At 35.1% G+C, this 115,343-nt stretch carries 97 protein-coding genes and 1 tRNA gene (2 of these 98 cut by a window edge); 50 read left to right on the top strand and 48 right to left on the bottom strand.

Going from position 1 to position 115,343, the window contains the following annotated elements:
* The 3 genes from QWY91_RS11750 to QWY91_RS11740 all read left to right on the top strand — a co-directional run.
* Positions 1-182: the final stretch of an Lrp/AsnC family transcriptional regulator gene (locus QWY91_RS11750; protein ID WP_290235291.1), read on the top strand. The gene continues 283 nt to the left of window position 1, outside the view; only the last 182 of its 465 coding nucleotides appear in the window; the start codon falls outside the window, past its left edge; it ends in the stop codon at positions 180-182.
* A gap of 134 nt (positions 183-316) precedes the next feature.
* Positions 317-1,492, top strand: a complete 1,176-nt coding sequence (locus tag QWY91_RS11745; RefSeq protein ID WP_290235289.1) for a BamA/TamA family outer membrane protein — start codon at positions 317-319, stop codon at positions 1,490-1,492.
* Positions 1,493-1,732: 240 nt separating this feature from the next.
* Positions 1,733-3,862, top strand: coding sequence for a catalase (locus tag QWY91_RS11740; protein WP_290235287.1), 2,130 nt, complete (start codon positions 1,733-1,735; stop codon positions 3,860-3,862).
* Between the two features lie 86 nt (positions 3,863-3,948).
* On the opposite strand, the gene QWY91_RS11735 is transcribed toward QWY91_RS11740, so the two are convergent.
* A complete protein-coding gene (locus QWY91_RS11735; RefSeq protein ID WP_290235285.1) occupies positions 3,949-4,944 on the bottom strand; it encodes a potassium channel family protein in 996 nt (331 codons plus the stop codon).
* Between the two features lie 267 nt (positions 4,945-5,211).
* Between QWY91_RS11735 and QWY91_RS11730 the strand changes: the two genes are divergently transcribed.
* A complete protein-coding gene (locus QWY91_RS11730) occupies positions 5,212-5,892 on the top strand; it encodes a site-2 protease family protein (RefSeq protein WP_290235283.1) in 681 nt (226 codons plus the stop codon).
* 79 nt (positions 5,893-5,971) lie between these two features.
* Here QWY91_RS11730 and QWY91_RS11725 read toward each other — a convergent pair whose 3' ends face one another.
* The 3 genes from QWY91_RS11725 to gntA form a co-directional block, all read right to left on the bottom strand.
* A complete protein-coding gene (locus QWY91_RS11725; RefSeq protein ID WP_290235280.1) occupies positions 5,972-6,664 on the bottom strand; it encodes a hypothetical protein in 693 nt (230 codons plus the stop codon).
* A gap of 361 nt (positions 6,665-7,025) precedes the next feature.
* A complete protein-coding gene (locus QWY91_RS11720) occupies positions 7,026-7,613 on the bottom strand; it encodes an urea carboxylase-associated family protein (RefSeq protein ID WP_290235278.1) in 588 nt (195 codons plus the stop codon).
* An 18-nt stretch (positions 7,614-7,631) separates the two neighbouring features.
* A complete protein-coding gene (gene gntA, locus QWY91_RS11715) occupies positions 7,632-8,339 on the bottom strand; it encodes a guanitoxin biosynthesis heme-dependent pre-guanitoxin N-hydroxylase GntA (RefSeq protein ID WP_290235275.1) in 708 nt (235 codons plus the stop codon).
* 241 nt (positions 8,340-8,580) lie between these two features.
* On the opposite strand from gntA, the gene QWY91_RS11710 reads away from it, so the two are divergent.
* Positions 8,581-9,450, top strand: a complete 870-nt coding sequence (locus QWY91_RS11710; protein WP_290235273.1) for an SDR family oxidoreductase — start codon at positions 8,581-8,583, stop codon at positions 9,448-9,450.
* A gap of 284 nt (positions 9,451-9,734) precedes the next feature.
* Here the strand turns inward: QWY91_RS11710 and QWY91_RS11705 are convergent, their stop codons facing one another.
* The 9 genes from QWY91_RS11705 to QWY91_RS11665 form a co-directional block, all read right to left on the bottom strand.
* A complete protein-coding gene (locus QWY91_RS11705) occupies positions 9,735-12,821 on the bottom strand; it encodes an efflux RND transporter permease subunit (protein WP_290235270.1) in 3,087 nt (1,028 codons plus the stop codon).
* A 23-nt stretch (positions 12,822-12,844) separates the two neighbouring features.
* The gene (locus tag QWY91_RS11700; protein WP_290235267.1) at positions 12,845-13,945 is read right to left on the bottom strand and encodes an efflux RND transporter periplasmic adaptor subunit; all 1,101 of its coding nucleotides are present in this window, start codon (positions 13,943-13,945) and stop codon (positions 12,845-12,847) included.
* Positions 13,945-15,264 carry a TolC family protein gene (locus QWY91_RS11695; RefSeq protein WP_290235266.1) on the bottom strand — a complete coding sequence of 440 codons (1,320 nt, stop codon included), beginning with the start codon at positions 15,262-15,264 and terminating at the stop codon, positions 13,945-13,947. The genes QWY91_RS11700 and QWY91_RS11695 overlap by 1 nt, the downstream gene beginning before the upstream one ends.
* Before the next feature lie 231 nt (positions 15,265-15,495).
* Positions 15,496-16,848, bottom strand: coding sequence for a HAMP domain-containing sensor histidine kinase (locus QWY91_RS11690; RefSeq protein WP_290235264.1), 1,353 nt, complete (start codon positions 16,846-16,848; stop codon positions 15,496-15,498).
* Positions 16,845-17,528 (bottom strand): response regulator transcription factor, encoded by a 684-nt coding sequence (locus QWY91_RS11685; protein ID WP_290235262.1) that lies wholly within the window; start codon positions 17,526-17,528, stop codon positions 16,845-16,847. Before QWY91_RS11685 ends, QWY91_RS11690 begins: the two co-directional genes overlap by 4 nt.
* 109 nt (positions 17,529-17,637) lie before the next feature.
* Positions 17,638-18,984, bottom strand: a complete 1,347-nt coding sequence (locus QWY91_RS11680; protein ID WP_290235260.1) for a serine hydrolase domain-containing protein — start codon at positions 18,982-18,984, stop codon at positions 17,638-17,640.
* Positions 18,985-19,107: 123 nt separating this feature from the next.
* On the bottom strand, positions 19,108-19,611 hold the full coding sequence (locus QWY91_RS11675) for a DUF3237 domain-containing protein (RefSeq protein WP_290235257.1): 504 nt from the start codon (positions 19,609-19,611) through the stop codon (positions 19,108-19,110).
* 22 nt (positions 19,612-19,633) lie between these two features.
* On the bottom strand, positions 19,634-20,488 hold the full coding sequence (locus tag QWY91_RS11670; protein ID WP_290235255.1) for an alpha/beta hydrolase: 855 nt from the start codon (positions 20,486-20,488) through the stop codon (positions 19,634-19,636).
* 18 nt (positions 20,489-20,506) lie between these two features.
* Positions 20,507-21,376: an alpha/beta hydrolase family protein gene (locus QWY91_RS11665; protein ID WP_290235253.1), complete on the bottom strand. Its 870-nt coding sequence runs from the start codon at positions 21,374-21,376 to the stop codon at positions 20,507-20,509.
* Positions 21,377-21,683: 307 nt separating this feature from the next.
* Here QWY91_RS11665 and QWY91_RS11660 point away from each other — a divergent pair, with 307 nt between their 5' ends.
* The 3 genes from QWY91_RS11660 to QWY91_RS11650 all read left to right on the top strand — a co-directional run bounded on the left by QWY91_RS11660 (position 21,684) and on the right by QWY91_RS11650 (position 23,828).
* Positions 21,684-22,037, top strand: coding sequence for a hypothetical protein (locus tag QWY91_RS11660; protein ID WP_290235251.1), 354 nt, complete (start codon positions 21,684-21,686; stop codon positions 22,035-22,037).
* Between the two features lie 221 nt (positions 22,038-22,258).
* The gene (gene ric, locus QWY91_RS11655) at positions 22,259-22,987 is read left to right on the top strand and encodes an iron-sulfur cluster repair di-iron protein (RefSeq protein WP_290235249.1); all 729 of its coding nucleotides are present in this window, start codon (positions 22,259-22,261) and stop codon (positions 22,985-22,987) included.
* A 244-nt stretch (positions 22,988-23,231) separates the two neighbouring features.
* Positions 23,232-23,828 carry a Crp/Fnr family transcriptional regulator gene (locus QWY91_RS11650; RefSeq protein WP_290235246.1) on the top strand — a complete coding sequence of 199 codons (597 nt, stop codon included), beginning with the start codon at positions 23,232-23,234 and terminating at the stop codon, positions 23,826-23,828.
* Here QWY91_RS11650 and QWY91_RS11645 read toward each other — a convergent pair whose 3' ends face one another.
* The 10 genes from QWY91_RS11645 to QWY91_RS11600 form a co-directional block, all read right to left on the bottom strand.
* Positions 23,829-24,287 carry an FKBP-type peptidyl-prolyl cis-trans isomerase gene (locus tag QWY91_RS11645; RefSeq protein WP_290235244.1) on the bottom strand — a complete coding sequence of 153 codons (459 nt, stop codon included), beginning with the start codon at positions 24,285-24,287 and terminating at the stop codon, positions 23,829-23,831.
* A 204-nt stretch (positions 24,288-24,491) separates the two neighbouring features.
* Positions 24,492-26,450 (bottom strand): glycoside hydrolase family 97 protein, encoded by a 1,959-nt coding sequence (locus QWY91_RS11640; protein WP_290235241.1) that lies wholly within the window; start codon positions 26,448-26,450, stop codon positions 24,492-24,494.
* A gap of 30 nt (positions 26,451-26,480) precedes the next feature.
* Positions 26,481-28,637, bottom strand: a complete 2,157-nt coding sequence (locus QWY91_RS11635; protein ID WP_290235237.1) for a glycoside hydrolase family 43 protein — start codon at positions 28,635-28,637, stop codon at positions 26,481-26,483.
* The gene (locus QWY91_RS11630; RefSeq protein WP_290235233.1) at positions 28,637-29,623 is read right to left on the bottom strand and encodes a glycoside hydrolase family 43 protein; all 987 of its coding nucleotides are present in this window, start codon (positions 29,621-29,623) and stop codon (positions 28,637-28,639) included. Before QWY91_RS11630 ends, QWY91_RS11635 begins: the two co-directional genes overlap by 1 nt.
* 209 nt (positions 29,624-29,832) lie before the next feature.
* The gene (lacZ, locus tag QWY91_RS11625) at positions 29,833-33,003 is read right to left on the bottom strand and encodes a beta-galactosidase, LacZ type (protein ID WP_290235231.1); all 3,171 of its coding nucleotides are present in this window, start codon (positions 33,001-33,003) and stop codon (positions 29,833-29,835) included.
* Positions 33,004-33,019: 16 nt separating this feature from the next.
* Positions 33,020-35,440: a glycoside hydrolase family 2 TIM barrel-domain containing protein gene (locus QWY91_RS11620; protein ID WP_290235228.1), complete on the bottom strand. Its 2,421-nt coding sequence runs from the start codon at positions 35,438-35,440 to the stop codon at positions 33,020-33,022.
* 1 nt (position 35,441) lies between these two features.
* Complete coding sequence (locus QWY91_RS11615; RefSeq protein ID WP_290235226.1) at positions 35,442-36,998, bottom strand: glycoside hydrolase; 1,557 nt, start codon at positions 36,996-36,998, stop codon at positions 35,442-35,444.
* Positions 36,999-37,167: 169 nt separating this feature from the next.
* The gene (locus QWY91_RS11610) at positions 37,168-38,856 is read right to left on the bottom strand and encodes a RagB/SusD family nutrient uptake outer membrane protein (RefSeq protein WP_290235224.1); all 1,689 of its coding nucleotides are present in this window, start codon (positions 38,854-38,856) and stop codon (positions 37,168-37,170) included.
* Between the two features lie 11 nt (positions 38,857-38,867).
* A complete protein-coding gene (locus QWY91_RS11605; protein WP_290237093.1) occupies positions 38,868-41,453 on the bottom strand; it encodes a SusC/RagA family TonB-linked outer membrane protein in 2,586 nt (861 codons plus the stop codon).
* Complete coding sequence (locus QWY91_RS11600) at positions 41,441-41,974, bottom strand: carboxypeptidase-like regulatory domain-containing protein (RefSeq protein ID WP_290235222.1); 534 nt, start codon at positions 41,972-41,974, stop codon at positions 41,441-41,443. Before QWY91_RS11600 ends, QWY91_RS11605 begins: the two co-directional genes overlap by 13 nt.
* A 218-nt stretch (positions 41,975-42,192) precedes the next feature.
* On the opposite strand from QWY91_RS11600, the gene QWY91_RS11595 reads away from it, so the two are divergent.
* On the top strand, positions 42,193-46,257 hold the full coding sequence (locus QWY91_RS11595; RefSeq protein ID WP_290235220.1) for a two-component regulator propeller domain-containing protein: 4,065 nt from the start codon (positions 42,193-42,195) through the stop codon (positions 46,255-46,257).
* A gap of 98 nt (positions 46,258-46,355) precedes the next feature.
* Here QWY91_RS11595 and QWY91_RS11590 read toward each other — a convergent pair whose 3' ends face one another.
* From QWY91_RS11590 to QWY91_RS11575, 4 genes are all read right to left on the bottom strand, one after another.
* Positions 46,356-47,192, bottom strand: coding sequence for a DUF4249 domain-containing protein (locus QWY91_RS11590; protein WP_290235218.1), 837 nt, complete (start codon positions 47,190-47,192; stop codon positions 46,356-46,358).
* A 5-nt stretch (positions 47,193-47,197) separates the two neighbouring features.
* On the bottom strand, positions 47,198-49,798 hold the full coding sequence (locus QWY91_RS11585; protein ID WP_290235215.1) for a TonB-dependent receptor: 2,601 nt from the start codon (positions 49,796-49,798) through the stop codon (positions 47,198-47,200).
* Between the two features lie 34 nt (positions 49,799-49,832).
* A complete protein-coding gene (locus tag QWY91_RS11580; RefSeq protein WP_290235212.1) occupies positions 49,833-50,669 on the bottom strand; it encodes a FecR family protein in 837 nt (278 codons plus the stop codon).
* A gap of 260 nt (positions 50,670-50,929) precedes the next feature.
* Entirely contained in the window at positions 50,930-51,463 is a 534-nt protein-coding gene (locus QWY91_RS11575; protein WP_353958649.1) for an RNA polymerase sigma factor, read from the bottom strand.
* 620 nt (positions 51,464-52,083) lie between these two features.
* Between QWY91_RS11575 and QWY91_RS11570 the strand changes: the two genes are divergently transcribed.
* Genes QWY91_RS11570 through QWY91_RS11560 form a run of 3 tightly spaced genes read left to right on the top strand, consistent with a single transcriptional unit; the run spans position 52,084 to position 58,011 of the window.
* Positions 52,084-53,235, top strand: coding sequence for an efflux RND transporter periplasmic adaptor subunit (locus QWY91_RS11570; protein ID WP_290235210.1), 1,152 nt, complete (start codon positions 52,084-52,086; stop codon positions 53,233-53,235).
* Between the two features lie 35 nt (positions 53,236-53,270).
* The gene (locus QWY91_RS11565) at positions 53,271-56,438 is read left to right on the top strand and encodes an efflux RND transporter permease subunit (protein ID WP_290235207.1); all 3,168 of its coding nucleotides are present in this window, start codon (positions 53,271-53,273) and stop codon (positions 56,436-56,438) included.
* Positions 56,439-56,463: 25 nt separating this feature from the next.
* Positions 56,464-58,011 carry a TolC family protein gene (locus QWY91_RS11560; RefSeq protein WP_290235205.1) on the top strand — a complete coding sequence of 516 codons (1,548 nt, stop codon included), beginning with the start codon at positions 56,464-56,466 and terminating at the stop codon, positions 58,009-58,011.
* A gap of 80 nt (positions 58,012-58,091) precedes the next feature.
* Here QWY91_RS11560 and QWY91_RS11555 read toward each other — a convergent pair whose 3' ends face one another.
* Positions 58,092-59,720 (bottom strand): dihydroxyacetone kinase subunit DhaK, encoded by a 1,629-nt coding sequence (locus tag QWY91_RS11555; protein WP_290235201.1) that lies wholly within the window; start codon positions 59,718-59,720, stop codon positions 58,092-58,094.
* Between the two features lie 171 nt (positions 59,721-59,891).
* Between QWY91_RS11555 and QWY91_RS11550 the strand changes: the two genes are divergently transcribed.
* The 4 genes from QWY91_RS11550 to QWY91_RS11535 all read left to right on the top strand — a co-directional run bounded on the left by QWY91_RS11550 (position 59,892) and on the right by QWY91_RS11535 (position 66,283).
* Entirely contained in the window at positions 59,892-60,194 is a 303-nt protein-coding gene (locus QWY91_RS11550; protein ID WP_290235200.1) for a DUF6660 family protein, read from the top strand.
* A 102-nt stretch (positions 60,195-60,296) separates the two neighbouring features.
* On the top strand, positions 60,297-64,628 hold the full coding sequence (locus QWY91_RS11545; RefSeq protein WP_290235197.1) for a CusA/CzcA family heavy metal efflux RND transporter: 4,332 nt from the start codon (positions 60,297-60,299) through the stop codon (positions 64,626-64,628).
* 49 nt (positions 64,629-64,677) lie between these two features.
* Complete coding sequence (locus QWY91_RS11540) at positions 64,678-65,868, top strand: efflux RND transporter periplasmic adaptor subunit (protein ID WP_290235194.1); 1,191 nt, start codon at positions 64,678-64,680, stop codon at positions 65,866-65,868.
* A gap of 4 nt (positions 65,869-65,872) precedes the next feature.
* Positions 65,873-66,283, top strand: a complete 411-nt coding sequence (locus QWY91_RS11535; RefSeq protein WP_290235191.1) for a Fur family transcriptional regulator — start codon at positions 65,873-65,875, stop codon at positions 66,281-66,283.
* A 33-nt stretch (positions 66,284-66,316) separates the two neighbouring features.
* Here QWY91_RS11535 and QWY91_RS11530 read toward each other — a convergent pair whose 3' ends face one another.
* From QWY91_RS11530 to QWY91_RS11520, 3 genes are all read right to left on the bottom strand, one after another.
* Positions 66,317-67,957, bottom strand: a complete 1,641-nt coding sequence (locus QWY91_RS11530; RefSeq protein WP_290235188.1) for a carboxylesterase/lipase family protein — start codon at positions 67,955-67,957, stop codon at positions 66,317-66,319.
* Between the two features lie 99 nt (positions 67,958-68,056).
* Positions 68,057-68,278 carry a hypothetical protein gene (locus QWY91_RS11525; protein ID WP_290235185.1) on the bottom strand — a complete coding sequence of 74 codons (222 nt, stop codon included), beginning with the start codon at positions 68,276-68,278 and terminating at the stop codon, positions 68,057-68,059.
* 11 nt (positions 68,279-68,289) lie between these two features.
* Positions 68,290-69,024 carry an SDR family oxidoreductase gene (locus QWY91_RS11520; protein ID WP_290235182.1) on the bottom strand — a complete coding sequence of 245 codons (735 nt, stop codon included), beginning with the start codon at positions 69,022-69,024 and terminating at the stop codon, positions 68,290-68,292.
* A gap of 247 nt (positions 69,025-69,271) precedes the next feature.
* Between QWY91_RS11520 and QWY91_RS11515 the strand changes: the two genes are divergently transcribed.
* Positions 69,272-70,297: a hypothetical protein gene (locus QWY91_RS11515; protein ID WP_290235179.1), complete on the top strand. Its 1,026-nt coding sequence runs from the start codon at positions 69,272-69,274 to the stop codon at positions 70,295-70,297.
* Between the two features lie 56 nt (positions 70,298-70,353).
* Here the strand turns inward: QWY91_RS11515 and QWY91_RS11510 are convergent, their stop codons facing one another.
* From QWY91_RS11510 to QWY91_RS11495, 4 genes are all read right to left on the bottom strand, one after another.
* Positions 70,354-70,740, bottom strand: coding sequence for an acyl-CoA thioesterase (locus QWY91_RS11510; RefSeq protein ID WP_290235175.1), 387 nt, complete (start codon positions 70,738-70,740; stop codon positions 70,354-70,356).
* Positions 70,730-71,287 carry a PAS domain-containing protein gene (locus tag QWY91_RS11505; RefSeq protein WP_290235173.1) on the bottom strand — a complete coding sequence of 186 codons (558 nt, stop codon included), beginning with the start codon at positions 71,285-71,287 and terminating at the stop codon, positions 70,730-70,732. The genes QWY91_RS11510 and QWY91_RS11505 overlap by 11 nt, the downstream gene beginning before the upstream one ends.
* On the bottom strand, positions 71,287-71,583 hold the full coding sequence (locus QWY91_RS11500; RefSeq protein WP_290235170.1) for a TIGR03643 family protein: 297 nt from the start codon (positions 71,581-71,583) through the stop codon (positions 71,287-71,289). Before QWY91_RS11500 ends, QWY91_RS11505 begins: the two co-directional genes overlap by 1 nt.
* 258 nt (positions 71,584-71,841) lie before the next feature.
* A complete protein-coding gene (locus tag QWY91_RS11495; RefSeq protein ID WP_290235167.1) occupies positions 71,842-72,747 on the bottom strand; it encodes a YihY/virulence factor BrkB family protein in 906 nt (301 codons plus the stop codon).
* A 147-nt stretch (positions 72,748-72,894) separates the two neighbouring features.
* Between QWY91_RS11495 and QWY91_RS11490 the strand changes: the two genes are divergently transcribed.
* Complete coding sequence (locus QWY91_RS11490; RefSeq protein WP_290235164.1) at positions 72,895-73,731, top strand: universal stress protein; 837 nt, start codon at positions 72,895-72,897, stop codon at positions 73,729-73,731.
* Here the strand turns inward: QWY91_RS11490 and QWY91_RS11485 are convergent.
* Entirely contained in the window at positions 73,719-74,762 is a 1,044-nt protein-coding gene (locus QWY91_RS11485; protein ID WP_290237091.1) for a flavin-containing monooxygenase, read from the bottom strand. The two genes, QWY91_RS11490 and QWY91_RS11485, sit on opposite strands and share 13 nt — an antisense overlap.
* A gap of 126 nt (positions 74,763-74,888) precedes the next feature.
* Here QWY91_RS11485 and QWY91_RS11480 point away from each other — a divergent pair, with 126 nt between their 5' ends.
* From QWY91_RS11480 to QWY91_RS11470, 3 genes are read left to right on the top strand one after another with little or no spacing between them, the layout of a single operon-like run.
* Positions 74,889-75,059: a hypothetical protein gene (locus tag QWY91_RS11480; RefSeq protein ID WP_290235162.1), complete on the top strand. Its 171-nt coding sequence runs from the start codon at positions 74,889-74,891 to the stop codon at positions 75,057-75,059.
* Positions 75,059-75,394, top strand: a complete 336-nt coding sequence (locus tag QWY91_RS11475) for a CidA/LrgA family protein (RefSeq protein WP_290235159.1) — start codon at positions 75,059-75,061, stop codon at positions 75,392-75,394. Before QWY91_RS11480 ends, QWY91_RS11475 begins: the two co-directional genes overlap by 1 nt.
* On the top strand, positions 75,391-76,086 hold the full coding sequence (locus QWY91_RS11470; RefSeq protein WP_290235157.1) for an LrgB family protein: 696 nt from the start codon (positions 75,391-75,393) through the stop codon (positions 76,084-76,086). The genes QWY91_RS11475 and QWY91_RS11470 overlap by 4 nt, the downstream gene beginning before the upstream one ends.
* A 53-nt stretch (positions 76,087-76,139) precedes the next feature.
* Here the strand turns inward: QWY91_RS11470 and QWY91_RS11465 are convergent, their stop codons facing one another.
* Entirely contained in the window at positions 76,140-76,811 is a 672-nt protein-coding gene (locus QWY91_RS11465; RefSeq protein ID WP_290235155.1) for a hypothetical protein, read from the bottom strand.
* A 257-nt stretch (positions 76,812-77,068) separates the two neighbouring features.
* Between QWY91_RS11465 and QWY91_RS11460 the strand changes: the two genes are divergently transcribed.
* Positions 77,069-78,262 carry a GAF domain-containing sensor histidine kinase gene (locus QWY91_RS11460; RefSeq protein WP_290235153.1) on the top strand — a complete coding sequence of 398 codons (1,194 nt, stop codon included), beginning with the start codon at positions 77,069-77,071 and terminating at the stop codon, positions 78,260-78,262.
* A gap of 7 nt (positions 78,263-78,269) precedes the next feature.
* Here QWY91_RS11460 and QWY91_RS11455 read toward each other — a convergent pair whose 3' ends face one another.
* Positions 78,270-78,776: a DUF456 domain-containing protein gene (locus tag QWY91_RS11455; protein ID WP_290235149.1), complete on the bottom strand. Its 507-nt coding sequence runs from the start codon at positions 78,774-78,776 to the stop codon at positions 78,270-78,272.
* A 23-nt stretch (positions 78,777-78,799) separates the two neighbouring features.
* Positions 78,800-79,588, bottom strand: a complete 789-nt coding sequence (gene otsB / locus QWY91_RS11450) for a trehalose-phosphatase (RefSeq protein WP_290235146.1) — start codon at positions 79,586-79,588, stop codon at positions 78,800-78,802.
* A 214-nt stretch (positions 79,589-79,802) separates the two neighbouring features.
* Here otsB and QWY91_RS11445 point away from each other — a divergent pair, with 214 nt between their 5' ends.
* The 4 genes from QWY91_RS11445 to QWY91_RS11430 all read left to right on the top strand — a co-directional run bounded on the left by QWY91_RS11445 (position 79,803) and on the right by QWY91_RS11430 (position 83,467).
* Positions 79,803-80,162 (top strand): BlaI/MecI/CopY family transcriptional regulator, encoded by a 360-nt coding sequence (locus QWY91_RS11445; RefSeq protein WP_290235142.1) that lies wholly within the window; start codon positions 79,803-79,805, stop codon positions 80,160-80,162.
* A gap of 2 nt (positions 80,163-80,164) precedes the next feature.
* Positions 80,165-81,613, top strand: coding sequence for a M56 family metallopeptidase (locus QWY91_RS11440; RefSeq protein ID WP_290235140.1), 1,449 nt, complete (start codon positions 80,165-80,167; stop codon positions 81,611-81,613).
* A 72-nt stretch (positions 81,614-81,685) separates the two neighbouring features.
* Positions 81,686-82,921, top strand: coding sequence for a tetratricopeptide repeat protein (locus QWY91_RS11435; RefSeq protein ID WP_290235138.1), 1,236 nt, complete (start codon positions 81,686-81,688; stop codon positions 82,919-82,921).
* A 45-nt stretch (positions 82,922-82,966) separates the two neighbouring features.
* Entirely contained in the window at positions 82,967-83,467 is a 501-nt protein-coding gene (locus tag QWY91_RS11430) for a hypothetical protein (protein WP_290235136.1), read from the top strand.
* Positions 83,468-83,509: 42 nt separating this feature from the next.
* Here QWY91_RS11430 and QWY91_RS11425 read toward each other — a convergent pair whose 3' ends face one another.
* The 3 genes from QWY91_RS11425 to QWY91_RS11415 form a co-directional block, all read right to left on the bottom strand.
* Positions 83,510-84,040 (bottom strand): hypothetical protein, encoded by a 531-nt coding sequence (locus QWY91_RS11425; RefSeq protein ID WP_290235133.1) that lies wholly within the window; start codon positions 84,038-84,040, stop codon positions 83,510-83,512.
* A 16-nt stretch (positions 84,041-84,056) separates the two neighbouring features.
* Positions 84,057-84,335, bottom strand: coding sequence for a YciI-like protein (locus QWY91_RS11420; protein ID WP_290235131.1), 279 nt, complete (start codon positions 84,333-84,335; stop codon positions 84,057-84,059).
* Positions 84,336-84,627: 292 nt separating this feature from the next.
* Positions 84,628-85,755 carry a glycosyltransferase family 2 protein gene (locus QWY91_RS11415; RefSeq protein WP_290235128.1) on the bottom strand — a complete coding sequence of 376 codons (1,128 nt, stop codon included), beginning with the start codon at positions 85,753-85,755 and terminating at the stop codon, positions 84,628-84,630.
* An 82-nt stretch (positions 85,756-85,837) separates the two neighbouring features.
* On the opposite strand from QWY91_RS11415, the gene ruvC reads away from it, so the two are divergent.
* The 3 genes from ruvC to QWY91_RS11400 all read left to right on the top strand — a co-directional run bounded on the left by ruvC (position 85,838) and on the right by QWY91_RS11400 (position 88,573).
* On the top strand, positions 85,838-86,386 hold the full coding sequence (gene ruvC, locus QWY91_RS11410; RefSeq protein WP_290235125.1) for a crossover junction endodeoxyribonuclease RuvC: 549 nt from the start codon (positions 85,838-85,840) through the stop codon (positions 86,384-86,386).
* Between the two features lie 77 nt (positions 86,387-86,463).
* Entirely contained in the window at positions 86,464-87,591 is a 1,128-nt protein-coding gene (hemW, locus tag QWY91_RS11405; RefSeq protein WP_290235123.1) for a radical SAM family heme chaperone HemW, read from the top strand.
* 235 nt (positions 87,592-87,826) lie between these two features.
* The gene (locus QWY91_RS11400; RefSeq protein ID WP_290235120.1) at positions 87,827-88,573 is read left to right on the top strand and encodes a cyclase family protein; all 747 of its coding nucleotides are present in this window, start codon (positions 87,827-87,829) and stop codon (positions 88,571-88,573) included.
* 3 nt (positions 88,574-88,576) lie between these two features.
* Here the strand turns inward: QWY91_RS11400 and QWY91_RS11395 are convergent, their stop codons facing one another.
* Positions 88,577-89,047, bottom strand: coding sequence for a hypothetical protein (locus QWY91_RS11395; RefSeq protein WP_290235117.1), 471 nt, complete (start codon positions 89,045-89,047; stop codon positions 88,577-88,579).
* Positions 89,048-89,129: 82 nt separating this feature from the next.
* Between QWY91_RS11395 and QWY91_RS11390 the strand changes: the two genes are divergently transcribed.
* The 7 genes from QWY91_RS11390 (at position 89,130) to QWY91_RS11360 (ending at position 96,023) form a co-directional block, all read left to right on the top strand.
* A complete protein-coding gene (locus QWY91_RS11390; protein WP_290235114.1) occupies positions 89,130-89,480 on the top strand; it encodes a DUF4260 domain-containing protein in 351 nt (116 codons plus the stop codon).
* 1 nt (position 89,481) lies between these two features.
* Positions 89,482-90,111, top strand: a complete 630-nt coding sequence (locus tag QWY91_RS11385; RefSeq protein WP_290235111.1) for a DUF4230 domain-containing protein — start codon at positions 89,482-89,484, stop codon at positions 90,109-90,111.
* Between the two features lie 5 nt (positions 90,112-90,116).
* Positions 90,117-90,476 carry an MmcQ/YjbR family DNA-binding protein gene (locus QWY91_RS11380; RefSeq protein WP_290235108.1) on the top strand — a complete coding sequence of 120 codons (360 nt, stop codon included), beginning with the start codon at positions 90,117-90,119 and terminating at the stop codon, positions 90,474-90,476.
* Positions 90,476-92,254, top strand: a complete 1,779-nt coding sequence (locus QWY91_RS11375) for a MutS-related protein (protein ID WP_290235106.1) — start codon at positions 90,476-90,478, stop codon at positions 92,252-92,254. Before QWY91_RS11380 ends, QWY91_RS11375 begins: the two co-directional genes overlap by 1 nt.
* 12 nt (positions 92,255-92,266) lie before the next feature.
* The gene (locus QWY91_RS11370) at positions 92,267-92,974 is read left to right on the top strand and encodes a ZIP family metal transporter (protein ID WP_290235103.1); all 708 of its coding nucleotides are present in this window, start codon (positions 92,267-92,269) and stop codon (positions 92,972-92,974) included.
* A complete protein-coding gene (locus tag QWY91_RS11365) occupies positions 92,974-93,978 on the top strand; it encodes a metal-dependent hydrolase (protein WP_290235100.1) in 1,005 nt (334 codons plus the stop codon). The genes QWY91_RS11370 and QWY91_RS11365 overlap by 1 nt, the downstream gene beginning before the upstream one ends.
* 329 nt (positions 93,979-94,307) lie before the next feature.
* Positions 94,308-96,023, top strand: a complete 1,716-nt coding sequence (locus QWY91_RS11360; protein ID WP_290235098.1) for a DUF885 domain-containing protein — start codon at positions 94,308-94,310, stop codon at positions 96,021-96,023.
* 204 nt (positions 96,024-96,227) lie between these two features.
* Here the strand turns inward: QWY91_RS11360 and QWY91_RS11355 are convergent, their stop codons facing one another.
* Positions 96,228-97,616, bottom strand: coding sequence for a dipeptidase (locus tag QWY91_RS11355; RefSeq protein WP_290235095.1), 1,389 nt, complete (start codon positions 97,614-97,616; stop codon positions 96,228-96,230).
* A gap of 126 nt (positions 97,617-97,742) precedes the next feature.
* Here QWY91_RS11355 and QWY91_RS11350 point away from each other — a divergent pair.
* The 6 genes from QWY91_RS11350 (at position 97,743) to QWY91_RS11325 (ending at position 104,049) form a co-directional block, all read left to right on the top strand.
* Positions 97,743-97,824, top strand: a tRNA-Leu gene (locus QWY91_RS11350).
* Positions 97,825-98,238: 414 nt separating this feature from the next.
* Positions 98,239-99,741, top strand: coding sequence for an ankyrin repeat domain-containing protein (locus tag QWY91_RS11345; protein WP_290235093.1), 1,503 nt, complete (start codon positions 98,239-98,241; stop codon positions 99,739-99,741).
* Positions 99,742-99,749: 8 nt separating this feature from the next.
* Positions 99,750-100,235 carry a DUF2271 domain-containing protein gene (locus QWY91_RS11340; protein ID WP_290235090.1) on the top strand — a complete coding sequence of 162 codons (486 nt, stop codon included), beginning with the start codon at positions 99,750-99,752 and terminating at the stop codon, positions 100,233-100,235.
* Between the two features lie 7 nt (positions 100,236-100,242).
* Positions 100,243-102,447: a PepSY domain-containing protein gene (locus QWY91_RS11335; RefSeq protein ID WP_290235088.1), complete on the top strand. Its 2,205-nt coding sequence runs from the start codon at positions 100,243-100,245 to the stop codon at positions 102,445-102,447.
* 262 nt (positions 102,448-102,709) lie between these two features.
* Complete coding sequence (locus tag QWY91_RS11330) at positions 102,710-103,138, top strand: hypothetical protein (RefSeq protein WP_290235086.1); 429 nt, start codon at positions 102,710-102,712, stop codon at positions 103,136-103,138.
* Between the two features lie 203 nt (positions 103,139-103,341).
* Entirely contained in the window at positions 103,342-104,049 is a 708-nt protein-coding gene (locus tag QWY91_RS11325; protein ID WP_290235085.1) for a TerC family protein, read from the top strand.
* A gap of 53 nt (positions 104,050-104,102) precedes the next feature.
* Here the strand turns inward: QWY91_RS11325 and QWY91_RS11320 are convergent, their stop codons facing one another.
* The 3 genes from QWY91_RS11320 to QWY91_RS11310 are packed head-to-tail and all read right to left on the bottom strand — an operon-like array spanning position 104,103 to position 106,139.
* Complete coding sequence (locus QWY91_RS11320) at positions 104,103-104,717, bottom strand: FMN-binding negative transcriptional regulator (protein ID WP_290235082.1); 615 nt, start codon at positions 104,715-104,717, stop codon at positions 104,103-104,105.
* Between the two features lie 34 nt (positions 104,718-104,751).
* Positions 104,752-105,270 carry a DUF421 domain-containing protein gene (locus tag QWY91_RS11315; RefSeq protein WP_290235079.1) on the bottom strand — a complete coding sequence of 173 codons (519 nt, stop codon included), beginning with the start codon at positions 105,268-105,270 and terminating at the stop codon, positions 104,752-104,754.
* A 20-nt stretch (positions 105,271-105,290) separates the two neighbouring features.
* A complete protein-coding gene (locus tag QWY91_RS11310; protein WP_290235077.1) occupies positions 105,291-106,139 on the bottom strand; it encodes an SDR family oxidoreductase in 849 nt (282 codons plus the stop codon).
* A gap of 153 nt (positions 106,140-106,292) precedes the next feature.
* On the opposite strand from QWY91_RS11310, the gene QWY91_RS11305 reads away from it, so the two are divergent.
* Both QWY91_RS11305 and QWY91_RS11300 read left to right on the top strand, forming a co-directional pair.
* A complete protein-coding gene (locus QWY91_RS11305) occupies positions 106,293-106,961 on the top strand; it encodes a glycerophosphodiester phosphodiesterase (RefSeq protein ID WP_290235074.1) in 669 nt (222 codons plus the stop codon).
* A gap of 36 nt (positions 106,962-106,997) precedes the next feature.
* Positions 106,998-108,212, top strand: a complete 1,215-nt coding sequence (locus tag QWY91_RS11300) for a BaiN/RdsA family NAD(P)/FAD-dependent oxidoreductase (RefSeq protein WP_290235070.1) — start codon at positions 106,998-107,000, stop codon at positions 108,210-108,212.
* Here the strand turns inward: QWY91_RS11300 and QWY91_RS11295 are convergent.
* On the bottom strand, positions 108,209-108,685 hold the full coding sequence (locus QWY91_RS11295) for a TspO/MBR family protein (protein WP_290235068.1): 477 nt from the start codon (positions 108,683-108,685) through the stop codon (positions 108,209-108,211). The two genes, QWY91_RS11300 and QWY91_RS11295, sit on opposite strands and share 4 nt — an antisense overlap.
* A gap of 102 nt (positions 108,686-108,787) precedes the next feature.
* On the opposite strand from QWY91_RS11295, the gene QWY91_RS11290 reads away from it, so the two are divergent.
* From QWY91_RS11290 to speB, 6 genes are all read left to right on the top strand, one after another.
* Positions 108,788-109,879 (top strand): diphosphomevalonate decarboxylase, encoded by a 1,092-nt coding sequence (locus QWY91_RS11290; protein ID WP_290235065.1) that lies wholly within the window; start codon positions 108,788-108,790, stop codon positions 109,877-109,879.
* 57 nt (positions 109,880-109,936) lie between these two features.
* Positions 109,937-110,875 (top strand): mevalonate kinase family protein, encoded by a 939-nt coding sequence (locus QWY91_RS11285; protein ID WP_290235063.1) that lies wholly within the window; start codon positions 109,937-109,939, stop codon positions 110,873-110,875.
* A gap of 24 nt (positions 110,876-110,899) precedes the next feature.
* A complete protein-coding gene (locus tag QWY91_RS11280; protein WP_290235060.1) occupies positions 110,900-111,805 on the top strand; it encodes a geranylgeranylglycerol-phosphate geranylgeranyltransferase in 906 nt (301 codons plus the stop codon).
* A gap of 149 nt (positions 111,806-111,954) precedes the next feature.
* On the top strand, positions 111,955-112,794 hold the full coding sequence (locus QWY91_RS11275) for a pseudouridine synthase (RefSeq protein ID WP_290235058.1): 840 nt from the start codon (positions 111,955-111,957) through the stop codon (positions 112,792-112,794).
* Between the two features lie 314 nt (positions 112,795-113,108).
* Entirely contained in the window at positions 113,109-114,503 is a 1,395-nt protein-coding gene (locus tag QWY91_RS11270; protein WP_290235055.1) for an arginine decarboxylase, read from the top strand.
* Between the two features lie 66 nt (positions 114,504-114,569).
* Positions 114,570-115,343: the 5' portion of an agmatinase gene (speB, locus tag QWY91_RS11265; RefSeq protein WP_290235054.1), read on the top strand. 102 nt of this gene lie beyond the right edge of the window; the window shows 774 of its 876 coding nt (coding positions 1-774); the start codon lies at positions 114,570-114,572; its stop codon lies off the right edge, out of view.

The raw sequence follows: 115,343 nt of genomic DNA, 5'->3' as shown, positions 1-115,343 counted from the left end.
TTGTGGAGTGTTATAATATTTCTGGCGACTTTGACTTCTTATTGAAAGTCTACGCTCGTAATATGAAGCACTATCAAGATTTTGTTTTCAATAAACTGGGTGGCGTTAAAAGCATAGGTAGTACGCATAGTACTTTTGTCATGATTGAAATAAAAAACACCTACGGAATAGGAATTATTTAACGTTAGGGCTCTGCGTTATATATAATATCAATACTTTGAAAACCTTTATAAGTATTTGATATTCAAATTGTTTACAAAAAGTTAAAAATACTACAGGAATTTGTAAAAGCTTACATTTGCGCTTATACCAAACTATGCTTAGAAAAACCTATTTGTTTTTACTTACTTTAAGCCTTATGCTTGTAAGTATCACTGTCTTTGGACAGGAGACTAAAGATGAGAAATCTAAAAAGGGATTTATAACCAGATACATCAATAATATTTTAAATGATACAGTATCCAAAGAGAAATCTCAGTTTTTCGTTTTTCCTACTGTGGGTTATAGGCCTGAAACAGGTGTAGAATTTGGAGTAACTCCGCTGTATATTTATTATGCGAATGAAGATGTAAATAACAGGCTTAGCGAAATGAAAGCCTATAGTTTTTTTACTCTTAATGGGCAATATGGTTTACGTATTGGTCACGCACTATATTCAGATAAAGACAAATGGTTTTTCCTTGGAGATATCGATTTTGAGCAATTTCCGCTTAAATATTATGGAATAGGGAATGATGTTCCGAAGGAAAATATAGCCCTAGTAGATGCAACCCAAATTAGAATTAAAGAGCGAGTTTTAAGAAGAGTACTGGAAGACTTTTATATAGGTTTAGAAACAGATTTTAGAAGCCTTACAAATGTATCTTTTGAAGGCAAGAATGATAATGAATTAGAAGATATTCAAATACCCTTTGGAGCCGAAGGGACTACTAACTTCGGTTTAGGTGTAGGATTAGTGTATGATCAAAGACATAATGTTTTAAATGAAAGGGATGCTTTTTTTAGCGAATTTGCGTATCTGAATTATAATCCGTTTTGGGATAGCGATGTGGAATATCAGCTAATTTCTATAGACAACCGTGTTTTCAAAAAAATAGGGGAACGGGATGTTCTTGCGGCGCAACTATTTGGAGAGTTTAATTTTGGTGGTGATGTACCTTTTAATCAGCTTTCTTATATGGGAGGCGAAAGCTTAATGCGTGGATATTTTAAAGGAAGATTTAGAGATAGAAATCAGGTTGCTGCACAGGTAGAGTATCGATTTTTACCATTAAAATTAGGTTTTACAGATCGGCTTGGTGCAACAATTTTTACCGGAGTAGGAGAGGTCTTTGATGAATGGGATGAAGTAGAATTCAATAGCCTAAAATGGTCTGCAGGTGCAGGAGCACGATTTTTAATTTTCCAGAAGAAAGATGTATATCTTCGGTTTGATTATGCTTTCACAAGAGATGGTAGCAACTTCTACATCAGTATTGGTGAAGCCTTCTAGGAGTTTCGAGGTTTAAGTTTGCTTTCTTCAATATTTGCTGTTTGCTGAATGATTTTCAATTAGTTAAAGGAGATAGATTTGGTATGATTCAGGTTGTTATTTTACTTAATATTATGTTATAGTATGCCATAATTGAGTTAAAGGCTGTATTAAGCACATCCTCTTCCAATAGCGCACACTTCTTCATTTGCATTAGCCTACCTTCAACTCGCTTAACCAATATTCAAAACTTATTATGCTATGAGTGAAGAAAAAAAAGAAAACAAAAAAACTCAGGATTTGGCTTCCAATACTAAAGATGGTACGGGAAAGACAATGACTACTAACCAGGGAGTTAAAGTTAATGATACTAATAACTCCTTGAAAGCAGGGGAGCGTGGAGCTACCTTATTAGAAGATTTTATTTTAAGAGAAAAGATAACGCATTTTGATCATGAGCGCATTCCAGAGCGTATAGTACACGCAAGAGGTAGTGGAGCTCACGGTGTATTCGAGTTATATGAAAGTCAGGAAGAAGTTACTAAAGCTGGTATTTTTACCGATACCACCAGAAAAACTCCTGTATTTGTGCGTTTTTCTACGGTTGCCGGAAATAAAGGATCAGCCGATTTAGCCAGAGACGTTAGAGGATTTGCAACAAAATTTTATACGGAAGAGGGAATCTTCGATCTTGTAGGAAATAACATGCCTATATTTTTTATTCAGGATTCCATGAAGTTTCCAGATTTGATCCATGCTGTTAAACCGGAACCAGATAAAGATATTCCGCAGGCTGCTTCAGCGCATGATACCTTTTACGATTTTGTCTCTCGCACAACAGAAACATTGCACAACCATATTTGGGTGATGAGTGATCGTGCTATACCAAGAAGTTTCAGAATGATGGAAGGTTTCGGTATTCATACTTTTAGATTGATTAATGCTGAAGGAAAATCTCATTTTGTAAAATTTCATTGGAAACCACTTTTAGGAACACATTCTATAACCTGGGATGAGGCTGTTAAAATTCATGGTGCAGATAGTGATTTTCACCGAAGAGATCTGTGGGATGCTATCGATAGTGGCGAATATCCAGAGTGGGAATTAGGTTTCCAGATTATTCCTGAAGAAGATGAACATAAATTCGATTTTGATATTCTTGATCCAACAAAACTGATTCCTGAAGAAATGGTACCGGTTAAACGTGTTGGGAAGATGACATTAAATCGAAATCCTGATAATTTCTTTGCAGAAACCGAGCAGGTAGCTTTTCATCCAGGTCATGTAGTACCGGGAATAGATTTTTCAAACGATCCATTATTGCAAGGACGTTTATTTAGTTATACCGATACCCAGCTTTCAAGATTAGGAAGTCCTAATTTTCACGAGATACCAATCAATCGTCCTATAAATCCTACGCATAACAATCAACGTGATGCGCAGATGAGAATGACTGTTGATAAAGGGAAAACTGCTTATTTCCCAAATTCAATTGGCGGAGGATGCCCACATTTAGCAAAAATGGCGCAAGGCGGTTTTACATCTTACGAAGAGCGTATCGATGCTAGAAAAATTAGAGCGAGAAGTACTAGTTTTAATGATCACTATTCGCAACCAGCATTGTTCTATAGAAGTTTGACTGATTGGGAACAGCAACACGTTGCAGATGCCTATACATTCGAACTTGGTAAATGTACCTACGATCACATTAAGCAACGTATGCTTTATGTAATCAATCAAATCGATAATGATCTTGCAATAAAGGTAGCAGATGGTTTAGGGATGCAGATTCCTAGTGAGATCGAGCAGCCCGTAAATCAGGCGATAGGTGCAGATGCAGATCCAGCAGATCATCAACCAGGACCAAAGAAAGAATATCTTAAAAAATCTGAAGCACTAAGTCTTACTCATCTAAATTCAGATAGTATTGCTACGCGAAAGATTGCATTTTTGGTAGGGGATGGTTTCGATGGTGAGCAGGTAATGAAAATGAAGAAAGCACTAACAGAAAAGAATGCAATGGTTCATCTAGTGGCAACTCATGGCGGAACTGTAAAATGTGATCACGATAAAGACCATAAAGTGGATGCTGCACTGTTAACTACAGAAAGTGTTTTATACGATGCGGTTTATTTGCCGGGCGGATCTAAGAGTATCAAGGCTTTAACAGAAGCACCTAAGTCTATTAAATTTATAAATGAAACCCTTAAGCACTGTAAAGCATTTGCTGCTGAAAAAGATACTACTGCGTTATTGGATAAAACAGCTATCAATTTATTTGAAGATGATGCTGCGATATTAATCGGAAAACAACCAGAGCAGTTTATCAAGCAAATTGCTGCACATAGAAATTGGGTAAGACAACCAAAAGCAATGAGTATTCCTGTATAGTTTAGTTTTAATTCAGGGAGTGTTAGAAGAAAAGGCCGCATCGATTGATGGCGGCCTTTTTTAATTTTGTGATTGCGTATATTTTCCTAGCTAGCATCACTTCCCTGAATATCATTCCATCCCCAGCCGTCATTTTCGACGAGTTTAGAAAAGACTTTACGAGAGTGTAAATCTGGAAGATTTTTCTTTCTACTAATAAAATTTTGTTCAAGTAAGAGGTCTGTTTTAATTTTAGGAGCCTCGTTAGTTGCTTGATCTTTTGCATCTGTTATCTCTGTAATTATTTTGAAATAATTCTCAAAAGCTACTTTTAAAGATCGAAGCTCATTTTCAGCAGGTTGATATTGGTCGTCCATCAAATTTTCCAAGATCACAAAACATTCGTGCATTTTCGATAATTCCAGAATAATATTGAACCGCTTGTCACTATTATGAAAATAGTGGATTACTGGATAGGCTTTATGATTTTGAGTATGTTTTATAAGAGATAAGGTGAGATCTGAAGCGTTTGCGGTTAAGCCTTGATAGTGTTCTCCGTCGTAAGCATTAATAATCATTTCCTGAGGAGTCCTACCGTAACAACTTATTTGTACAGCTAATTTTTGCTGATCTATAACCGCTTGTAATAAAGGAACAAAATAAGTAACAGACATGGTTAATAATACCAAACCAGTAAAAGAAAAAACATTAGTTATTATTCTCCAAAAGTCATTTCCTGCGATATACTCACCGCTACCAAGTGTAGAAATGGTGTAACCGGCAAAATATAATTTTTCAACACCTTGCACAGCAGTTTTATTAGCACTTGTAACCACGCTCCCCGGGTCAGAAAATAAAACCAAGCAGAAGCTACTCCATAATAATGCAACCCAAAGTATGATGATGCCAGTTAAAATAAGATAACCAGTTTTTCCTAAAAGTTTGGAATCTCCCTTTTTCCTGCTTGCTAGAAAACTCACCTTCCATAAAAATTTAGAGAAATGGTTAGTTAACCATCCGCCACCTTCCATCGATAATGTAGTTTTTAAAATATCGTGAACAGTAACAGCGTAAAGAATTATACCGAATATGAGTAGTAGCATGTTTTTAAACTCAATTAAAAACAATTATTAATAAGCGACAAGTGTTTAGATGTGAAAAGAAGCTAAATATAGCTTCCAAAATCGATAAATAATTAAATGCATTCAATTTGTTTTGATTGCAATCAATCTAGGACTTTAAATTGTTTTAGTTTTGAAAATTAGAAATATTGCGTAATTTAAAATCGCGTTAATGGTTGACTTAAAATGAGTTAAAACAATTCTTTCGAATTAAACTTATCTTAGTTTTGAAATTTAAAGCAAAAATCAATGATTGAATTTTGGGATATCCCCAAGCTATTTATAGCCTTTTTTATTATCCTGCCTGCAGTATCTTTAGTGCATGAGTTAGGCCATGTATTCATCGCAAAATTGCTTGGAGCAAAAAATGTAAAGATCATTATAGGATCCGGTAGAATTCTAGTGGATAACCGATATTTCGAAATTCGGAAGTATTATTTTTATTACGGATACTGCTATTTTGAAAATATCTACGACGAAAGTAGATGGCGTAATCTCTTCATTTACTCAGGCGGGATACTAGGCAATATTTTATCCTCTTGCGTTGTAATTTATATAGTCACTAGCCAAGCGTTGGTTCCTACTATTTTTACCTATCAATTTTTATACTTTTCGCTATACTATGTGTTTTTTGCTTTATTACCAATGAGCTATCCTGATGGGAATTATAGTGATGGGAAAATTATCTATCATCTTTTAAAGCGTAATCATACACTATTGCAACAAAAGCAATTTCAACTTTGGTTTGATGAAGATGAAAAATCCTGGAGACTTTCTTCAGAAAGTGAAGAAGAATTTGAGCAATTAGAAGATTACGATGAAGCCTACGAGAAAGCCCTTCAGCGAGCTAGAGCTTCCCGTCCCAGTAAACTTGAAGTTATTAAAAAGAATACCAGTCACTTTGAAATTTTTCCTAGAAATCCTATCTAATATTAGCGAATTTCAACTAATTTTTAAATTACAAGACGGAGTGATGGTTTAAAACGAAATGATGAAAATATCTAAGGTATTATTTCAATATTTCATTTCTCTGGATATTCCTTAATTCTAAAATGCTAAACATGAGGTCTTTTTCGATATCAGATAATTCATGATTTTTAGCATCAAAATCATTTCGAATTATTTGTAAAATTTTATTTTCCAGACTTATCGCATGATTAATTACATAATCGCGTCCTTTTCTTTGTAATGTGAGAAGTTGATTAGAATAGCACACGGCATTGGACTTACCGACTTTTGTAGAATGATTGAATTTTTTATTGAGTCTACTAAGCGCCTCCTGAGAAATTTTTTGATGTTTCGAAAAAAGCTGCTTAAAAAACATTCTTTTTGAAGCTCTTTTAGCTTCTTCAAAAAATTGGACACTAGTTTCTAAGGTAGCATATAAATGGTTTAAGTCCATATTTTCTTCAGCATAAATTTTTTTAAGAATCATGAACTTTGGATAAGGTTCATCGCCAAAATACTTAATACAAACCTTACCGTTACCTTCAATGTTTTCTGAAAAATACTCTCCGCTCTTCCCGCAAAATGATCCTTCTTCTGTTAAGAAAACTCCAGAAATTGAAGTTGTTTTGAGTTGATTTAATGTTGAAATTTCTTCGTTCGTCAAATCAAATTTTGATTCGATTTTATGAATACAATCTGGTATACTCATTCCTCTTAGATTCGCATTAAAGCTACTTTCTTTTGCTGCTTTCATCTCTCTGTAATTTATAAGATTTGTAAAAGAATAGACGTAATTGATTAAAAATCGTTAATTGATGTATTATCTCATTACGACCATTTGTTGTCACATATCCTTAAAATGTAATAGTGCTGTTGTTCAGTTGGTTAAGTTTTATTAATTTAGTTGTGCTAACCAAATTTACCGACCATGAAATTAATCCGTAGCCGGAGGCAAAAACTTTTGATAGTTTCGCTGATGTTAAGTTACACCGTTGCTATTTGCTCTGCAATTCAGCTTATACCTGAATTTCTAACACTTCCGTTTTTACTTTTAGGATCTGTTTTAGTAGTAATTTTATTTATTCAATTTATAATCAATTTCCGCTAAAGAACTTTTATTGGTTTGATGTAAGTACTTCAAATTCAATTTCCTTAAATGTGCCACCGTTACTATCTTCGGCAGAGCATGCTGTAAGACCTACAATTAAATCCATTTTAGCTTCGAATAAAATATAATCCTGACCCGAATTTAAAGGAGGATCCACGCTAATTTTCCCGTCAGTATCAAACTGAACATTCATAAAAATATTGAACGCCGTAGGGATATCATCTGGGGTTATATCGTATTTCGCTAAATTGGTGTATAAATTTTCAAAACAACTGGGGTGATATTCTTTGTTATTATACATGATTTCAAAAGTCTCCGGGCTGCAAGGTGCTAGTAGAAAATCATTTCTGCCATTAGTATCTTCTAAAATTTCCATCATCTTACGGCTACGGTTACTCCAAAGAAAGTTTCCTTTAGAGATCAAGATAGATTCTTCAAAATCTAAAGTTTTACCGCTCGAAATTTTTTCTCTGATATCGTTTTTGTTAAACAATACCATGTCGCTAACCTGTTCTCCTTTGGGAGCAGTTACCTTCAAACGGTCTCCTTTTTTAATAGTAAGTGAGGCACCAGATTGTTTAGCTATCGTTTCCATATAAAATTATTCTATTGCTTAATGTTTAAAAGGACATTCCCAGTCTTTTTCGACTTTTCTACCGCTATATTGTCTTGCTTCACTATGTGTTCCAAAATCTTCTAACATCGGGTTAATGCTTCCTTGCAATTCTTTATCTCTCCCGCGAATGGCATCTCTAACGCGTTGATACGTTCCCATTTCTCGTAATTTTTCGAATTGCCAATGTAAATTGAAAGCAATCCCTGTGAATGGAGCTCGACGGGCTTTTCTAGAACTGTTAGGATGTAAACCAACTACATAAAACGATCGGCCTGCAATGCTAAAACTGAAGTTCTCTTCTTGTGGATTACTACTTACCTGAGTATCCCAATCATATTCATCGATACTATTAATGCGCTGTAATTGTAGCCAAAGTTGTTCTTCGAATTCAAATTCATTTAGATTTACAGTTTCCGGGAAAACAGCAATAAAAGTTTCAAAGTCATTAGATTCAAAATCGTAATTTTCAATGTAAGTTTTTAAATCTGAATAAAGCTTTTTAGTGAATTCAATATTACCTAAATTTTTATAGATATTCAGGTTCACTTTATCCATGCTAAAAACGGTTTTAGCCATTATACAAGGATGATCCTGTCCTATAATAAATTCTTCGAAATCTTTATAAATATGACCCTCAGAATGATTTTCTTTAAAATCAACACCTTCTTTTTCAGCAACTTCTAGCATATCATCAATTTTATTCAAATTTATCCCAGAACTGTTGCTATAAAAAACGACTTAAGAAGAATTTAGTTCAATATTTCACATGGTTTAACATATATAATGTAATAGCGTCAAAAACATGATTAAAAAAGCATAAATCGTACGTTTTTACTTTACTACAAATTAATGGTCTGGTAATTTTCATTAAAATAAATACAATTCACGCTTTTTTAACCATCTAACTGCTATAGCTATTATAATATTGAGATACAAAAAATGAATTATGAAAGATCCAAGAACAAAGTATCCACAACCACCATTTGACACCGAACTACAGAATGAACCAGGTGTAGAATCGAAAATGAATCCGCTTCCAGATTATGGTGAAAACACTTATAAAGGAAACGAAAAGCTAAAAGGTAAAGTAGCCTTGATTACCGGTGGCGACTCGGGCATAGGAAGAGCAGTAGCTTATGCTTATGCATTAGAAGGAGCTAAAGTTGTAATCTCGTATCTTGATGAGCATGACGATGCAAAGCAGACTGCAGAAGTTATTGAATCCAAAGACGCTGAAGTATTACTAATCGATGGCGATATTAGAGAAGAAAAGCACTGCAAGGATATTATTGAAAAAACCATAGCTAAATTTGGCCAATTAGATATTATTGTAAATAATGCAGCTTTTCAAATGGCAAGAAATAGTTTACAAGACATTACTGCTGAAGAATGGGATAAAACCTTTAGAACAAATATTCATGCTCCTTTTTATCTATGTAAAGCTGCAGAACAACATTTGGCTCCGGGAAGTAGTATAATTAATACGACATCGGTAAATGCTTATTCTCCAAGTGATAACTTGGTTCCTTATGCGGCAACCAAAGGAGCTATAAGAAACTTTACTGCAAGTATGGCACAACTATGGGCCGAGAAGGGGATAAGAGTAAATGCGGTCGCTCCTGGACCGATTTGGACACCATTAATTCCGGCTACAATGCCCGGAGAAAAAGTGAAAAACTTCGGAAAGCAAACGCCTTTGGGCAGACCGGGTCAACCTGCTGAATTAGCCTCAGCTTACGTAATGTTAGCTGCTGAAGATAGTAGTTATACTTCTGGTGCAACAATTGAAATTACAGGTGGAAGATATACCTTATAAATTCTTTAAAACTCTTCTGGAAGATGATTTTCCAGAAGAGTTTATTTTGAATTAGAATTCTTTTTATTTCAAATATTTATTTTTTAAAGTTAAAATGCTGGTTTTAAAGGTTGTTTGTAATTCAGTAATTGAACTCCATTAAAAAGCTAGCAAATAAAAAGCACAAAGAGTGAAAGTAAATTTGAAGTAAAATAGAAGAGCTGCCTGTTTACACAGACAGCCTTTCCTCTAAACACTTATAATGAAAAAATATTCTCAAAATTGAGCTGAGAATGCCTTAAAAACTAGTTGTTCTTTTTCTTATAAAACAAGTAAAATATTTGTGGTAAAACGGTAAATGATAATAGCATACAGATTAATAAACCGCCAACAATCATAATCGCTAAAGGTTTTTGAACTTCAGAACCCATTCCGTTAGAAAGTGCTGCAGGTAATAATCCTAACGATCCCATTAAGGCAATCATTACTACTGGGCGTATTCTACTGTAAACTCCTTCAGAAACTGCTTCTTTCAAAGTCATATGTTCTAGGTTTTCTTTCATTACAGCGACTAGAATAATTCCGTCTATCGTACACACTCCAAAGAGAATAATAAATCCGATTCCTGCTGAAATTCCGAAGATGGTTCCCGTTAACCATAAGGATATAAATCCGCCAATAAAGGCAAATGAAAGTGTAGAAATACAAATAATCGTGTCTTTTATATTTCCGAAATTCATATACAATAAGAAGATGATTAAAAGAAGTACTGCCGGAACAATATACGTTAGCTGTTTTGTGGCACGCTCTTTACTTTCAAATTCTCCTGCCCATTCTACTTTGGTATTTGTCGGGAAATTAATTTCTTCATCTACCGCTTTTTGAGCATCAGCAATGGTACTTCCTAAATCTCTTCCGTCAATACTAAAACCAACTCCGGTATATCTACTGCTACCTTCGCGATAAATAAATGCAGGTCCGGTTTTAAATTCAATATCAGCGATATTTTTAAGCGGAACTTTTTTATCGTTTAGCGTAGGAATAAGAATATTTCCTATTTCTTCTTCGCTATCACGATATGGCTCGTCAAACCTGATTTGTAGATCAAATTTACGTTCATCTTCATAAAAATAAGAAGCAGTTTTTCCTCCAATCGCCATTTCGATAACGGCTTGAGCATCTTCTGTGCTTACCGCATATTGCGCCATTTTATTTTCTTGTAAACTAATGCGCAGCTCTGGTAAGCCAATGTTTTTATACACCAACACATCGGTGATTCCTTCAATTTTGCTGATGGTTTCTGCTACTTGAGTAGCTTGATCTTCCATTAGAAATAGATTATCTCCAAAAATCTTGATCACTAAAGAGCTTTTTACTCCGGCAACGTATTCTTCAACGTTATCTTGAATAGGTTGAGAGAATCCAAAATTAATCCCTTTAAATTGATCTAAAGTATCTTTCATTTCAGCAATCAATTCATCTTTGTTGAGATCTCTTTTCCAGTCATCTCTAGATTTTAATTCGATATGAAATTCATTATTAAAAAAACCTGTAGGGTCGGTACCATCGTTAGGTCTACCGGTTTGATTTAAGACAAACTTTACTTCATCAAAAGAGCGTAATTTTTGCTTGATTTGTTTACCTGTTTTTACAGATTCTTCTAAACTTACACTGTTGGGTAAAGTTGCTCTAATGTAAAGTGCGCCTTCATTTAGCTGCGGAATAAATTCGGTTCCATAATTTAATAATTTTACAATACATACAATAAAAACGGCTAGAAAAGCGACCATTGTTAGCTTTCTATATTTACTAGCGGCATTAAATAATCTGAAAATATTTCCGCGGAAAAAGTTTACAACGGGATTATTTTTAACGGTGATGTGCTTATTCAGTAAAACTTTACACATTGTGGGAACTAAGGTTAAACTTAATAAAAGCGATCCTAAAAGTGCATAACCTAAGGTAAAAGCAAGCGGACTAAACATTTTTCCTTCAACTTTTTCAAATGAAAAAATAGGGAAGAGCGCTATAATTAAAATAAGCTGCGCAAAGAAAATGTGGGGCGCTACTTTGCTAACGCTGTTTCTAATAATATCCCCTTTAGAGATTTGTTTATAGCGCTCAAACCCTAATTCAAGAGATTTTTCTTCTAATTTCACATAAACAGCTTCCACAATAACCAGCGTACCTTCCAGCAGTAGCCCAAAATCTAAAGCTCCCATAGAGATGAGATTGGCCGGCATTCCTTGTATTTTCAGTAAAATTATACTGAATAAAAAGGATAGCGGAATAATGATCGCTACGGTTATTGTAGTTCTCCAGTTGAATAAGAAAACCAATACAATAAGTGAAACTAGTACAATCCCTTCTACTAAATTGGTGCTTACCGTTTTTACGGTAGAGTTTACCAATTCGGTACGATCGATAAAAGATTTTATTTTTACATCGTCGGGTAGAATACGCTCGTTAAGTTCTTCAATTTTGTTTTTTAAGCGTTCAATGACTTCCGCAGGGTTCTCTCCACGGAGCATTACCACAATTCCTTCAACTACATCTTCATCGTCATCTAAACTTACTTGGCCTAATCTTGGTTTAGCTGAAATTGCTACTTTGGCTACGTTTTTAACTAAGACCGGCGTTTGATTATGTGTTGTGATTAAGGTATTTTCTATATCTTCTATGCTGGTTAGTAAACCAACACCACGAACAACATAAGCTTGCTGACCTTTCTGAATCATATCTCCACCAACGTTGATATTACTTTTGGTGATGGCTTCGTAAAGATCTAAAGGAGTAAGATCGTATTGTTCTAAAGCAGTTGGATTAACCTGAATCTGATAGGTTTTTTCTTCACCTCCAAAACTTTGTACATCAGATATTCCGGGGACTGCAAGAAGTTCTCTTTCGATTACCCATTCTTGTATCGCAGAAAGTTCTTTGATGGGACGTTCACTATCGATCACATACCTAAAAATTTCTCCCGTTGCTCCGTAAGGCGGATCGATTTCTGGATCTGAACCTTCCGGTAAATCTACGCCTTGTAATCTATTTGCAGCATATTGTTGCGCATAAAAATCGTCTACGCCATCTTCAAAAATAATAGTCACTACCGATAAACCAAATAATGAAATTGAACGAACATCAGACTTTTTAGGAATGGTGTTCATTTTTTTCATCATTGGCAGCGTGACAAATTTCTCTACTTCTTCTGCACTTCTACCTGGCCATTGCGTAATAATTCTTGCCCGCGTGTTGGTTACATCTGGGAAAGCCTCAATAGGCGTATGGATGTAACTATAGATACCTGCTGCAGCTAATAGTCCCGTTAGAAAAAATACAATTAATGTATTTTTTAAAGAAAACGACACTATCGCATTGGTTAACTTTTCCATATTAATTTTATCTAATCTTTATTTTAGTTGAGTGATGGTGTACTTTCAAATAACAATAAGGTGTTATTGGTCACAATTTTGTCCCCTTCATTAAGTCCTTCTTTAATAAAAAAGGAATTCTCGTCTTTAGATAGGATTTTTACTTCACTCACTTTTGCATTGCATTTATCTTCTAGCTTAACGATGTAATACGCATTGTTGTTAAAGACTACAGATTTAGCAGGAATATGGGGGGCTTTTTCCTCGGTTTCGTTTCTAACAATTGCTTCTACGTACAAGCCTGGCTTAAGAAATAAGTCTTTGTTGTCTAATACAATTCTGGCTTTTAATACATTTTCGTTGGGTTCCAAAACATTGGAGATTCGATTTATTTTTCCTTCGAATACTTTATCTGGGTAGCTGCTGGTTTTAATACCTACGGGCATTCCTTCTTTAACCGCATTAATATCTGAAGCATAAATATTCACGTTTATCCAAACTTCATCTAGGTCTGAAATGGTAAATAAGGGATCGCCTTCGGCGCCAATTTGCATTCCGGCTGCAATTTTATTATCGACAACAAAGCCGCTTCGTGGTGCTTTAATTTGAAAAACACCTTTCTCGGGACTCGCGCTATAAAGCTTAAGATTGGTTTGTAATTTCTCTAAATCAGATTCTAAATTGCCTTTTTCGCTTTTAGCTGCGATTAATTCTTTTTCTGAAGCAATACCATCATCGTAAAAACTTTGCGTAGACTGTAGTTGGCGCTTAGCAACCTCAAGATTCGCTTTTATTTGTTTTACTTCAGCTTCAATACTGTTAAGTTCTGTACTTTTTATTTCAGCTAAAACCTGATTTTTTTCTACTTTATCTCCTAAAGTGAAGTAAGTGTTCGTAATTATTCCGCCTACTAAACTTACGTAATTTACTACGGCATTAGGATTGTAAGCTACTACGCCATTAAGACGCAGACTTTTAACCACATTCTCATTAGTGATTTTAAGCGGTTTAAAATCTGTCATTTCTTTTTCAGAAAAGCATTCTTTTTCTTTTACTAAAGGTTTTGATTCTTTCTTGCAACCAAAAAGTATAACCGATCCCACTATGGCTAGTAATGGGAGTTGTATTTTCTTTAAATATTTCATTATTGCGGTGTGTTTATTTCTAGTCCTGTGCTATGTTTTAATTCTTCTAAATCGTCTAAATATTCCTGCTGATTTTCTAGAATAGTCTGTTTCGTATCGATATAAGATTCTAGAAAATCCATATATGTAATGATATTGATGGATTGTAATTTGAAGTATTCAGTATAAGCTTCCATCGTTTTGTCTAAGCCTTCGAGATACTCGGTGTTGATGTCATCAAAAAAGTGAGCAGCTTCTAAGTAATTTTGGAAGTTTTTGCGCACCTCTTCACGAACCTCTAACAGCTTATTTTCGTTTACATAGTTTTGCTGTTCTACCGCGAATTCAGCTTTTTTAATATTCCCTTTATTTCGATCGAAAAATGGAAGATCGATGGAAAAACCAAAACCAATAAAGTCTTGCAAAATATTACCACCACGATCATAACCCAGAGACACCGCAAGATCTGGCACCGCCATTGCTTTTTCGTAACTCAGTTCTTTTTGAGAGCGTTGGATGTCTAATTTGCTTATGGTTACATCTGGGCGATGTTTTAAGGCTTCTTCTTGCAAATATTCTAGCGTATAATTAAAAGGAAGCTGATATTCGTTATCAGGATTAAATGTGGTTCCAAAAGAAAGTCTAGTGTTTGCTGGTAGATTTAACATTACCACTAATTCTTTATTAAGTTCATTTAAGGCTTTTCGCTCTTCAATTAATTCGTCTTTAATACTTAATAAAGAAGCTTGTAACCGTATAAGTTCAGCTTTGTTTACATTTCCCTGATCGTATTGTTTTTGGTAGGCTTTTACGATATTTTCTAAAGAAACTAATTGCCGGTTAAGCATCGTTGAATAGCTCTCGTGAAACTGAAAAGAATAAATAGTTTTTCTGAATTCAGTTTTAAGACTCAAAAGAAAATCTTCTAAATAAGATTGTGCCATTTCCGCAGAAACTTTAGCAAGCTCTACACGTTTCTTTCGTTTTCCCGCAGTTTCGATCACCTGCTCGATTTGTGCTGAAATTTGACGATACCTTCCAAAACTGTCGCTCCCAAAAAGACTGGGTTGTTGCTCACCGGTTTTTTTCTGGTAATCTGCAGTCCACAGGTTAACTTCATCAACCTCAAGCGTAGGATTTGGCCATACTTTTGCCTGAATTACTTCGGCATCTGCCATATCTATGGATAAACGCTCGGCAAGAATCGATAGATTATTCTTTAAAAGAAGACCTTCAGCTTGTTCTACATCTAATTGTAACGTATCCTGAGTTTGAGCTTCAACTTTAGTCAACCCCAAAACAGCAACAAAAAGTAATAGATAAATTTTTCTCTTTTGCATTTCCTTATTTTGATGATACAAAAGAAGAAAATGAAGCTTAGAGTAAAATTTGTTCTACATTAAAAGCAGATTAAAGTAGATTAGAATTTTCTAATGTTGTGTAATATATCTTTCCGTCATTCCCAGATTTGACCCAGAATTTCAATAAGATTTGAATAATAATTTTTGAAGAATGCGATCCCAAATTACGTTCAGGGATAGGGGATTTTATTGCTGAATTATAGTCTTTTATCACTGCGGAAATTCAAGCTGAATTTTAGTAAATTTCTGTGGTTGGCTGGTAATTGAGTATTGGATTTGATGAAGCTGAAAAATTTTTAATGCGATGCTCATTCCAAGTCCGTTTCCTTGAAAAGAAGCTGTGTTTCCACCTCTATAAAAAGGTTGGTTAATGTGCTTTAAATCTTTGTCTGAAATGCCTATTCCTTGATCTTTTACCTGTAATTGTAATCGATAATTTACCTTGCAAAGCTTTATCATTACCACTTCGTATTTAGAGAATTTGGCTGCATTTTCTATAATATTGAAAAGCGCCATATACAATAGGGTTTCATTCCCTTTGCATTGCAGTAAATCGAAATCATCAGGCGAAATTTCTAATTTTACGTTGAATTTTTCTTCGGAATAAGTAGGAGCTAGCTTTTCTATGATTTCCCAAATAAGCTCGTCTATCCTGATATGTTCCTCTAACTGAATGTTTTTATTTAGATTTGAAAGTGTAAGCAGACTTTCTAAAATACTTTTTAATTGCTGAGCGTCTTGTAAAACTACTGCTGAAGTTTCCCGGTATTCGTCTTTACTTCGATCTCTTTGAAGACTTATTTCTAACTGATTTATAATGCTTGCCAACGGAGTTTTTAACTCGTGAGAAGAAAAATCTACAAAATTCTTTTGCTGCTCGTAACTGGATTCAATTTCATTTAAAAGATTATTAAAAGCCTGAAAAAGCTCTTCTAATTCATCTTTAGAACTTTTATATGAAAGTTGCAGCGGACTTTTATGTAGGTTTAGATGATTTACCTGTTTAATAATATTTCTTACCGGTTTATAAGCCAGCTTGGATAGGCGATAGGTTAGAAAAATAAGAATGATCATCGCCACGCAAAAGCTAATCGCCAAAATACTAATTAGTCTTTTTTTCTGACTCTGAATAAGCGGATTGGTAGCTTTTACCAAAACCACGAAGTCACCCTGATTGTCTTTGTAAAATAAGCCGTGATAATACGTATCGTTATCCCGAAAATTGAGTTCTCCCTCTTCTTTAATTTTTTCTATGCTTTCGCTCCAATCTTGCTTCAATTCTTTGGTGTTGAATGCAATATTTCCGTTTTCATTAAAAATGCTGACTTCCTGGTCTGAACTAAGATTGTAAAAAGAATTCTGAATTGGCTCAAATCCTTTTTGGCTAAGTTCATCTCGCTCTAAATAAAACATTCCAGAAATCTTTGCTGTTCTGGAGAGTTCCTGAAAGAAGATATTTTTAGAGCTCTCGTAAAACGCAATATAAATTACGATTGAAGACAGCAAGAAAATAAACCCGAAGATTAAACTTGAAATTAGCGTTATTTTCTGCCTAATTTTCATTGATTGTCAGATATCATATAACCTCTTCCCTTAATGGTGTGAATTAGTTTGTCTTCACTCTTACTATCGATTTTGCTTCGAAGATAAGAGATGTAAACATCAATCACATTTGTGTAGGTATCTTGCTGCGTTTTCCAAACATTCTGAAGTATAGTTTGGCGATTTACAACTTCATTTTTATGCTCTAATAAGGTTTTAAGTAGGAGAAACTCTTTTTGCGAAAGATCAATTGTCTTGCCGTTTCTTTCGACTTTATGCGCTTTGTAATTCAGTTTTAAATTGCCGCAAAATAAATCTTCTTCAATGCTTTGCTGGTAATTGTTTGTTCTCCTATTTAGCGCATTGATTCTAGAAATTAGCTCTTTAAAGTGAAAAGGCTTCACCAGATAATCATCTGCACCTTTGTCTAAAGCTTTCACCTTATCATCAGGTTCGCCCAGCGCACTTAGCATGATAATAGGAGTGATGATTTTCTTAAAACGAATAAGCTCACAAAGCTCGATACCTGTAAGTCCCGGTAACATGATATCGAGAATAAACAGATCCCATTCCTGCTCGAATATTAGATCTCTGGCTTTAAATCCATCCTGTTCGTGAAAAACAATAAACCCCTCTTCTTTTAATCCTTTGCTTAAGGATTCTCCAAGGCGTTTATTGTCTTCAACTAATAATATCTTCATCGTTTAATTATTCCAAGCCATAAAAAGGTTCAGGTGCAAAGGTAATGTTTCAGCTGTAGAATAATAAGATTAGGATACAAGGTCTTTTTACTTTTAAAAAAAGGTGTATCTATTCAGCAATTTTATAGGCTTTCTCTAGAAATTGAGGATACAGATTATCTCGTTTAAACATATTGATGTAGAATAAGGCGATTAGATCATTTTCAGGATCTATAATATATTCTGTTCCTAACATTCCGCCCCAGTTATAGGCAGTATTAGAAACCGCAGGAACATGTTTGTTATCTTTATTTTGTAGTTGAAAACCTAATCCAAACTGAAATCCTTTACCACCAGCATTTTCTTCGGGTAAGCGATTAGTTGATGTCATCTTTTTTATGGTTTCTGGTTTCAAAATTTGATGATTATTAAAGGTTCCGCCGTTAAGTAACATCTGGCAAAATTTAGCATAATCTTCAATTGGCCCATTTAAACCAATGGCACCTTCAGCGTAGGTTTGGTCTTCACTAATAGCAGCTTCAGCAAAATTAGTAGAACCTGCTTCTAATCCATATTCAGTAATCGTATAAGGTTTTACAAAACGATCTAATGCTTTAGGCTCATAATACCAGTCGGTATCATTCATCCCTAACGGATTTAAAACGGTTTCTTTTACATATTTCTGCAATGGCTCTCCAGAGATTACTTCAATCATATACGCCAGCATATTGGTGCTGATATGATAATTCCATTCTGAACCAGGATTAAAACCAAGTGGATATTTGGCCAATTCAATCATTTCATCCTTTAGATATCTTGAAGCTGCATCTCCTCCAAAACTGCGCTGTCCGGTTGGTGATTGGTCTGATTTCTCTTCGCCAAAGTTCGTAGGAACTGTATCGTTAACACCTTCAGATTTACGAATTTCAGAAACTAATCCAGCATTAAGACCTGATGAGTGAGACATTAAGTGCGCAAATGTCATAGGTGTTGTTACTGGTCGGGTTTCATAAGTGCCATCGTCATTTACTTTGGTAACTACCTGATCTGATATTTCTGGAAAATATTTAGATACTGGATCCTCTACTTTTACAAGTCCTTTTTCAACTAAGGTCATAAAAGCTACCGTTGTAATCGCTTTTGTCTGTGAAAAAAGAACATAATAATCTTCTGTTGAAGCTGGGGTTTTATTTTCCAGATCTTTATAACCAAAAGCTTTGTCGTAAAGTACATTTCCGTGCTGAGCGACAAATCCCGTTACTGCATTTACTTTTTTCTCGTCTACAAAAGCTTGAAGTAACGAATCCATTTCTTCTACACGCTTAGAAGAAACACCTAACTCTTCTAAATTGTCACTTTTCTTAAATTGCTGTGGAGTAGATTCTTCTGTATCTTCCTTTTCTTTTTTCTTATTGTTTTCCTGGCATCCAATTATGATGGAAAGTGATAGGAAAAGTGTAGTAACTATTTTTTTCATATTGAGATTATTTTGACTGACTTTTATTGGCACCGCCAAAGGGTTTAATACTATGAGGCTTACCTCGAAATTGAAAATTCATTTCTGACCTATGCCTCATAGGCTTTCCCTGAGGTGATCTACTTATAATACTTTCCAAACCTGAATAGAGATATACTCTTTTTTTCCTTCTGGTTTACAAATAAAAATAGCGTTGTTAAGCCAGGCATATTTAGAATCGATTGGGGCTTCAAATGTAGGAGCCGCTCTAAAATAAGGCATCGAATTCCCCTGTTTTGGATTAAAAATTATTCCGGTATTGCGAACATTAATGTAAACACCATCATCGGTTTTAATTGTATAGATCGCGTCTAAATGTATAAGTTCACCGTCGTTGGTCACATATTGATAATCAGCACCATTTTTGAGAATTGTACCTTTTAATTTAGGTCCTTCAAAAGTGCCGCCAGAAATTGGTATCATCACTCTTTTGCCTAAAGGAGCTTCACCAAGTTCTATGGGAGTATCTATGGTTACTCTCAATTCAAAAGCGAACTCTAACTCTGGCGCTTCAAATTCTTGAGCAACGAGTTTAAAGCCGAAAAGGCTTAATGCTGAAATGAAAAAAAACAGGTGAACATTTCTCATAATTTGAATTTTGAGAACGATGTTATTCAACAGGATTTAAATGTTTCGCAAAGAATTCTTCGATAGCCGGATCTGTAATTTCCAGTTTCTCGGCATAAGCAACACCATGTCCTCCTTCAACTTCAAGATATTTGATGTCTGCACCAGCTGTTTTCATTTTTTCTACAAAATCACGTGTGCGCTCTGGTAATACAATACGATCGGAGTCTCCCTGTATAAGAAACATTGGTGGATGATTTTCTCCAATATAACCTATTGGCCACCATTCCGATTTCGCCATTGGCACCTCTCTGCCTAATTCGGTTGGAGGCGATCCGGCAGCAACGACATTCACTTTGCTCGAATATTCTTTGTACGGGCCATTACCTTCCAATTTTTCAACATCAGATGTCATTGCTAGCATTAAAGCAAGGTGAGCACCTGCAGAATGGCCGTAAGCTCCAATGCGATTAGGATCTACATGTAATTCTTCAGCATTAGAGCGTAGCCATCGCACTGCGCACTTCACGTCTTCGATACATGCAGGAAAACCAGCTTCGCCTGTAAGTCGATATTCTACATTAATAACCACATATCCTTTTTGGGCATAAGCAAGCATCATTTTTTGATAAACATCTACGTCTTTTGATCCTGCGGCCCATCCGCCACCATGTACAATTACTAAAGCTGGTTTAGTGCCCTCGGCAAAATTCTTTGGCATTGCCAGATCTAGTTTCCAGGAATCGCTTTCGCCGTTGCGATAAGCAATGTCTTTAGTAACTGTAACCGTTTTTTCTTCTGAAAAAAGCTTCGTTGCATCTACTTGTGCAGAACTGAAAAAAGGAATACTAAAAGCCATAAAAATGATAAGCTGAAATCTCAAATTTGAGTTTTTCATAATGTTGAAATTTTAGTTTTATTCATCGAAATTTTTAGACTTCATCGTCCAACCCGGGTAATTCTCTAAATTAGATTCCAGGAAAATATCAGATTTATCTTCATTCTTAAAATGCCAGTCCAACCAGTCTTTAGCGAGTTTTGCAAAAGATCCACCATTTTCTTCATCAAACGTACCACCGTGGCCCGCTTTTAATTCGTTAGCAAATGCTACCGCAACATTTATTCGATCATAATCTAAAAACGCATTATTAGTGGCAACATCACTCTCTCCACCAACCAGATAAATTACATCGCCATTAAGCTTTTCTAACGATTTTGTGTTTGCACCAGCCATCGTCATATCTCCCATGCCCGAGTTAAACATCATATAAGTTTTAATTTGAGAATTCCCCGCAATACGCATAATTTGGGCGCCACCACAGGATTGGCCACCGGCTGCAATTTTTTCTAAATCTACGGCATTGTAATAATCGTTACCCTTTGTCGTTGCTTTTTTGGTAATCCAATCAAGACCTTTTAAGAGTTTATCGTCTTCGGTGCTTTTGTGTTTTCTTTCTTCAACCGTCATTTGCAATTCGCCGATTGCGACAATCACATACCCGTAAGAAGCAATTTCAGATAATAAACGCTCGTGGTGAATAGAAGAATCCATACAACCACCATTGGCCCAAATAAGAACAGGTAATTTGTTTTCTGCTTTTACTGCCTCTTCAATATTTTCTGGGCGATAAATTACAAAGTCTGAAAGTGATTTTTCTGAAGCGGCGATAGCATGATAGGGACCGCTGCCTCCGTTGTCAATCGTTTTCGTTTTTAGAAATTGAGCATTAATTTGAATAGTGAAGAGATAGCAAAATGCTATACAAAGAATTGATATAGTTTTCATTGGTAATAGATTATGCTTAAAGATACTATTATTCTCATGTTTTTTATAATTAAAATTATGGCAATCAGCTTCACAATTTTTATTTCCCGCTGTTATATTCAAATGAAGTCAAGAAGCATATTGTATAACATTTGGTATAGGTATTATAAAGATTTAGAAATTTATTGTTTTCCAACATTTTTTAAATTCCATTAAGCAACTTGGTAGAGATGTATTAGCATAGTTAAACTTATGGTAATAATAGACAATTCTTAGAATAATCTTTATTCAGGTTTATCTTTGGTTTATCAAGCTAAACATACTTATTATGGAAAACGATAAAATACAAATTGAGCAGGAAAACGGCGAAACCTTAGATTTTAATGTAAACGCAGAAGTGCAGAAAGGTCTTTATCTTACCACCGATACTCGTTTAATCAATGAAAATATTCAAAAATTTGCGATTGATATAGAAATGGTTCCCAACCAGATCGCCATGAAGATTTCTCAAATAGGTAAGTTTGCTGCAGTTACTTTTGCGGTAGATGAAAATAGAAAATATCAGTACCTTATAGGATCAGAGCTTGATATCGATAAAATGGAGAAAAATGCTTCCGATAAAATTCCAGATCAAATTAAAGGACTTATTGTAGAAGCTTATTCTCTTACCCAGAAAGAATAAAATTCAATTTCAACAAATTTGAATTAATTTATAAAAAGCGGGCTAAATGTCTGCTTTTTTAATGCTCAAACTTTATTTCAGTCTTCATTTGAAACGTTTATTTCTTAGAATAAATAGTGCTTATAAGCTCCAAAATAAAAAAATAGCGCTTATGATCTCACTCATAATCTAAAAGGTAGCTGTTCTTCAACTTTGTAAGGTAGAACTTAAAAATCATTGTTATGAATACGTTACAAACAAAAACAGTTGGCCAAATGGTAACTGAAAATATTAAAACTGCACATATTTTTAAAAAGTATAATATTGATTTTTGCTGTGGTGGCGGAATTAGCATCCAAAAAGCTTGTGAGCGCGCAAATGTTTCTTTTGATGATCTGGCAAGTGATTTACAAAATCTTGACCAACCTAAAAGTCGTGCTACAGATTATAATAATTGGGATTTAGATTTCTTAATCGATCATATTATCAATATCCATCACCGATATGTTGAAGAAAATATCCTGATGTTGGTGCAATACGGTACAAAGGTCGCTAAAGTTCACGGCGAGCGTCATCCGGAACTACTGAAAATACAGGAACTTTTTGCAATGGTTGCTACAGAGCTTAGCGGGCATTTGCGTAAAGAAGAGCTCATTTTATTTCCTTTTATTAAAAAAATGCTCCAAGCTAAAAAAGAAAATACATCTTTAGCACGGCCACAATTTGGTAAAGTAGACCATCCTATAAAAATGATGGAGGTTGAACATGAAGAAGCTGGAGCGATCTTAAAAAAGATTGCAAAGCTTAGTAATAACTACACACCACCTGAAGGTGCTTGCAATACCTATCGTGCTTTTTTTTCTAAATTAGATGAATTTGAACAAGATCTTCATCAGCATGTTCATTTAGAGAACAATATTCTGTTTCCTAAGGCACTTCAATTGGAAAAAACGATTCAATATTTTGAATAACATAGCCTTTATTGGTTGTTTTAATTCAGAAGATTATTTTCGATTTATTTTACGGGTTTTATGTTTTTGAAAGCTTTAATTCTTTATAAAATTGTTTCCTTATGGAAGCGGGAGTAGCGCGCGCTGATTCCTGTTTTTGTAAGGATTCTTTTATTTCAGAATTTAAGAATAAAAGCAACTAGAAATGATGAACAATAAGATGCAATTTTATACTAAAGCAAGTTATTTTTATATAAACTAAAAAATGATAGAGGCAGAGGTACTTTTAAAATTTGGCGCGAAAAAATGCGAGTATAATAAAGGAGATCGGTTATTTGGCGAAGGCGAAATGGCGCAAAACTTTTATCAGGTGATCTCTGGAGAAATTAAAATGAACAATTATAATTTAGACGGAAAAGAGTTTATACAGGGAATTTTTAAAGATGGGCAAAGTTTTGGTGAACCTCCTTTATTTGCAGACGTTAAATATCCTGCTAATGCTGAAGCTATTAACGACTCCATTGTTTTTAAATTATCAAAAAATCATTTTCTCGATTTACTTGCTTCTCATCCCGAAATTCACCTAAAAATTACTCAAACACTAGCTAAAAGACTTTTTTATAAAGCGATTATGGTTTCAGAAATTTCTAGTCAAGAGCCGGAACATCGTATTTTAAGAATTCTAGATTATTTCAAAAAACATGTATATAAAAAGGAAGTTCCCTTTAGTTTTAAAGTAGATCTAACCCGCCAGCAAATTGCAGACTTAACAGGCTTACGAGTAGAAACGGTGATTAGAGCCATGAAATCATTAGAGAAAAAAGGAGAGCTTAAGATTATTTCTAGAAAAGTTTATCGCTAACTATTCTATAACTTCTAAAAGTTCAATATCAAATACTAAGACTGAACCACCAGGAATCGTATTGTAGTTACAAGGACCGTAGGCTAATTGAGAAGGTATTAAAAGTTGACCACTACCACCTTCTTTAAAATTAGTAAAACCTTCTGTCCAACCAGGAATCACTTGTTGCAGACCAAAAGTGATATCGTTATTTTGATCAAAAACATTGCCGTTGAGAAAATAACCTTTATAATTTACTCGCACTCTGCTTGAACGTGAAGGCTGAGCACCTGTACCTTCTTCTTCTACGATATAGTAAAGACCAGAATTGCTCTTTTCAGCATCGAGATTATTAGCTTCAAGATAGTCTTGTATCTCCTGATCGTTACTTTCTCTGTAATCTTTTGTTTGACAATTTTCATCGTCACTTCCACAAGAAATAAAAAATAAAACTAAAATGGCCAGGTAGCAGGTTTTCATATTTATAATTATAAGTTCAGTCTATTTTTAGAAAGCTGAATTAGTTATTGCATTCAACAAAAATGGCTATAAAATTTGAAATAAAATAGAAAGCCCATAACATTTCTGTTATAGGCTTTTTAATTTACAGGAATAGTTTACTCGTTTATTGAGCTTTAAGTGTTCCAGTTTTTACAATGGGTTGTGTACTAGTCCCAAAACGATTTATTCTGTATATAAAACTGCTCCTCCTTCAGAAGCAAGATCTAGTTTTACTTTTCCGTTCTTTCTAATTTTTATTTCTTCGAAGGCTGCGGTAGCATCTTTCTTATCAAAAAGATGTTTTATCGTTTGTCCTGCTAACATTGGAATTTCTAGTGAAATCTTACGTTTTTCTTTTTTAGCATTAACCACTGCGATATACCATTTGTCGCCTTTTCGACGTGCCATTGCGCAATAATCTTCTGGAGTACCGCCAATATAAATTGTTTCGTCCCAAACACTAGGAACTTCTTTTAAAAAGTTAAGTACATAATCAGGTTGCTCATCAAGATTATTAGGTGTTAAACCATAATGTTGAATCGGTGAAAAATATAATACTGAAGTCGCTAATTCGAAGGCATCAGTCGTACTTCTTACAGTTCCGTTTTCCTGATTTCTTGATAAACGTTTATTTAAAAACACCGGCGAAAAATCCATTGCACCAACAGCGTTTCTTGTAAACGGAAGTAGGGTCGCGTTTAACGCATGTTTATCTAAAGAAGCCTGTTGAAAAATTAAATTCTCTGAAGCTAAAACTGCCTCTGAAGTTACATAATTTGGATACATTTTTTCCCAGCCTCTTGGTAGCGTACAACCATGGAAAGTAATAGCCAAGCCATAATTATTAGCATCGGTTAAAATATCTTCATACAACTTCATGGTCACCTGCTTATCTCCACCAAAAAAGTCGATTTTTAATCCTTTCACACCAATTTTCTGTAACCAGGCCATTTCTTTCTGGCGCTGGATGGTATTATTCATTTTATCTTTTGGCGTTTGTGGCGCTTCATTCCAAAGTCCGTTTGAATTGTACCACAACAAAATATCAACATTTTTAGAGTCGGCATAATTCACCAATTCTTCCATCTTTTTTCGACCAATATTGCGATCCCAATTGGCATCGATCAAAACATATTCCCATTCCATATCGGCAGCCAGATCTATAAACTCAACTTGATCTTCGTAGTTTATACTTGGATCTTGCCAAACAATCCAGCTCCAGCTCGCTCTTCCCATTTTATAATCCATCGAAGCCTCGTATTTTTCCTCGACTAAATCGAAAGCTACGGTAGACTCTACAATGGGTTTTAATGTACTTCCTAAAGTAATCGTTCGCCATGGAGTACTGGCTGGTAGAGATTGAATTGCGTAAGTTTCAGCAACACCATTATTTTCTCCTTCCTGCGGAAATTCAACTTCAAAAAGTCCGTTTTCAGTAGCTTCACCTAAGCGACAACCAGGGTAATGGCTATCGGTTCCGGTTTCAGAAATTAAAAGCCATCCTTTATCTGAAATTTTAAATAGCGCCGGGAAGGTGTATCCAACACCATATTTAGAAGGAGTACTTAGTTTTTCATTTAATGTATATTCTTCTTCGTAAGAAGGTTTAGTTCCCATCCAACCTATCATTGGTGTAGCCTGCGGACTAATATAGCTTGTAGCATCACCGGGAAGTTTAAAACCAGATTTTTCATTTAAAATCTTCAGGCTATTTTTCCCTTCATGAGATTTTAATTGATATGAATAAGCAACATCACGGTTAGAAACCCGAAATTTCACAATTAGCGTATCCTTATTGCTATTCAGGAATTTTCCAACTAATTCGTTAGCTACATAATCTACGTGGCTTACTTTGGCTTTCTTAAGCTCATAAGAGTTTTCGATATGATCTTTCTGAAAGGAAGTATTTTCTAAATTCTTAGAGAAATCCCCAATAGAAGTTTCTAAACCAAGTGGAGAATCTTCTAAAAATACTTCGTTTTTATAACGAATATCGTAAGAGATTTTACCGCTATTATTTTTTAGTTCTACGGCGATATTACCGTCAGGACTTTTAAGCTGTTCCGTCTTTTGAGCGCTAAGCGATTGAGAAAGTAAAATTCCGCCGATTAGTGAAAAAGCCGTTTTAAATATGATTGACATAGATTATATGATTTGTCGTATTTGTATAAATTAATTTACAGGTTTGATACCTTCAAGAGTTGGTTTTACTTCTTCAATTAATCCATCTTCTGTAAAGTTTAATCTATCGATAGCAACTTCACGGTGGAAACCGGCAGCTCCGCCCATAGCTTCTCCTTTAGGTCTTGTAAATCGGTGATATACCAGGTAAAATTCATCTTTATCATGAACTTTTATTACTGAATTATGTCCAGTGGCTAAAATATCCTGATTTTCATCTTTCTGAATTACGATGTTGTTTTCTGGAATATTAAGTGGTCCAAGCGGACTTTTAGCAGTGGCATAACGCACTTTATAATTTGGGCTTCGTGTATCATCTTCAGACCATAAAAAGTAATAGGTGTCGTTTCTAAAAAACACTTCCACTCCTTCTCTAAAAGTTTCATCTGGTGTAAGTACTTTTGGAGCACCATCTTTAATCGAAACCATATCGTCATTCAATTCTACTACCGCTAAGAACCCATTCCCCCAATACAGGTAATTTTTTCCGCTTTTTGGGTCTACAAAAATATCAGGATCGATATTTTGTCCGCCATTTATACCTTCTGGTTTTTCAGAAATTAAAGGCGCACCAGAATCTTTAAAAGTACCTTTTGGATTATCTGAAGTTGCTACTCCCACTTGCTGAGCAGCCGTGAAATAATAGAAATATTTAAATTTTCCATCAATTTCTTTTTCAACCATCGTTGGAGCCCAGGCATTTCTGCTAGTCCACTCTACATCTTTTTCAAGATCTAAAATAACGCCTTCATCGGTCCAGTTCACTAAATCTGGAGAAGAGAAGGTTTTAAAATATGTTCCCGACCATCCATCGAAACCATCACTGGTAGGGTAGAGGTAGTATTTGCTATCTTTTTCAGAATAAATAATTTCAGGATCAGCATAGTAGCCTTCTACCACAGGGTTATTAGCAACTTCAACATTAACCTGATAGCTGGTTTTGTTTTCTCCATTTGTAACTTCATAAGCTACCGCTCCGTTAGAAAAATCCTGAGCTGTATTTGGTGAAATTTCAGTCCTTGGAAGTACATCGAATTTAGGATCAAAATTCGATAAATCGGTACCATATTTTACGGGAAGATAGACAGTTTTTTCTGAACGCTTGATAACGATATTGTTCGATTTTATGGCTTCATTTTCTGCGCCGGTAATTTCAGTTAAATCTTCGGAAGGAAACTCTTTTAATAAGCGTTGTAATTCTTCTGAAGAAATTGGCAATACTGTACCATGTCTTGGATGAAAGTTCATCGAAATATCTTCATCTACAACTTCAAAATTCTTAAGATCAGCACTTCTGGTAAATTGGTACTTTCCGCTGGTGTACATATCGTACATTAAGATATAATCTTGAGAGTTATTCAGTTTAAACACTCCAGAACCTTCTACCGCTTTATCGGTTTGATCTACATTTCCCTGCTCAGCTTTGTATCCAGAAGTTAACGAATCTGAAATTGCTACTTTTATTCCTTTATCGGTATCGCCTTCGGTTTTATAGAACAAATAAAATTTATCGTCTTTTTTAATAATATCACCATCTATAGAAGCTTTTTCATTAGGATTGAAAAACAACTGTTTTGGAGTACTTTCTAAAGCGGTAAAATCGTCATTTACATACGCATAATAAATCTTATCGTAGCTGCCCGGTTGTAACATCGAGAAATAAACCATATATTTTTTTGCCTGCGCATCATAAATAGTTTGTGGAGCCCACACACGGGTAACATCTGAAAATTCAGGAAAAGTTTCTGTGATATCGATAACGCTACTCGACCAGTTTAAAAGATCGTCAGATTTTAGTAAACTCATAGCTGTATTCGACCAGCCATTTTTGGTTAATAGATCGGTAACGACCATATAGAATCCGTCGTTATTTTCTTTTCTAAGAATATGAGGATCACGAACTCCGCCTGTACGACTTATAGAATCTGAAGCGACAATAGGTTCGTTATTATTTAAAGAATGAAAATTATAGCCATCGCTGCTAATAGCATAGCGAATCGCTTCTTCTCCTGCACCATTACCAGTGAAATACGTAAATAGGTAAGCGGTATTTTCGTTATTTTTTTTATTCTCTGTCGCACATGCGAATAATAAGCTGCAAAAGATAGAGAGAATCAGAAATTTTGAATTGGATTTTAAAATTTTCATTAGTTATTAATATTAAATTTTCCGGTTATATAGATTTTGTCTTGGCTGTCGTCTACTTCCAGTAGGTTTGGGATTCTAATATAATTTCCTTGCGATCCTACCCGGTGACTGTGTAGTGCCATGATCAATTTTTCATCAAAAGTTTTAAACATCATACCGTGACCAAAATTAGGCGGGGTAATAGGTTTTTCTTCTTGTATCCAGGGGCCATCTAGTGTGCTGCTTTTAGAATATGCTACACCCTGAACATAATCTTGAAAGACCCAGCTTGTCCAAAGCATTCCCAATTTTCCGGTTTCCGTTTTAAATAAAAATGGCCCGTCTGTAACCTTATTGGCAACTACTTCGCCCTTTTCATTACGCTCTTTGCTCCAAGGAGAATCTTTAGCTCTAAATAGAATTTTTCCTTTACCTATAGAACCACTTAAATCGGATTTTAGCTGAATTTTTTCCATCGTTCCGTTCCCGTTTTGCAACCATTCGTGGCAGTAGATCATGTATGGCTTTTGATCTTCGTCAACCCAAAATGTGCCATCTAAAGTAGGTTTATCTGCCGGGAGATAAATCTCATCTTCCATAGGCTTATAAGGTCCTTGCGGCTGGTCGCTTACCAGAATATGGCTTGCGCGTCGTTCAATTTCATTTCCGGCTACCGTATCGATAATGGTATCACGATTAGTGAATGTGGCGAAGTAATAATACTTATCCTGATATTTATGAAGCTCTGCCGCCCAAATCATAGGGTTTTCTCCCATCCAGGATTCAGGATCGATTTCAACCACGGTGAAGGGCCCTTCCCAAAACTTTAAGTTTTTACTTTTCCAGAGTTTGCCACCGGTACCAGTCATAAAATAGGTTTGACTGTCTTTATCTGCAAGAATGTAAGGATCACTTAACCGAATGGAATCTAGAGGAATATTTTTTTTCTGAGCCTGAGTGACGGCTGAAAACAAAACAAAGATTAAAGTTATGCAGGTGAGTTTCATAGTTTTCTAGTCATTTCTGTTGATTTTCAGCTCGCTTCAGCTTTTAAACGTCTAAAATACATTTAAAAATAGTAGAATACTAATTGGTTTTTTTAAGACTTAGAAAATTATCCCCAGGCTGATTAAACCTGGAGACAATTTCAACTCACACTTATAATTTACTCGATAATCGAGATTAATGCTCTGAGACTTGCTCTGAGCTAGTTTACTTAATTATTCAATAGCGATATGGTATAGGAATAACTATACTCATTTTCTTCTAAGCGATATTGCTGGTGCGGGTAACGTCCCCAACTATCATCGCCACCTAAACCGCGTTGCTTATAATCGACATGTAAAAACACTTTGTCGTAAACTTTGATATCTGTTGTATGGCGTTGTGATTTTTCATCTCCCGGATCTAAATCTTCGGTAGCAATGTTTAAGGCGCTAAATCCTAAAGGTTGTTCACCAACTATTTTTAATCCAGTGCCGTTGCTGCTTTTAAGCTGAATCCAACGCGTGTCGGTTTTATAACCAGCCTCTTGAGGACGAATATAACCCAAGGTAAACTGATTTTCGACTTTATCTTCGTAGATGCCTAAAAACGCTGAAGTTTTTCTATCTGAATAATTTTCCCAAGGCCCACGACCGTAATATGTCAGGTTCTCGTAATCGCCAGCTAAGATCATTCGCATTCCAAATCGTGGAATTTCAGGTAACTCTTTTTCAGATTGTAAACTTGCTGTTACTTTAATTTCTCCGTTGTTTTCAATTAGATATTCAACTGTATAGGGAACATCGACTCCGGCTAATTGATAAGTAACTGTAATTTGCTGTCCAGCTTTATCTTTTTTAGCAAGCTCAACATTAGTTACTTCTGAATTATGAGTCGCTTCTTTCCAAGCCTTTAGTTTTTTCGGCATGCCGTTACCGAAATCATTATCGGTAGGCGCTCTCCAAAAATAAGGCTGCGGAAATACTGAAATTGGTGATTTCTCGCTGTCTTTTAAATGATAGCTTTCAAAACTTCCGGTTTTGGTATTGAAAGTTCCTTCAATAGTTGCTGTTGAAAATTGAAGTTTTTCGCCTTGTTTTTTCACCTTTAAATCACCTGTAGCCTCTGTATTATTTTCAGCAAAATAAGTAGTTTCTCCGATTTTGAATTGTTCTCTGGCAATTTCGTGTCCTGCAGGAACCATCGCTTTCGCTTTTTTAGTGTACGCATACACGCTTAAGAAATATTCTTTATCCTGAAGTTCTGGTAAATTCACAGAAATCGATTTTGAAGTATTTGGAGTCACTTCAATAGTGAATTTTTCAGATTTTACCACTTCTCCGTCAGCAAGTAATTCCCATTTGAAATCGAAAGCATCCAAATTCGTGAAATTGAACTTGTTTTTTATAGAAAGATTGTTGTCTTTTAACTCAAATTTGATGTTTTGATATACTTTTTTCACTTCCTCTAAAGCCGGATGTGGTTCACGATCCGCAGTTACAAGTCCGTTAGCATTAAAGTTTTGATCATTTTGCAATTTTTCAGCGCCAAAATCGCCGCCATAAGCCCAAAACTCACGTCCATCTTCGGTTTCCGTTCGTAATCCCTGATCGACCCAATCCCAGATAAAGCCACCTTGCATGTGATCGCTATTATCGATAATATCCCAATATTCCTGAAAGTTTCCGTTACTATTTCCCATCGCATGAGAATATTCACACATGATAAAAGGACGTTCTTTAGTGTTGTCTTCAGCATATTCTTTCATATGCTTGATGCTTGGATACATTGGGCAAACGATATCTGTATTGCGATTTTCACCAGCCTGTTCAAATTGCACTTTACGAGTGGTATCACGCTCTTTAATCCAATCGTAAGCATCGTAAAATACCTGTCCGTTTCCGTTTTCATTACCCAAAGACCAAACAATGATTGAAGGATGATTTTTGTGAAACTCAACCATTCGTTGAATTCGGTCCATATGCGCTGGTGACCATTCTTCTAAATAAGCTGGATGTATTGTTGTGTCCAAATCTTTATTGAAAGCTACGCCCATTCCGTGAGTTTCAATATTGGCTTCATCTACAACATACATTCCGTATTCATCAGCCAATTCGTAGATATAAGAATCGTGCGGATAATGACTCATTCGAATCGCATTGACATTGTTCTTCTGCATCACCTCGATATCTTTGCGCATCATTTCTCGATCGGGTGTGTGGCCTTTATCAGGATGATGTTCGTGTAGATTGACACCGTTTACGGTAATCGCCTGTCCATTCACCATTAGCTGCGCATTTTTAATTTCCACTTCACGGAAACCTGTTTTTCCTGAAATTGCAGCCACTTCATTGTCTTTTTTATCTAATAGACTGATCGTATATTTGTAAAGAATTGGAAATTCATTGCTCCATTTTCCAACATCTTTAATTGTTTTAGAAAATGTAGCTTCCAGTTCTTTTTTTCCTAAAGACTTGGTTTCTGAATACACTTCTTTTCCAGAAGGATCCATTAAAGCAAATTTTACCTTTGGCTTTTTGATGCTTCCTTTATCAAAATCTTTCAGTTTTACATTGACGTTTAATTCCCCATCGGTATAATCGTTACTCAAACCACTGGTTACAAAATAATCCCATATTGTGGTTTTAGGAACGGCTTGTAAATATACATTGCGCTCCAAACCACTCAAACGCCAGAAATCCTGGTCTTCCAGATAACTCCCGTCGTGCCATCTAAACACCTGAACTGCTAAAAGATTTTCTCCATCCTTTAAAAATTCAGTAATATCAAATTCAGCCGGCGTCTTAGATGCTTTGGTCATTCCCGCTTCTTCGCCGTTTACAAAGATTCTTGCGTAACCAGAAATTGATCCAAATCGAAGAATAATCTCGTGATCGTCCCATTGCTGCGAAACAGTAAAAGTTCTTCTGTACGTTCCTACTGGATTATAAATTTCTTCATCGCCATCTTTCGAGTTTTTGTTGATGATCTCGCCATTTTCCGTTTTTTTTTCCGAAGGAAATCCGATATAAGGTGGATTTTTAGGATGCGGATACGTAATATTGGTATAAATCGGCAAATCGAAACCTTCCATTTCCCAATTTGAAGGAACCTTAATATCGTTCCAATTACTGTCATTTAGTGATTCCTGGTAAAAATTTAAAGGGCGCTCACTGGGATGTTGAACGATATTAAATTTCCAGGTTCCGTTTAAACTTTGGTATAAATCTGAAGATTTCGGTTCGTTTTTTAAAGCTTTAGAAGCGGAAGAATAGAGCACAAAATCACTACGACCTTCCAGCTTGTTTCGATCTAAAGTTGTAGGGTCTTCCCACTCGTTTTGCTGAGCATAGGTAGCGGTCACAATTACCGCAAATATTAGATTGAAAAGAGTTTTTTTCATATTCTTAAATTTATCTTTATTTTAGGATGATTTTTTTTTCATCCATTCCTTGTACCTTAATAGTTATTGATGCATCCTTATTTTGTATGCTTTCTGAAAGTTCAAGATATGCTCGTAATTTTCCCTGATAAGAATTTCTTTGATTGCTTTGGTAACCTTCATGACTTTTTAAGTCCCCGCTTTCTAATCCTAGTACTCTTATACCTGAAGGCAAATCCAAAGTAACCAGGCGATCATCTTTAATGATAGGAGTTCCGTTTTCATCTATCAATTTAATATCAACAATAAGAATATTACTCGTATCATTTTCAATATCTTCTTTGTTATAAGTTAGCTCAAAATCTGCTATTGATCCAGGTGTTTTTAATGTTTGTGATGCTACTTCTTTACCTTCATTATCATAACCTTTAAGTAGTAACTCTCCACTTTCGAAAGGTACTTTCCAGAATATCATATTTCCATCGTAGTCCCCTTTTTTCTTTCCTAGAGATTTATCATTTAAAAAAAGTTCAACCGAATCAACATTATTATATGCGCTCACGTATTTTAAATCATTTTCAGATCTACTCCAGGTAGTTGAAATTTGACGTCTTTTAGTTACATTATCTTCACTATCAGCGATCCCCATAAAAACCATGGGAGCGTTATTCCATAGACTCTTTCTGAAATAAAAGTCAGGTTTTGGCTTTCCTGCAAGATCTATTATTCCTGCACCACTACTTCGATACGGCCATTTTCCTGCCTCTCCAATAAAATCAAATGCCGTCCAGAGAAATTGCGATGCTATAAAATCATTATCTGTTACTGCTTTCCAGGCGCTAAGGGCATCTCCATTTTCACTACCATAGATGATTCTGTTTGGATATTTTCCATGATCTTCTTGATACCTAAACTCTTGATAGTTATAGCCGACAATGTCCAAAATTTCTGGATAAGCCGTGAAATTAGACATTGTTACTCCTGCAAGGGCAGCCGTAACAGGTCTTGTAGTGTCAAATTTTTTAACCGACATACTAAGCTCATTAGCTATCTTACCTAGCTGATCCACGGGAGGATGATCTGGCATATATCCTTTGCCATAAATTTGAGGATTACGGCCTTCGTCCAAAATCGGGTGTGTATAAGGATCATTAGGATAATCTATTTCGTTTCCAATGCTCCACATAATAATTGAAGGATGATTCCTATTTCTCCTTACCATATCTTCTACATCTGTAGTACCCCATTGGCTAAAATCCTTGTGAGATCCATCCTTTCCCGGAGATCCTTCATTCCATCCTTCAATCCATTTATTTTTACCAAATTCCCATTCATCGAAAGCTTCGTCCTGAACAAGAAAACCCATTTCATCTGCAAGATCATAAATATAATCCTGATGAGGATAGTGACTCATTCTAATCGCATTTGCACCAAGTTCTTTAAGAGTTTTGAATCGCTCTCTCCAAACTTTCTTTGGAACAGCAGCCCCTAATGCACCAGCGTCATGATGGATACAAACCCCTTTAATAAGCATATTCTTTCCATTTAAAAAGAAGCCTTTGTTCGCATCAAACTTAAAATCTCTTATTCCTATTTTATTGCTCCATAGCTCCATCAATTTTCCGTCTACTTTTATACGGATATCTAGATCGTAAAGATTTGGAGCATCTGGTTCCCACAATTCAGGATTATCGATTTTTAAATGCAATTCGATATAATTTTCTCTATTTGGATATAATTGTAAACTGTAGGTGCCCGTAGCTACTTTTTCGCCTTTGTCATTGCTTATATTTGTAATGATATTTGAACCTGATACCTGATCAGTTAAGTTTTCAATTTCTAACTGAATATTGATTTCCGCCTCATCCTTTTCAATTTTTGGGGTTGATACAAATACACCCCATTGAGAAAAATGAATTGGATTTTGTTGAATTAAATAAACATTTCTATATATCCCAGAACCGGTATAATACCTGCTGTCTGCATAATCAGTGTGATCACACTTTACGAGTATTTCATTTTCTTTTTCCTTCAAATATGGAGTTAGATCATACTGAAAAGGAATGAATCCATTAGGCCTTTTACCTAAAAAATGACCGTTTATCCATACTTCACTATTTTTATAAACACCATCGAAATATATACTATATTTTTTGTTTGGAGAATAATTCTGAACATCAAAGTTTTTCTTATAATAGGCTATCCCACCAGGGAGAAAACCCGTTCCACTGGCCCACCGCGAATCGAAATCGCTTTGAATACTCCAATCATGTGGAAGTGATACATTTTTCCAGTTTGCATCACTTTTATTCGTTAATTCTCCCATATGGAACTTCCAGGAGTCATTAAACATAAGCTTATTATTTTCTTGAGCACTTATAGCCAATGGAAAGCTTATCACAAACAAAAGAAGAATCTTTTGCCAATTCAAAAGCATTGTAAAAAAAGATGTTTTCATATTATTTTGAAAAGATTAAAGTAGTAATAGATTTTTCGGTCAATGAGATGTTAGGACCCTGTTCTACCGATGCTAAGTTTTTAGCATTGGAAGTCACATATGATGATTTAGGTGTCAAGAGCTTTTCATTATTTTTAAATTGAACTTGGATCTTTCTATTCAAGGGATTTATAACTACTAAGATATTTTCCTGATTATCCGGAGAATTAAAACCTGAAATTAAAATTTCTTCAGGTAGTTTCCCTTCTGTAGTGATTTGAATACGTTCGGCTCCAGGCCTAATAAAACGACTATAGTTTCCAAGGGCCCATAGCATCTTACTCTCTTCAAAATTGCCGTCTTTTTTATTCTTATCAGCATAAATTAATCCATCTTTATAGTCATAAACCGATACTGCAGTCCACCAGTGCCAAGCCGAGGCATTAGCAATACTTAAATCATGATGTATCACTTTGGCCATATAGAGCGCGGGTTCAATACTCAAATCTTTTCCGTTTCCTTCAATTTCTCCATCATTATCACCAAGGATACAATACTCAGACATCCAGAATTTTAAATTCTGAAAATCTTTCAGAGCATGGTTCAGTTTTTTTCGTTCTCCAATTAATTTAGATGTAGGAGAAGTGGTAAAATAACTATGTCCAGATATCGCCTTGCCTAAATGCTCTAGATTACCAATATGGCCCGTTGAATTTTCGTTAAAGAAATAGTCAAGCTGGGTACCTCTTCCGGGTTTATTATCGTCTTCCAATAAATAGTTAAGTTGAGCAGTTTCCGGAAGATCAATTTTTGTTTCAATATTATTTTCAATAAAACTCTTATTAATTAGTCTTGTAATCTCGGCTATCTCTTCATTCCAGAAAGGAGTGCCTTCCTGCCCCCCATCAGCCCAATCCCATTGCGGTTCATTAAAGGGACTTATAATATCTACGTTAAGACCTAAATTTTCCATACCTTTTATACTATGGCTTAGATAGTCTGTGAACTTTTTATAGTTGGCTACTGCTAAGTTAGATTGATCACCACTTGCACTAAATGCTTTTTTATTTCTCGTGAAATTTACATGGGGACTATTCAGAAATACTAGCAATTGATCTACTCCATAATCATTAGCTGCTTTAGCAAACCAAACCTGTCCAGATTGGCGTTGCCAGGAATAGGTTCCATCCAATTTTAAAAAGGAATCTGCTCTTCTCCATTCATCTACTATACCACTATTGGCTCCCTGTTGTGCACTTCCCGCCCCCAGGTTAAATCGCCATAAAGAAAGACCGATTCCTAATGGATGATTATTTTCATCCAACTCCTGACTAAAAAGAAGCTGTGCTATTTTTTCTTTTTTATGATCTGGCCAATTTCCAATATGCTGTATGCTCCAGGCATCAGATGCTCCAAAATTGTCGATAGTCTGAAAAACTACATCAGCTTCAATGCTTATAGATGTGCGCTTACTCTTTTCCTCTGTAGTTCTTTTTCTATCATTATTTTCCTGTTGGCAGGAAATAAAAAACAAATAAAACGTAAGTAGGAAAAAGAAAGATTGAAAGTTTTTTTTCATCTATTGAATATTATAATGTTTCCGCGAAAGAACCTAAGTGGTTACGCTTATTAAATATTATTACAGAGGTAGTAGGTGATCTGAATTATTAGGAGTAATTAAAATTCAGATTTGAAATGACGGAATATTAAAAACCATATTGCCCTAAGACAATATGGTTTTGATTGTATTAATAACCCGGGTTTTGTTCTATCTGATTATTTGAAGCTAATATTTCACTTCTTGGAATAGGTAGCCAGTAATTTCTCTCATTAAAACTTTTTCCGTCAAGTGCTATGAAAGTATCGTAATTTAAACCTCCGTTTCTTTTCGTAATTCTCATTCCTTGAGCGGGTTGATTTTCGACCTCATCTGCAATCATCCATCGTCTTACATCATAATACCTATGTTCTTCAAAGGCTAGTTCAATTCTTCTTTCGTGGCGAATCTTTTCGCGCATCTCACTTTGACTTAGTCCACTCTCCAAATTCGGCATACCAGCTCTGGATCGAATAAGGTTTACGGCATTATAAACGGATTCATCTGGACCAGCTGCTTCATTTTGCGCTTCAGCGTAATTCAGTAAAATTTCTCCATATCTTATATATATCCAATCTTGTGTTCCAGCAACTCCCCATGGATTAATAATTGGAAGGTCTTCATCGATAAATTTTCTCATGTAGTAACCTGATTTACTGGTGTTCCAGTTAGAAGGACCATCTGGACTATCCAAACCATTGGGTACAAATGTTTCTACTTCCCTTCCTCGATATTCAGCTCCATTATATAATATTGTTTGATAAAATCTGGGATCCCTATTTTGGTAAGGTTTCTCTGCATGAGATTCGTTATTCCAGTCAAATTCAGATCCATCTGCCATTTCATAATCATCCACTAAATTTTGTAATGGTACATTACCTGCCCAGCCTCCATAGCCGTTAGGACCATTAGCAATTTCTAGAGCAGTGTGTAATGCATTAAGATTATAATATCGGGCAAATATTATCTCACTATTTTGTGAAGATTCAAGAAAAAGTTGTTGATAATCAGGGTGTAAACTGTATAGACCAAGATCCATTACCTCCTGAGCAGCATTTGCTGCATCTGCCCATTTTTGTGCATCGTTGGTTTTATCATTGTATAAAGGACTCGCCGCATATAATAATAATCTAGCTTTAAGTGCCATAGCTGTGCCTTTAGTAGCTCTACCTTCCTGCCAGTTATTTGAATGATTTTCTGGTAAAGCGTTGATTGCTTCATCCAGTTCGTTGATAGTATATGTTAAGCTTTCTGATATCGTGCTTTTTTCAAACAAACTAGGATCAGTTAAATCATCTCCAAGTTCTACTACACGATCTTCCATCAGTATTACTTCGCCGTAATTTCTAATAAGATCATGATATCTATAGGCTCTTATAAATTTTAGCTCCGCAGTAAGTACTTCTTTTTTAGAGTCGCTCATTGCCAAATTATCTATATTATTTAGAGCGTAATTAACTTCTCTAATACTACGATAGCTTCGTCCCCAAATTGTTCCAGAAATACCCGTATTTTCAGGAGCTAACTGCCCCTGTTGTATAAGCCAGGTGTTATCATCATTGTTATAAATAGATTCATCAGTCAAAGAACTCCACATTGCATATTCAAAGCCCCTTCCAAAGCCAGGTCGACTCCCATCGCCCTCTTTATCTGTTAATCGAACTCCCAAGTATCTATTGATCACATAGGCTTCAAATAAAGTTGAATCATTTAGGATCGCCGCATCAGACACGCGATCAGTCGGAGTTACCTCTAAATAGTCATCTTGACATCCAACCAAAATAAGACCTCCGAATAGAGAGAATAACAGTATTTTTGTATATATAATATTAAATTTCATATTTCCTTTTTTTAAAACTGAACATTAATTCCTAGATTAATAATCCTTTGTTGTGGATAAAACTGGCCACTTTCGCTACTCCCTTCAGGATCAAAATCTTCTACTTCTGTTAAAGTAAATAGGTTAAATGCGCTAGCATATATCCTAGCATTTCCAATAGCTAATTTATCAGTCCACATCGTCGGCAGCGTGTATCCTAACTGAACATTTTTAAGACGAACAAAGGCTGTATTTCGTAACCAGAAATCATTTCGAAATCTACCTCCGCTTACTGCTGATGATGCACGCTCGCTTACTCTTGGGTAACTACCATCTGGATTCTCAGGTGACCATCTGTTGTTCGCCCAACTACTATAAAAGTTTCCAACAGTTCCCGATTCTGGAAGTACGTATTGCCTTACCTGACCCTGGCCAGCAAAAACCGCTGAAAAATCAAAATTCTTATAAGTAGCATCCAGAACAAGACCAAATGTTATCTGAGGGATATTTCCATACTCACTTCTATACATATCGTCTGGAGTAATTTCTCCGTCATTATCAAAATCTTCATAGATTAAATCACCTAATCTAGCTCCCTCGACATGTGGGTAATTATTCAGATCGTCTTCAGTTCTAAAAATGCCTATAGCATTATACAAAAGATAGGTATTAAGTGGGCGTCCTGTTTGTCTTTGATAATCCAAAACCCCTGGAGCTTCGTCAATAAATCCAATTTCATTCTTTGCGTACGTGAAATTTCCCTGCACTCCGAAGTTAAAATCACCTTCAGATTTCAAATCATAACCGATAACAGCTTCAAATCCATGGCTTTTTACTTCTCCAATATTTTCAGAGGGAACTAATGGGGCGTTATCATTTGTCGGGTATGGATTTACAATTCCGGTAGTTCCCGGGATTGATGCATTTCTATTGATTAGTATGTCTGTTCGATCCTGAGTGAAGTAAATAATCTCTGTGTTGAAATGATTCATCCATTTAAAATTCAGTCCTATATCGGTTTTCCGTGCAACTTCCCAGGTAATATTTGGATTGGCCAACCTTATTAGATCTATACCGGTCACAACCTCTCCACCAACTACATAGTTATTATTGATCGCATAATTATCAAAATATTGGAATTGTCCTACATTATCATTCCCTAAAATTCCATAGGAAGCTCTAATTTTAAGATCATCAAAGAAGTCTATATTAAACCAGTCTTCTTGTGTTATTCGGTAACCTGCAGATATAGATGGAAAAACGCCATATCGATTCCCTTCCGGGAATATTGAAGATCCATCTATACGCATTTGAAATTCCGCAAGATATTTTTCGCTATAGTTATAGGCAATTCTTGAAAGAAAACTTTCTCTGGTAAAATTATAACTATTACCATAATTATCCCTGTCAGTCGCTGCCCCTCCTCCTTGAGAAAGTTCCGGAGTTTGAGTGGTTGGAAAGTGGATTCTAGAAGCTCCTAAAGTATGGTCCTTGTTTTCACTCCTTTCGTAACCAATGAATGCATCTATATTATGACTGCCAAATCTTCTCTTAAAGTTAAGCTTGATATTACCCACTGTCTTAGATTGACTAAAATGTTCTTCTTCTAAAGAGCCTTGTTGATCAGGTCCACCACCAATAACTACAGGATTATATTCTTCTGTATTTCTATTATAATTATAAAGCGTATAAGGTGTTCTAAAATTTCTTATTCTACTAGATAATTCATCTACAGAAAAGAATCCGTCTATCGACAAACCATCCAGGAATGGTAATTCATATTTGGCTTTAATAATTCCATTGAAAATATATCTCGGTTGATTATTTGTTCCTCCCGCAGGGGTAGCCATAATAACCGGATTTGCATTTTCAATCCCGGTTGAAGGGTATCCGTTAGGATAGATAGAAGCTACTGTTGGATAGGCTCTATAAATTGATCTGAATATGTAATTAGCACCTTCTGTAGCGAATTGCCGATCTTCTTTTCTACCCGATAACGAAAGACCTAAACTTAATCTATCAGAAATATCAACATCTAAGTTCGATCGAACATTATACTGATCATATTGGGTAGCTCCATTTTTATATAAGCCTTCTTGAGATGTTTTCCCTAATGAAAAGAAATAATTTATCTTTTCAGATCCACCTGACACATTTAGGTTGTGTTGAGTTTGAGTAGCATAATCTCTAAGTGCGGCATTGGCCCAGTCGGTATTTGGATAATTTAATGGATCACTCCCATTAGCGAATAGGTTAATCTCTTCAGCTGAGTAAACTTGATTTAATCCATCATTAGGACTATTATAATAGGCAATTTCATTTCTGATCTGCGCATATGTTGATGCATCAGCCATATCTGGTAATCGTGTAGGAGATGAAAAACCAACATCAAACTTGTAAGATACAGATGGTGCTGAATTTGTCTTTCCTCTTTTCGTGGTTATAAGAATAACTCCATTAGCGGCACGACTTCCGTAAATTGCTGCAGAGGCATCTTTTAGTACGGTTACGCTTTCAATTTCTTCTGGAGAAAGTCTTGAAAGGCCTCCTACCTGTCCTGGAACTCCATCGACTACTACGAGGACATCATTATTACCTGTAGTAGCTAAACCTCGAATACTGATACTAGAATCATCGTAGCCAGGCTCCCCCCCCGATTGCTTGCAATTACTCCGGAAATTCTTCCAGAAAATGAATTGGAAAGGTTAGGCTGAGGACTTTTTACAAGATCCCCTCCTTCAACCTCTGATACCGAACCTGTAAGCGTAGCTCTTTTCTGTCCTCCGTAACCTACTACAACTACTTCATTTAGTGCTTCAGTGTCACTTAATAAGGTGATATTAAATGAGCTTTGATCACCAACAGGAATCTCTTTAGTCTGAAAACTTACAAATGATACTACTAAAATAGTATTTGTTGGATCATCTATTTCTAAAGAAAAATTACCATCCATATCGGTTACTGTTCCATTAGAAGTATTTTTTACAACTACTGTTGCACCCGGTAGCGGTAAGCCAGTATCATCCAGAACTTCGCCGGTGATTTCTTTCTGCTGGGCAATAAGTGAAGAGCCCATAATCAAAAAGAGCAATAAAATATTGGGTTTAGATTTTCCCAGTTTGAGTAGAAATGTAAACATACATATTGATTTTAGTTAATTTTTAAAAAAGTTAGATTTGCAAGATGAATTGTTTTGAAAACGATTTCGTCGGTTTTCATTGTTACAATTTTCTTAATTTTATAGGGATTGTATCGGGTGCTAATTGACTTAATGAGTGGTTCATAATGACTCAATTTGCTATTTTGCTGATGTTTATGCCGTAATTTTGTATAATTAACAACAATAACTAACACTTAATGAGAATTTATAAGTTCATATTTCTATTCTTAAGTTTCATCATCTTGATTGCTTCTCATAATTCAGTTTTAGCACAAAACTTGGAACCTTTACAATTCTATGAATTAAATACTGAAGATGGATTATCCAGCAATTTTGTGAACGATATAAATCAGGATCCTCTTGGTTTTATTTGGATTGCTACAAATGATGGTCTAAATCGATACAACGGGACAGACTTTAAAACTTATAAAAGTGGTAATCCTAATTACAATTTATCTAACAACTATGTGCAAAGCATGGAAGTAGTTGGTACTAAAATTTATATAGGTACCGATGGAGGTTTGTCCGTCTATGATCTTAAAAATGAATCCATGACTATCTACAATGAGGATAAGGATAGTTTGATGGGAAATAGCATAAGTGCTATTAGGAAGTTAGAGGGAGACAGAATAGCTTTAGGTATTTATAGGAGTGGTTTGCAATGGTTAACAATATCCAATTCTGAAGACGTTTTTAATGATAATGCTGAATTAAATAAAAAATTATCATCCAAGGAAATCTCTTCAATTATCCAGAGAGACAATAAGTTATTTGTTGGAACATTTGATCATGGTCTTAATTTAATAGACCTCGATAACAATACAGTTGAATCCAATGTTTATAATATAGGAGCTATAAACAACTTATATAAAGATAGTGCCGATAATATATGGATAGGAACTCGGGATGGTTTAAAATTAATCAATACGAATAACGAAATTATTCATATAAATAAGGCTAATGATCCAAAGAAAGGATTGAGTGATAACGATATTTTATGTTTTCAGGAGGATGAGTATGGTTATATGTGGATTGGTACTAGAAATGGCGGACTTAACTTGCTAAAAATTGACAGTGCCAGAGATAATCAAAATTTTGAGATAGAATGGTATTTACCATCTGAAGATGATAATAGCATTAATAATCGTACAGTTTCTTCTCTTTTTTTAGATAGCGATAAAAATATGTGGATTGGAACTTCAACAGGGATTAATCTAGCCCAAACTTCTGGTGAGCTTATTCAGTTCCGAAAGCACAAAAATAGCACAAGTCAAAGCTTGAGTCACGATAGAGTAGGTGCACTTGCGATCTCTAAATCTAATGGACTTTGGATAGGAACCGATGGGGGAGGACTCGATTATTTCGATCCCGATAATCAAAGATTCAAGCATTTTTCAAAGAATTCTTCTAAAAATAGTTTAAGTAGCAATTACATTTTGTCATTGCTTGAAGACTCTCAGAAACGTTTGTGGATAGGTACCTTTCGAGGAGGTATAAATCTTTTTGAAAATGGTCAGTTTCAAAACTATTTACAAGGTTTTCCGGCAGATGGTAGTGATGTAAGAGTAATTTTCGAAGATAGAAATAATAGAATATGGGTAGGTACAAATAGAGGTGGCTTATTTTGGTTTGACGAAAACATAGGAGACTTCAAAAACGTAACTGCTTTAGAAAAACTTGATATACGGGATATTTCTGAAGATGAAAATGGCAATTTATGGCTTGCAACTTATGGTTCAGGACTTAAAAAATACAACCCAAAAACAAATGAAACCATAAGCTATGCTTTAAACTATGGTTTGGATTTCCCCAGTGACATTATTTTTAGTGTGCTGTATTTGGGAGAAGGTCAACTCTTGGCAGGAACACGTTATGAAGGTCTTGTTCATTTAAATATCGAAAATAACTCTTTTGATCGCGTAACCGAAGTGGATGGATTAAGTAATAATTCTGTTGTAGGAATGATGAAGGAAGACGATCAATATGTTTGGCTTAGCACCTTTAGTGGAATCAATCGTTACAATATCAAAAATCAGGAGATTGTAAATATTTCAACCTTAAATAATATACAGCCTGGAGAATTTAATATAGGAGCGATTACCAAATCCGAAGACGGCATAATTTATATTGGGGGCAATAAAGGCTTAAACTTTTTTGACCCTTCAGAAATTCAGCAAAATGAAAAAAGCAGACCAATTTATTTTGAAAATCTGAAGATTTTAAATAAAAAAGTACCTGTTCAAAATAGTCCTGATGCAGTTTTAAATAGTTCTCTTTTTTATAAAAATGATATTACGCTAGCCTATAATGAGAACTCTTTTTCTGTCGATTTTCATAGCTTAAATTTTCCATTTGCTAGAAATACCGATTTTGTTTACAAATTAGAAGGGTATAGTGATATCTGGATAGAAGCAAACGGAGCAAATACTGCCAATTTCACTAAAGTTCCTCCTGGAGATTATAAGCTCGTTGTAAAAAATAAATCTGGATTAAATAGTATAAGTAAAGCGCAATTGGCGATAACAATTACCCCACCTTTTTGGAGCACTTGGCCGGCCTATTTACTTTATCTAGTTTCAATTCTACTAATAATTTATCTAATATCAAGTTACTACAGCGAGCGATTAAAACTGAAAAATTCTATCGTTTTAGAGCAAAAGAGATATCAGTTAGAACATCAACTTAACGAAGAGCGACTACGATTTTTTACTGGCTTTTCTCACGAACTTAAAACGCCACTCACTTTAATTCTCGCACCCATCGAAAATTTATTAGAAAAGGTGAAAAAAAAGGAATCACGTGATGATCTTAAATTTATTCGAAGAAACGCTAAAAGCCTGCAACAAGCCATCAACAAATTATTAGAATTTAGAAAATCAGAAGAAGGCTTAAGTCAGTTAAATTGTAGTAATCATGATTTAAAGGATTATTTAAAAAGCTGGCTTAAAAATTATCAACCCCTGGCGAAAGAGAAAAATATTGAAATTCAATTAAATTATAAAACAAAGCAGAGAAAACTGAACTGTGATATTGATAAAATCGGAGTAATTATTAATAACATATTATCTAATGCTTTAAAGTACTCTAATAAAAATTCCGAAGTAAATATTGAGGTTTATTTTGAGGATGCTACCTTGAAGATAGAAGTGATCAATCAGGGAGAAGGAATTAGCTCAGAAGAAATAAATCATATTTTTGAATGGTATTACCGTGCCGATCATCAACAAAAAACGGGAACGGGTATAGGACTCGCTTTATCAAAGAGTTTTGCTGAATTGCACGAAGGTACCATTGAAGTAATTAGTACTCCAGGAAGCAAGACAAGTTTTACACTTTGTCTTCCAGAAAAATTATTGATTACTGAAAACCAAAATTCAGCTGATAAACAGGAAGAATACAAAGCTGAAGAAATAATAGCTGATAATGGAGTATTTGAGCCTAAAATCTCTGAACATCAAAAAAGTCTGAGCGCCGATAGTAATAGGAATATCATGTTGATTATTGATGATAATCCCGAGATACGTCTTTTCTTAGAGAATCTTTTTAAGGACGACTATGATTTACTTTTTGCGGAAGATGGCCAAGAAGGTATTAACAAGGCCGCTAAATATGTTCCTGATGTTATCATATCAGATGTTATGATGCCGGTTAAAAACGGAATCGATCTTTGTACAGATCTTAAAACAGATAATGTTACCAGCCATATTCCGGTGATACTTTTAACAGCCAAAGCGAATATAGAAAGTGTGAGTTCAGGTTATCAGGAGGGGGCAGATCTTTATATAACAAAACCTTTTAAACCGAAGGTGTTGAAGCTACAGGTGAAGAGTTTATTGACGAATAGAGAAAAATTACGAGTCCATTTCTCACAATCTCAGGAAACCGAATCGTTTGTAGGACAGGAAAAGAACTCTAAATTAATAGATACTGAAAAGCAATTTCTACAGCAGATTGAAGAAATTATTTTAGATCCAGATCATTTGAAGAAAGTGAATACTGAATTTCTGGCAAAGGAATTGGGGATGAGTCGTACACCTCTTTATAGAAAAATAAAGGCACTAACAGGTTTTAATATAAACGAATTAATTCGGGATATTAGGATAAGAAAAGCGGCCGATTTGATTTACCGCGAAAACTATTCGGTTACAGAAGCTTCTTATGCTGTAGGCTTTAGTAGTATAAAATATTTTAGAAAGATATTTAAAGAAAAATATGGTAGTAACCCTTCAGAATTTAAAACAGGTACTATTCATAGAACATAGATATAATTTGTCAAAGAGCTTTCCAAAAAAATAAAAAAGCCCCTAAATATTTAGAGGCTTCTTTTGAACTATTTTAAAATTGCGAATAAAAATATCAATTATTCGATCGTATAATCGAAACTTCTAGACTGCGACAAACTAAAATAACCAAAGGCATAATTATCTTCATTCGTATTGTTGATAAGATTACCTCTTATGTTTGCCGGAGGAGTGCTAAAAGGATCGCCGCTTGTACTTTGTATAATAAGACTTATGTATTCGTAAAATTGTTCAGAAATTCCTCTAAAAGTGACATTAACCGTAGATCCTACTTCTAAGTCTTCATCAGAAAATCCATAATCAACTTCATTACCATTTATGAATTCGTCACTACCAACTCCATAAACAGGATAGATTAGAAAATCGGTTTTATAAGTCTCTAAATAGTAATTGTCTTCCTCCTCAGGATCATTGAAATAATAGTTAATTTCATAATTGTCAGCTGAAAAGCCACCATCATCTACCTGCTCAATTCTGGTAATCTCGGGGGTGCTTACCATACGTTCTGTAGCCGTATAGGTTTCATTATCTACAATTACTTCTAACTGATAGCTGGCGTTTAGCTCTGGTGAAAAATTATTGCATTGGTAAGTTCCGGCTTCTTCGGTTTCTTCAAAAATAAAAATATCACCGTTAGTATTGCTAACTTCAACTTCAGCATCACTTACTTTTTGCGTTTCGGTTTCGTAATAGTCTGTAAGTCGGCTTAGATAAATTTGCTGTACGTTTCCAGGAGTGTTGGCTTCCCATAAAATTTCGGCATCAACAACTAGTCGATTATCAGATGGTTCTAGGTCTACCTCAATTACTTCTTCGCAGGAATAAAATGTAAAGATTAAGCTACAAAGAATAGCGTATAACCAGACTCTTTTAGTGAATTTATATAAAGTTTTCATGACTGTTAAAATTTAAAATTGTAAGAAACACTTGGGATAGCTCCAAAAATAGAAAGACGTCTTGCTTCGTTGAATCCGGTGTCTTCGTTAGTTGTAAATCTAACGGAAGCCGCATTTTGGCGATTATAAGCATTATATAGACTAAAAACCCAATAACTTTGCCATCCCTTTTTCTTATCTGGTTTCGGCGTATACGTAGCTGCTAGATCTAAATGATGATAAGTAGGTAGTCGGTTTTCATTCCTTTTAGAATAATTTGGAACATGAATTCCTCCCAGCTCATAATACCCATTAGGATAAGTTACCGGTTGTCCCGATTGCAATGAAAAATTAGCACTAAAAGACCATTTTTCAGTATGTTCATAATTTGCCACAAAGCTCAAATTGTGTAATTTATCGTATGGAGAAAAGTACCAATCTCCGTTTGCAATCCCAGGTTCTTCTGGAGTGTTTCCTTCGGTACGTTGTTCTGCTCTCGATATCGTATAAGAAAGCCAACCGGTTAATTTTCCTGTATTTTTTCTGAATAAAAATTCCATTCCGTAGGCTCTGGCTTTGCCGCTGAGCAATACCTGTTCTATGTTATTATTGCCAATTAGATCTGCTCCATCTACATAATCAACACGGTTTTTAATGTCTTTGTAAAAGGCTTCAGTTTCTAACGAATATTTTTTGTTGCTGAAGTTTCTAAAATAACCTAAAGCGTATTGATCTAAAAGTTGAGGTTTGATAAATGGTCCACTAGGCGTCCACATATTTACCGGGGTTGGCGATTGGCTATTAGAAATAATGTGCATGTACTGCGCCATACGATTATAACTGGCTTTAAAAGATGTTTCGTCGTTTAAAGCATAAGATAAAGCGGCACGAGGTTCTAAATTAGAGAAGTCCTTTATTACTTCGCCGCTATCATAATTAGTGCTTCCGGTAATTGGTGCGTCTTCATAAATGTTGAAATCTGGATTGTACATCGCAGGATTGTTATTTGCATAAGTGTTTACGACCTGCGGGCCATAGCGATAAAACATGCTATAACGTAATCCATATCTTAAATTTAGTTTTTCAGAAATTTTATGATTTACATCTATATAAGCAGAAGGCTCAAAGGCATATTTTTTATCTAATTGTAAGAAATTGATCGCAGAGCTTTCGTCTTTAGGTAACAGCGTGCCGGGATTAGTTTCGTAATAAGTAGCTTCCAATCCATAATTTAATTGAATAGCTTCGCTTAAATAATGATTCCAATCATATTTTAATCCATAACTTGTTACGGCACTATCCCAATCAAAACTTTGACTATCAAGATCTAAGTTGAATTGATAATCGCTATAAAAAACCGATAAATCTGTATTTATATCTTCATTAAAGCGATGCTTCCAGTTAAGTTTTCCCATCGTATTTCCATACGTGGTCGCAAAACTATCGCCAATATCAAATAGATCGTTTCCAAAATATCCTGAAAAGCTTAGTGAATTATTTTTATTTAAGCGGTAATTCAGTTTAGTATTTAGATCATAGAACTGTGCAGAATTATCAACCAAAAAAATATGAGCATAAGAAGATCTACCGGCGATCATAAATGAAGCTTTGTCCTTAATTATTGGTCCTTCAGCTTTAAGGTGGCTAGAGATCAATCCAATCCCTCCTTCAAATTTGTAATCTTTATAATCTCCGTTAGCTTGTTTTATGTCTAAAACCGAAGAAACTCTACCGCCGTATTTAGAAGGTATTCCACCTTTATAAAGATCTAAGGAGCGAACAGCATCAGCATTAAAAACCGAGAAAAAACCGAACAAATGCGAATCGCTATAAATAGGAACATCATCCAGTAAGATCAAGTTTTGATCGGCAGCACCACCGCGAACATTAAATCCAGAAGAACCTTCGCCAGCATTAGTAACACCGGGCAATGTAAGAAGCGATTTAAGAGGATCAGGCTCTCCCATTGCGACAGGAATCTGCTTTATTTCATTCATCGTAAGGCTGTTCATACTCATTTGTGGTTTCTTGATATTAACGGCCTTTCCGTTCTGTTCGATCACCACTTCCTTCAAGGTTTCACCTCCTTCTTCCAATTGAATATTCAGATTACGATCTTTATCTAAAGAAACTGTTTTAGTGATGGTTTGATAGCCTAAAAAACTAATGTTGACCTGGTAAGTATCCTGTGGGAGTTTTATAGAAAATTCACCGTCAAAATTAGATGTTGTTCCTCTTTGTAGTTTTGGAATACTAACGGTAGCTCCCATCAACGGAACATTTTTTTCATCAGAAATAATTCCAGATAACACATATTCTTTTTGGCTGTTATTCGAGATTCGTTGTTTTACGGTAATATTATTTCCTAGAAGTTTGAATTCCTGCGGAAGCTGAGTGTTTAGATTATTGATTAAATCTTTTACATTGATGTTCTCATATTTAAATGCAGTAGTAAAAGAGCTTTTAGATTTGATGTCTTCCGTATAAGCTAATTTATAGGGTGACTGACTTTCAATTTGATCTTTTAAATCATTTATGGTATTCCCTTTTTCAATATTTATAGCTAAGTTTTGGCTAAATAGACTTACGCTACAAATGAATAAATAGGAGAAAAAAAGATATTTCATGCGGTGAGGATGTTTTGATGTATGGATTTTAATATTATTTTTTTAGGATAACTTTTCTACGAGTCATATCGATCTCGTAAGTGAGATTATGGATTTCAGTAATAATCTGTAAAGGTGTTTCCAGATGATCTTCTTTATTAATACGTAAAGTTGTTTCTTTATTTAAATTCAGCGCTTCTAACTGTATGTCGAAACCATATTCCTTTTCCAAATAGGTAATTATGGTTTTCAATTTTTCATTTTCAAAATCAACATAGGTTTTAATATGGTTGATTTCAGGAGTGTTTTTCTGATAGCTAAATTCCTCGCCGGGAGAAAGTATCCAACTTTCAGATTGCCCTTCGATATTCATCTTAATTTTCCCTTCATAAAGCTTTACTTCCGTTTTTTTATTAAGATCTGTTGTTATCGTAAATGTGGTACCAAGAACAGTCGTAATAAGATTGTTATTATGAACTTCAAAAGGATGATGCTTATCTTTTTTTACCTGAAAAAACGCGTCACCGTCTAAAGTAACTAACCTGTTTTTATTGTAATTTTTATGATAAGAGATTTTGGAGTGTGGGTATAGCCTAATCTCTGTGCTATCTGGTAAATGAATCACTTTGGTATGATCGCTGGGGTTGGAAATATTTACAATGGAAGCTGAAGTTTGTTGAGGTTGATTCAGTAAATAAAAACTACCGGCTAAAATCAACACTATTACCGCTGCAGCATATTTTAAATAAAAAGGTCTTTTTGTGCGTTTCTTTTTAATTGTGGTTTGATGGAAATCTTTCCAAGATTTTTCTTTTTTGTTTTGGGAATGTTCTAAAGGTTTTTCTTTCCAATATTCGTCAAATTGCGCATCAATTTTGTCTTTATCTATCATGAGGCCTGTAGTAGTTCACAATTAAAGCCTTCTTTTTGAACGCTGCTAATAAAGTTCCCTTTAATCGCTACTTTCGACGAAACAATGATTAAAATTTGATGGTCTAACTCATACGGATGTATTTCGCAGTCGGCGAAATTAAATGCAAGAACTTTTAGAAGATTGATCAGCTGATGGCGATCGAGAATGTCCAATTTATAAATTTCAACAATCATTATAGCTTGTCTTTTCATAGTATACAATCGAGATTGTAAAAGTTCCTAAGCCTTTTTTATTTTTTTTCGAATAAAATTGTTAGCCAGATAAATATGGTTCGCGATCGTTTTGTGCGAAAGCTGAGTCATGCTCGATATTTCTTTATAAGAATAGTTCTCTAGCTTATGTAGTTTGAAAATCTTTTTTTGCTGAACAGGTAAAAGATCTATTAACTTAGAAATATTCTCTTTTCTTTCGGCAGTCTCATCTTGGTCAGAAATTTCTGAAGAAGTTTGATTTCTAAGATAATCTGGATCTAACGGAATTATTTTTTTCTCCCTTTGGAGATGATTATAAATGATGTTTTTGCATATCACAATAATCTGAGCTTCTAAAGAAACCTCTTCTTTAAGCTGATGTCTATTATTGTAAATTTTCACAAAAGCCTCTTGAATAAAATCCTCTGGAGTTAAAAACTTAAACTGAAATTTTTTACAGATATGAAATAACTTATCGTAATAGGCTAAGTAAACCTTTTTAAAGGCCTTAGAGTTTCCAAGTTTTAATTGCTGAACTATCTTTTTATTACTTTTCATCATCTCTGTAAAAGCCAGTAGTAGTTATTTAACGGTAAGGAATAGCTTTTAATATGCGCGTGGTGCATATTTTTGAAAAATGATAGAAATTAGCTAAGTTCAATTGATCTAAAATTTGCTTGGGCAAAAGTAGAAAAATCTAATTTGTAAAATTTAAAATTAGATTGTAGATTTGCCAGCCCTTTTTTTGATAGGGCACTTTGTTAGCAATTAAAATCTTCTTTTGGGTAATTTTCTGTACTTCTAAAGAAGCTCAAATTATAAATTCGAATAATCGCATAAAACTTCAAAGATGAGTTTAGCCTTTTTGAAGTGAAAATTTAGTTGTGTTGTTTGTTCCAAGAGATTGGAACTTGTAGGTAGCCTTTCAATAATTGAAAGATACCAATGAGAAGCTTTTTTCCGTTAATTCGGGAAGAGGCTTTTTTGTTTTTTAGATCATTTCATTTACTTCTTCAACCAATTCTTTTAAAACTTTGTGGCATTAATCAACAGATTGTGTGGTGGTGATTAGTGTAGAAAACCCCAAAAATTCTTAAAATAGCCTTAAAATTGAGGTTCTAAAACGTTTGAAATGTAGCGGTACGCAAATTGCTTTTTCTGTGGCAGAAAAAATCTGGAACATGAAGAACAAGTATAACCTATCAGTTTTAAATCGATTTACCTTAATAGTATTCTCTTTTGTACTACTTAGTTTACACTCTTGTAAAGAAGAAGAAAAAGAAGATGAAGGGCTACCATTACCGGTAATATCATTACAAGAGCAAAATGCTTCGAAGGGCTTTGAATATATTGGCTCTATTGAAGGTGTCGAAACCGTTGAAATTCGACCTCAGGTAGATGGTATTTTAGAAGAAATTTATGTAGATGAAGGTGATTTTGTAGAAAAAGGGCAGGATTTATTCAAAGTGAATAGTCAACCCTATATGGAAGACTATAAAAATGCTAGAGCCAATGTTGCTTTGGAAAGAGCTAAAGTAGAAAAAGCCAAAAGCGATTTAGAACGTTTGCAGCCTTTAATTGATAATGAAGTAATCTCTGAAGTTCGAAAGAAATCTGTAGAAGCCGATTATCAGGTAGCTTTATCTTCTCTGCAAAGAGCGCAGGCACAAGCGGCTAATATGAGGATCAATCTAGATTTTACCACTATAAAAGCTCCAGTAAGCGGATTTATGGGTAGAATTCCTAAATCTCCTGGTAATGTGGTAAAGCAAACCGATGAAAAACCACTTACCGTACTATCGAAAGTAGACGATATTTACGTCTATTTTTCCATGAGTGAGTCAGATTACCTGTATTATGAAAGGGCAAAAAATGATACTCTTTCTAATAAAATGAACAGTAAAGTAAAATTGGTTCTTGCAGACGAATCGGTTTATGAGTATTCAGGGCAGATCGATGCTAATTCAGGGCAAATTGATAAAACTACCGGTTCTATTACTTTAAGAGCCAGATTTCAAAATCCAGATACATTGTTAAGATCAGGAAACACCGGTAAAATTTTAATGGAAGAAATTTATCCGAATGCTATTTTGGTTCCACAAAGTGCGACCACATTTATTCAGGATAAAAAATTCGTATTTATTCTTGATGAAAATAATATAGCACAACGCCGAGAGATTATAACCAAAGGTAGATCTGGCGATAACTATATCGTAAGTGCTGAAAGTCTTTCTCCAGACGATCGCATTGTTCTTTCAGGCCTTGATAAATTGGCTAACGGGATAAAAGTAAAACCGATCGAGAGAGGTCGATTATTATCGCAACTTCAATAATAAGTTTTTTTTAAGCCGAACCAAACCCTAAATACATGTTTAAGAAAATAGTAAAAAGGCCAGTCCTTACACTGGTTATCACCATCATATTGCTTATTGCCGGGGCTGCTAGTATTACTTCTTTACCGGTAGAACGTTTTCCAGAAATCGCACCTCCAAGTGTTAGTGTGCAGGTTTATTATCCTGGTGGTAATGCAGAGACAGTAGCCAAATCTGTATTATTACCAATAGAAGAGGCTATAAACGGTACAGAGAATATGTCCTATGCCAACTCTACTGCAACCAATTCAGGTAGAGGGCGAGTTACCGTTTATTTTAAACCGGGCACAGATCCAGATTTAGCTGCGGTCGATATTCAAAATAGAATATCGACAATTACATCGATGATTCCGCAAGAAGTTACCGAAGCTGGTATTTCAGTAACAAAAAGGATGAAGGGGAGTATCATGACAATCAATATTTACAGTGACGATCCTACTTATGACGAAACTTTCCTGAATGCCTTTACCAGAATAAATATACGGCGAGAATTAAAACGTGTAGATGGGTTAGCACAGGCTTCAATTCTTAGGCAACGAGATTACGCCATGAGAATATGGTTGAATCCTCAAAAAATGGCTTCTTACCAATTAACTCCGCGTGATGTTTACGATCAGATACAAGATCAAAACTTTGAAGCTGCTCCCGGAAAATTTGGAGAAAATTCTGAAGAGCTTTTTGAAATTATCATGAAGCATGACGGGCGTTTTAATCAACCCGAGGATTATGAGAATCTGGTTATCAAAACTAAGGACGAAACAGTTTTACATCTAAGGGATATTGCAAGAGTTGAGTTTGGAGCTTCTAATTATACAAGTGAGAATAGGTTAGACGGTAAACCATCGGTTACGATAGATATCGTGCAACAGAATGGTGCAAATGCCATGGAAATCGATGGCAAAATTCGTGAAATATTAGAGCAGCAATCGCGATTATTTCCAGAGGATGTTCATTATGAAATTACCTACAGTGTTCGGGATCAGATTGACGAATCGATGAGTCAGGTAGAGCATACCTTAGTAGAAGCTTTTATTCTAGTATTTTTAGTGGTGTTTATCTTTCTTCAGGACTTTAGAGCAACTTTAATTACAGCAATTTCAATCCCTGCCTCTTTATTAGGAACTTTCTTTTTCTTAAATATTATAGGCGCTTCCATGAATGTCCTTAGTATGTTCTCATTAGTACTCGCCATTGGTATTGTGGTAGATGACGCTATTGTAGTGATGGAAGCGATTCACGAAAAAATGACGCATCACAACATGCCCGTAAAAGAAGCGGTACGTTCAGCGATGGACGAGATTACAGGTGCCATTATATCCATTACCGTGGTAATCGCCGCAGTGTTTTTACCAGTTGGATTTTTAAGCGGGCCGGTAGGTGTGTTCTATCAGGAGTTTGCCTATACAATCATTTTTGCAGTATTAATTTCAGCAATAAATGCATTAACACTAACCCCTGTTTTGAGTAAAATATTTTTTGCAGGAAAAAATAAAAACAAAGAAAAACGAGGAATGGCTAAAGCAGTGTCTAATTATAGACATTATAGAAAAGCCAAAATATTGCGAAACAAAGGTTTTAGGAAATTCGATAATTTCTTCGATAGATTTACAAAGAAGTATTTAGGAATTGTACGATGGACGCTGGGTCATAAATGGATCGGGCTAGGAGCTTTAGCTTTAATTATAGGAGCAACCGTATTTTTATCGAAAATTACACCTAGTGGATTTATCCCTACGGAAGATGATAATTTTCTAATATTATCTATGAAGATGCCTGAAGGATCTTCGCTACACCGTACAAACGTAGCCCTTAGAAAAGCAGATTCTATTTTACAACAACAACCTGCTGTAAAAGGAGTAAATACCGTTTCAGGATTTAATGTGGTAGACAATGCAAATAGTCCATCATCAGGATTGGCTTACATACAATTAAAGTCGGCTCACGATCGAGGTGAAATCCAGGAAATAAAACCAGTAATTAAAAATTTATTGAGCAAGCTGAATGATATTCCTGAAACAGATTTTAATATGTATCCAAGACCAACCATCCAGGGATTTGGTAATTTTGATGGGGTGCAGTTTATGCTTCAGGATAGAGCAGATGGCGATTTAGGTGAGTTTGGGCAAATCGTGAACGAATTTATAAACACCTTAAATAATCAAGAGTCGGTAGAGAATGCTTTTACTTCATTCAATCCTAATTTTCCACAATATCGCTTAGATATCGATTACGAAAAAGCCAAAAGTATGGGGGTAAGCGTCAAAGATATGATGTTTACGATTCAATCGTACTTTGGTAGAGTTCAGCCGGGAGATTTTAATAGGTTTAGCCGTCAGTATGGTGTTTATATGCAGTCTGATATTCAGTTTAGAGAATCTCCGGAATCCTTTAATAGCATTTTTGTGAAAAATGATCTGGGCGATATGGTGCCGGTAAATACGATTGTTAAACTGAAACAAACTTATGGGCCAGAAGTCGTAAATCGATATAATCTATACAATGCGGCAAAAATAAATGTGACTCCGGCAGAAGGTTATAGTACAGGTGATGTAATGAATATGATTGAAGAGCTTACAGAAGAAAAACTGCCTGCAACTTTAAGCTATGAGTGGACGAGCATGAGTTTAGAAGAGAAAAACTCTGGCGGCGATACGATCATCGTATTCATAATCATCATTCTACTGGTGTATTTTATTCTGGCTTCGCAATACGAAAGTTTTCTATTGCCATTGGCAGTAATGCTATCCTTACCGGTGGGAATATTCGGAGTTTTTACTGCGATTAATTTAGCGGGTATCGATAACAATATTTATGTACAGATCGGGATCATAATGCTTATTGGATTATTAGCTAAAAATGCGATTCTAATTGTAGAATTTGTGGCGCAAAAAAGGCGTGCTGGGTTTACGGCTTTTGATGCGGTGGTAGAAGCTAGTGCTTTAAGAATTCGACCGATAATCATGACCTCATTAGCATTTACCGTTGGTTTAGTTCCGTTAATGTTTGCTGAAGGTTCTTCGGCACAAGGAAATCACTCGGTTAGTATTGGTACTGCTGGCGGAATGATTAGTGGTATTGTTCTGGGGATTTTTATTATTCCGTTACTGGCCTATGTATTCCAGATCCTTCATGATAAAATGAATTTGGAACGTTATGCAGATTAAACCAAAATCAACTAAAAAATTAAAGATGAAAATGACTTTTTTTTCAGCTATAACTATAGATAGAAGATTTGAATATTCAACAGGATTTATAAAATCGCTTATAGGAGTTTTTGCAATGATAAGCGTGGTAAGCTGTAAAGTTGGAGAAGAATATACACGCCCAGAGTTTAAAGAAGATATTTCAGCGGAATATTATTCAGGAGAAAAAGACCTGGATTCGGTGGAAACAGATTCTTTAAATCTTGCTGAAATTGATACCGATACTATCCCGATGTCTGAAATTCCGTGGAAAGAATATATAGAAGATAGTACCTTGCAGTCGTTAATAGATACGGCTTTGGTGAATAATATCGACCTTAAAAAAGCCATGAAAAACATGCAAATTGGGATGGAAGAATTAGCACAATCTAAAGCCAATTTTTTTCCGTCTTTAAATGCACGGCCGGCCGATTATCGTAGAGATTATTATTCTGAAAATTACAATAATTACGGTTCTAACAGATCTCGCAGGAATCATGGCGAAAATCCTCCAAGCAGTCTTTATACTGAAAGATTAGAATATTCTTCTGCACTGCAGGCCAACTGGGAGCTGGATCTTTGGGGGAAATTGAGATGGCAAAAAGAAGCTGCCAGAGCCGAATTTATGAAAAGTAAGGAGTTTAAGAATGCAGTGCAAACTTCTTTAATTGCTGAGGTTGCTTCGACATATTTTAATCTGGTAATGCTTAAATCTCAAATTGAAGTTGCGCGGAAAAACTATGCTTTAAATGATAGCACCTTAAATATTGTGCAATTGCAATATGATGCGGGAGAGTCCACTTCGCTGGCAATTCAACAGACCAAATCACAGAAACTAAAAGCGAAAACTTTAATTCCGCAGTTGGAGCGTCAGTATGTGATTATGGAAAATAAACTAAATGGATTATTAGGTCGTTCCCCTCGTTCAATTAATATTGAAACTTCTTTTGAGGATATTGAATTTCAGAAACGATATGATAAAGGTATTCCTTTAGAATTGATCAAAAATAGACCTGATGTTGCCATGTCGGAATACGAACTTATTGCAGCAAATGCAGATGCGGGTGTGGCCAACGCATTACGCTATCCATCTTTAACCATTGGCGCTTCGGCAGGGTTAAATTCGTTTAAGTTAGATGAATTTTTAGATCCTGTGAGTTCTGGGTTTGCTTTGTTAAATGGGGCTATTTTTCAGCCGATTTTTAATAATAGAAAACTGAAAACCAACTATAATGTTGCGCGTACGCAAAAAGAAATTGCACAGTTAGATTTTAAAGATCATCTTATTGAAGCAATTGCAGATGTCTCAAATTCTCTGGCAAAAATGGATAAGCTGAAAGAAGAATATAATATAGCTGAAGAAAGAATTGAAGTAACCCAGAAAGGTCTAAAAGATGCCGGAATGTTGTTTAGAGGAGGTTATGCCAATTATCTTGAAGTACTTACCGCACAAAGTGACGCTTTGGAAAGTGAACTGAATTTGATCAATATCAAAAAACAACTTTTAATAGCGAATGTAGAATTGTACCGTAACCTTGGCGGTGGCTGGCAGTAGACTATTTCAAAATGGATAAAAAAGAAGTGGTTTAAAAAGTTGATTTTCGTGCTTTTTAAACCACTTTTTTTAATTCAGATTTAAAGAATCTTAACTAATTTTTCAAAAACTCTGGCTACCATTTCAGCGCCTGGATCAGGAATACCTTCCAGGCTTGATTCTGATAAATAAGAGCTTCTACCAGATTTTGTATTCGTGATATTCGCGGTTTCATCAGCGCCTTTACGAGCAGCTTCAGCAGCTTTATCCATCGATTTTCCTTCGCTTAAAGCTTCAAAGGCCGGTTGCATTGCATCAATCATAGTACGATCGCCTTTTTCAGCACCTCCGTAGGATTTCATTTTCTCTAATCCGTTTAATAATGCTTTTCCAACATTATCATCATCTTCCAAACTACTGCCTGCTTTGGTGAAAAGCATAGATAGTAAAACACCACTAGAACCACCGGTTTCTCTTGCTAATACTCGGCCAATTGTCGTAAATAATTCGGGTAAAGAAGCATAAGGTAACTCATCTGAAATGCTTTTGAATTTTTTACCGGCACCGGCAAAAGTGGATCCTGCATCGCCATCGCCAACTTTTTCGTCCAGATCGTTCATTTCTTTTTCCATCTCGATTAGATGCGCTGAGATTTCCTGAACTACTTTCTTGTTATGTTCGTTTTCTGAAGGTTCAAACTGCATCTTTTTAGGGAGCTCTGGGCTTTTAATGCTGCTTGGTTTGGCATATTCTCGTATGCGCCATTCGGGAGTTTCAGTAGTCTCTAATAAGGCTTTTTCTATTTCTTCATCTAATTTCAGTAAAGTGATTGAAAACCCGTTCATATTCAGCGAAGTTGTCATTGCTGTAGGACCTACCAAATATTTCACTTTAGAAGCAAGATCGGTTTTATCGAAACTATGCACTAATAAATTCATCTCAAGCGGCGTTACACTTCCAAGATTATTAAAAAGCAACACATATTTTTCATCTTCATCAGAAAGATATTTTTTTAATTCTGCTAAAGCTTTTTTAATTAGCGCATCGGCTTTATCCATTTTGATAACATCGACACCGGGCTCTCCGTGAATTCCCAAACCTAATTCAGCTTCAGAATCATCTAATCTTGATTCTTCAGGATTGTTGAATTTTTGGCCTTCGGTGAGTGAAAGTCCAATAGACACTGCACTCTCGGCTACTTTTTTTGCAGCCTTCAATACTTCTTCTAGAGACTTGCCTTCTTCAGCTAATTGTCCGGAAACTTTATGCACTAGTAGCGTTCCGGCTAAGCCACGTTGCTGAGTGTCTGTTCCCAAGGCAATATCGTCCCCTACAATTACAGTTTCTACCTTATGGCCCATGGCTCTTGCTTGTTCTGCAGCAAGTCCAAAATTTAATCGATCACCGGTATAATTTTTAATTACGAGTAAGCAACCCTTATCGCCACTTACAGCTAAAATAGCCGCGAGTACTGCATCTACAGAAGGCGAAGCGAAAATGTCTCCGCAAACAGCGGCCGTAAGCATTCCTTTAGCAACAAAACCGGCATGCATAGGTTCGTGCCCAGAACCACCACCAGAAATGATGGCAACTTTAGATTTATCGATTTCTTTTCGGGTAACTACACGAACTTCTGGGAAAGTGTCTAATTTGGTTAATTTAGGATCGGTAAGTAAACCTTCTATAGATTCGTTTACAGCGTCCTCTGGTTTATTAATGAAAAACTTCATGTTAGGTCTTTTCTTTTAAAGATACAGAATTATTAAGCTTAAAGAATTTCAGTAGCGAACAGATGCTAGAAATTATAAAAACTTTAAGTCGATTTTAGGAATTTAGAAGATCAGCAACTAATTTTGAATAATTGCAATGCTATTGCAGATACGCTATGTTATATTTGAAATGTGAAAATTATAGGAATCATATTAGCTGTTTTATTCTTGTCGCTTAGCTTTTTGCCATGTTCAGATGCTGCAAGCGATAGTGAAGAGCGCACTTATGTCGTAGAAAGTCATAGCGATCATGATGGCGCAGCTGATCTATGTACACCATTTTGTTACTGCCAATGCTGTCATAATCATATGATGACCTATAATTTGCCGAGTTTTGAAATTTCTAATCCTTCGGTTTTAAGTACACATTTTGGTTATTTAATCACAACATCTTCAGCGTTTACAGATCATTTTATACCGCCTCCGCAGGTTTAGTTCAGAAGTGAAAATCATTTAATTTTAGAAGAATTTAGGCTTAATTTTTTCAGCAATAAACTTCTTCTTGTTTCCTATTTCTGAATTTAAATCAATTTTCTGATGATTAATAGAATCATTGACTTTTCTGTCAATAACAAATTTATCGTCGGGTTATTTACCATAGTGCTGATTGCTGCCGGAGTTTGGAGTATGCAACAAGTGCCTGTAGATGCACAACCCGATATTACCAATAACCAAATTCAAATAATTACACAGGCGCCTAATTTGGGCACCGAAGATATCGAGCAATTTGTAACCTATCCCGTAGAAGTTGCGATGGGGAATTTACCGGAGGTTAAAGAAATTCGTTCGGTTTCCAGATTCGGATTATCTGTGGTGACTATCGTTTTTAACGATGACGTAGGCACATATTTGCCACGCCAATTAGTCGCGGAACAACTTTCTAAGGTTAAAAAAGAAATTCCTGAAGGTTTTGGAGAACCATTTATGGGACCTATTTCGACAGGGTTAGGGGAAATTTATCAGTATACCCTAGAAGTTGATCCTGAATTTAAAGACGAATACACACCAACAAAATTACGTAGCATTCAGGATTGGATTGTAAAACGCCAATTTGCAATGGTTCCCGGTGTAGTTGAAGTAAATAGCATAGGTGGGAAAATCAAGCAATATGAAGTTGCTGTGAATCCCGACGATTTGCGTTCGATGCAGGTAACGATGGCTGAAGTTTTTGAAGCCTTACAAAACAATAATCAAAATACGGGCGGCGCTTATATCGAGAAAAACCATCAGGCTAATTTTATTCGAGGAGAAGGACTCACAAAATCAATTTCGGATATTGAGAATATTGTCGTGAAAAACGAAAAGTTCCCAATTACTATTGCTGATGTTGCAAGGGTTCGTATAGGAAATGCAATAAGATTCGGCGTGTTGACAAAAAATGGGAACGGAGAAGCAGTTGGCGGAAGTGTTTTAATGCTGAAAGGAGCAAATTCTAATGAAGTTGTAGAAAACGTAAAAAATAGAATAGCTCAAATCCAAAAGTCTTTACCGGAAGGTGTTTCCATCAAACCTTTTTTAGATCGTAGCGAGCTTATTGCGAATACCACAGCTACTGTGAGAAGTAATTTGCTAGAAGGCGGACTTATTGTAATATTTGTTTTGGTGCTTTTACTAGGTAATTTTCGAGGCGGATTAATTGTTGCCAGCACAATTCCACTTTCCTTGTTTTTCGCTTTTATTTTAATGAATATTTTTGATGTTTGGGCCAATTTAATGAGCCTTGGTGCGATCGATTTTGGGATTATTGTAGATGGCGCAGTAATTATTGTAGAAAGCACTGTTTTTATATTTAGTCGAAAATCGATTACCGATAAGCTTCATCAAACTGAAAAGAATAAACTGGTGAGTACATCATCTAAAAAAATGATGAACTCTGCATTCTTCGGTCAGGCGATAATTTTGATTGTTTTTTTACCGATTTTGGCTTTAGAGGGCGTCGAGGGGAAAATGTTTAAACCGATGGCGCTAACTTTCATATTTGCAATGCTGGGAGCCATGATCTTGTGTTTAACCTACGTGCCTATGATTTCTGCATTATTTCTGAAAAATAAAAAATCCAAAAAATTAGGATGGGGAGATCGATTTGTAAGATGGCTTCAGCAAAAATATGAGCCTTTGCTTCAAAAATCATTAAAAGCTTCGAAATGGATTGTTTGCTCGGCAGCAATTTTATTGGTTTTCGCCGGTTATCTTTTTAGTAGAATGGGAGGCGAATTTATTCCGCAGTTAGATGAAGGTGATCTAGCATTTCATGTAATTTTAAAACCGGGAAGTTCGCTTTCTGAAGGGGGTGCGACTTCAACTAAAATCGAAAATCTTTTATTAAATAATTTTCCGGAAGTAGAGCAAGTGGTGACTCGTTTTGGAGTTTCTGAAGTACCAACCGACCCGATGCCGATGGATATTGGGGATAGTTTTCTTATTCTAAAACCAAAATCGGAATGGACTTCTGCGAAAACAAAGGATCAGCTAATAAAAAAAATGAAGCAAACTATAAGCGAAATTCCCGGAGTAAGCTGCGAGTTTACCCAACCTGTAGAAATGCGTTTTAATGAATTACTAACCGGAATTCGAGAAGATGTTGCTGTAAAATTATACGGTGAAGATTTAAATATTCTTGCTGAAAAAGCACAGGAAATAGGGAATCTTATTTCAGGAATCGAAGGCGTAGCCGATATGAAGGTAGAAGCCACCGCCGGTTTACCACAAATTACGGTAGATTACGACAGATCGCAAATGGCACGCTATGGTGTAACTATCGAAAGCGTAAACCAAATGATAGAAACTGCTTTTGCAGGATCTAAAGCCGGAGTAGTTTTTGAAGGTGAACGAAAATTCGATTTGGTAGTTCGACTTGAAGAAGAAAACCGTCAAAATATATCGAATATCGAACAATTGTACATTAATCTCCCAGATGGTAGTAGTGTGCCCTTAAGCGAACTCGCAACAATTAGCTATCAACCGGGACCTATGCAAATTAGTCGAGATAATACCAATCGAAGAACGTATGTTGGGATTAATATTCGGGATCGAGATGTGAAGTCTGTCGTTCATGATATCCAAAATAAATTAGATGCAGAATTAGAGTTGCCTGCTGGTTACTTTATACGCTATGGCGGGGCTTTCGAGAATTTAGAACGGGCGAGTGAACGTTTAAAAATTGTAGTTCCTATAGCCTTATTACTCATTTTTATTCTTATTTATTTCGCACTAAAATCTTTTAAACAAACACTAATGATTTATATGGCAATTCCTTTGGCCGCCATTGGCGGGATTATTTCACTTTGGTTACGCGGGATGCCGTTTAGTATTTCAGCCGGAGTCGGTTTTATTGTACTTTTTGGTGTAGCAGTGTTAAACGGACTTGTTTTAATAAGTAGTTTAAATGAATTAAAAGAGGAAGGAGAAACCAATCTAAAACAACGAATTTCACGAGGAACAAAAAGAAGAATCCGTCCAATTTTATTAACTGCATTAACCGATGTGCTTGGTTTTCTGCCAATGGCAATTTCAAGTTCAGCCGGGGCCGAGGTGCAGCGACCGTTAGCTACAGTAGTAATTGGAGGATTAATAACTTCAACATTATTGACGCTTTTTGTGTTACCAATTCTATATAAATGGGTAGAAGAAGTTGGATTTAATTTCAGAATAAATAATAGAAAGTTAGCCGGAGCCGGTTTTATTGTATTGATGATTTTGCCAAACTTCAGTAACGCTCAGGAAATAGAGCTGTTACCGGAAGTAACTATGCATCAGGCGGTAGAAATAGGATTGGAAAATTATCCACTCTTAAAGAACAAGCAACTGGAAGTTGAAAAAGAGGAAGCTTTAAAAAAGAATGCTTGGGATTTCGGGAAAACGACCATTTTTACAGCCGGGGAAGAGCTGGATAACGGAAATGGAGTGTACACTCGTATTGGTTTTAGCCAGCAAAATATAAATGTCTTCGGAATTGCTTCCGCATTAAAACTTCAAAAGGAGAAATTGAAATTAGCAGAAAATCAGCTTAATTTATCCAAAATCGAAGTGGCTACTAAAATCAGAAAACTTTGGGGAGAAGCTTATGTCGCGAAGCGAAAGTTTGAACTTTACAAAGAGCTTGATTCTATTTACGGGAAATTTAATGATGCTGTTAACCTGAGATATGAAGTTGAAGAAATCTCGGAATTAGAAAAACTGAATGCTCAGAATAAAGTAAATCAAATTCTGGTAAAAGCACGGCAATCTAAAGTTGCTTACATTAATACGTTGAGTGAATTGAATTTATGGTTAGGCGAAAGCCAGGATATGACGGTTGCTTCTTCGTTATTAATGGAATCAATTGAAAACAGTTTTGAAAGTACGTCTTCCAGACATCCTTATTTAGATGCTGCGGAACAACGAAAACAAGTAGCTGAAGCAAATTTTAAAAAAGAAAAATCAACTTTTCTACCCACCTTAAATTTGCAATATGGCCAACAGGAAGTTGAAGGTGAAGACGGTTATGTGATGTATCAGGCAGGGATTTCAATTCCGTTTTTAAGCGGAAAGAGTTATGGGAATACTAAAGCAGCAAAAATCGATGCTGAAATTGCTAATCGAGCCTCCAATTTTGCCAAACAAGAGTTTTTAATGCAGCGAAAACAAGCGTTACAGAAGTATCAAAGCTGGAAAATTTCGTGGGAATATTACGAACAAGAAGCCTTAACGATTGCTGAAAAACAGCGAAAAGGAACAATTATAGCCTACAATGAAGGCGCATTAGATTATGTAGCTTTTATTCAAAACCTCGAAGAAGCTTTGCAAACCGAGTTGGATGCTATCGATGCCGCCAGAGAATATGTGTTGGCTTATGCTGAAATTAAATTTTACTCTGTAAACGAGATTTAATCAAATCAGTTTTTAAGTGAATTGCTGAAAACAAATAAAACGAAATTCAATGAAAATATATTCAATTATAAGTTTGCTGTTACTGGGCTTTTTAATAGCCTGCGGAAATGCAGAAACGAAAGAAGTAGCAGAGAAATCTAGTACTGCAGAAATTAATGCTGAAGAAAATTCGCATGAAGAATTAAACGGAGTTGAAATTAGTGCCTCCCAATTTGATGCTTTAGCAATAAAAATTGGTGAAATTAAGCTTCGAAATATGGCAGGCATGGTAAAAGCGAATGGACAGCTGGAAGTGCCGCCGCAAAATGAAGCTTCGGTAACTACGGTTTATGGCGCAAATATTAAAAGTATCGAGGTGATTGAAGGTCATCCAGTAAGCAAAGGACAAGTTCTAGCCTATATCTCGCATCCTGAAATTGTGGATATTCAAACTCGATTTTTAAATGCATTCAATCAATTTCAGCTTAAAGAAAAAGAATACGCGCGCCAAAAGAAGCTTTATGATGCGGGGGTGTCTTCCGGAGAAAAATTTCAGATTACAGAAACCGAATTTCAGAATGCAAAACAAGCGACGAGTGGTTTAAAAACGCAATTAAAATTGCTAAATATCAATCCAAACCAGATCATACAAGGCAAAATATATCAAGAAGTCTCTATTATTAGTCCGATTAACGGTGCTGTTGAAAAAGTGAATGTAAAGACGGGACAATATGTAAACGCACAAACCGAACTTTTCGAAATACTAAATACCAACGATGTTCATGCAGATTTGATGGTTTTTGAAAAAGACATCCAAAATGTCGAAAATGGGCAAAAAGTGATGCTTTCTTTAAAATCAAGACCCGATTTAGAAATGGAAGCTGTAATCATCTCGGTAGGGCAGGCGTTTGAAGAAAATCCAAAGGCTGTTCATATTCATGCTGAAATTGAGAATAAGCCTAAAAACTTAATTCCGGGAATGTATCTTACAGGAAGAATTATTACTGAAAATAACGAAACTGAAGCTTTACCAACAGCAGCTATTTTTACTGAAAACGGTAGAGATTATATTTTTAAAGCTGAAAAAAATAATGACAACTGGATGTTTTCTCCGGTTGAAGTTAAAACTGATGTTGAGGATGGCGACTGGATAAGTGTTACATTTATGAATCCTGAAGAGAAAGACGCAAAATTTGCTTTAAATAATGCCTATTATTTGCAGGCAGAAATGAATAAAGGCGAGGGTGGTCACTCACATTAATAGTATGCAAGAAATAGAAGAGATTTTAAAAGCAAAAGGAATTAGACCTACAGCAGTACGTTTGTTAGTATATAAATTTATGGCGCAAGAATCTTTGGCGATGAGCTTAAATGATATTGAAGCTGCTTTTGATAAAACCGAACGCACCACGCTTTTTAGAAGTTTGAAATTGTTTGAAGAAAAAGGTCTGGTACACAAAATTGAAGACGGTAGCGGTATGGCTAAATACGCGCTGCAAACATTAGAAGAAGGCAATGTTAGTGATAAACTGCATTTACACTTTCACTGTTCTAAATGTGGGGAAACGCAATGTCTAACCGATCAAACTATACCCAATATTAGTCTGCCTAATGGTTTTAAAGCCACCGACGCGAATCTAGTGGTAAAAGGACTTTGTGATAAGTGTTCTAAATAAAAAAGCCCTCTTTTAAAGAGGGCTTTTTAAAATTTATTTCTGATAGTATTGATCTAAAAATAAAAATCGTTCATCATTAGTAGCATTTTCAGGTTTAGATTCGGTGTCAATTATTAATATTGGTGGATTTTGATCGTTTTCTTTAGCTGGATTCCATTTCGGTAATTCCTCATTATTAGGATTTCCGGTTTTAATGAAATTCGCGATATATTTTTGGATGGTTTCAGAAGTTTTATAATCGTCTTGAGTCCAAGAATATTCATTATTTCGATCTAGATTTCCTAAAAAGTATTCTATTTCTGAAGCATGAGGAGCACCAATTGGTTTTGGCGATTCAGAATTTTTTTCAGCTTTCTTTTTAGTGCCGCCAGCCAATCCTGCTTGTTTAGAATCGTCTTTTAGTTCTGGTCTAATTTTGCTGAATAAATATCGGTAAACAGGTTGATTGGAATTTTTTCGATGCAGGTCGAACCACTTCCAAGTACTATATACGATAAAACGATCGGAGGCTAATTGTGTTGCTGATTTTTTTAGTTCATCAGTGTTAGAATGTGGATAAAGATTTAGAACTTCTTTGTAATCTTCAGGATAGATTTCATTTACTTTTTTTCTGAAATTTTCTGTGGTATTCTCTAAACCTTGCATTATTGCCGATCCGGGAATTTCGGCAGAATTCCATCCTACTAGCAAAGGTACTTGAGCTTGTTCTTCAGCTTTAAAAATTTCAGGGAGAGATTTCGGTAAAAAATAACCGTCTATTACGGTAGGAAAATTAAATCTACCTGCATTTTGATATAATTTGAAAATAGAGTCGGTACTCATTCCTCGTAATTCTGCAAGTGATTTAGCGCCTACTTTTTCAACAAACTTAACACCATTTGCTTCTGCCTCTTCCAGAGAAACGGGCGCTAATGTTGGATAAATAGAGGCACCACTTTCACCAATAGCGGCATTCATTATGTCTTTTGAAAGGGGAGAAGCCATTTGTGCGCTTACCGAGATGGAACCTGCAGATTCTCCGGCAATTGTAATTTTATTAGGGTCACCACCAAATGCAGCGATATTGTTTTGTACCCATTCTAAGCCTTTTTGCTGATCTAATAATCCGTAGTTTCCAGAGGCTTCGTATGGAGCTTCTTCGCTTAACTCTGGGTGGGCCATAAAGCCGAAGATGTTTAACCTGTAATTTACTGTAACTACAACAATTCCTTTTTTAGCCATAGCTTCTCCATCATATCGAGGTTCGGAAGCATCTCCTGCTAAAAATCCGCCTCCATAGAAATAAACGAGTACGGGTAGTTTTTCTTTAGAATTAGTTTGTGGTATCCAGACATTTAAATATAAACAATCCTCGCTCATACCGTTAGATCGGGAATTCATGTCTCCGTAAACATTGGCTTGTACTGGTTTATTTTTAAAAGCTTTGGTTACCAACGTATCTTTCCAATCTTTTGCATCTTGTGGAGCTTTCCAACGTAGTTTATCTACCGGCGGTTGAGCAAAAGGAATACCGAAATATTTTAGAACCGATTTATCGTTATTGGTAAAACCTTCAATAGCTCCATTTTCAGTTTTAACGATTAGATTTTTTTCTGAAGTGTTAGAAGAGCTAACATTTTCTTTGCACGAAATGAGACCTAATCCTGCTAGAAAAAATATAATTTTTTTCATCATCAAAATTTTGAAATAAATATACAAATCATTGATTGAAAAGTAAGCATAAAAAAAGCCAGAATGAATCTGGCTTTTTTATGTTTTAAAAGAACGTGGTTGTTAAACAACGATTTTCTTTTCTCCTTTAATTTCGTGGTTGTTGTGGCTAATATCTTCTTGTTTTTTTAATTTTTTTAGAAGCTTGTAACCAATGTAAGCTCCGCCTGCTGCAGCTCCAAATCCTAGACCTATTAATCCGCTTTTAGCAACAACTTTTTTACCAGCTTTTGCTGCTAAATATCCTGCTATCCATTTTCCTGTTGATTTTACTTGCTCTTTCATATATAAATTGTTTATGATTTTCCTGTTGGTTTAATTAATAATTCGTTCACGTTCACACTCGCTGGTTGAGATAAGGCGTAAATAACTGCATCTGCTATATTTTTAGATTGCAATTTAGGTTCTTCGTCATTATCGTAATTTTTGTCATTTAGAAGCTCTTCGTCGGTAATATTATCTCTAAGATTTGTTTCTACAGTTCCTGGTTCTATACAGGTAACTCTAATATTGTAATCTGGAGAAAGCTCCATTCTCATTGCTTTAGATAATGTAATAATAGCCGATTTAGAAGCTCCGTAGATAGCACCGCCTTCATATACTTCTTTTCCATCGACAGAAGATATGTTTATAATATGTCCACTTTCATTATTTTTCATCTGCGGAAGAACAGCATGTATACATCTTAGTGTTCCCTTTACGTTTACTTCAATGGTTTGTAACCATTCATCAAGATGTCTATTCTTTAAATACGTTAATGGCATCACACCAGCAGAATTCACAAGAATGTCAATGGTTTTAAATTTAGCCACTGCCTTTTTAAATCCATTAGCAACGCTATCTGTCTGGCTAATATCCATTTCTATAGCAAGACTTTCCGTTTTTAATTCTTTCTGAATTTCCTTAAGTTTTTCAATATTTCGGCTAGCCAATACTATTTTACAATTTTCCTCGGATAATTTAATGGCAATAGCTTTTCCTATGCCACTGCTTGCTCCTGTAATAAGAGCTACTTTGTCTTTTAGTACCATATCTTGCTCATTCATTTAATTCGTTCCCACATCCTAAATCTACCATGAAAGAAGGGATTTTTTCGTGCAATTTGATCTAATTCATTCTTAATCTTTTGATAAACCTAAGTTAAAAGCAATATCTCTATATTTTTTAATTAACTGTATATCAGATTATTATGTATAAACGAGTTTTGGTGTAGTATGGTATCCTAAAACCCTTCCGTCTAAAATCACGTAAATATCACAACAACAAAAACTTAAACACATGAAAAAGATTATTAAACCAATTTTTATGCTTCTACTAGGAACTGCTTTAGTTTCTTGTAGCGATGATGACGATGGATTGGGTGAAATGCCAACCAATACTTCAGAAACTGCATATCTTTATGCTACGAGTCATAATGGAAGTGTAACTCGTTACGATCTTAATAGTTCTGAAATGACCACTTACGAAACCTCTTCAGATGATACTGAAGGAATTTATTACGATGGCAATGATGATTCATTTACTATTGTATCAAGATCATCTACCAGCCTGGAGAGTTATGCGGGTATAGAAATGCTAGACACTGGAATCGACTTAAATGTTGATTTGGATATATCAAGCGATTCAGAACTAGAAAGTCCGCGTGATATTGCGGTAAACGGAATGTTTTACGTAGTTGCTGATAATGCTGATGTTGACGGAGACGATAGTACAGCAGACGGAAGATTCTTTATTTATACCAAAACATCTTCTGGATTTCAATTAAGAAATGTAGTTACCGTAGATTTTAAGGTATGGGGTATCGAATTTGTAGGCGACGATCTTTATGCAGTGGTCGATACCACAAATAAATTAGCCATTTTAGATGATTTTGTTGCGATGAATACAACCGATGCCGAAGTTTCTGCGACTAAAACAGTAGAAATTGAAGGAATTATTAGAACGCATGGATTAGATTATGATGGCGGTACTATGGTAATGACAGATATTGGTGATGCAGGATCTGATGATGATGGTGCTTTTCACGTAATTACTAATTTTGATAGTAAATTAAGCGCTACTATGGATGGCGGAATGATCGAACTTAACGATCAAATGCGAGTAGGTGGAAATAATACAAACTTAGGAAACCCGGTTAATGTATCTTACGATGCAGCTTCAGATATGGTATTTATTGCTGAATTAGCTAATGGAGGCGGTAAAGTTCTTGCTTTCGATGAAGCAAGTACTGCTAGCGGAAATAAATCACCACAAATTAATAACACGTTATCTGGTGCTTCAGCAGTCTATTATTATACTGAATAGTTCACTTTTTTGCCCCAAATATTTTGAAGCCATGATAAATTTGTCATGGCTTTTTTTTATATTTTTAATGGTTCGGGTTTTTTATTTTCATCGATCGCTACAAAGGTGAATTCTCCTTTCACCGCTTGTTCTCGATGGTCTGAATACATTTCTTCAGTATAGATCTCTACATTTACTTTTAAGCTAGAATTACCAACGTGGGCAACTTGTCCAATTAGTTCTACAAAAGTTCCGGCAGGAATTGGTTTTTGAAAATCGATACGATCGCTGCTTACGGTTACCATACGCTGTCTGCTAAATCGCGTGGCGGTGATAAAGGCAACTTCGTCCATCATTTGCATGGCAGTACCACCAAAAAGCGTGTCATAATGATTCGTGGTATTTGGAAAAACAGCTTTAAAAAGACTTGTCTTAGATTTAGCGATGCGCTCTTCAATTGTCATAAATTTCTTTTTCTAAAGCCAGAAAGTGAGTCACCTCTTTGAGGTTATTTTTTATGGGATAAATATCAATTTTGCACAAATACTCTTCACCATTTTTCCGGTAGTTTAAAAGAATATCAGAAAAGTTAGTTTGAGAAGAAACCTTATTTCTAATTTTCTTTCTGGTTGCTACAGATGTTTTAGTTCCCTGTAAAAACTTAGGTTTCTTGCCTTTCGCAAAATTCGCCGGGTATCCCGTCATTGCAGAAAATCCTTTATTTGTCCAAAGGATCGTTTGATCTGCTTTGGTTAGCAGTATAGCTTCGTAATCTTCATCTAAAATAAAGTCTAAATTAGTATTCCAGCTATATTTTTTGCTCAATGAAACTAAAGATGCTAACTCTATCTTTTTGCGGGCTCTATCTCTTATCCTATCAGAATGGTTGGCAAAAACGTCCAAGCTAGTAAGTGGATGAAGCTGCTGAATAGGCAAATTTTTACCTTCAGCATCTTTGTTGCTTAAAAATAGATCTAAGGATGATAGGTTATAGTCGGTTTCTGGTGCCATTAGTTTTTCGGTTTAGAAAGTCGGTTACCAGTTATTTGTCTTTGTCTGCTACTTTTAAATCTACCAGACTCAAAGTTTCTTAATTTTTGATGTTTTGTTTTTCTACCCTGAACTCTTGCTCGCCATTTTCTCCAATTTCTAGGATGCATTTGTTCTTGCATAAATTTTATAACATCCTTTTCTGTAAGTCCAAATTGATATTCAATCGCTTCAAAAGTAGTACGGTCTTCCCAAGCCATAGCGATCACACGATCGATCTGCCTTTCGGATAGATTAAATTTTTCTGAAGTTTTCATGTTTTATCTTTTGTTTAAAGATAAAGCGATAAAGTTAAACATGAAAATAATTGTGGTTTAATTTAGATTTGAAGAAACTTCTTTTGCTTTTAGAAACAGTCAATAAGATCATTTAAAATTCATCGTTACGGGATAGGCAAGACTTCAGAAACGTTTCGGCTTAAAAGTTTCCTCTACTTTTTTGAGATTTTTTTCAGCAGAAAAAAGAGCGCTGTTTTTAGCTAATCTCTATTGCTATTAATTTCAGCTATTGGTTTCTTATTTTTCTTTTTTAGCTTCTAATTCTACATTAATTAGATGGTCAACAATTTCAGTATTAATCTCGGCGCCTAATAGGATAATAAAGCAGGTGATGTATAGCCACATAAGCAACACGACCACCGCGGAAATTGAACCATAAACTTCACCATAATTACCAAAATTACTCACGTAAAATGAAAATCCGTAAGAAGCAGCTAACCACACAAGCGTAGAAAAAATGGCTCCGGGAATTACCCAGCGAAGAGCGGGTTGTTTTCTGGCAGGTGCAAATTTGTAAACCATGCATAAAAAAATACAGACTAAAACCGCCAATATCAACCATCTGGACCAGCTAATAATATTTTCTAAATGTTCTGGCAATCCAATTTTATGTACTAGTGCAGGAAACCCAACGATAAGCACCATACTTAAAATCAACATTGCAAGTCCTCCAACAGTAAAAATAGAGGCCATTAAATATTGCTTAAAAATATTATGATCTTGTTCGGTATCGTATGCGATATCCACGCCGGTTAATAATCCGTTTGTCCCTTTATTGGCACTCCAGATACTAAATAATATACCAAATAAAGTTCCCCATCCCAGTTTATCGCCATGAGATTCTAGAAAAACATCAATACGTTGCTGTAGAATTTCAAATGCTTGCTTAGGCATCATGGCCGAAAGTTCGCTAATTTGTCTTTCGATATCTTGTGGATCAGTCGCTAAGCCATAAATAGAAATAAGTGCCATAATTGCAGGGAAGACAGCTAAAAACGCATAAAATGCGACTCCGGCAGAAACGATACTAACCTTATCTTCACCGATTTCAGAATATATTTGTTTTAGTACTTCCCACCATCCTTTTAATTTGAGCTTAAAAGGATTATGCTCTTTTTTTGTATCTATTGCTTCTCTTTCCATCTAAACGATTATTGCGGTACGGTGGCAAAAATTAAGTATAAATTTTGCTAAGCCTCATAACACACTGTTAATTCTCTTTTTTTAAATCTGATAATTGTCATAATTCATCATCCTCAGTATTCGTAATTTAGATGAAAATTATTAGTTATGAGAACCGTACTCTTGCCAACCGATTTTTCAGAAAACTCTTATAATGCGATCAAATATGCCATGCAGTTATTTAAAAATTCACGCACTAAATTTATTTTGCTGAATACACTTTATAACGCAGATTTCATTATTTACAGTAGTTTGTATGGGGTTTACAAAGAAAACTCCACTAAAAATCTCTCTCGCTTTCTAAGACGTATTGAAGAAGATCTTCCTAATAAATATCATGAATTTGAGTTGGTTTCAACTTTCAAAATGTTACATGAAGAAATTAAAGAACGAGTAGCTCAACAAGAAATCGATCTAATCGTGATGGGAACTGAAGGCGCTCAGGATGGGAGTGAATTAATTTTCGGTACCAATACAGTGCATGCGATTAAGGCTGCAAAATGCCCATTGTTAGCTATTCCAGCCGGTGCAGCTTATTTAGAGCCGAAGAATATTCTTTTTCCGAACGATTTAAAATTAGACTTCGAAGCTTACAATCTTTGGTTTTTAAAAAGTATTATAGACCAATTTAAATCTACGGTGCATATTCTGAATGTAAGTTTTGGTAAAGATCTGGATGAAAACCAAGAGAAATCTAAACAGGCATTGCAAGAGTATTTCGATGAGAATGGTTATGTCTTTGGAAGAATAAACCGAGATAGTGTAATGGAAGCTCTAAAGGAATACCAAAAGCAGAATCCGGTTGAAATGCTAGTGATGATAAAAAACAAACACACTTTTATCGAAAAATTACTATTCAGCTCCTTAGTACACGAAGTGGCTTACAATGTGAAAATTCCGTTTTTGGTCTTGCCATCTGAAAATTACAAACGTCAGGAATTCTGATTTTCGATAAAATCAGCTATATATTTTGCATCATTTTTAATACCTCCCAAGGTTGCCGATCCACGGGTGTGCAGCCATGGGAGTCCTATAAAATATAGTCCTTTAGTGTTGCTTACACCACGTTTATGTTTTGGATAGCCATCTTTGGTTAGTTCTAAACCATCAATCCAGCCAAAGTTAGGTCGATATCCGGTCGCCCAAACGATATTCTTAATATCAGAGATCTCTTTTTTTTCCGTAGAAATAATTTCACCTTCAGCATCTAAAGTTTTGCCAACAGCTTCTACATTTGGTCGCGATAGAATTTCCTTTACATTGGTGCCGATAATAGGTTGCCGACTATTATTAATTTTTCGTCCAAGCCAGGAATCTTTGCTGAAACTAAGAAATCCGGTTTTAGAAAACCACCACCATAATGTTTTTCCTAATAATTCCTGCGGAAGCACTTTTACATCTGTAGCTCCAGAGAAGTAAGTTTTTCGATTAGTTGAAGAAATTTCGTCCAGAATCTGAAAGCCTGAATCTCCTGCGCCAACCACTAATGCATTTCCTTCTTTTAGTTGATGTGGGTTTTTGTAAAAGTTACTGTGGATTTGAAAAACCGTTTCGTCTAGTTTTTTGTAAAATGGCGGAGTGTAAGGAATATGAAATGGGCCTGTAGCTACAACTACATTTTTTGCCTGAAATTGGTCTTTTTCAGTCGTGATTAAAAATGTAGCTCTTTCTTTAGAAACTGAAGTTACCAGTGTGTTTAACTGAATTGGAAACTCAAATTTTTCAGTATACAATTTAAAGTAATTAGCGACTTCGGTTTTCGAAGGATAATGGCCCTTTTTCGAAGGGAACTCCATTCCCGGAAGGTGATTAAACTCCGTTGGAGTAAATAATTTTAGCGAATCCCATCGATTAAGCCAGGAAGCACCAATTTCTTCTTCTTTATCTAAAATAATAAAATTGTATCCAGCTTGCTTAAGATAATATCCCATAGCGAGGCCAGCTTGCGCTGCACCAATAATTATAAAATCCAGCATTTTTTGTTTTGTAGCGTTGTTTCCAAAGTTCGTAAACTTAATCATGATATAAAAAAATCCACATCTTTCATTTTGGATTACTGAATTTATATATTGCAAATTCATATTTCAGATTAGTTTTAAACTATGCGCTTTTATATTCTGGCAGAAACAAAGAACAAAAACGTTAAAGGGCAAAAAGGTGAACCGGCTGAAGCGCTCTACTTTCATTTGCGCAATACAACTATTCTTTCCGAAGAAATATATGATTGCTCATTAAAATTACATCATGCCGATCTTCAATATATTTATCAATAATGTTGAAATCGCTAATCTATATTTTTGGTTTTCTGCTTTTGGGTGAATTAATCCATTATCTATTAGATATACCTGTAGCGGGTAATATTATAGGAATGCTGCTTATTTTTTTAGCCTTGCTCTTCAAACTGGTAAAATTAGAAGATGTAAAACCAGCTTCAGATGTTTTAGTAAAGTATATGGTAGTCTTTTTTATTCCCTACGGAGTGGGTTTGATGGTATATGCTAATTTGATTGCAGAATACTGGATTCCTGTTACTACTGCAGTTGTATTTAGTACATTGCTTTCACTTTATATCACCGGATTTTTATTTCAAAAACTGGATAAAAAATGAAACCATTTTTACTTCAGCCAATATTTGGAATAACTCTTACCTTAATTGCTTATTTCCTTTCAGGAAAAATAAAAAGCAAATTCAATTACGTTATATTTAATCGCGTATTGATTTCAGTTTTACTAATAATAGCGGTTTTACTAATTTTTAATATCGATTTTGAAACTTATGATGAAGGAGGGAAATATATCAGTTTCTTTCTGGGACCTTCTGTAGTCGCCTTGGGTGTATTTCTGTATGAAAAACTAGAAGAAGTTAAACGAGATTTGAAAGTTTTTTTAATCGCTGTATTTGCTGGAGGAATTACGGGCATGCTTAGCGTTTTAGCAATACTAATGCTATGGCAAGTTCCTGAAATTCTGAGTAGATCGTTAGTCGCCAAATCTGTAACTACACCAATAGCCATTGAAATCGCAAAAATAACTAACGGACTTCCAGAAATAACTGCAGGTATTGTAATTGTTACCGGCATTTTAGGAAATGCTTTTGGGCCCTATGTTTTAAAAGTGACAGGTATAAGAAATAATAAGGCGATAGGATCTGCTTTAGGCACTTCGGCGCATGGAATAGGAACTGCTAAAGCTTTCGAAATAGACCAATTTGCCGGGACTTATAGTGGTTTGGCAATGTGCATTAATGGTATAATTACCGCTTTACTGGCGCCTTATATTTTAGAATGGTTTTTAAGTTAGGGCGAAAAAAAAACCGCCAAAAGGCGGCTTTAATTTTTCTAAGAAGTCTTTTATTAGTTTACTTCAATGGTGTCAGCTTGTTTACTGTACACGGTAGAATCCTTACTGCTATAACTTGCAGAAATATTTCCGTTTGGGGTTTCAGTAATCATTTCTTCTAATAAATCTGCTGCATCATCAAAAAATGCGCTTACATCGGTATTTGTATAATCTGTTTTTTTAGTTGCTTTAAGCTTTTTCCAACTTTCTTTTAATTCCATAACCTCATTCGATAGGTCTGGGTAATTATCTTTCTGAAGGTTTTCTAATACTCCAACGATAACCTGTCCTTTACTATATAAATTATTGGTAGTAATTGTGGTATCTGCTTCATCCATATCACCATCCATTTCAGTTGTAATAGCATTTAGGCTATCACTAGGTTTAGCGTTAAGATCTTGTGATTTCTCTTTTACAGCAGCAGCCAGTTTATTTAAAGCTTCTCTGGTATATAATTTTTCTTCCATATCGTCACCATAATCACCCCCACGATCTACATAGGTTAAATATTCTGCGGTAGCATTGGTTGGATAAGAATTGTCTGTTGTTTCATTTTGCATATCCATTTCTTCATCTGCTTGCGTGTCCATTTCAGCGTCTGAATTTGTGTTTTTGCAAGATGATAGACTTATAATACTTGTAAAGCCAAAGGCTAATACTGATAGTTTAATTAGGTTCTTTTTCATAACAATAGTTCTTGTTGGTTTAAAAGTAAAATTAGTTAAGCGTTCTAAAACGATAGATATAATTGCATATAAACCTTTGTTAATTATATAGTTATGAGTTCTTTATGCTATTAACATAAAATTTAATCAAACTAGAATTTTTAGTTTTTTGGATAATGATGAGTTCCTTTATCTTCTGGTGCAGAATAGCATATCAATAATAATAGTTGTATATATTGCTGATATTGTGTAATTTAATCTGATTTTTAACCAACATCATGATAGCACCTAACGATTCTTCCGAAGAGGAATTTAAAAGAGTTCTTGAAGTTTCTCAACTCGATCTGGATTACCAGAGTCTTCAAGAAATGTTTGAAAATTTAACAAAGATGGCCTCTAAAATTACCGGAGCCAATCTATCCTTAGTGAATATTTTAGATTCTTATTGGCAATGGTCTATTGCCGCCAACGGTATGGAAACCGGTGTGATGCGCAGGGAACAGTCGGTTTGTCAATATACGATAGGTCAGGATGAGTTTTTTGAAGTAGATAATTTTAGGGATGATGATCGTTTTGATGTGCCTTTAGACAAAAAGTACTGTTATTATTTAGGACTTCCTTTAAAATCTGCCGCAGGGAATGCTATTGGTGCTTTGTGTATTATTGATGAGGTGAAACAGAATATTTCAGAAGATCAGCGATATCTTTTAAAATTAATTGGTGCTGAAGTTGTCGAGAAATTGGAAGCTTTAAAAAAAATGGCTGAAGTGAATCGTCGTTTTCACGATATGCATGCTGCACAAAGGGAACTTGGTTACGAACTTCGAGGTCCGGTGAGCGGTATTTTAGGCTTAAGCAAACTGGCCGAGCAAGAAGGTGATTCAGCTACGCTAAAAAAATATTTTAATCTGGCCGGTCGCAGTAGTTCTGAACTTATTGATATTATAGGAAATTCATTAGAAAAAAATAGTAATGAATTTCTTCATTACGAAAAAGGAAGTATCACACTATTAGCTTTAAAAAACAAGCTTCTGGAACTGTTTTCTGATTTAGGAAATACAAAACATTTAGAATTGAATATTGAACTACTAGCTGGGAATCAAAATTTGAAGTTTTCAAAACAAAAAATTGTTCAGTTAGCCGGTAATTTGATATCCAATGCTATTAAGTTTGGTAAGGAAGATTCGGTGATAAATGTGATTTTAGGATTAAAGAATACCAGTATTTCAGACATGGCAAAATTCAGTATACAAGTAGAATCGCAAGGAGCTTGCCTTTCTCATGAAGCCATTGCAGATATCATGAACTCTAATATGAATGCAAATGAAAAGCTGATTGGTATGGATGCTTATGGTTTGGGATTAAAATTAGTACGACATCTGGTGTTGACTATGGGAGGGCAGATAGAAATAACTTCAGAAAAAGATACTGCCGCTACCAAGTTTTATATTTCTATTCCGCGTTTTATTTAAGTTACTTCTAGCTATTGCCAAAAAGAAAATCGCGATATCCCCAACCTTTATAAAGAAAGAGCACAAAGAAGATTAGAGCGACCATAAATTCCATAAAAGTAGAAGCTAAAAATCCTATAAAACTTCCGTAAGCAGCACGTAATGCGGTTTTAGAATCAGATTTATTTATGATTTCGCCGATAAAAGCTCCAACAAATGGTCCTATCAAAATCGCAAACGGAATCGGAATAAAAATACCAACTATAAGTCCTACGGTTGTACCAATCATTCCCGCTTTGCTACCGCCATATTTTTTAGTGCCCATGGCAGGTATTACCATTTCCAGAATATAGATAGTAATGGCAACAACTAATGTGATCCCAAGAAACCAATAATCGATTTCTATACCAGGAATTAAGTAAAACGCCAATAATCCTAACCAGCTAATCGGTACACCGGGAAGTACCGGTAAAACACTGCCTACGATTCCTACAATTAGTAAAATCACGGCTAAAGTAATAAGGATTAATGTCATAAGTTTTTATTATTAAGAAACTATTAAAGTAACTCTTTTAAAAAGCGTTTAACCTCTGTAATGTTTTCTACACGGTAATCTGCATAAGAATCATTTCCGTGCTCTCCCACTAAAATTCCGTAACCGTTTCCCATTTCTCTAAAAGCATCTTCATCTGTCGTGTCATCACCAAGATAAATAGAAAAAGGATTAGTTGCTGTACTTAATTCTTTCCGAAGAAAATTAACCGCTTTTCCTTTATGCCATTCGATATTAGGTTTTATTTCGACTACTTTTTTACCGTCGCCTTTATGTAATTTTGGATATTCTTCTACAACATTTTCGATTATAGAATGAAATTCTGAAATTTTTTCTTCCGAAACCTGGCGGTAATGAATAGCCAAAGTAAACTTTTTACGTTCAAATCGAACGCCTTCAATAGCACTCAATTTTTCCTGAAGTTTTTCTTCAATTTCGTCAAAAACCGGAAGCATTTTTTGCGCTTCCTCATTATCCTTTTCAAAATTATTAGGACCTGCAATTTCAAATCCGTGACTGCCGGCATAATAAATATCCTGCAAGCCCACTTTATTGCGAACATCACTTAAGCCTCGACCGCTAACTACGGCAATAGCATAATTTTCGGATAGTTGCTTTACAATTTCTTTAGTCTCATTATCCATTCCCGCATCTTCGTGATTTTCTACGATGGGCGCCAAAGTACCATCAAAATCCAAAAAAATAAGTGGCTTGTTAGTGCTGAATTTTTTCTTTAATACTTCAAGATTTTCGATTGCTGATGGCAATTTTTTCGGGTCTTGAGACTGTTTCATAATAATTGGTTCTATCAAATTTTTGTCAATTCAATATAGAATATTTTAAAATCATTAATGTTAGTTTTCTATTAAAGTTAATTCTGAATTTGATTCCTGTTAAAAATGTAAGGAATGTTAAATATTGAAATTTATAACTAATATGTTAGTTTAAACTAAATGATTAGTTTATATTAGCGCTATCAGTAACAAAAGACCCTATAAAATAATTTAGATGAAGCAATTAACTAAAGCAGAAGAAGAGATTATGCAAATACTTTGGCAACTAAAAGAAGCCAATGTTGCAACGATCATCGAAGAAATGCCAGAGCCAAAACCGGCTTATAATACGGTGTCTACAATTGTTAGAATTTTAGAGAACAAAGCATTTGTGGATCATCGAAAAAAGGGGAAGGGATATATCTATTTTCCTATTGTAGAGAAGGAGACTTATAGCGACCAGAGTATGAATAAGCTTATCAATAATTACTTTAATGGGTCTTTTAAAAGTATGGTCTCTTTTTTTATGAAGAAAAACGAAATGGATACCAAAGATTTGGAAGCCATTTTAAAAGAAATTAATAAAGATGAATAGTGATGCTAAAATATGTACTACAAATAATATTATTTCAATTAGCGTTTTTGCTGGTGTATGAATTGTTTCTGAAAAAGGAAACCTTTTTTACGGCAAACCGTTGGTACTTGTTGCTAACTCCCGTGTTAGCATTAGTGCTTCCTTTTGCAAGTTTTAGTATATTTTCTGAAGTTTTACCTGCATCTGCCGTCACGGCGATTAATAATACGATTAAATTACCCGAGGTGTTTGTAGGAGGGAGCCAGCCGCAAGTTGAACAATTACCTACGGTTCATATTACAGCTGAAAAGGCAACAGCAATAAATTGGTGGTTGGTACTATATGGCTTCGGATCTTTAATTAGTTTGCTGCTCTTCTTTAAGAGATGGAGCGTATTAGGGAAGTTATTTAAGTATAAAGCTGAAGAGAAAAAGGACTTTAGAGTTATTGAAATTCCTAATTCCAGAATGGCTTTTACATTTCTGAAAACTGTATTCTTAGGAAGCGAAATTTCAGCCGAAGAACGCGAACAGATTTTAGCGCACGAACTTATTCATGTATCGCAAAAACACAGTTTCGATCTGTTGTTTTTTGAAATACTAAAAGTGGTATTCTGGTTTAATCCTTTGGTATATGTTTTTCAGAATAGAATAGCTTTATTACATGAATTTATCGCCGACGAGCAGGTTCTAAAACAAACCTCTAAAAAGCATTATTTTAATCAGTTGCTCAATAGTGCTTTCGAAACTCAAAATCTATCATTTACCAATCAATTTTTCAATCAATCATTAATCAAAAAACGAATAGTTATGTTACAGAAGACAAAATCAAAAGCAATTGCAAAATTCAAGTTTTTACTGGTGGTGCCAGTATTAGCGATGATGCTTATTTACGTATCCTGTTCTGATGATCGTGATGTGGCATCGCAAAATCCATCAAATGATATTGATAACCTAATCTCAAAAATAGAGAGTAGGGATAATCTGACTTCAGATGAGAAGATTCAACTAGTAACTAAACTAAAAGAAGTAGAAGACAAAATATTAGGAGCCGGCCAATTTGAAGAGAAAGATGTGGTTGAAGTTGAGCCTTTCAATTCTTCATCAGGTGCAGATGTTCCATTTTCAGTTATTGAAGAAGTTCCTGTATTTCCTGGTTGTGAAGACTTGAAAACTAACGAAGCTCGTAAGTCGTGTATGAGTGAAAAAGTTCAGCATTTTATTGTTGATAATTTTGATTTAGGAGTTGGAGAAGAAATACTAGAAGAAGGTAAAACAGCAAGAATAATTACTCAATTTCGAATTGATGAAAATGGTAATGTTAGAGATATTAAGGCTAGAGCAAGTCACCCTGATTTAGAAAATGAAGCTAAAAGGGCAATAAGTTTGATGCCTCAAATGAAACCGGGAAAACAAAGAGGTGTTGCGACATCGGTAATGTATTCTTTACCAATAGTTTTTCAGCTTCATTAGAGTGACGGTTTAAAAGTAATTAGAATTAAGAAAAACCTCAAAACACTGAGGTTTTTCAGTTAATATCATGCTATGAGAAATTATCTGTTCCTTATTGTAATTTTTATTTCTACATCTGCTATAGCCCAGTCTAACAGCAAAATTGCTGATAGTTTATATGCTGTTGGTAAATACGAGGAGGCTATTACCTTAATGCAAAAAGAAGATACTTCTTCAGTAAGAATACTTGCAGATTTGGCTAAATACTACAAAGCAAATAATAATGATACTGAGGCATTAGAAACTTATCAGAAGATTTTAAATAGAGATTCTACTCGTGTTTTAGCTGCTTTAAATTACGGCGAAGCGCTACTGAATTTAGGAGCGCTGGAAAGAGCGGATAGTCTTTTTGCTAAGTTAAACAGCCGCTTCCCCAAAAATGCACAATTCTATTATTCGCGGGGATTAGCTAACGAGAGAATGGAAAATGATAGTGTTGCTTTGGCATTATTTTCAAAAACACAGGAGCTTGATACCTATCATCAAAATGCACTTTATAAACTTGCAAAAAACCGACTTAAAAATAAGGATTATCAGGAAGCTATTGCATTAGCTTCAATTGGATTAGAAAAAAAAGAGAATAATGTCTCACTGCATTCTATTATAGGACAAACGTATTCGACAATGGCGGTGTTTTATGAGGCGATACCGCATTACGAAAAGATTATTGAATTGGGACAGGGAAGTGAGTTTGTTCATACAAAGCTGGCCTTTGCATATTATAAAGATGGTAATTTCGAAAAAGCAATTGAAAATTATAAGCAGGCTTTATTGTATGAACCGGGAAATTCCAGCACACATTATTTATTAGGAAAATTATATGCACAAACTAGGGATTTTGAAAATTCAGAATTGCACCTACTTATGGCGATTAAAATTAAAGATCAGCCTATAGATGCCGAATATTTTAGTTTAGCGCTAACCTATAAATATTTGGAAGACCACAAAAAAGCATTCGATTGGTTTCAGAAGACCTTAAAGGAAAATCCAGATAACATTCGTGCAATGTATGAGCGCGCAGTAGCGGCCGATAATTATTTTAAAGATTTGGATACCAGAATAAATTATTATCAGGCGTTTTGGAATAAATATTATGGAGACGATGCTAATTATCTCGCAAAAGACATGCTTTATTTAACCAAAAACAGAATTAGTGATCTTAAGGAAAAGCGACATATGGAAGCTGAAAAGTTAGTGGCGGAAGAAAACAATGATTCTTTAGCTGAAGTAGAGACCGATACTACAGATTTGGTAACGAAGGAAAAATAGCATAAAATTCATCTAATCTTGGGGTTAAGCGCAATTTGATTATTTTTGAAGTTACAAGCCGAAGATTTGATGAAAAGAAGATTACTTCCAGTTTTAGTATTATTAGTTATTTCCTGCAATTTTGAGACGAAAAAAATCTCTTCTGAAGAGGTTTTAGAACAAGAATCCAGAGCCCTTAATTGGAAGGAAGTTGATGAATATCCGGCTTTTGAAGATTGCCAACAAGAGACCGAACTCGCAGCGGCAAAACGATGCTTTGAAACTAAAGTTGCTGAAAATCTCTATGCTTATTTAGAAAAGCAGCAGCCGGTAGTGAGTAAAAGTATCGACGATACTATTTTTATTTATTTAGAAGTTACCAAAACGGGAAAACCGGAAATTGACTCTATTTCAGTAATTGATAGTACCGTTACCAATCAATTACCAAAAATAGCAAACTGGTTACGAGAAAGTATCGATTCTTTACCTAAAATCTATCCTGCCAGTAAACGTGGAATACCGGTGTCAACAGCTTTTAAAATGCCAATCGTAATTAAAGCGGAATAACTTCAGAATCAAATTACTCCGCATTTTTAGCTTCAGTAAATACTAAAAGCACGGTTTGTCACCGTAAGGATCTTTCTCGTGATCGATGGTGTAATTAAATTCTTTCCCATCTTTTCCTCGAGTATAAGTTACATAATCCCAAACGCCCGAATGTGTGAGCTTATAAGTACCGTTTACTTCTCCCTGATAGATTTCATCATAATAAGTGATGATTGTGGGATGCGCTCCTCCTTTTTGAAATTCTTCTTCAGTATATTTTAAATCGATAGTCTCTTTTTGGCCTTCGTATTTTACTTTTTGCGCTTTGCCATTTTTAGCAAATTCTATCCAAATTCGCTTATTTTTATTACTATCAGAAGTGTAGCATATATAATCAAGCTGCGCTGCAGTACTTTCTGATTCATTTGAAAGCGTAGCAGAATCGATTTTAGTTTCCTGTTTTTTTTCGGTTTCTACAACTTCTTGCTTAGGTCTTTCTGGCTGCTCAGGGCTATCTTTTTCGCTGTTATCTTTACAAGAAATAAAAAGCGTTGATGCAATTACTGAAACTGATAATATCTTTCTGAATGTCATTTCTTTTATATTGATTTTAATTGCCAATTACGACATTCCATTTTCTAACTGAATATTCTTTTATGAGTCCGTTTTTGAAGTATGGATCATTTTCAGCAAAATTTGTCGCTGTTGCTTCAGATTCAGATTTAAAAATAAAAATCGCTTTATCAGAAGGATTGTCCAATGCGCCAGCCATTACAATTTCTCCGTTTGCTTCGCCTTTTTTGGCCATTGCCAGATGTTCTTCACGGTATTTTCCTCGTTCTTCCAAATAAGAGTCAACCAGATGATAAGTTAGGATATAATAATTCATATTTTGTTTTTGTTAAATATAATGAATAGAAATTAGATTAAGAGGCAAGAGACAAGAGACAAGAGACAAGGGATGTATGTAGAATAAGATTTTTTCATTCCGCTGCGCTTTAGTAGAAATGATATTGTTTTTATCAGGTTGGCCAAAAGTAGAGAATTTTCTGATTGCTGATTGCTGAAAGGCTGTTTGATAATTGCTAATTGTTTATTGAATTTTGTTAACTGTCCACTGTCCACTGTCCACTGTCCACTGTCCACTGTCCACTGTCCACTGTCCACTGTTCCACTGAAACCTACCTTTTAAATCTTCTACCTTTCCAATTGTAACCTCCAAATAGCGAAAGAATAGCAACGTAAACCGAGAAGAATGGATATAGCACACTGCTAACAAGATATTTTCTCATTAATCCTTCACTGTTAAAAAAGATGGATCCGCGGTATAATAGCACAAAATCCAGGTTAAATTTCACCAAAAACAAGATCATAAAATAAGGAAAAGGAAACAGTTTAAAAATACCGAGAAGCAGACTTAAGCTGAAAGCAAAGTTCATACTAAATACGATTAGTCCCGTGAGTTTCGCGAAATTGCTGGTGTATGCTGAGGTTTTTGAAGCCCAACGAATGCGTTGCTGTACCAGTCGCTTAAAACCTGATTGTGGTTTGGTTTTTACAATTGCATTTTGATCTTTTAAGAAGGTTACTTTTAACTGCTGCTGAATAAATTTTTGAAGTAAAAACACGTCATCTCCGCTTGCAATTTCAGTGTTGCTATCAAATCCATTTTGTTCAACAAAAGATTGCTTTTTATAGCAAAGATTAGCTCCGTTAGCCATAAAAGCTTTGTTGAGTCCGAAAGCTCCAGCACCAGAAATTTGTAAGCTCAAAAAATCAAGGGCCTCAAAAGAACTTAAAAAATTGTTGTCATTTACTTCAATTTTCACCGGTGCAGCGATCATGGCCGGATTGTGCTGTAAAATTTCAGTATTAAAACTTTGCAACCATAATGACGGAAGCGTACAATCGGCGTCGGTTGTAAGAATATGCTCAAATTCGGCAAATTTGATGGCAGTTGTTATCGCATCTTTTTTAGGAGAATTGGTAGTTCGGTTATTTTGTAAAAACTTCAGGTGTAGCTGTGGATGATCTTGTTTAAATTCAGCAATAATTTTTTCTGAATCATCTTCAGATTCGTCATTTACCAACAAAATTTCAAAAAGTTCGAAAGGATAATTTAGTAGCGCCAGGCTTTCAAGTAAATTCGGTAAATTTTCAGCTTCATTTCTAAACGGAATAACGATCGAAAAACAGGTTTCCGGAGGTTCGTAATGATCAGAAACAGTCTCCAGCGAATTCCAGCCTTTAATAAAACCCAGCATCAGGGCTGCGTAAAAAATGGCGATTAGAATTACAAATATCAGCATTGGGGTGAGTTTAGTGCAAAGATAGATTTCCGTAGCTTTGCAAAAGCGGAATTGTAAAAAATCCCTACAAAAATTAAAGAATTTGAGCGAAAAGATCATTTTAGGAATTGACCCGGGAACCACAATTATGGGTTTTGGATTGATAAAGGTGAAGAATAAGAAAATGGAATTTTTACAGTTGAATGAGTTGCAGCTGAAGAAATATGATGATCACTACGTAAAGTTGAAATTGATTTTTGAGCGTACCATCGAGCTTATTGAAACCTTCCATCCAGATGAAATTGCGATTGAAGCACCTTTCTTCGGAAAAAATGTGCAATCCATGCTGAAGCTGGGAAGAGCACAGGGCGTGGCGATGGCCGCCGGACTTTCACGTGAAATCCCAATCACCGAATATTTACCGAAAAAGATAAAAATGGCCATTACCGGTAACGGAAACGCCAGTAAAGAGCAGGTGGCTAAAATGCTGCAAAGTATGCTGAAGTTAAAAAGCCTGCCTAAAAACTTAGATTCTACCGATGGTTTGGCCGCAGCAGTTTGTCATTTCTACAATCCAAGTCGCACCGAAATCGGAAAAAGTTATACCGGTTGGGATGCTTTTGTAAAGCAAAATCCGGGGAAAGTTAAGTGATTTGATAATGTGACAATTTGAAAATTAATTCTCACATTCTCACATTCTCACATTTCCAAATTATCAAATTGAATTAAATGAGCGGAATCTACATTCATATCCCATTTTGTAAGCAGGCGTGCCATTACTGCGATTTTCATTTTTCTACTTCGCTAAAAAAGAAAGATGAGTTGATAAACGCATTGCAAAAAGAACTGATTCTTCGGAAAGATGAAATGCCGGAAGGATCTATCCAAACCATTTATTTTGGTGGCGGGACACCAAGTTTGCTGAATTTAGCTGAATTGAATGCGATTTTTGAAACCATTTACGCCACTTACAATGTTGCTGAAAATGCTGAAATTACTTTAGAAGCCAATCCTGACGATCTTTCTGAAGAGAAAATAGAGGAGCTGGCCAATTCAAAAATTAATAGATTAAGTATTGGCGTACAGTCTTTTTTTGAAGATGATTTAAAATTGATGAATCGTGCACATAATGCTGAAGAAGCACTGCAATCTATAAAACTGGCGCGATCAAAATTCGATAATATTTCGGTTGATTTGATTTATGGAGTACCGGGAATGAGTGATGAACGATGGAAGAAAAACATTCAGATTTTATTGGATTTGGATATTCCGCATATTTCGAGCTATGCATTAACGGTAGAGCCAAATACAGCACTGCAAAAGTTTATAGAAAAGGGAAAAGTAAAACCCGTAGATGATGCTGCTGCAGCGCAAAATTTTGAGATTTTAAGAACGACTCTTAAAAATGCAGGATTTGAACATTATGAATTTTCAAATTATGGAAAACCGGGCTATTTTTCGCAAAACAATACCGCATACTGGTTAGGGAAACCATATTTGGGAATTGGTCCTTCTGCGCATTCCTATGACGGAAATTGTAGAAAGTGGAATGTTGCGAACAATTCGCTTTATATCAAAGCGATCGAAAAATCAGAATTGCCACTTCAATTAGAAGAATTGAGTACCACAGATCGTTACAACGAATATATTATGATGCGACTAAGGACTCATTTTGGAGTAGATTTTGAAGAAATAGAATCGAAATTCGGTAAAAAATATCTGAAATATTTAGAGGAACAGTCGGCTGTTTTATTTCAGAAACAACTTCTAAGAACCGAAGATAACGTGATGCATATTACAGAAAAAGGAACTTTTTTAAGCGACGGAATCGCGGCAGATCTGTTTTATTTGGATTAGTAGATAGAATTTAGATTTTAGACTGCTTCGCTTTTAGATATTAGAATTAGTTGTATTCCATATTTTGAATGCTGAATTTTGAGTGTAAAATATCACCTGAATTTTAATTCGAAAATGATGATTGGCTAATTTAAATTAAAATATTGCGCAACACATGCTTCGAAAATAAATTGCTAATTTTACGTGGGAATCCGTAAAATCTCATTAACAAGATTCTTACCTTAGATCACATAATATGCTTGCACAAATTCAGTATGAAGAAGAAACGTTTTCTATTGATTTTTCAAAACCAATCGATATTTCGTTGAGTTTGCGTGGCGATGAAAGAAACCCGATAGCATGGTATTTAGATGCACCTAGGATTACGCCATTTAGAGATGGTGATTTTGTAGGGAAAGTTTCAGAAGGAGCTTCAGTGAATTTTAATAACATTCAGTTTAATCCGCATGGGCATGGGACGCATACCGAATGTGTTGGGCATATCAGTAAAGATTTTTTCAGTATAAATCAGACGCTTAAAAAATTCTTCTTTAAGGCAAAATTAATTTCTGTTACACCAGAAGATGAAGATGAAGATCAGGTGATTTCCGAAGCAATTCTTAAAGATCAGATAGGTAATTCTTGTCCAGAATCTTTAATTATTAGAACAATACCTAATTATATCGATAAGCGCAGCAAGAAATATTCACACACCAATTGGCCTTATTTATCTGAAGATGCAATGCTGCACATTCGTAAATTGAATGTAAAGCATTTGCTTATAGATTTACCCTCGGTAGATAAAGAAAAGGATGAGGGGAAACTATTGGCACATAAAGCATTTTGGGACTATCCTAAAAATACTCGATTTGATGCTACCATTACAGAGCTTGTTTATATCCCAAACCAGATCGAAGACGGAGCATACTTCCTGAATTTGCAGATCGCTGCTTTTGAGAATGATGCTTCGCCTTCTAAACCAGTTTTGTATAAAATTCAGTAAAGATTAAAATCGCAAGGACAATCCCAAACCATTGCCGGAAGCTAAAATATTTAATTCCGGATTAAAATTATTTGTTTGCTTTTCTAAAGACATATTGTATATATCTACCGCTTCTTTTGCTTTTTTGCCAGCGCTGCTAGATAGAGGTATCGCAACGGCAACAAGGCCTGCTCCAATTCCTGCTAGCGCCCAGTTAGGATCGCCTCCACCAATAGCTTCTCCAATTGGCCAACCAATTAATCCGCCTCCCGCAAAAGAAAGTATGGTCGTAAAAACAGTTGTTGTTTTTGCTTTTTTAATTAAATCCTCGGCTTGGGGAGTATCTTCTACAATATTGGATAGATCTCCCAAACTTAATGTATTTTCGTTTCGAGTAAATTTATAACCTCCAAACACTTTTTCGTATTCAATTTGTTGAGCATTAGATAAGCTTAGCGAAGCGATAAACAAGATAAGAGTGATGATTTTTTTCATGATTATAATTGTTAGATTTGGTGGAAAATTAAATTAAAAATCAATATCTAAATTGTTAATTTTTAGTCTAATATGAAATATTATGAGTGGTACCTTAAAACTTGAAGAATTGGCCATGTTAGCTCTTGGAATTTTTGCATTTTATTTTTTGCATTTTTCCTGGTGGTGGTTTGTTTGCTTGTTTTTTATGCCAGATATTGGGATGATTGGCTACATTTTTAGCAAGAAGATGGGCGCTTTTTTATATAATTTATTTCACCATCAGGGTTTGGCCATCCTTTTTTGGCTGGTTGGGTTTCACTTGCAATTAGAGGTTTTACAATTAATAGGTGTAATTTTGTTTTCTCATTCAGCTTTTGATCGTATTTTGGGGTACGGACTTAAATACGAGAAAGGTTTTAAATTCACCCATTTAGGAGAAATAGGTAATTAATATGGAGTTACTTTTTATCGGGCTTGCTGCTGGCGCTATTGCGGCTTATTTTATTTTTAAGATGTTCAATAAAGATCGTTCTAAGCTAAAGACTAAAGAACAGTCGGTGGTGTTGATGGAAAAGATTAGGAGCGTTTGTAAGTTTATAACGGTAGAAGGTGATTTTTCTGAAATCTACCATTACGAAAATTTAAAAGAAAAATACATTAGCCTCATTTTCGGTAAAAAGAAAGCTATTGTTCTAATAAGTGCAAAAGCGCATATAGGTTTCGATCTTAGTAAGGTGAAAATGGAAAGTGATAATGAATCTAAAAAAATTGTGCTTACTAATTTTCCGCAACCAGAATTACTAACTGTAGAAACCGATTTTAAGTACTACGATAAACGTGAAGGTTGGGCCAATCCTTTTACAACTTCAGATCTTACCGATATTAATCGGGATGCCAAAAAACATATTGTCGATAAAATTCCTGAAAGTGGATTATTAGAGCAAGCAAAAAAAGAAGCTTTGGATACGATCCTGTTAATGGAAAACATTGTGCAGACTATCGGCTGGACCTTAGATTATTCTGCTTTAGTTTTAGATGAAGCCGAAATGAAGAAAATTCAAAATAAAGAATCCTTAAACTAATTTTTATGGATATTGATACTTTTAGAGATTATTGTTTGGATAAAAAAGGAGTGACCGAGCATATGCCTTTTGGACCAGAAACATTGGTGTTTAAATTAATGGGAAAAATGTTTGCGCTGGTTTCTTTAGATGCGGTGCCGCTTCGCGTGAATTTAAAATGTGATCCGCACAAAAGTTTAGAGCTTCGTACAGAATTTGACGGAAAAATCATTCCGGGTTATCACATGAATAAAGAACATTGGAATACACTGATTCTCGATGGGCAAATTCCTGGGGAATTAATTTTTGAACTTACAGACCATTCGTATCAACTTATCGTTAATAGTTTAACTAAAAAACAAAAACAAGAATTCGATCACTTATAATGGCAAAACACATTGATTTTTACAAGAAACAGATTGAAATTCATCAAAACATAGCCGATAAATTAACTAAAAAACTACTGGCTTCGAGCATATTAAGATTAGTGGTTTTTCTAGTAATTGGTTTTCTTATTTATTTTTTCTGGGGCAATAGCAAAGTAATTATGGCAGCCATAATTGGCGGTATTGCTATTTTTCTTTTTTTGGTGACCAGGCATGGGAACCTTAGATATAAAAGCGATAAGCAAAAGGCATTAATTCAATTAAATCAAACTGAAATTGATGTGATGCAATCCCGTCAATTCCACGAATTGCCAGACGGAAGCGAATTTGAACAACCCAACCATGAGTATGCTCAAGATGTAGATCTCTTCGGAAGCGGTTCGTTTTTTCAGTATTTAAATAGAACAGCACTTTACGAAGGCACAAAAAAACTCGTAAAAATTCTATTGGCAAATGATATTGAAGCGATCCCTGAAAAGCAGGAAGCGATCAAAGAACTTGCTGAAAAAGCCAAATGGCGACAGGAATTTAGCGCTACGGCGAGTTTGGTAAAAACCAGTGAATCTTCTACAACCATTGTGAACTGGTTTAAGAACTATAAACGTTTTGTACCGAAGTTTATAAAATGGGGTTCTCCAGTATTTTCGATATTTTCTGTAGCGATAATAGCAGGATATATTTTAGGTTTTGTGACTGAATTTCAAATATTACTATGGCTAATTGTTGGAATATTGATCACCGGAATTTTCCTGAAGCGCATAAACTTACTTTCGGGAAGTGTCTCTAAAATTCAGGATACTTTTCACCAATATCACCAATTGCTGAGTATGTTGGAGAATGAAGAATTTTCTTCGGTAATTATGAAAGATAAGAAACTGGCGATACGAACTAAAGATAAAAAAGCTTCCCAGATTTTTAGAGAATTTTCGAAAGCTATCGATGCGCTAGATCAGCGTAACAACATGCTATTCGGAGTTCTGGGGAATGGATTTCTACTTTGGGATTTGCGCCAATCTTTAAAGCTGGAAAATTGGATCGAGAAATACGGTCGTCAGGTAGAAAACTGGTTTGATGTTATTGAGGTGACCGATGCTTATAACTCGTTAGGGAACTTCAGTTTTAATCATCCAGGTTATGTTTTTCCAAAAATTGCTTCCGTAGAAAAAGGAATTTCAGCAACACAATTAGCACATCCATTGCTTAATCCGGAAAAGAGAATCGCTAATGATTTTAGTATCGATAGTAAAGAGTTCTTTATTGTTACCGGTGCAAATATGGCGGGTAAAAGTACATTCTTAAGAACTGTATCGTTGCAAATTGTGATGAGTAACATAGGTTTGCCGGTTTGCGCTGAAGCCTGCACGTATACTCCAATAAAATTGATTACCAGTATGCGAACCAGTGACTCGCTAAGCGATGACGAATCTTATTTCTTTTCTGAATTAAAACGACTTAAATATATCGTAAATCGAATTAAAGAAGATCGATATTTCATAATTTTGGACGAAATTTTAAAAGGAACCAATAGCACCGATAAAGCCAGTGGTTCTAAGAAATTTGTTAGGAAATTGGTAAACTCGCATGCTACAGGAATAATTGCTACCCACGATTTGAGTCTTTGCGAAATTACCGCAGAATTACCCCAGGTTAAAAACCATTATTTTGATGCTGAAATTATTAATGATGAACTTCATTTTGATTACCGCTTTAAAGATGGAATTTGCCAAAATATGAATGCTTCGTTTCTATTGCGAAAGATGGAAATTGTAGATGAATAATAGATTTACAGTATGTTAACTAACTTAATTCTTTACTCAGGATTTTCCGGAATTACCGTTTTTTTAGGTGGTCTTCTGGCTAATTTTTTTAATCATCACATCAAGGAGTCTCCGGTAAAATATGAGATTACTCATTTTTTAATGTCTTTTGGTTCAGGAATTATTTTATCTGCTATCGCATTGGTTTTAATCCCAACAGGGATGGAACGGTTAAGCCTGCCAGGTATGGCTTTTTCTTTTGTGCTTGGTACAATCCTTTTTTTATTTATAGATAGATATTTGGCTAAAAAAGGAGGTCAAACTGCTACACTTTTAGCGATGATGATGGATTTTGTTCCCGAGGCCATTGCTCTGGGTGCTGTTTTTGCAATTAATCCTAGTATGGCCACATTGCTTGCAGTTTTTATAGGGCTACAAAATCTACCTGAAGCATTTAACTCTTTTCGTGATATGGTTCAAAGCGGTTATACTGTAACAAAAAGCTTGGTGATCTTTTTCTTTCTTAGTTTCTGCGGGATTTTTGGTGCACTTCTAGGGCATTTTGTATTAAGTGATTTTCCTAATCTCACCGCACACTTAATGACCTTTGCCAGTGGTGGAATTCTTTATTTATTAATTCAGGAAATTATACCAAAAAGCAAACTAGATAATAATTACATTGCTTCTTTAGGAGCAAGTTTGGGTTTTTTAATAGGAATTATTGGTGAAAAATTAATTTAATGGATTCATTAACCCAGATCGTTTTAGGTGCTTCGGTTGGCGAAGTAGTTTTAGGTAGAAAAGTTGGTAATAAGGCTATGCTTTATGGAGCTATTGCCGGGACCATTCCAGATTTAGATGTCATTGCGCGCAGTTTTACAGATACGATCACCGCTAACGAAATGCATCGAGGATTTTCGCATTCTATCTTTTTTGCGCTGGTTTTTGCGCCAATCTTTGGTTGGTTAATTTCTAAGATCGAAAGGAAAGCTGGTGTTGGTTGGAAAGACTGGTCTAAATTGATGTTTTGGGGCCTTTTTACGCATCCGCTGCTCGATATGTTCACGACTTGGGGAACGCAGCTTTTTTGGCCGGCAGAGCATCGACTGGCTTTTAAGACGATTTTTGTGGTCGATCCTTTTTATACACTTCCGTTTTTATTCTTTACTGTGCTTGCGGCTTTTCGACCTAAAGACTCTATAAGCCGAAGAAAACTGAATTATATGGGATTACAGCTTAGTTGTTTTTATCTTTTCTTAATTACGATTTCGCTTAAAATCTTTACGTTTTATGAATTCGAGAATGCATTAAAAGAGCAAAATATCGCTTATGCTGAAATCGAAACTAAACCTACGCCGTTTAATACCATTCTCTGGACAGCGAATGTCGCTACCGAAAAATCTTATTTGGTAGGAACTTATTCGATATTAGATGACCAACCCATAGAGTTTCGTCGCTATCCTAAGAATTATCATTTATTAGGTGATATTGAAAAATATCCAAATTTTGACCGACTCGTGAAAATATCGAAAGGCTGGTATACCATTACTGAAAGAGATGGCGATCTATATTTCAATGATTTACGCTTCGGGACGATAGATCCAACAGGTAATGATTCCCGATTCGTATTTAGCTATAAACTTGAAGTGAAAAACGGAGAACTTATCGCTACTGAAGTAGAAAAGGATTTTGGCGATGCCTCTAAAATGATGAAATCTTTGTTCGAACGAATGCGGGGAAATTAGTTTTTTAGAAATTAGATCGCTTCGCTGTTAGAGCATAGAAAATAGACTTTTTGAATTGATCTAAGAAATTTCGATATCATTTCAAGTTAAGTACGAATCGACAGATCTATTACGCTTAAGTGAAATTCAGCATTCAGCATTCAGCATTTAAAATTTAATATGGCATAGCTGTCAGTTAAAGTCAAGTTCATTTTTGTAAAATAATTACCGCATCTTCAAATTATCTTGTCTCTTGTCTCTTGTCTCTTGTCTCTTGTCTCTTCTCTCTTGTCTCTTCTCTCGGTTTATAATCCATATTCACTATCTTAGGCTGTAAAACCCCTAGATTAATGAAATTAAAATTCCTCTTTTGCTCATTTTGTATGTTTTTAGCTGGTATTTGTTCAGCTCAAAATTCTTCAGCTAAATTAGATAGTATCCTCAAGACCGAAAGTGAACATCGAGCTTACGATTACGAAGAATATCCTTTGGGATTACATACCGAAGCGCTTTACAAATCTGAAGCTGATTTTGCCCAAAATTTGTTAGATAAATTATCTAATATCGATAAAACAAGCCTTTCGCAAACTGAAAAAATTACTGCGGAATTAATGAAGTTTAAACTTCAGGAGCGGGTAGATCAGTATGAATACAAAGCGTATCTGAATCCGTTACTTTCTGATGCGGGTTTTCATGTAAGTTTACCTTATCACGTAGGTTATTTGAATAATTACGAGCAGGTAAAGCGTTATTTAAACAAATTAAATGCAATTCCACAGTATGTCGATCAGAACCTAAAATTGCTTAGAAAAGGACTAAAGTTGGGAATCACGCAACCCTTGGTGATTTTTGATGGTTATGAGTCCACTTACGACGATCAGATCGTAAATGATTATAAAGAGAGCTTCTATTTTAGTCCGTTTCAGGAGTTGCCAAAGACCTTAACGCAAACTCAGAAAGATTCGGTATTAAAAGCCGCTAAAATTGCTGTGGAAGAAAATGTAATTCCGCAGTTTAAAAGAATCAAGACGTTTTTTGAAACAGAATATTTTCCTAAAACCAGAAAAAGCATTGGTGTTTCAGAAATTCCAAATGGACGGGAGTTTTACCAAAACCGAATTCATCATTATACCACACTAAATCTTACAGCCGATGAGGTTCATGAAATTGGATTAAAGGAAGTGGCTAGAATTAATGCTGAAATGAAAGCGATTATTGAGGAAGTTGAATTTGAAGGAAGCTTCGATGAGTTTATCGAATTTCTACGAACTGACGATCAATTTTATGCTGAAACCGGAGAAGAATTATTGAAGGAAGGTCGCAATATCACCAAAAAGATTGATGCACAGTTGCCTCGATTTTTTAAAGTTTTGCCACGCAAACCCTACGGCGTGGCGCCGGTGCCAAGCGCGATTGCTCCCAAATACACGGCAGGGCGTTATAAAGGATCTTCTTCGCCAACCGAGCCTGGATATTTTTGGATTAATACCTATAAACTTAAAAGTAGGCCAATGTATGCTTTACCAGCTTTAGCATTGCATGAAGCTGTGCCGGGACATCATTTACAAATCTCTTTAAATGCAGAATTGAGCGATAGTATTCCGCCTTTTAGACGTGGATTCTATTTGTCGGCTTATGGCGAAGGTTGGGGATTATATGCTGAAAGTTTAGGTGAAGAAATGGGAATTTACGAAACACCTTATCAAAAATTTGGACAGCTTACTTACGAGCAATGGCGTGCTTGTAGATTGGTTGTCGATACCGGGATGCATGCAAAAGGGTGGAGTAGGGAGAAAGCGGTAGATTTCTTAACCAAAAACACAGCATTGTCTTTACACGAAATAAATACCGAGATTGATCGCTATATTTCCTGGCCGGGACAGGCACTTTCTTATAAAATGGGAGAACTAAAAATTAAAGAATTACGCGACAAAGCCGAAAAAGCGCTGGGAACAGATTTCGATATTCGTGAATTTCACAATGTAATTTTATCTCAGGGTACGGTTACGTTAACTTTAATGGAAGATTTGGTAAATAATTATATACGAAGTACAAAAGATAAATAAGTCAGTTTCTATTGAATGATAGATATGGAATATTTAATTCGAAAGGATATTATAGCTTATAGGTAAACTAAAAAACCTCACAGTCCAGATCGCTATACGGGATAAAAACTGTGAGGTTTGTTTTATATAAAATCGACTATTAATTGAGACTGTTTACTGAAAAACTGATCTACAAAAATTAACAGCCAATTTATCCAATCTTAACTACTTCTGCGAGTCAGCAAAATTTTTATAGAAATGCGGAATGGTTTCAATTCCTTTCAAGTAATTCCAAATTCCAAAATGTTCGTTTGGCGAATGTATGGCATCGGTATCCAAACCAAATCCCATCAGTATAATTTTACTTTTTAAAGCTTTTTCAAAAAGAGAAACAATAGGAATACTACCTCCGCTGCGCTGCGGGATTGGTATTTTTCCGAAACTTTTTTCGTAAGCTTTGCTTGCCGCCTTGTAAGCATCGTTATCGATTGGGGTTACGTAGGCATAACCACCATGGTGCGTATTCACTTTTACGTTTACTGCATTTGGAGCAATACTTTCAAAATGCTTTGTAAAAAGTTCAGAGATTTCTTTCCAATCTTGATCGGGTACTAATCGCATCGAGATCTTTGCAAATGCTTTTGAAGGTAAAACGGTTTTGGCTCCTTCGCCAATGTAACCACCCCAAATTCCGTTTACATCTAAAGTTGGACGAATAGATCCTCGTTCTAAAGTAGAATAGCCTGCTTCTCCATAAACATCGTTGATGTCTAATTTATTCTTATACTTTTCTTCATCATAAGGAGCTTCAGCCATTTTCGCTCTTTCTTCTGCAGAAAGTTCTTCAACCTTATCATAAAATCCAGGAATGGTAATATGGTTATTTTCATCGGTTAAAGAAGCGATCATTTTAGTTAGAATGTTGATAGGATTTCCAACTGCTCCACCATATAATCCAGAGTGAAGGTCGCGATTAGGACCGGTAACTTCAACTTCCATATAAGATAATCCTCTTAATCCCGTGGTGATACTCGGCACATCTTTGGCAATCATCCCGGTATCTGAAATTAAAATAACATCGTTTTTAAGCTTTTCTAGGTTATTTTCGATAAACCAACCTAAATGTTCGCTACCCACTTCTTCTTCACCTTCGATCATGAATTTTACATTGCAGGGAAGCTGATTGGTTTTGGTCATATACTCCAATGCTTTTACATGCATGTACATTTGACCTTTATCATCACAGGCACCACGAGCAAAAATAGCACCATCGGGATGCAGCTCGGTTTCTTTGATGACAGGCTCGAAAGGAGGAGAGTTCCAAAGATCTAATGGATCTGGTGGCTGAACATCGTAATGTCCATAAACCAGTACTGTTGGTAGATTTTTATCGATAATTTTTTCTCCGTAAACAACAGGATGACCCGGAGTCTCACAGATTTCGACAAGATCGCAACCAGCTTTTTCTAAGGAGGTTTTTACTGCTTCAGCAGTAGTGATCATTTCGTTTTTATATTTTGAATCGGCACTTATCGACGGAATTTTCAGTAAATCAATAAGTTCGGAGACAAATCTATCTTTATGTTCTTCAACATAAGATCTCACGTTGTCCATTGGTTTAGATTTTTGAATTTCTCAAAGATAATAATTTCAAAATTTTTTTTTGAAGCTTGTTTGTGTTTTAAAAGATTTGTTTATATTTGCATCCGCTTACCGAAAGGATGAGCATTTTATTGACCTGCGGGCGTGGTGGAATTGGTAGACACGCTAGACTTAGGATCTAGTGCCGCGAGGTGTGAGAGTTCGAGTCTCTCCGCCCGCACAGGTAAAAAGCCTCTCAGAAATGAGAGGCTTTTTTTATGCAATTTCGTTTCTAGATAGCAACCTATTCTAATATTCTTCATTTCATTCGGTTTTCATTTCTAGAATTCTTAGACTACTTCAGCCTAATAGAGGATTAAGAAAAAATCTGAGAATCGAATTCTTTCCAGAAATTTTGAAAAATTGATCTTAGCTATATTTTTCAACTTAAAGTTTTACTTTCTTTTATTCAGCATAAAACCAATTTCTACGTACTGTCAAAAATCTTTAAAAAACTCCAATCAATATTTAGACTAAGTTTAAATAAAACTATAAAAAATATTATATTGCGTCCCAAATCGAACTAAGCACTCAAAGAAAGGAAGCTTAGATCAAGTGAAAAATCAATAAATAGAAGAATTCGAAAAAACCTGGTATGATAAACATTAAACAATTTTTGGTAGGGACAGCTTTAGTATTGGCTTTACCGCTAACAGCTCAGGAAGATAATATTTTTCTTTCCAGAGATTATTGGAGCAACAATCCAAACGTAAGCGAAATAAAAAGTGAAGTAGAAAAAGGGAACGATCCAACTGAGCGAAACGGCAGTAATTTTGATCCTGTAGTTATGGCAATCTTCTCTAATCCATCAGAAGATGTTATTGCATACTTGCTGGATCAAGAAGGTAACGATGTAAATAAGTTAACTCACGATGGTAGAACTTATATTTTTTGGGCAGCTTCTGCGGGCAATTTACCGCTTGTAAAAATGTTTGGCGAAAGAGGAGCTAAAATGGATATCGTTGATGACCACGGTTATTCGGTTCTCAATTTTGCGGCAAATGCAGGAGTGAAAGATAAAGAACTTTACGATTACTTAATTTCAAAAGGATCAAATCCCAAAGTAGAAAAAACACATTCTGGTGCTAATGCCTTGCTTTTGATGATGCCAAGCCTTACCGATTACGAAATGATAGAATATTTTGAATCTAAAGGGTTGTCTATTAAGGATACCGATGAGGCAGGTAACGGTGTATTTAATTATGCAGCGAGATCTGGGAATATCGAAATGATGAATAAGCTTATCGAAAAAGGGGTAAGTTATAAAGAAGAAAATAAAGAAGGCGGTAATGCAATGTTTTTTGCAGCTATGGGATCTAGAAGATCTACAAACGAATTACCTGTTTTCGAATATTTAAAAGAAGTAGGAGTAGCGCCAAATGTAACCAAAGACGATGGTACTACACCTTTACATGTTCTAGCTGCAAGAAGCAAGGATATGGAAGTAATCAACTTTTTTGTTGAAAACGGCGTAAATCCAACGGCGGAAAATGATGGAGGGAACACACCGCTTCTTAATGCATCGAGAAGAAATAAACTTGAAATAATTAAGTTTTTTGCTGAAAAAACAGAAAACATCAACGCGACTAATGAAAAAGGTGAAACAGCATTGAGCCTTGCAGTTGCTGGAAACTCTCCTGAAGTTGTTGAGTATTTAATGGGCGAAGGCGCTAAAACTAAGTTTACAGATAAGTCTGGTAATTCTTTAGTGTACTATTTAATTGATGCATATAATCCACGAAATGCAGAAGCTTTTGAAAAGAAAATGGCATTGCTGAAAAAAGAAAATGTTGATTTCACCAAAGCTCAGGCTAATGACGAAAACTTTCTTACGCTGGCTGTAAAGAAAAATGATCTGGCATTAATTGAAAAAGCATTAGCAACAGATATTGATGTAAATACCACAGATGCTGAAGGAAATACTCCATTACAAATTGCAGCTTTAAGAGCAGATAATACGAAAATTATGAAGTTGCTTTTAGATCACGGCGCTAATAAAGAAGTAACTACAGATTTTGGAGAAAGTGTTTACGATCTGGCTAGTGAAAATGAAATACTTCAAGAATCTAATGCAGATTTAGAATTTTTAAAATCATAACATACAAGATGAAATTTAATACATTAAAAATTGGTCTTTTAGTACTTAGCTTAGGTTTGTTTTCATTCGTAGGTTCAGAATCTACATCTTTTAAGTGTCTTATTCAGATGACGAATTACAACGGCGAAGGAGCTTATGTTGTGGTTTCATTAATCAATCCATCTGGAGAATACGAGAAAACACTTTTAGTACAAGGAGACGACGAAGAATGGTATCCAGATTTAACAGACTGGTGGGAAGATCAAAAGCAAAAGGATGAGAAAATTGATGCTATTTCTGGCGCGACCGTAGGTGCTGGTGGACGTGGAATGGGCGCTTTTCAAATTGAATCTGATAAAATAGACAGCGGCTACAAAATACGTTTTGAAACTGCCGTAGAAGATCAAAAGTATTATGTGAAAGATCTTGAGCTTCCACTAACTTCAGAAAATCTAAAAGGTAAATTTGAAGGTAAAGGCTATATTCGTTACGTACGGATAATGGCAAGCAAATAATAATCCCATGATATTATCGATTTGGAGATACAGTCACTTAAGTTTGGCTGTATCTTCTTTTGTTTTTATCCTTATTGCTTCGGTAACTGGTATCATCCTAGCGTTCGAGCCAATCGATCATGCTGCGTTGGATTATAAACCAGCAGATAACTCAGTTTTACCGGTTTCAGAAGTTATAAAGATACTTCAGTCTAGTTATGATGAGGTGCTGAGTTTAGAAGTTGATGCGCAAGGTTTTACTGTGGCTTCCGTTTTTAGTATGGAAGGCGATAGCGGAGATTTTTATATCAATCCAGAAACAGGAATCAAAATTGGTGAAATTGAGCATCAATCTTCAGTATTTCAATTTGCAACCAGTTTACATCGTAGTTTATTTCTTAAAAGTACCGGTAGAATATTTGTCGGGATCACTTCTTTTCTATTGTTTTTAATTAATATTTCGGGATTAATACTGGTTATAAAAAGACAGCAGGGTTTTAAAGCAATATTCGATAAAATTGTACGAGAAAATTTCTATTCTTATTATCATATTTACCTGGGAAGGTTGTCGCTAATTCCCATTATCATTATAACGGTAACCGGAGTTTTCCTTTCTTTATTGCGTTTTAATATTATTCCTGAAGTTCGGCTTGCGCATACTATAAATGAAGAAAAGTTAGTTGAAAATCCTCAGCGTATTTTATCAGATTTTCCTTCTTTAGAGCATATTTATTTGGACGATGTACGATCGATTGAATTTCCGTTTAGTGAAGATGCTTCAGATCCATTTAAAATTAGTCTTCAAAATAAAGAAATACTTGTAAATCAATACACAGGTGAAGTAATTAGCGAATTGCCTTATCCATTAATCAACTTAATTTCGGGCTATAGCTATAATTTACATACAGGACGCGGAAATGTAATTTGGGCAGTAATATTAGCACTTTCCTGCATAAGTATATTGTTTTTTATCTATTCTGGTTTTGCGATCACACTTAAAAGAAGAAAATCACTGCTAAAGAATAAGTTCAAAAAAGATGAAGCCGAAATTGTTATTCTTGTAGGATCAGAAACCGGAGGTACAATGTCTTTCGCTAAGCTTTTTCAGCAGGAATTAATCAAGAACGGAAAAAAGGTTTTTATAGCCCAGATGGATCAATATGCCGTTTTTAAAAAAATGGGGCAATTGGTCATTTTCACTTCGACTTATGGCGACGGAGAACCGCCTGCAAATGCTAAAAAATTCCTTCGGAAATTTAATAATATTGAACAAAAAAATACTTTTTCCTATTCTGTAGTAGGTTTTGGATCTCTTGCCTATCCTAGTTATTGTAAGTATGCTTTTGATGTCGATCAACAGTTGTACGAAAATGAAGTAAGCCATCAGTTTCTGAAGCCCTATACTATAAATAATAAATCGTGGGAGGCTTTCGATCAATGGGTCGATCAGTGGAGCAATAAAGTCGGAATTACAGTAAACGTTCCTAGAGATAATGACGTTACAAAACAGCGAAAAAAGACAAAAAAATATAAAATTCTATATAAAACGAAAGCCAGTGAAAGTCCGGATGATACTTTCGTTGTAGGCTTAGCTCCGATAAAAAAGCAAAAGATAAAATCAGGTGATCTATTGGCAATTTATCCTACAAAAAATGATCACGAAAGATTGTATTCTATTGGGAAAGATCAAGAGTATAATATTTTGTTGAGTATTAAGAAACATGAGTTTGGATTATGCTCTAACTTTTTGAATGACGCAAAAGAAGGCAGCGAAATTGATGCTGTAAAAGTCAAGAATCCCGATTTTCATTTTAATCTCTCAAAAAATACCATAATGATTGCTACGGGTACTGGCATAGCACCGTTTATTGGCATGATGCAAGAAAATGCGAAGAAGCAAACGATCACTTTGTATTGGGGAGGGCGCAATGAGGCAAGCTTTAATGTATATAAAAATAGAATAGATTCTTTTCTGAATAACGGGCGTTTAACTGAATTTTTACCAGCGTATTCCAGAATTTCTAAAGAGAAAGTTTATGTGCAACATTTAGTCGCTAGAGATGCTGAAAAAATTGCAAAAAGTCTTCAGGATGGATCTGTAATTATGATTTGTGGTTCTATTTTGATGCAAAAAGAAATCGTAAAAAGCCTCACTGAAATTTGCAAAAACTACAATAATAAACCTCTAAGTTTTTATCAGAAAAAAGGACAATTAAAAATGGATTGCTATTAAAAACTCTATTTAAATTTGGCTGAAAAAGTTTTACGGCTTCAGCACAATTGATGCATTTTTACCTGAAAAGCTCATAATCATGATGAATTAAATTTCAATTTATATAAAAAAGGATTGCCTTTTTTTGGAATGTGACTATGAAAATGGGCTTTTATAGGAAATCTATAATTATCAATTTGGTGATGAAATTTTAATGTTAAAGATTCAAGTATTTCAAGGTAACTGTTTAATTTTGAAAGTGCTAAACTAACTCAACTTTACCATGAAACTAATTTACCAAGGAGCGCACCTTAAGATATATAACATTGTATCACGCTCCAATCAGATCTTACTTAGTAGTTATTTCCATGAGCATTTGAATGGTTTTTTAAATCAGCATTACAATGATGATGTTGTGACAGCTTTTTTAAGGCAATTAAAAGAATCAGATTTAGAAATTAAAGTAACCTCTAATTGGATGCCATTTTCTAAGCGATTAATTTATATCAATAAGAGCGGCATAAATGTAAATTCGGCTATTCTTCATAGACCGTCAAAATTTTACATTGGAGCGCTTTTAGAAAAGGCTTTTTTAATTTTCGATCAAAAATATGATGTTAGTAATAAAACTTTGATGATCAAAAATTCAGAAGAAAAAGAAGACGTTCTGCAAGGAATAGGATATTTGGCAGTTGCTGCCGGGGATCGATAAGTTTAAAATTATAGAGCAGTTATATCGGCATTAATAACGCTAGAATTTATAAGAAAAACCCGAAGATTTAATCTTCGGGTTTTTTGTTTTCAATTTTAAATGGTCTTTTACAAAATAGTAGAAGTGCTGTTTTTTTAATTTTTTCTTATCTATTTTTAGTTTTTTAATAGCTAATTTTCATCAGTTTAACCAATAGCTTATTTATGGAAATTTTTCTTCAGGCAGATACTTGGGTTGCCTTGCTTACCCTAACATTTATGGAGATTGTTCTTGGGGTCGATAACATTATCTTTATTTCTTTAGTTGCTGGGAAGTTGCCAGAGCATCAGCAAAAAAAAGCGAGAATAGGTGGTTTAGCATTAGCGATGATCACAAGAGTTTTGCTTTTATTAGGTATTACCTGGATAATAGGCCTAACGAAACCGGTATTAACCTTTGGTGATTTTGAGCTTAGTTGGAGAGATATTATTTTGTTAGCGGGGGGAATCTTTCTTTTGGTAAAAAGCACTTTAGAGATTCACCATAAGGTGGAAGGCCAACACGAAACTGAGAGAAATGTTAGTGCAAAATCTTTTGGTTTAGCTATAGGTCAAATTGTGATGTTAGATATCATATTTTCTTTCGATTCTATTTTAACCGCTATCGGTTTAACCACAGAGATTGTTTTAATGATCATAGCAGTAATCATTTCTATTTTGGTAATGATGATCTTTGCCAAAGCGATAAGTGATTTTGTAAATAAACATCCAACAATTCAAATATTAGCTTTAAGCTTTCTAATTTTAATTGGCGTCATGCTAATTATAGAAGCTGTGCATTATCATGTTCCAAAAGGCTATATCTATTTTTCAGTTTTCTTTTCTTTATCTATAGAAATGCTGAATATGAGATATCGGAAGAAGAACGATTAATGAAAATATTTCTGAAATGTAAGCGTCTGCTTTGTTTCTTTTCTGAAATGCAATTAAGGCAATCCGTTCTCTTCTTTGAGATCCTTGGCAAGTTGCTTATCGGTAAGCGTTCCTTTTTCTAAATGTTCTACGGAAGAAATTATGTCTTCTTTAGAATAGCTTTGATGTAACTTTGCGATTCCCTTAATTTTGAATGGTATTGCCCAAAATCCGGTAATTAATGGCAAATGATCCTGAAGCATTTGTTTAGGAATATCATTATAAAATAAAGGCGATTTTTGTTGATTTTCGAATGTTTTCACCAGCTTTTCTAATGAGTTTTCTAACTCTTTAGAAGTTTGTATTTTGATCTTAGCGTTGATATGAACAGCCGAATAATTCCAAGTGCTGATATCTTTTTCAGCATACCAAGATGAACTTACATACGCATGCGAACCCTGAAAAATAAATAAAACTTCAGCATCGTTTTCTAGAGATTCTAATTGCTCGTTGTGATTAGCAATATGAGCATATAATCTAAAATCTTCCGCTGTTCCTTCAACTAAAACCGGAATATGAGTGGCAACAAGGGGATGCGAATTGCTCACCATAGTTGCAAAAGGATGATTTTGTATAAATTGAAAGATAAATTCAGGATCATCCTTTATGTATTTTTTAGGCTGGTACATCTTTTTCCGAAGTAAAAATTATAGGCGAAAATTACTATTTTAGTTTCACATCTTTTATTAGCCAGTCTTCTAATTCTTTATCTGCGGAATGCAATACAGAAACATCACCGGTGGTTTCAAAAATTACGGCTCTTACTTCAGAAAGTTGGATAACATTTGCCTCTCTTAGTTTTCCGCGTAAATCTGATTCGGTTACTCTGGCTTTTTTTAAATTATCGTAATAAATTTCTCCGTCTTTCATTAGCAGAATAGGATCATTATCAGTCATTTTCTGAAAAGCCGGATATCTTCTTAAAAATGCAGTGCCAATTTGTAGAATATAAACTACTAAAAGAGCCACTGCACCCTGAATTAAACTCACATTTTTTAATACAATGGTTGAAGCTAAGATACTCCCACTCGCGATCGTCATCGCAAAATCAAAACTGGACATCTTAGAAAAACTTCGTTTTCCTGCAATTCTTGTATATAGAATTACTAAAATAAATATTCCTATTGCGCTAAGAGTTATTGCAGCTAAACTTGTTTCTGATGCTTCAAACCATTTCTCCATATTATTCTTTTTTTTAAATTTTATCCTCCAATTAATTCGCCACCATTTACATGAATGGTTTGTCCTGTAATATAACTACTGTCTTCACTTGCTAGAAAAACATATGCAGGAGCTACTTCTCCCGGCTGCCCTGCTCTTCCCATTGGTACTTTTTGACCAAATTCTTTAACATCATCAAAAGTAGCAGGTATTAAGGGTGTCCAAATTGGTCCCGGCGCTACAGCATTTACACGTATTCCTTTTGAAACTAGCATCGTAGATAAACTTCTGGTAAAACTTGTAATTGCACCTTTACTACTGGCATAATCCAGTAAATGCGAACTTCCCCTGTAGGATGTTACCGAAGTTGTATTTACAATGGTAGCATTTTCTTTTAAATAGTTTAATGCTTCCTTGATAATATAAAAATATGGATAAATGTTGGTTTCGAAAGTTTCCTTAATTTGATCTATACTTATATTTTGTATATCATCTTTTGGAAATTGCACAGCAGCATTATTAATTAGGATGTCTAAACTTCCCAATTCGTCAATCGTAAGTTTAATCGATTTTTCACAAAATTCGGCATTCTTAATATCTCCTTCAATTAAAAGACACCGCTGTCCTTCGCCTTCTATTAGCTTTTTAGTCTCTAAAGCATCTTCATCTTCGCTTAGATATATAATGGCAACGTTTGCGCCTTCTCTAGCAAAATGTAAAGCTACACTTTGTCCTATCCCACTATCTCCTCCTGTAATTAACGCGTTTTTTCCCTTCAGCTTTTCACTACCCTTGTAAGAGTCTCTAATGATCATTGGTTGGGGATGCATTTGATGCTGGTTTCCCGGTTGTTTTTGATCTTGTTGCGGAAAGGTTTTTGGTTGATCCATAAAATTTGCATTTTAGTAGTTTGAAATCGAGTCAATTTAAGCATGCTGGACGCAAAAAAAATGTTAAGTTGTCCTAAGCCTTTCTAAAGGGCTGTTGAATATAACTTTTTGGACTAAAAACTATTTGAAATAAACTAACTAACAACCTTATTAATGACAACTCCTTTAAAAATTGGGCATCGAGGTGCCAAAGGTCACGTGGCCGAAAATACGATCGAAAGTATAAAAAAGGCAATGACGCTGAAGGTCGATATGATCGAGATCGATGTACATCTTTGCAAAACCGGAGAGCTTGTTGTAATTCATGATGAAGAATTAGATAGCACAACTACTTGTACAGGATTTGTAGGTGAAAAATCGCTTAAAGAATTGAAATCTTGTAGAACTACAGAGGGATATCAAATTCCTACTTTAGAAGAAGTGCTAGATGTAGTTCAGGACAAAGTGATTCTGAATATCGAGTTGAAAGGAGAAGGGACGGCGTTACCAGTATTAAATTTACTGGAAAAGCATCCAAAATCACGAATATTGATTTCAAGCTTTAATTTTAACGAGTTAATGAGTTTGCGTAGCGAGAATACAGAAATTCCTTTAGCTGTTTTGACAGAGGATGATATGAGTATTGCGTTTTTACAGGCAAGACATCTAAAAGCAGCTGCTATCCATCCATATTATAAGTTAGTAACCAGAGATTATATTGGAGATTGCCACCGTAACAACATAAAAGTGAATGTATGGACGGTAAATAAAACCGAAAAAATCAAGAAGATGAAGAATCTTGGTGTAGATGGAATCTTTTCAGACTTTCCAGATCGAATATAATTCTAGATTTGGCATAAATAATTCTAATAGAAATAAATGACGCATTACGATGTTTTGATAGTGGGCGGTGGAGCCGCAGGTTTTTTTACTGCGATTAATATTGCAGATTTTAATCCTGAATTAAAAATTGCCATTTTAGAACGAGGAAAAAATGTCTTGTCTAAAGTGAAAATTTCAGGGGGCGGAAGATGTAATGTGACTCATGCTGAATTTATGCCGAAAGAGTTAACTCAAAATTACCCAAGAGGACAAAAAGAATTACTCGGGCCTTTCCATAGTTTTATGACAGGTGACACCATCGGCTGGTTTGCCGATCGCAACGTAGAACTAAAGACTGAAGACGACGGGAGAATGTTTCCGGTAAGTAATACTTCTGAAACTATTATAGATTGTTTTCTTAGCGAAACTAAGCGTTTAAATATTGACATCCTTACAGGATATCCGGTAAATGCTATTGAAAAAGTAGATAATGCCTGGGGTGTAAAAACCACTAAGACGAATTTTACTTGCGAGAAGTTAGTTATAGCAACAGGGAGTAATCCTAAAATGTGGAATATTCTTGAAAATTTAGGGCATCATCTAATTAATGCTGTGCCTTCTTTATTTACATTCAATATCAAAGATTCTAGGATAGAAGGTCTTGCCGGTATTGCTAATTTTGCTGAAGTGAAAATTCCAAATTCTGGATTAGAAAGTGAAGGTCCGCTTTTAATTACCCATTGGGGATTAAGTGGTCCTGGGATTCTAAAACTGTCCGCTTGGGGAGCAAGAGAATTGAACGAATGTGATTATCAGTTTCCCATACTCGTAAACTGGGTGCCTGGATTCAATTCAGATTCTATAATGGAAGATTTGATGAAAATCAAGAATAACTCAGGAAAACAAAAAGTGTTCAAATATCCCCAATTTGAACTTCCAAAGCGACTTTGGATAAAAATATGTAGTGCTTCAGAAATTCCAGAAGAAGAAGTTTGGGCAAATATTTCAAAAAAGCAATTAGAATCATTAGCGATACAATTAACTAATGCTGAATTTCAGGTAAACGGTAAAAGTACTTTTAAAGAAGAGTTTGTAACTGCGGGAGGTGTAGATTTAAAAGAAATCGATTTTAAAACCTTCCGAAGTAAAAAACACCCGAGTTTATATTTAGTAGGAGAAGTGCTTAATATCGATGCAATTACGGGTGGATTTAATTTTCAGAATGCATGGACAGGTGGTTATATGGCTGCAAAAGCTATTGCTGAAGGTTAGTTAATACGCCAAAACTCGAAAGTAAAAGCGAGTAAATAAAGTACCCAAACTGCATAAGGAATAAGTAAATAAGCCGACCATGCATTGACGATTTTAAACCATTTTATAGTTATAAGAACTACTATAAACACGGCGATAATGGCAAGCAAAGCCATTAATGGTTCGCGCAATCCAAAGAAAAATAAGAACCAAAATGTATTAAGCAGCAAAATAAATCCAAAATGATAAAGCGCTGTTTTTACCCATTTATGATAAAATCCTTTACTCCATACTAAACCTGCAGAAACTCCTATAAGTAAATACATAATTGTCCACACCGGTCCAAAAATAGATTCCGGGGCTGCAAACCATGGTTTATGCAGTGCAGCATACCAGGTGTCTAATCCGTCTTGAAGTGCGATAATGCCCAAAAAGCCAAATACCAGACAAACGGCGGTTGCTGTAGCACTGCGTATAAGCAGTTTAGCATTCATTAGTTAGGTTCGGTTTTGTATTTAAAAATAACAAAAAAAATGAATTATGGGTGATCCACTAAGAAAATTTTAAAAGTATATATTTGCTAAAAATCTTTAAAAATGCCTGATAAGGAATTTGTCGCAGCAAACATTAACACGGCTGTAGAAAATGGATCCGTAAGCTGGGAAGCACCAAGTAATATAGCTTTAGTTAAATATTGGGGCAAAAAGGAAAATCAAATTCCGGCTAATCCTTCTTTGAGTTTTACACTTAAAAACTGCAAGACGACAACAAAATTAAACTATGTTAAAGTTTCTGAGGATCATCAAAATTCCGAAGAAATTAATTTTGAAGTAGTCTTTGAAGGTGTTAAGAAAGAAAGCTTCAAACCTAAAATTGCATCTTTTTTTAAGCGAATTTTGCCTTACTGTGCTTATTTAAAACAATTTAGTTTCGAAGTTGTATCAGAAAATTCTTTTCCGCACAGCAGCGGTATAGCTTCTTCTGCAAGTGGAATGAGTGCGTTGGCACTTTGTGTGATGAGTTTAGAGAAATCACTTTTTCCAGAAATGTCTGAAGATTTTTTCTATAAAAAAGCTTCTTTTTTAGCAAGACTAGGAAGTGGTAGTGCAGGTAGAAGTGTAAAAGGCAGTATGGTTGTTTGGGGCGAGCATAAAGATATTTTATTGAGTAGTGACTATTACGGGATTGAGTATCCCCTAAAAACGGATGCTGTTTTTAAAGATTATCAGGATACGGTGTTATTGGTTGATAAGGGAATTAAGCAGGTAAGCAGTACTGTAGGACACGATTTGATGCATGGGCATCCTTTTGCAGAGGCAAGATTTAAGCAGGCAAACGATCATTTATCAGAACTAATTCCGGCTTTTGAAAAAGGAGATATCCAGAGCTTTATAAAAATTGTAGAAAGTGAAGCACTAAGTCTTCACAGTATGATGATGAGTAGCGATCCTTATTTTTTATTGATGAAGCCAAATACTTTAGCGCTTATTCATAAAATTTGGGAGAAGCGAGAAGAAAGCGGAATTCCGGTTTGTTTTACCTTAGATGCTGGCGCGAATGTACATATGCTATATCCTGCAGAATATAAAAAAGAAATTTTGGAATTTGTTAAGAACGAGTTAGTTGTCTATTGTGAAAATGGACACTATATTTGCGATGAGGTTGGAGAAGGATCAAAAATGTTGTAAATTTATATAAGCTGCTGAGATTCAAAATCCAATTTTAGTGGTTAAAAGCCTAACTTTATGAAGGGACCTTTATTTTATTCTAAAATTTTATTGTTCGGAGAGTACGGAATCATCAAAGATTCTAAAGGGTTATCCATTCCTTACAATTTTTATAATGGCGCTTTAAAGGTTTCTGAAGAGCCAACGGCAAAATCTAAAGAATCTAACGAACATTTAGTTCGGTTTGCAGCATATTTAAATACGCTTCAAAATGAAAATCCAGACCTTGTAAATTTTGACATTGCTAGTTTAGAAGCGGATATTGAAAAAGGTATGTATTTCGATTCTAGTATTCCACAAGGCTATGGGGTAGGAAGTAGTGGTGCTTTAGTAGCTGCAATCTACGATAAGTATGCTACAGATAAGATTACTGTTTTAGAGAATCTTACTCGTGATAAATTATTAAAACTGAAAAAGATTTTCGGCAAAATGGAATCTTTTTTTCATGGTGAATCTTCAGGATTAGATCCTTTAAATAGCTACTTAAGTATTCCGATTCTAATCAATTCTAAAGATAATATCGAACCTGCTGGCATTCCTTCTCAAACGGAGAATGGCACAGGAGCTGTTTTTCTTTTGGATAGTGGTTCTACCGGAGAGACTGCACCAATGGTGAGTATCTTTATGGAGAATATGAAGCAAGAGCCTTTTAGGAAAATGCTAAAAAACCAGTTTGTAAAGCATACAGATGCTTGTGTTGATGATTTTCTAAAAGGAGACGTTAAGTCGCTTTTCAAAAATGTAAAGCATCTTTCTCATGTAGTGCTAGATAACTTTAAACCAATGATTCCTCCTCAATTTCATAAACTTTGGAAACATGGTATAGAAACTAACGATTATTACCTAAAGCTTTGCGGCTCTGGTGGTGGTGGATATATCTTAGGATTTACCGAAGATTTAGAAAAAGCAAAAGAATCACTAAAAGACTACAATCTGGAAGTTGTTTATAACTTCTAAACTTACTAAATAAATCTATAGCGTATGGCTTCGCTGATGAATAAGCGCTTTTTGCTTAAAATGCTTAGCCTGTTTTCTGTGGTTCGCGGTTATAATATTCTTATGATCGTTATCGCACAGTACCTGGCTTCAGCATTTATTCTTGCTCCAGAACTTCCGCTACGAGAAGTTTTTTTTGACGATAATTTATTTTTTATGATCCTAAGCACAGCTACGGTAATTGCTTCAGGATATATTATTAATAACTTTTACGATAGCGAGAAAGACTTAATTAATCGTCCCAAAAAAACGATGCTCGATAGGATTGTAGGGCAGCGAACAAAGCTTTCGGTATATTTTATTCTGAATATGTTTGCCGTATTTTTTGCCAGCTATGTTTCGTTTAAGACGGTGGTCTTTTTTTCGCTGTATATTTTCGCAATTTGGTTTTATTCACACCGACTCAAAAAGATCTTGTTTGTAGGAAATCTGGTAGCATCAATAATGGCCATTATTCCCTTCTTTGCCGTGTTTGTGTATTATGGCAATACAGAAGCTGTAATTTTTATCCATGCCGCTTTTCTATTTCTAATGATCGCTATGCGAGAACTGGTAAAGGATCTGGAAAATATTAGAGGAGATTTGGCCTTAAATTACAACACGATACCAGTGGTTTACGGGGAGAAGTGGAGCAAACTATTTTTAGGGATTTTATTCCTATTTTCTATAATTCCAACACTTTTACTTACGCAAAAGTTTAATCTTGGATATATGGATATATACTTTTGGGCAAGCTTCTTATTGCTTATTCTGTTTATGCTTATTCTATATTTCAGCAAAGCGAGATGGCAATATTTATTGCTTCATAATATTCTGAAATTTATAATTGTTTTAGGAGTTTTTAGTATTTTACTTATCGATCCAGATACACTTCTAAACCGAGTTTTTTAAAGGAAATAGCGCTTTATTATACTGAAATATGTAAAATAAGCTTTCAACTTTCTTTATTTGAAGTAGTTGGATTAAAGAAAATTCAAAATCTTTCAATAATCATTTTTTAACATCGAAGGTAACCAGTATCTTTGCAAAAAATTAGCGATATGAGCAGGAATGATAATTCTTCAGGAAATAAGTTTAGTGGAAGACAAGGTGGCGGTGGTCGCAAAAAATCTTATGCTCGCGGTAACGCGCCTATAAAACCTAAAAAAGTGACTGCTATAGAAAAGCAGGAGGATGGGATGCGCTTAAATAAGTATATCGCTAATGCAGGTATTTGCTCTAGAAGGGATGCCGATATTTATATTTCTTCAGGAAATGTTTCTGTTAACGGAGCAATAGTAACTGAAATGGGTTACAAAGTAAAACTAACAGATGATGTTAAGTTTGATGGTCGTAGCATATCTCCAGATAAACCAGAATATTTTGTTCTGAATAAATCTAAAGGAGTTTTCGTTACCGGAAGTGTTCATAAAGGAGGCTTAACAGTAATGGATATAATGGCTAAAGCTTCTAAATCTAAACTAGATCCCGTTGGGAAATTAGATACTCAAACTACCGGGTTATTAGTATTTACTAACGATGGTTCTTTGGCTAAAAAACTTGCTAATCCTAAAAATGGTATTCGCCAGATTTATCACATAAAAATCAACCATGCATTATCACAGGAAGATTTAGAGAAAATAAGAGAAGGCGTTTTTATCGAAGGTAAAAAGGTAAATGTTACTGATGTTAGTTATGTAAAAGATCGCCCAAAATCTGAAGTAGGTTTAGAGCTTACCAGTACCAGACCACATATCATTCAGAAAATGTTTAAGAGTTTAGGATACGAGATTGTAAATTTAGATCGCGTTGTTTTTGGCGGTTTAACTAAGAAAGACTTGCCGAGAGGTCGCTTTAGAACACTTACCAAGCAAGAGATAATTAATCTTGGTAATTTGTAGTTCATTTTTTTGAATAATCAATCAATTTTTTATTTACATTTATCCCAGAAATTAAAACTGGGATAAATGGATATTTTACCAAACACAGTTATAATTGATCTCTAATTATAGAAATTTTCTTTTAGTGTTTTTAAATTGAAAAACATTTTTCTTTTCAGATTCCCTCCAGTTCAGGTGGAGCTTAGGTTTAGCCCAACTTCTAGACCTTGTAATTTTTATATTGATAATATTCTTAACAATATTTTATCAATCTGAATTTTCAGACTGATGAATTAATACCTAATTTTTATTTTTTAACCACTTATTTATATACATTGAATACCAAATACAGGGATTTAATCGATCAAACTTACTATTTTCCTCAAGAAGAATTTAAATTAGAAGGTAGTGAACTTCAATTTCATGATATAGATTTAATGGAGCTTGTAAAGCAATACGGAGCGCCATTAAAATTCACATATCTACCAAAAATTTCAGACAATATAAATCGCGCTAAAGGCTGGTTTAAGACCGCCATGCAAAATCTGGATTATAAGGGTTCTTATAATTATTGCTATTGCACAAAAAGTTCACATTTTGAATATGTGATGAACGAAGCGCTAAAGAATGATATTCATATTGAAACATCATCTGCTTTCGATATTAATATTGTTGAAAAATTGAAGGCTTCTGGAAAACTTAAAGACGATGCTTACGTAATTTGTAATGGCTTTAAACGCGATCAATATGTGGCGAATATTGGTAGATTAATTAATAACGGACACAAAAACTGTATCCCGATTATTGATAATTATGAAGAATTAAGTCTACTTGAAGATCGTATTAACGAAGATTTTGAGGTAGGAATTAGAATTGCTTCAGAAGAAGAACCAAAATTCGAATTTTATACTTCAAGATTAGGAATAGGTTACAAGAATATTGTTCCGTTTTATAATCAGTCTATAAAAGATAACGATAAGGTGAACCTAAAAATGCTTCACTTTTTTATCAATACTGGTATTCGTGATACGGCATATTATTGGAACGAACTCAACAAATGTCTTAAGGTGTATATTAATCTTAAGCGTATTTGTCCAACTTTAGATAGTTTGAATATTGGTGGAGGATTCCCTATCAAAAATTCACTTCATTTTGAATATGACTATCAATATATGGTTGAAGAAATTATCAACCAGATCAAGCAATCTTGTGAAGAAGCAGGTGTTGATGTTCCAAATATTTTTACCGAATTTGGAAGTTTCACAGTAGGTGAAAGCGGTGGTGCTATCTATGAGATTTTGTACCAAAAGCAACAAAATGATCGTGAAAAGTGGAATATGATAAATTCATCTTTCATAACTACTTTACCAGATACCTGGGCAATTAGTAAAAAATTCGTGATGCTGGCAATTAATCGCTGGAATGATGAATACGAGCGCGTGCTGCTAGGTGGATTAACCTGTGATAGTGATGATTATTACAATAGTGAGCAGCATACCAACGCTATTTATCTTCCGAAGTTTAAAAAGGAGAAGCCTTTATATATTGGATTCTTTAATACCGGAGCGTATCAACAAACTATTGGAGGATTTGGCGGATTGCAGCATTGTCTAATTCCGCAACCCAAACATTTGCTGATAGATAAAGATGAAAATGGTAAAATCACTACTAAAATATTCAAAGAACAACAAAAAGCAGAAGATATGCTGGATATTTTAGGATACCAGTAATTATAATGATTAAAATATTTATCTTTAAATATTTCAACTATTTCTTATTAAACCAATTAGATTAAAATGAGTAAAAAGAATTATGCCGGGATACCCGATAAATATGCCCGAATCGATGAGGCTAAAGTGGTATTAATTCCTGTTCCTTATGATGGGACAAGTACCTGGCAAAAAGGCGCAGACAAAGGACCAGATGCATTTTTAGAAGCTTCAGAAAACATGGAGCTTTATGATATAGAAACAAGATCTGAGGTTTACAAAAAAGGAATTTATTTAGCACCTGCGGTAAGTGAAGATGCTTCACCAGAGAAAATGGTAGAAGCGGTTTATAAAACCACTAAAAACTATATCGCTCAGGATAAATTTGTAACCCTTTTTGGAGGTGAACACAGTATTTCTATTGGTAGCATTAAAGCATTTAATGAAAGCTTTGCAGATTTAACTGTAGTGCAGCTAGATGCTCATGCCGATCTTAGAGCAGAATATGAAGGTTCTAAAAACAATCATGCTTGTGCAATGCACGAAGCAAGTAAAAATACAAACCTAGTGCAGGTGGGTATTCGTTCTATGGATATTTCAGAAACTGATCATATGGACGAGAATCAAGTGTATTTTGGTCACGATTTGCACGAGGACTGGATGGACGATGCTATTGGACAAATGACGCCAAATGTTTTTATAACTATAGATTTGGATGCATTTGATCCTTCAATTTTACCATCTACGGGAACACCAGAGCCAGGTGGGCTATTTTGGTATGAGACTCTAGAGTTTTTAAAACTAATGTTCAAAAAGAAAAACGTAGTCGGTTTTGATATTGTAGAGCTTTGCCCAAATAAG

Origin of the sequence: Zunongwangia endophytica (assembly GCF_030409505.1) — a bacterium.
In the GTDB taxonomy this organism is placed as follows: Bacteria; Bacteroidota; Bacteroidia; order Flavobacteriales; family Flavobacteriaceae; genus Zunongwangia; species Zunongwangia endophytica.
Note: the sequence above shows the minus strand (reverse complement) of the source record. Positions and strands in the feature narration are given on the sequence as shown.

What these genes read in the sequence shown, in the direction of transcription:
- QWY91_RS11645 (WP_290235244.1), bottom strand. Translation starts at nt 24,287, where the DNA reads ATGAAAACCTGCTACCTGGCCATTTTAGTTTTATTTTTTATTTCTTGT.
- ric (WP_290235249.1), top strand. Translation starts at nt 22,259, where the DNA reads ATGAATACGTTACAAACAAAAACAGTTGGCCAAATGGTAACTGAAAAT.
- QWY91_RS11445 (WP_290235142.1), top strand. Translation starts at nt 79,803, where the DNA reads ATGAAGCAATTAACTAAAGCAGAAGAAGAGATTATGCAAATACTTTGG.
- QWY91_RS11575 (WP_353958649.1), bottom strand. Translation starts at nt 51,463, where the DNA reads ATGATGAAAAGTAATAAAAAGATAGTTCAGCAATTAAAACTTGGAAAC.
- QWY91_RS11325 (WP_290235085.1), top strand. Translation starts at nt 103,342, where the DNA reads ATGGAAATTTTTCTTCAGGCAGATACTTGGGTTGCCTTGCTTACCCTA.
- QWY91_RS11730 (WP_290235283.1), top strand. Translation starts at nt 5,212, where the DNA reads ATGATTGAATTTTGGGATATCCCCAAGCTATTTATAGCCTTTTTTATT.
- QWY91_RS11555 (WP_290235201.1), bottom strand. Translation starts at nt 59,720, where the DNA reads ATGAAGTTTTTCATTAATAAACCAGAGGACGCTGTAAACGAATCTATA.
- QWY91_RS11495 (WP_290235167.1), bottom strand. Translation starts at nt 72,747, where the DNA reads ATGGAAAGAGAAGCAATAGATACAAAAAAAGAGCATAATCCTTTTAAG.
- QWY91_RS11580 (WP_290235212.1), bottom strand. Translation starts at nt 50,669, where the DNA reads ATGATAGATAAAGACAAAATTGATGCGCAATTTGACGAATATTGGAAA.
- otsB (WP_290235146.1), bottom strand. Translation starts at nt 79,588, where the DNA reads ATGAAACAGTCTCAAGACCCGAAAAAATTGCCATCAGCAATCGAAAAT.
- QWY91_RS11540 (WP_290235194.1), top strand. Translation starts at nt 64,678, where the DNA reads ATGAAAATATATTCAATTATAAGTTTGCTGTTACTGGGCTTTTTAATA.
- QWY91_RS11695 (WP_290235266.1), bottom strand. Translation starts at nt 15,264, where the DNA reads ATGCAAAAGAGAAAAATTTATCTATTACTTTTTGTTGCTGTTTTGGGG.
- QWY91_RS11585 (WP_290235215.1), bottom strand. Translation starts at nt 49,798, where the DNA reads ATGAAATATCTTTTTTTCTCCTATTTATTCATTTGTAGCGTAAGTCTA.
- QWY91_RS11640 (WP_290235241.1), bottom strand. Translation starts at nt 26,450, where the DNA reads ATGTCAATCATATTTAAAACGGCTTTTTCACTAATCGGCGGAATTTTA.
- QWY91_RS11520 (WP_290235182.1), bottom strand. Translation starts at nt 69,024, where the DNA reads ATGGTACTAAAAGACAAAGTAGCTCTTATTACAGGAGCAAGCAGTGGC.
- QWY91_RS11360 (WP_290235098.1), top strand. Translation starts at nt 94,308, where the DNA reads ATGAAATTAAAATTCCTCTTTTGCTCATTTTGTATGTTTTTAGCTGGT.
- QWY91_RS11505 (WP_290235173.1), bottom strand. Translation starts at nt 71,287, where the DNA reads ATGGCACCAGAAACCGACTATAACCTATCATCCTTAGATCTATTTTTA.
- QWY91_RS11530 (WP_290235188.1), bottom strand. Translation starts at nt 67,957, where the DNA reads ATGATGAAAAAAATTATATTTTTTCTAGCAGGATTAGGTCTCATTTCG.
- QWY91_RS11370 (WP_290235103.1), top strand. Translation starts at nt 92,267, where the DNA reads ATGTTAACTAACTTAATTCTTTACTCAGGATTTTCCGGAATTACCGTT.
- QWY91_RS11570 (WP_290235210.1), top strand. Translation starts at nt 52,084, where the DNA reads ATGAAGAACAAGTATAACCTATCAGTTTTAAATCGATTTACCTTAATA.
- QWY91_RS11310 (WP_290235077.1), bottom strand. Translation starts at nt 106,139, where the DNA reads ATGGATCAACCAAAAACCTTTCCGCAACAAGATCAAAAACAACCGGGA.
- QWY91_RS11335 (WP_290235088.1), top strand. Translation starts at nt 100,243, where the DNA reads ATGATATTATCGATTTGGAGATACAGTCACTTAAGTTTGGCTGTATCT.
- QWY91_RS11660 (WP_290235251.1), top strand. Translation starts at nt 21,684, where the DNA reads ATGGAAAACGATAAAATACAAATTGAGCAGGAAAACGGCGAAACCTTA.
- QWY91_RS11480 (WP_290235162.1), top strand. Translation starts at nt 74,889, where the DNA reads ATGCGCTTTTATATTCTGGCAGAAACAAAGAACAAAAACGTTAAAGGG.
- QWY91_RS11365 (WP_290235100.1), top strand. Translation starts at nt 92,974, where the DNA reads ATGGATTCATTAACCCAGATCGTTTTAGGTGCTTCGGTTGGCGAAGTA.
- QWY91_RS11355 (WP_290235095.1), bottom strand. Translation starts at nt 97,616, where the DNA reads ATGGACAACGTGAGATCTTATGTTGAAGAACATAAAGATAGATTTGTC.
- QWY91_RS11280 (WP_290235060.1), top strand. Translation starts at nt 110,900, where the DNA reads ATGGCTTCGCTGATGAATAAGCGCTTTTTGCTTAAAATGCTTAGCCTG.
- QWY91_RS11705 (WP_290235270.1), bottom strand. Translation starts at nt 12,821, where the DNA reads ATGGAAAAGTTAACCAATGCGATAGTGTCGTTTTCTTTAAAAAATACA.
- QWY91_RS11285 (WP_290235063.1), top strand. Translation starts at nt 109,937, where the DNA reads ATGAAGGGACCTTTATTTTATTCTAAAATTTTATTGTTCGGAGAGTAC.
- QWY91_RS11600 (WP_290235222.1), bottom strand. Translation starts at nt 41,974, where the DNA reads ATGTTTACATTTCTACTCAAACTGGGAAAATCTAAACCCAATATTTTA.
- QWY91_RS11735 (WP_290235285.1), bottom strand. Translation starts at nt 4,944, where the DNA reads ATGCTACTACTCATATTCGGTATAATTCTTTACGCTGTTACTGTTCAC.
- QWY91_RS11455 (WP_290235149.1), bottom strand. Translation starts at nt 78,776, where the DNA reads ATGACATTAATCCTTATTACTTTAGCCGTGATTTTACTAATTGTAGGA.
- QWY91_RS11670 (WP_290235255.1), bottom strand. Translation starts at nt 20,488, where the DNA reads ATGAAAAACTCAAATTTGAGATTTCAGCTTATCATTTTTATGGCTTTT.
- QWY91_RS11320 (WP_290235082.1), bottom strand. Translation starts at nt 104,717, where the DNA reads ATGTACCAGCCTAAAAAATACATAAAGGATGATCCTGAATTTATCTTT.
- QWY91_RS11460 (WP_290235153.1), top strand. Translation starts at nt 77,069, where the DNA reads ATGATAGCACCTAACGATTCTTCCGAAGAGGAATTTAAAAGAGTTCTT.
- QWY91_RS11435 (WP_290235138.1), top strand. Translation starts at nt 81,686, where the DNA reads ATGAGAAATTATCTGTTCCTTATTGTAATTTTTATTTCTACATCTGCT.
- QWY91_RS11630 (WP_290235233.1), bottom strand. Translation starts at nt 29,623, where the DNA reads ATGAAACTCACCTGCATAACTTTAATCTTTGTTTTGTTTTCAGCCGTC.
- QWY91_RS11545 (WP_290235197.1), top strand. Translation starts at nt 60,297, where the DNA reads ATGATTAATAGAATCATTGACTTTTCTGTCAATAACAAATTTATCGTC.
- QWY91_RS11650 (WP_290235246.1), top strand. Translation starts at nt 23,232, where the DNA reads ATGATAGAGGCAGAGGTACTTTTAAAATTTGGCGCGAAAAAATGCGAG.
- QWY91_RS11395 (WP_290235117.1), bottom strand. Translation starts at nt 89,047, where the DNA reads ATGAAAAAAATCATCACTCTTATCTTGTTTATCGCTTCGCTAAGCTTA.
- QWY91_RS11375 (WP_290235106.1), top strand. Translation starts at nt 90,476, where the DNA reads ATGGCAAAACACATTGATTTTTACAAGAAACAGATTGAAATTCATCAA.
- QWY91_RS11710 (WP_290235273.1), top strand. Translation starts at nt 8,581, where the DNA reads ATGAAAGATCCAAGAACAAAGTATCCACAACCACCATTTGACACCGAA.
- QWY91_RS11340 (WP_290235090.1), top strand. Translation starts at nt 99,750, where the DNA reads ATGAAATTTAATACATTAAAAATTGGTCTTTTAGTACTTAGCTTAGGT.
- QWY91_RS11560 (WP_290235205.1), top strand. Translation starts at nt 56,464, where the DNA reads ATGAAAATGACTTTTTTTTCAGCTATAACTATAGATAGAAGATTTGAA.
- QWY91_RS11485 (WP_290237091.1), bottom strand. Translation starts at nt 74,762, where the DNA reads ATGCTGGATTTTATAATTATTGGTGCAGCGCAAGCTGGCCTCGCTATG.
- QWY91_RS11635 (WP_290235237.1), bottom strand. Translation starts at nt 28,637, where the DNA reads ATGAAAATTTTAAAATCCAATTCAAAATTTCTGATTCTCTCTATCTTT.
- QWY91_RS11690 (WP_290235264.1), bottom strand. Translation starts at nt 16,848, where the DNA reads ATGAAAATTAGGCAGAAAATAACGCTAATTTCAAGTTTAATCTTCGGG.
- QWY91_RS11535 (WP_290235191.1), top strand. Translation starts at nt 65,873, where the DNA reads ATGCAAGAAATAGAAGAGATTTTAAAAGCAAAAGGAATTAGACCTACA.
- QWY91_RS11380 (WP_290235108.1), top strand. Translation starts at nt 90,117, where the DNA reads ATGGATATTGATACTTTTAGAGATTATTGTTTGGATAAAAAAGGAGTG.
- QWY91_RS11490 (WP_290235164.1), top strand. Translation starts at nt 72,895, where the DNA reads ATGAGAACCGTACTCTTGCCAACCGATTTTTCAGAAAACTCTTATAAT.
- hemW (WP_290235123.1), top strand. Translation starts at nt 86,464, where the DNA reads ATGAGCGGAATCTACATTCATATCCCATTTTGTAAGCAGGCGTGCCAT.
- QWY91_RS11425 (WP_290235133.1), bottom strand. Translation starts at nt 84,040, where the DNA reads ATGACATTCAGAAAGATATTATCAGTTTCAGTAATTGCATCAACGCTT.
- QWY91_RS11700 (WP_290235267.1), bottom strand. Translation starts at nt 13,945, where the DNA reads ATGAAATATTTAAAGAAAATACAACTCCCATTACTAGCCATAGTGGGA.
- QWY91_RS11415 (WP_290235128.1), bottom strand. Translation starts at nt 85,755, where the DNA reads ATGCTGATATTTGTAATTCTAATCGCCATTTTTTACGCAGCCCTGATG.
- QWY91_RS11275 (WP_290235058.1), top strand. Translation starts at nt 111,955, where the DNA reads ATGAGCAGGAATGATAATTCTTCAGGAAATAAGTTTAGTGGAAGACAA.
- QWY91_RS11590 (WP_290235218.1), bottom strand. Translation starts at nt 47,192, where the DNA reads ATGAAAACTTTATATAAATTCACTAAAAGAGTCTGGTTATACGCTATT.
- QWY91_RS11420 (WP_290235131.1), bottom strand. Translation starts at nt 84,335, where the DNA reads ATGAATTATTATATCCTAACTTATCATCTGGTTGACTCTTATTTGGAA.
- QWY91_RS11305 (WP_290235074.1), top strand. Translation starts at nt 106,293, where the DNA reads ATGACAACTCCTTTAAAAATTGGGCATCGAGGTGCCAAAGGTCACGTG.
- QWY91_RS11470 (WP_290235157.1), top strand. Translation starts at nt 75,391, where the DNA reads ATGAAACCATTTTTACTTCAGCCAATATTTGGAATAACTCTTACCTTA.
- QWY91_RS11675 (WP_290235257.1), bottom strand. Translation starts at nt 19,611, where the DNA reads ATGAGAAATGTTCACCTGTTTTTTTTCATTTCAGCATTAAGCCTTTTC.
- QWY91_RS11475 (WP_290235159.1), top strand. Translation starts at nt 75,059, where the DNA reads ATGTTGAAATCGCTAATCTATATTTTTGGTTTTCTGCTTTTGGGTGAA.
- QWY91_RS11610 (WP_290235224.1), bottom strand. Translation starts at nt 38,856, where the DNA reads ATGAAATTTAATATTATATATACAAAAATACTGTTATTCTCTCTATTC.
- QWY91_RS11685 (WP_290235262.1), bottom strand. Translation starts at nt 17,528, where the DNA reads ATGAAGATATTATTAGTTGAAGACAATAAACGCCTTGGAGAATCCTTA.
- QWY91_RS11345 (WP_290235093.1), top strand. Translation starts at nt 98,239, where the DNA reads ATGATAAACATTAAACAATTTTTGGTAGGGACAGCTTTAGTATTGGCT.
- QWY91_RS11465 (WP_290235155.1), bottom strand. Translation starts at nt 76,811, where the DNA reads ATGAAAAAGAACCTAATTAAACTATCAGTATTAGCCTTTGGCTTTACA.
- QWY91_RS11300 (WP_290235070.1), top strand. Translation starts at nt 106,998, where the DNA reads ATGACGCATTACGATGTTTTGATAGTGGGCGGTGGAGCCGCAGGTTTT.
- QWY91_RS11440 (WP_290235140.1), top strand. Translation starts at nt 80,165, where the DNA reads ATGCTAAAATATGTACTACAAATAATATTATTTCAATTAGCGTTTTTG.
- QWY91_RS11595 (WP_290235220.1), top strand. Translation starts at nt 42,193, where the DNA reads ATGAGAATTTATAAGTTCATATTTCTATTCTTAAGTTTCATCATCTTG.
- QWY91_RS11400 (WP_290235120.1), top strand. Translation starts at nt 87,827, where the DNA reads ATGCTTGCACAAATTCAGTATGAAGAAGAAACGTTTTCTATTGATTTT.
- QWY91_RS11720 (WP_290235278.1), bottom strand. Translation starts at nt 7,613, where the DNA reads ATGGAAACGATAGCTAAACAATCTGGTGCCTCACTTACTATTAAAAAA.
- lacZ (WP_290235231.1), bottom strand. Translation starts at nt 33,003, where the DNA reads ATGAAAAAAACTCTTTTCAATCTAATATTTGCGGTAATTGTGACCGCT.
- QWY91_RS11565 (WP_290235207.1), top strand. Translation starts at nt 53,271, where the DNA reads ATGTTTAAGAAAATAGTAAAAAGGCCAGTCCTTACACTGGTTATCACC.
- QWY91_RS11745 (WP_290235289.1), top strand. Translation starts at nt 317, where the DNA reads ATGCTTAGAAAAACCTATTTGTTTTTACTTACTTTAAGCCTTATGCTT.
- QWY91_RS11330 (WP_290235086.1), top strand. Translation starts at nt 102,710, where the DNA reads ATGAAACTAATTTACCAAGGAGCGCACCTTAAGATATATAACATTGTA.
- QWY91_RS11740 (WP_290235287.1), top strand. Translation starts at nt 1,733, where the DNA reads ATGAGTGAAGAAAAAAAAGAAAACAAAAAAACTCAGGATTTGGCTTCC.
- QWY91_RS11725 (WP_290235280.1), bottom strand. Translation starts at nt 6,664, where the DNA reads ATGAAAGCAGCAAAAGAAAGTAGCTTTAATGCGAATCTAAGAGGAATG.
- QWY91_RS11665 (WP_290235253.1), bottom strand. Translation starts at nt 21,376, where the DNA reads ATGAAAACTATATCAATTCTTTGTATAGCATTTTGCTATCTCTTCACT.
- QWY91_RS11515 (WP_290235179.1), top strand. Translation starts at nt 69,272, where the DNA reads ATGAAAAAGATTATTAAACCAATTTTTATGCTTCTACTAGGAACTGCT.
- QWY91_RS11315 (WP_290235079.1), bottom strand. Translation starts at nt 105,270, where the DNA reads ATGGAGAAATGGTTTGAAGCATCAGAAACAAGTTTAGCTGCAATAACT.
- QWY91_RS11290 (WP_290235065.1), top strand. Translation starts at nt 108,788, where the DNA reads ATGCCTGATAAGGAATTTGTCGCAGCAAACATTAACACGGCTGTAGAA.
- QWY91_RS11525 (WP_290235185.1), bottom strand. Translation starts at nt 68,278, where the DNA reads ATGAAAGAGCAAGTAAAATCAACAGGAAAATGGATAGCAGGATATTTA.
- QWY91_RS11295 (WP_290235068.1), bottom strand. Translation starts at nt 108,685, where the DNA reads ATGAATGCTAAACTGCTTATACGCAGTGCTACAGCAACCGCCGTTTGT.
- QWY91_RS11500 (WP_290235170.1), bottom strand. Translation starts at nt 71,583, where the DNA reads ATGAAAACTTCAGAAAAATTTAATCTATCCGAAAGGCAGATCGATCGT.
- QWY91_RS11390 (WP_290235114.1), top strand. Translation starts at nt 89,130, where the DNA reads ATGAGTGGTACCTTAAAACTTGAAGAATTGGCCATGTTAGCTCTTGGA.
- QWY91_RS11680 (WP_290235260.1), bottom strand. Translation starts at nt 18,984, where the DNA reads ATGAAAAAAATAGTTACTACACTTTTCCTATCACTTTCCATCATAATT.
- QWY91_RS11615 (WP_290235226.1), bottom strand. Translation starts at nt 36,998, where the DNA reads ATGAAAAAAAACTTTCAATCTTTCTTTTTCCTACTTACGTTTTATTTG.
- QWY91_RS11385 (WP_290235111.1), top strand. Translation starts at nt 89,482, where the DNA reads ATGGAGTTACTTTTTATCGGGCTTGCTGCTGGCGCTATTGCGGCTTAT.
- QWY91_RS11620 (WP_290235228.1), bottom strand. Translation starts at nt 35,440, where the DNA reads ATGAAAACATCTTTTTTTACAATGCTTTTGAATTGGCAAAAGATTCTT.
- QWY91_RS11510 (WP_290235175.1), bottom strand. Translation starts at nt 70,740, where the DNA reads ATGACAATTGAAGAGCGCATCGCTAAATCTAAGACAAGTCTTTTTAAA.